This window comes from Desulfobaccales bacterium, assembly GCA_041648175.1.
Lineage (GTDB): Bacteria > Desulfobacterota > Desulfobaccia > Desulfobaccales > 0-14-0-80-60-11 > 0-14-0-80-60-11.
Genome location: JBAZPO010000005.1, coordinates 115,344 through 223,394, shown reverse-complemented (window position 1 = coordinate 223,394; position 108,051 = coordinate 115,344). Strand labels below are relative to the sequence as shown.

Sequence of the window (108,051 nt, the reverse complement as noted above, 5' to 3'; positions counted from 1 at the left end):
CGCTCGATGGATTCTATTACAAATCGTAATGCCCTCGTCCGCCTGCTTGTCCTTGGGGACGCCGCCCATGCGCTTCACCACCTCATCCGGCACATCCATCCCCGGCACCTTCTTCTTCATATAGCGCGCCATGCCCACCGACTTCATGGGCGTAATGCCTGCCAGGATATGAACTTTCTCATGCAGGCCACGATCCCGCACCCCTTCCATCCACTTTTCAAATTTATCCAGGTTGTAGATGCACTGGGTCTGGATGAAATCGACCCCGGCGTTCGATTTCTTCGCCAGGCGGGCCACCCGCAGCTCAAAGGGGTCGGCGAAGGGATTAGCCGCGGCGCCGATAAACATTTTGGGAGGGCCATCGATTTTTTCCCCACCCTGGAACAGCCCTTCATCCCGCATCTGCCTCACCATCTGGATCATCTGGATCGAGTCGATGTCGTGCACCGTGGCGGCCATGGGATGGTCGCCGAAGTGGGGATGATCGCCGGATAGGCAGAGCATGGTGTCGATGCCATGGGCATAGGCCCCCAGAATGTCGCTTTGCATCGCCAACCGGTTACGGTCCCGGGTAACCATCTGGAGGATAGGGTTGAGCCCCATCTGCTTCAGAATAATGCAGGCCGCCAGGCTGGACATTCTAACCATGGCCGTCTGGTTGTCGGTAACATTGACCCCGTCCACATAACCACGGAGCAATTCGGCCTTTTCCCGAACTTTTTGTGCTGAGGTGCCCCGGGGCGGCCCGCACTCGGAGGTAACCGCCAGGTCTCCTGATGCCAGTATTTGTTCCAGAGTGCTTGCCGTTTTCATAGCGCCATATCCCCTCTGATGATTTTCCGCGGTCCCGCTCCCCTTCCCGGACGCCAGTCTTTGGCCGGCAGGTTCTCTTCGTACCTTTCCGTCATCCCCAGCGCTTTGAGGCGGTCCCAAATGAGCTGCCAGGCGCAGTCGACGTTCGGGTCCACTTCGCACTTGCCATTGGTGGAGCCGCCGCACGGGCCATTAAAGAGCTGCTTCGAGCACCGCGCCACGGGGCAGACCCCGCCGGTCGATCCCAGGACGCAGTCGCCGCAGCCCTGGCAGCGCTCGGACCAGACCCCCTGACACTCGGAGGCGCCCATGAACTTGGTGTTCAAGGCCGGAAAAACCGGCTTATTATGAAAGCGCCGGGCAACTTCCTGCACGCCGCAGCCGCAGGCCATGGAGAGCACTGCGTCCACTTGGTCGATGTTCGATATCAGTTGCTCGACATACTCGGGGTCGCACTGTCTTTCCAGCGTGATCTCCTGGATTTCTAATGGCTGGCCCGCCTTCATAAAATGCATCTTGAGCGCGGAAGCCAGCACCCCGACCTCCTTGCGGCCTCCCGCGGCGCACACCGTGACGCACTCGTTACAGCCGGCCAGCAGAATGCTGCGGTACGGCTTAACGCATTGGATAAGCTCTTCCATAGGTTTTCGTTCAGCAGTAATCATCTTGGCTCAGTCTCCTGTTCCTGGCGAGTCAACCTGCGGCCCGCAGATCTTTATGAGCGACCTTGGCGGGATTTGGTCCAAGTTGCCGAATCTTCTCGGTGAAATCTGTGGCGATTTGAGCAAAGCGCTCGCCCATGCCCGCCGACATCGCGAACATCGCCACGCGCTCGCCTTCGATGCCGATCTCATCGAGGAGCTTCTTTAAGTAGGCCACCCGATGGGTTGCCCTCACATTGCCATTTTTGAAGTGGCAATCCCCCTCCAGACAGCCGGCCACGAATACCCCGTCAGCCCCCTTTTCCAGGGACTTCATGATGTGAATGGCATCCACCTTCCCCGAGCAGGGCACGCGGATGATTTTCACATTGGGAGGATAGCGCAGCCTCATGCTGCCGGCCATGTCCGCCGCCGTGTAAGCACAATAGTGGCAACAGAAAGCCACAATGAGCGGTTCGAATTTTTCCATCACATTATCCCTTCCAAAAGTCCGTCTAATTTCGCCATGATATGATCGTCCTCATACTGCATGAGCTGAATCGCCTTGGCGGGACATTCCGACGCGCAGACGCCGCAGCCGTGGCACTTGGCCGGGTCGATCTCCGAGTAGCCTTCCTCATTGATGAACGGCACGCCGAAGGGGCAAGCCCGCACGCACATGAGGCAGGCCGCGCACAACTCCCCGTTTACCTGAGCCACAGCCGCGCCCAGGTTGATGCAGTCCCGGGCCAGAAAGGTCTGGGCTCGCCCTGCGGCAGCCTGGGCCTGAGCGATGGTCTCCCGGATGGTCTTTGGAGCGTGCGCAGTGCCGGCCACAAAGAACCCCGGGATCGGCAGATCGATGGGCCTGAGTTTGATGTGATCCTCAAGGAAATACCCATCCGAAGTCCTGGCCAGATGAAAGATCATGCCGAGATCTTCCGTTGACTCCTCGTCGGCCACCATCCCGGTGCTTAACGCCAGACAGTCAGCAGAGATTTTTACTTCCCGCCCCAGAATCGGGTCGTTAAACGTCACCGTCACCTTGCCGCCTTCGGGCTCGACCACCGGTTTGCCTTCCGGTTTATAGGCGACAAAAATAACCCCTTGCTCCCGGGCTTTCCGGTAATAGTCTTCCTCAAAACCCGGCGTGCGCATGTCGCGATAGAGCACGAATATCTGGGCCGTAGGATTCATTTCCTTAATCTTCAGAGCGTTTTTGACGGCCGCCGGGCAACACACCCGGGAACAGTTGGGATTCTCCGGCACCCGGGACCCGACGCATTGGATCATGGCAATTTTCTGCCAGACCTGTACGTCCTCGGGATGATCTGAGAGAATTGCCTCGAGATCGAGTTGGGTCCGCACCGCCTGATGCCGGCTCAAGAGGTATTCATTGGGACGGTTAGGGAGCGCCCCGGTGGCCAGGATCGTGATGCCGTGCCGGACTTCCCGGTAGAACATCTGGGGCCCCACCTGGATGCCTGTTCTGAACATCCCGGCGAGCCCCGTGTGGTCCACCACCATGGACTGCTTCCAGACCTGAATCCGGTCGTGCCCCTCTGTACTCTTGATGAGGTCGGCGACATAGGCTTGCACGTCTTCGCCTTCGAGCGTTGTGCGAAGCTTCTTGGCCACCCCGCCCAACTCTTTTGAGCGTTCCACCAGGTGGATTTTGTAGCCCATGTCCGCAAGTCTGAGCGCTGCCGTCATTCCGGCAATACCGCCGCCCACCACCAGGACATCCTTATTCATCGGCAGAGTCTGGTCGGTGAGCGGCCGGGCCAGGCGCACCGACGCGACGGCCATGCGCATCAAATCTTTTGCCTTGGCCGCGGCATCGAAGGGACGGTCCCGATGGACCCAGGTGTCCTGGTCCCTCAAGTTGGCGATTTCCACCAGGTACTTATTCAAGCCCGCCTTGCGCACGGTTTCCTGAAAAAGCCCTTCATGGGTCCGGGGCGAACAGGCCCCCACCACCACCCGATTGAGATTCTGCGTGCGGATGGCAGCCTGGATATGCTCTAAAGCTTCGCGGCTGCAACCGTGGCCGATGGTCTCGGATACGACCACCTGGGGCAGGCCCGCCACGCTCGCGGCGACCTCCTCCACGCTGACCACTCCGCCAATATTGAGACCGCAGTCGCACACAAAAACCCCGATTCTCGGCTCTTCACCCGCAACCTCGCGCTCCGGAGGCAGCACATCTTTGGCTGCCGCCACGATCCTAAGCGGCGTCAGGTCCTTGGCGGCATTGGCAGCCGCGGCGCTGGCCTGGACCATGGTGTCGGGAATATCCTTGGGGCTTTGGAACATACCGCAGACATAGATGCCGGGCTTGGAGGTGGCCACCGGATCGAAGCTGCCTGTTTGAGCAAAATTGTGCTCGTTCAGGTCGATGCCGATCTTTTCTGCCAACGCCTTGGCTTCCTGGGAAACCCGAAAGCCGGCCGCCAGGACCACCATGTCGAAGACCTCTGTGTCAAAGGAGCTCTCGCCCTCCGAGGGGTATCTGATCTGGAGGTCACCCGTTGGGGTTCCGGCTTCTATGATCGCCTCGACGGTATGGGGACGGGCCCGCACCAAGCGGATGCCGTAGTCGTTGACGGCCCGCTGGAGGAAGAGCTCGTAATCTTTGCCCGACGTGCGCATGTCCATGTAGAACAGCGTCGTCTCCATATCCTCATCGAAACGCTCCCGGGTGACAATGGCTTCCTTCAAGGCGAACATGCAGCAGGCGCTCGAACAATAAGGCACCGAACCCTGCTGGATACCCCGGGACCCGACGCACTGAATCCAGGCAATCTTCTTGGGCCGCTTGCCGTCTGAGGGACGCACGAGCTCCCCCTTGGTCGGCCCGGACGCCGAGAGAATCCGTTCGTATTCCAGGCTGGTGACCACGTTCGGGTTGACGCCGTAACCGCAAGTGTCCAGAACCCGGGGGTTGAAGACGTCCGCGCCGGGGGCTAAGATGATGGACCCGATCTCGATTTCCTGCACTTTCTCTTTATCATCGGGCAGGATGGCCCCGGCCGGACAGATGCTGGCCAACCCCTCGGCACCTCGAATCACACAGTTAGGATCTGAGAACCGCCTAACTTCCGGAAATGCCAAAAAAAAAGATGCGGAGTGCGACAACAACCGCATTCTGCTACCCTATCTTCCACACGTAACCTTCCAGGGACTTTTCAGGCAAGACTCTTTTGGCGTAATTCCTCATACTTAAAGAGGGGACAGCCTTTGCACACATTCCATGCCTCCTTTTCAAAGAAAATATCAGCTCAACACGCCCGCAGGGTTACTCATGATCATTCCATGATGAATATGGTGATACTGAAAAGGTTCAAAATCCTTTAACAAGATTAAAATAGATCGGTTAAGAGCGCCCATACAATATAATCGGATATAAATAATATTTTTCTTGACACTACAAAATGCAGGCTGATATTTATTGTATTCAACATATAGAAGGAAGGAGATAATCTAATGCCCAGCGAAGTTCTCAAACTAACAACTGAAATTGTCATTTCCCACGTTTCCATGACTGAACTTACAACCGAGCAATTGATTGGCGAGATCAGAGAGGTCTACAATGTCCTCTCTTCGTTGGAAGGTGGGGAAAGTTTAGAGGAACCGGTTTCTAAAAAAGCTGAAGAAGCGGCCGGTGTACAAAAACCATCAATTCCCTTGAAAGATATCGTAAAGGCCAAATATGTGGTTTGTTTGGAATGTGGGAAGAAATTGAAGACCTTGAAGACCCATTTGCGCAAGGCTCATGGGTTAACTGCTAAAGAGTATTATCAGCGGTTTGACCTGGACCCAAAGAAATTTCCATTGGTTTGTAAAGATTATTCTGCGGCCCGGAGTCAGATGGCGAAAGATCGAAATTTTGGAAAAGTGGGTGGGATGAAGAAGTCGGCATAAGGAAATTAGACCCATTACCCAGTCGATTATGGCAATGGCTTCGAGTCGATTAAAATTGGCGGGATCGATTTGTTGAGGACCGTCTTAACCGGGTTTATACTCGTTTCCATGATATTGGTGAGTGGCGCTTTCGGGGCAGATCCCCTGGCTGTTGCACAAAACTGGCTTACCATAGTCGACAAAGGGGAATATGCAGAAAGTTGGAACGAGGCGGCTGAATATTTTAAGACAGCGGTCCCGGAAGGGAAATGGGTGCAGATGGTGCAGGCTGTACGATACCCACTTGGTAAAATAATTTCGAGAAAAATTAAGAGTACGACTTATACGGCCTCTTTACCCGGTTGTCCCGATGGTCAATATGTTGTCATACAGATTGATTCATCCTTCGAACACAAAAAATCAGCAATTGAGACTGTCACCCCAATGATGGACAAGGATGGCAATTGGCGAGTGGCAGGATATTACATCAATTAGATAAGAACGTACTTATTAAATCAAGTTTTTATGGTTGCCCTCAGGATTGGTCGTGCTGTGCATCTCGTCGCCAAAGCAAAAGCGTGAGCCAAAATGCAAAGCATGCGGTACGGAAATCAGAAATCTGCCCGGTGATTGTCGTTCGCCGTGTGAAGGGGTGGACGGGGGCAATCACCCCGTTGAAGCCAGGCCCTTCCAAAAGCATAGTGCGTCCCAATGCTGACTGAGCCCGCAGGGTGACCGCTCCGGATGATGTCTCCAACTCGAATGTTCGAGTGAAAACACTGGATTTCTGGGCGTTCGCTACCGGGGTTAAATTGGCCTCCAACGTCCAGTGTCCGCTAAAGACACCATGCTTCCGAACCTCATGATATACACCATCAATCGTTATGTTCCCTTGCTCACCCAGCCAATTGAGCTCGGTACTTGCGGAGTGCCCGCACCCAGCAATATCGAAATTCCAAGAACAGAGTCCTTTGGGGTTGCAGCGGATCATGGCAGTTTCCTACAGGCCAACAAGAATTAAAATCTAATAAGCCGGATTCATCTTGGGGAAACGCACCGCGCAGGTCCGGCGGCCGCGGGACTAGTCGCGTCTATAGTACTCGCTGCCGTCGCCAAAGCCAGTTTGACGATTCTGACTTTCATCTGAGATTATGCGACAGCCTTGCCCACCGCAGTTACAAAATGGTTTAAAAACTCTCTTCCTTAGTTTAACCCCGAGAAGAGTCTCTTTTTTAGCCACATCGTCAAGTAGGTCGTATTATAGCATAAGTTTCTCAACGAAAAAGTAATTATTACAAAAAGTTAAGCATACCACACCCTCAGAACACCAATACCTCATTGCTATGGAGATTAAGGTCTCCAGGCCATTACTGAGCGATAGTGGTAAGTCAGAGGAAAGGCGGAGGCCAATACTGCCAAGAGAAGCTATTTTAGAAATCATTATCAGTGATGTTAAGGGCTGATATATTCAAACTATATCGCAATTTCAGCAGATAATCAGATAAACTTCTGGTCTGGCAAGTGAGTCGCTCTATTGTATGGTCAGATTTATTTGGAATAAATTCCTTTTCCAGGGAAATTATCGTTATAGTAACTTCGCGGGGGGCTTATAATTCAAAGTATAAGCAAAAATCACTTTTACAGCAAACGTTGTGCTATCATGCCGTCGAGACGATTTTAGCTCCAAGAAAAGAAATATTTGGCGATTTTCCCCAGGCAGAGAGGTCTCAAAAACCATTTTTTAACTGCGGTGGCCAAGCCTGCCGCATAAGCTTGGATCAAAGGAGATAACTACTATGGGTTTTTCATTTAAGCATCCATGCCACAACTGTCGATCTATTTTCAGCTTAAGCTATAAAGCGAGAATGTTGGCAGCGTTGATGGCGGTCATGGCGCTGTGGGCGACCGCGGCCATGGCTGGAATGAATGATGATTTGATCAAAGCAGCAACGCTCGGCAATCTGCCCGAGGTCAAAAGCTTCATCGCCAAGGGGGCGGAGGTCAATGCCAAAACGGATAAAGGCGAAACCGCATTAATGGGAGCCTCATTGAATGGCCATCGCGAGATCGTGGAAGCGTTGCTTGCCAAGGGGGCGGAGGTCAATGCCAAGAGAACTGACGGGTTAACTGCGTTGATGGCAGCCTCATTCGATGGTCATCGCGAGATCGTGCAGACGTTGCTTGCCAAGGGAGCGGAGGTCAATGCCAAGGCGATTAACGGCGCGACCGCATTAATGATAGCCTCCGAAAGGGGCCAGCGAGAGATCGTGCAGATGTTGCTTGCCAAGGGGGCGGAGGTCAATGCCAAGGGAAATGACGGTAAAACTCCGTTGATGGGAGCCTCCGCGCACGGCCATCGCGAGATCGTACAGGCGCTGCTCGCCAAGGGGGCGGAGGTCAATGCCAAGACGACTAAGGGTGGAACCGCATTGATTTATGCCTCCCAGAAAGGCCACCGCGAGATAAGAGATCTGCTTATTAAGGCGGGAGCTAAATAATTGGCGATTAATAGGGGATGAGTAGTCCTTCCAGCAATCACCCAGGAGGAGCATGATGAAATTTGCGAATGTACGCCATGTAGGGATAATTTTGATGGTTATTGCGGTTGCGCTCCTCTTGGGGGGACTATTGTTCGGTTGCATGATGCCAGCACAACATCAGCAAGAACTATGGTCTACCGAAGAAAGGGAAACGACCATAGGAATAAAGGGACGAAAAGAGATTCGCATTGGCATGTCGCAGGCAGACGTGGCTTCTACATTAGGATCACCAAATATAGTTAAAAACGATGGGGCGGGCAAGGAAACTTGGATTTATGATAAAATTGCCACCTCTCTTTATTATGAGAATGACAGGGCAGGTCTTCCTGGAAGCGCGGTGATTCTTTATGGCGTGGGGGGAGGACATTCCGAATCAGTTAAAACATTTACGTTGATTATTAAATTTGATGACAGGAAAAAGGCCGAATCTTTTTCTTACCGGTTAAGTAAATCTTAGTATTAATGAAGTTTATTAAAATGAATATTGAAGCTGTTTATATCTTAATAGCCTGTCTCATGATCCTTGCTTAACGTATTGCAGAACGATTACAAATATTTTTTGCTTTGGGTATTTATGACTGCCGCATAATTTGATATCAAAATACATCCTTGAAGAGAGAAGCCATGAAATGGAGATCTAAATTAGTGGGAGCTTTGTTGCTGACTTTTATTTTGGGATTTACCTCGATAGCTCTTGCCCAAGCTGATCCCGAGTTCAGGACCTTTTTATCCCGCTTAAATGGCAGCAGATGGTTCTTGGGGGTGGGGGGTCAATTATTCTTGGAACTACAAGGCGATATTATAACGCGCTGGAATTTAGGCAACTCGGAACCAAGCCAACAAAAAGAATTTAGTGTTAAGTTAGAGAAACGAAGATTTGTTGCTAAGTCTTCTTATCATGCGGCTATTTACGAGATTAGCAATGATGGGGATGTGATAACTGAAGAAATAACCTTTCACGAGACTGGAAGTTTTATCGGTAGGGTGAACAAATGGTTAAAATTTTAGTAATGGCAGCCTCGCCATCCCGCTGATATCTAAGACCATAAAGAAAGCTTTCAGCAACAAATAGGGATTGCTGATCTGGTTTCAAAGGGGCAAAATTCAAAGGAGAAAAGATTTATGTGCCGAGTCGTAAAGATTTTATTTATGGTCGCACTGGGGTTAACTTCGGTTATGAGTCTGCTAATACCCCTGCAGGTCCAGGCGGTTGCTCATGAAACCATTAAACCCGGAGCCGTGCTCCTGGCCCAAAGCGCCGAACCGCAAAAGGAGCCGAAAAAATCGCCGGTGACAGCCGGCGGCCAAGAAGAAGAGAAACTGAAACAAGAGAAGTTGAAAGAACAAGAAATACAAATGAAGAAGCGGGCCCCCAAAACCCGGGGCATTCAGCAGCCGCCCGCCGCCGCCGGGACTAAAAAAATCGGCGGCCAGGCCATCAGAACTAAGGAATTTCCAGAAGGGGAATAGTTATAATGCTGCAGAAAGTCCCCATGGCCCATGTGGATATCTAAAGATATCCCGGTTCGATTAAGTTGGCCGCAGGGCCATGGTTACGGGAGGTCTGTCATGCCACGGGGCCGGCTGATGTGGTTGGTGTTTTTGCTGATAGTAATCCTGGCCGCCCCGGCGCAGGGCGCGGACGACCCTCTGGAGGAGGCCTACGCCTTAAACCAGCAAGTGGTAGAGTTCTATCAGGCCGGCCGCTACCAGGAGGCCCTGCCTCTGGCCCAGCGGTCCCTCAAGATCTGGGAAAAGGCCTTAGGCCCGGAACACCCTGACACCGCCACCTGCCTCAACAACCTGGCAATGCTGTTCGATGACATGGGCGCCTATGAGCAAGCCCTGCCCCTGTACCAGCGGGCCCTGAAGATCAGGGAGAAAACCTTAGGCCCGGAGCACCCCGGCACCGCCGTCAGCCTCAACAACCTGGCCGTGCTGCATGAGGAGCAGGGCGCCTATGAGCAGGCCCTGCCCCTGTACCAGCGGTCCCTCAAGATCAGGGAGAAGGCCCTGGGCCCGGAGCACCCTGACACCGCCGTCGGCCTCATCAACCTGGCCGGGTTATATCGCGAGATGGGCTTATATCAGAAGGCGCTACCCCTGTACCAGAGGACCAACAAGATATGGGAAAAGGCCCTGGGTCCGGAACACCCCAACACCGCCACCAGCCTCAACAACCTGGCGATGCTGTATCATTTCATGGGGACCTATGAGCAGGCCCTGCCCCTGTACCAGCGGGCCCTGAAGATCAGGGAAAAAGCTTTAGGCCCGGAGCATCCCGACACCGCCGGCTGCCTCAACAATCTGGCCACGCTGTATAAGGACATGGGCGCGTATGAGCCGGCCCTGCCTCTGCACGCGCGAGCTCTCAAAATCAAGGAAAAGGCCCTGGGCCCGGAGCACCCCGGAACCACCCAAAGCCTCAACAACCTGGGAAGTCTGCATCTGGCCCGGAAAGACTATCAGTCCGCCGAGACCTGTTTCCGCAAAGGTAAATCCCCAATTGGTCTGGTCTATCTCCTCCTGGCCCAGGCACACTCGGAGGAAGCCCTGAAGCTGCTCCAGGACCTGCCCCCCCCTTCCTGGCGGGCCAGCCCCGATTACCGGGTGCAATACTATACCCAGCACGGCATGGCCCTGGCGGGGTTGGGGCGCTCACGAGAGGCGTCTCTGGCATTGCATCGGGCGGTGCAAGAGGTAGAGGGGTTGCGCCGCCGAGCGTTCGGGGAGAAGTCCGGCTTCTTCCAGGCCGGTCCGGTTGGAGGATATATCCAGGCCTACCGGGGGCTGGTAAGCGTCCTGGGAGAGATGGCCCTGAAACAGGAGGCTCTGCCCCCGGCCTTGAAGGAATATGGCCCCTCCGCCGGCGCGGCGGCCTTCTACTTCGCCGAGTCCACCAAGAGCCGGATGCTCCTGGAAACCCTGGCCGCGGCGGCCCGGCGAGAAACCCGGATAGAAATTCCGCCCGAACTACGTCAGCAGGAAGAGAGCCTCCTGAACCGGCTGGCTGCGCTTGAGGCCCAGTGGGAGAAGGCCTTCAAGGGCGGGGAGTTGGCCATTAAAGTGGTGCAGGAAAAAAAGGCCCGCCTCACCGGCGAACTTCAGGCCCTGATTAAGAAATTACGCCAGAACTATCCCCTTTATGCCGCGCTCCACTACCCTGAGCCGGTGCCCGCCCAGGACCTACCCCTGAAAGAGAACGAAGTCCTCCTGGAGTATGCCCTGGGGGAGACGGCCGGCTACGTCATGGTGGTGCGCCGGGGCGGAGTCAAAAAGGTGGTGAGGATTCCCCTGGGCCGGGAGAAGCTGGAAGGGAAGGTCAAGAACTTCATGGAGCCCTTTATCAACCTCCAGCCTGAAGGCTTCTCCCTGCCTCAGGCCAAGCACCTCTATGACCTGCTCCTGGCCGGGGTGATGCCGGAAATCAAAGCGACGGACCGGGTAATTATTGTCCCGGACGGCATTTTGGGGCTGCTGCCCTTCGAGGCCCTGGTTCTAAAGCAGGGGCAGGGCCTATCGGACAGCGTTTTCGTAGGGGATAAATATCCCCTGACCTACTACCAGTCCGCCGCGGTCCTGGCCCTGAAGCGGCGCCTGAAGGAAGAGCCGGCCAGCCGCCTCCTCTTCGCCCTAGGGAACCCGGTGTTCTGCGACCAAGACGAACGCTGCCTGGCTTCCCCGCCCGGGGCGAAACCCGCCGCCGGGGAGACGGGAAGGCTGGCGAAGGCGGCCTTCACCGCCCTGGCCACCAGTCAGGAGTGGGGCAAGACCACCCGGGGCAGTGACAAAGGGAAGGAACTGGTTTACCCGCCTCTCCAGGAAACGGAAGGAGAGGTCCGGGCCATTGCCGGGCTCCTGGGGGTTAAGCCCTCTCCCCCCGATGTCCTCCTAAACCTCCAAGCCAACGAGACCTTTTTGAAAAAATCTCCTTTGCAGGACTACCGTTACCTCCACTTCGCCACCCACGCCGACCTCCCCGGCAAGGTCCAGGGGATAAAGGAGCCCTTCATTCTCCTGGGCCAGGTGGGCAACCAGGCCGGGGACAACGGCTTTTTTACCCTGAGCAAGGTGTTGGGCCTGAAGCTCAAGGCCCAGATGGTGGTCCTATCCGCCTGCGTCACCGGCCGGGGGAAGGTCATGGAAGGGGAAGGGGTGGCCAACTTCGCCCGGGCCTTCCAACACGCCGGGGCCCAGAGCGTGGTGGTGAGCCTCTGGGAAGTGGCTTCCGACGCGGCAGTGGAGTACATGACCCTGTTTTACGGGCACCTGAAAGACGGCAAATCCCGTCTGGAGGCTATGCAGCTGGCCCGCCGGGCCATCAAGGCCAAATACCCTCAACCCTTTTTCTGGGCGGTCTTCATCCTCCACGGCGAAGGGTGAGCCCCGGAACCAGGAAGGGTATAGAACGGCTTTAAATCCACCAAACTGCTCATCGGTCCATTTCCAAGGGGAATGGTAGCTCCTAATGTGCAGAATTTTCCATTTTTTCACGGCAGGATCGGTCCTTGCCTCCGGAGCGCCTGCCACAGCAAAGGGAGCCCCCAGAAGACCCGGGACGATCAAGAATAGACAGACTAATACCCGGTTGCCACCTGTTTGCTTGCGATTGGTATTATAAAATATCAGGGGTTGTGGCTTAGATAGCGGGTAGCCAGGTGGGGCCAGAGTTGCGAGGTGCGGCAGCGGGCGGCCTGGACAATGGCCTTGAGGTTATAAAGGGCGGTGGGGATGTCGTCGTTGACCACCAGGTAATCATACCAGGAAACTTCTTTGAGTTCCGACCGGCCATTGGCCAGGCGGCGGGCCAGTTCCTCGGGGTCCAGATTGCCCCGGCCCTTAAGGCGGCGCTCCAGCTCGGTAAGGCTGGGAGGCAGGATGAAAATCAGGGTGGCTTGGGGAAAATTCTTCTTAAGGGCCCGGGCTCCCCGTGAATCCAGGTCGAAAACCAGGTCCGCGCCTGACGCCACCATCTCCTTAACCCAGTCCCGGGAGGTGCCGTACCCGTAACCGAACTGTTCCACCCACTCCGCCAGAGCGTCCGTATCCCGCAAGCGACCAAATTCCTCAGGGCTGACAAAGAAATAGTCTTTGCCGTCAACTTCGCCTAAGCGCGGCGGGCGGGTGGTGTAGGAAATGGAAAACCGCAGCCCGGGGTCGTCGGCCATCAAAGGTTTTAAGAGCGTCGTCTTCCCCGTCCCGGAAGGCGCGGTTATGACGAAGATTTCCCCGGCCACCTAAAGTTCCTTTTCCCCCGGTTCCGGCCGCGCACTGACGCCATGGCCGTTGAGGCGCAGGGAGAGGGTCTCCGCGTGGACCGCTGACAGGATAATGTGATTGCTGTCAGTAATAATAATTGAACGGGTCTTGCGGCCCTGGGTGGCGTCGATGAGGCGGTCGGCCTGGGTGGCCCGCTCCCGCAGGCGTTTCATGGGGGCTGAGCCTGGCATGACCACCGCTACCACCCGATGCGAAATCACGGTGTTGCCGAAACCGATGTTGATTAAGCGCCCATCCATAGCTGATTATCCCCCTTAATCTCCTGTGGCCCTGCATAACTAATCTGATTTATCGGTAAAGCGGCCAGCTTAATAAATTTCAAAGGTCATTGGTTAATCCCGGGAAAATATTTGCAGACAATTTATGAAACCTGACCCTACTCGATATTCTGTACCTGCTCCCGGAGGCGTTCCAAAAAGCCCTTGATTTCCAGCACCGCCTGAGAAATCATCAGGTCGTTCGCCTTGGAGCCGATGGTGTTGGCTTCCCGGAGCATCTCCTGGAGCAAGAATTCCTGCTTGCGCCCCACCGGCACGTCGCTCCCCAGGGTTTGCTGGAACTGGGCTAGATGGCTTTCCAGACGGGCCAACTCTTCGGCCAGGTCCCGGCGTTCGGCCATGAGCGCCACCTCTTGAGCCAGACGGGTTTCGTCCACCGGCGCCCCTTCGGGGAAGAGTTCCGCCAGGCGAGCCGCGACCCGCTCCCGCCAGAGTTGGGGCAAAAGCGGCGCCTGGACGCCAATTTTATCCACTTCCCGGCGGATATCCTCCAGGTTGGCCGCCAGATCCGCCGACAGGGCCGCGCCCTCGGTTACCCGCATCTCCTCTAAGAGATCCAAGGCCTGGTTGACCGCCTGGGAGGCCACTTCCCAGGTCTCTTCCAGTTCCAGGTCCTGATTGGCCTGTTCCTTGGCAACGATCAGATCCGAAAAATGGAGGAAATGTTCCAGCCGCAGGGACTCGGGGGTACTGCCGATCTGCCGGATGTCCTCCAGCACCCCGCGGACCTCGGCCACCATGGCCTTATCCAACTTCAAGGTTAAGGACGTTTCGGCCAGGGATTCCCAGGAAAGCTGCATATCCACCCGGCCCCGGGACAGGCGGCCCTTGATAAGTTTCCGGAACCGGTCCTCCAGGGCCCAGAAACGCCGGGGCAGGTTCAGGGACAGCTCCAGGAAGCGGTGGTTGACGCTCCTCAATTCCACCACCCACTTCTGCTTGGCGGTCTCCACTTCCCCCCGCCCGAATGCGGTCATACTTTTGATCAATTTTAGACCTCTTACAAAGAAAACAAAGGAAACGAGAATAAGGAAAATCTCATGAAAAATCCGGTGAGGTGGGGCTCCGGGGCCGTACCAGCCTGGATAAATGGTGCGCGGTGCGCATCCTCCAGGAGGACTGGTAGCACAGGTTTCCAGCCTGTGTCGGTGGGCCGGACCCACGCTCCTTTTTTGCCCAATTGATTCTGACCACTGACCACTGGCAACTTTAATATAGGGGTCTCAATCCGCCATCGCCTTGAGTTGCCAGAGGTATTTTTGGCGCACCACTTCCAACAGCGCCGGCAGCTCCCCCTGGGCATAATCCGGGTAGCTCCAGGGCAGGGGCTGAAAGCCGCCCTGGCGGTCATAGATCAGCGTTAAATCGCCGTAAATGCCGTGATCCAGGTAAATACGATGAGGGAAATTCTTGCCGGTGGCCAGGACCAACCGTTCTCTGGCCAGGTATCCCGGGTCCAGGTTAGCCGGCCGCCGCTCGCCCAGGCTGAAGGTCTGCTCCAGCTCATTAGTAAACACCTTCCAGGCAGCCAGGCGGGCTGGATCGGCCAAATGCAGGAAGGATACCAGGCGGCGGCCCAGGTTCGGGCCCATTTCCGAAGCGTAATAAGCGGTAGAGTAAAACGGCCACCAGGGTCCTACCAAATCCGGCGGCCCGAAATATTCGGCGAGTCGCGCAACCAGTGCCGGCCCCAGGTCTTCCCGCGCCAAAAGCATACTGACCACGGGCTTCACTGGAGTGGCCGGGCCCGGCGTGCTCATGATCTTTTCTTCCCCCGAAACGCCCCTCATTCTATGGCAGGTGAGTTGTAAACGCAACGGAAAAATCATGTGAAATTTAGCGCAATTGCTGGCTTAGAGTCGTATAGAAGAAACGCAGGAGGGGGAATTGAAAAAAGGTATGGATGGCCATAAGTTAAGAGTAAGGTTGATCTTATATAAATAATGAGTTGCCGCTCATGATACTTTATAATAAATCCTGAGCAGGAATTTTACATGCCGGTGGGGATGGTTGCTTTCAAACCGGTACCGGTGGATAATGATAAACCATGCAGGGCGCCCGGTTAGCCGAAATTCTTCTGAGAAGCGGTCCTTATGGCTCTAGAAGTCAGCGAAACCTTTGTCAGTCTGATGGGTGAATCCACCCGGGCGGGATTGCCGGCGTATTTTATCCGGCTGACAGGCTGCAACCTGCGCTGCCGTTTTTGTGACACGCAGTATGCTTATGAGAACGGCTCACCGTTAAGCGTGAGGTCCCTGGTGGAGGCGGCCTTGGCTCAACCGCACCGCCTGGCCCTGGTTACGGGCGGCGAACCCCTGCTCCAGGCCGAGACGCCGGTCCTGCTGGCGGAAATGCTCTCCGCCGGCTTCACTGTCTGCCTGGAGACCAACGGGTCTGTGCCCATCGGCGGAGTCGATGCCCGGGTGCATCGAATTTTGGATATGAAATGTCCGGGGAGCGGCATGACCGAGCGCAACGATTGGCGCAACCTGGAGCTTTTGACCTCCCGGGATGAAGTCAAGTTCGTGGTGAGTGACCGGCTTGATTTCACTTGGGCCTTGGAGATCATCCGGAGCCACCATCTGAGCCGGCGGCTGGCCGTGCTGATCTCGCCGGTATTCGGGAAAGTGCCGCTGCCTGAGGCCGCGGCCTGGATTGTCGACAGCGGCCTGCCCTTGCGCTTGAACCCTCAGCTCCACAAATACATCTGGGGGCCGGAGGTCAGAGGAGTATGAAAAACCGTTTTTCGTTTTTGGTTTTTAGTTTTTCGTAAAGGCATCACTGGTCTCGTAAAGGGATCAGGTGACGATCCGTTTGATAGCACATTTATATTAAAACCATAGCCCCCGACAAAAACTCAGGATTAAAGAAAATGTTTAATAGCAGTTCACCAAAAACCAAAAACCAAAAACGAAAAACGGCAGTGGTCCTGGCCAGCGGCGGGCTGGACAGTTGCGTAACCGCGGCGGTGGCCCGCCGGGAGTTCGACCTGGCCCTGTTTCATGCCAATTATGGCCAGCGCACCCTCACCCGGGAGTTGCAGGCCTTTCAGGCCCAGGCCGCGTTTTACCAGGTAACCTCCACCTTGGAGGTCGATCTGCTCTACCTGGGGATGATCGGCGGCTCCAGTCTCACGGACTTCGCGCGGGCCGTACCCACCGAGGCAGTGGAACTTCCGGGTATCCCCTCTACCTACGTGCCGTTCCGCAATACCAATCTTTTGGCCGCAGCGGTGGCTTGGGCCGAAGTCTTGGGGGCTGCCGCGGTGTTCATTGGCGCCAATGTGCTGGATAATCCCGGATATCCCGACTGTCGGCCCGAGTATTTTGAGGCTGTTGAGCGCGTCATTGAGTTAGGCACCCGGCCCGAAACCCATATCCGCATCCACACCCCCCTGATCGACCTGGACAAGGCCGGCATCGTGCGCCTGGGCCTGGAATTGGGCGCGCCCCTGGACCTCACCTGGTCGTGCTACCAGGACGACGTTCGGGCCTGCGGCCAGTGCTCCTCTTGCCGCCTGCGTCTCAAAGGCTTTGCCGCGGCGGGTGTCCCCGACCCCATCTCGTACCGCAAGTAATAAAACCGTTCTTCGTTCTTGGTTTTTCGTTTTTCGTGAAAGGCAAGAAACATTTTGAGTCCTGACATCTTAGGTCTTTATTAAACTTTCCATTATTGCTTATTAATAAATATCACTGCGCCAAACCTTATATTCTATCTTTACCAAAAACCAAAAACGGTTTTCACACTCCTTTGACCTTGCATTGCCAATAAACGGCCTTACGTTTATAGCATCGGCATCCGGCAGAGGCGGGACGCCGAACCGGCAAAAAGCGGCCGGAACATCCTTAAGGAGGTATGAGCCATGTCAGGAACCAATGTTGCCAGGGTAACTCATATTATCGCCGAATCCCCCAAGAGCTTTGATGATGCGGTGCAAGTAGGTTTCGCCCGCGCCGCCAGCACCCTCCGGGGTATAACCGGCCTGCGGGTCGTGGAGCAGCGGGTTTCGGTCAAAGATAACAAGATCAACACCTACCGGGTGAAGCTGGAAGTTATCTTCATCCTGGATTGAGGCAGGTTATAGCGTTTGCCATAAATCCATGCCGCCGGCATTAAATCCCCCTAAATCCCCCCTTTAAAAAGGTGGACTTTAGAAGTAATTCCTAATAGTTCCCCCCTTTACAAAGGGGGGTAGAGGGGATTTAGGATTTTCCCATTGCGGAAAAAACTTTTGGCAACGCCTATAAGTCACCTCGTGAAGCCGATCATGATGTTGGATTCGACGATCAACCTGTAAGGCAGCCACGATGCTGCATCTGGATGGTTCTTACGGGGAAGGGGGCGGGCAGATTCTCCGCACCGCCCTTTCTCTGTCGGCGGTAACGGGGGTCCCGGTCCGGATCGAACGCATCCGGGCCGGTCGCCCCAAGCCGGGACTTAGGCCCCAGCACCTTACCGCAGTCCAGGCCCTGGCCCGCGTCTGCCAGGCGGAGGTTACCGAGGCCCACCTCGACAGCCAGGCGCTTACCTTCAAGCCCCGTGTCCTTAAAGCCGGCCACTATCTTTTTGATGTCGCGGCAAAGACCGGCAGCGCCGGGGCCGTCAGCCTCATTGCCCAGGCCCTGCTGCCGCCTCTCCTTATGGCCGGAGCGCCCACCACCATCATCCTCAAAGGGGGCACCCATGTGCCCTGGAGCCCCCCGGTCCATTACCTCAGCCATGTCTTTCTGCCGGCCCTGGCTGGGCTGGGAGCAACGGCAGAGCTTTCCCTGGAGCGCTGGGGCTGGTACCCCAAAGGCGGCGGCGAGGTGCACGTGCATATTACGCCGGTCCGTACCCTCACCGGCGTCGAGTGGCGGACCCCTGCTGCCCCGCCCGCGTTACGGGCCTTGTCCGCGGCCTCTAAATTGCCTGAACATGTGGCCCGGCGGCAGGCAGCCAGACTCACGGCCCGCCTCCAGGAAACGGTGCCGGTGGAGATTATCCCGGCAAGCGGCCAGGACCCCGGCAGCTTCGTCTTCCTGTGGGGTCCCCGGGCCGGGTTCAGCGCCTTGGGGGCTAGGGGCAAACCCGCGGAGCAGGTGGCGGACGAGGTGGTCGAGGCCTACCTGGTCTTTTTAAAAAGCCGCGCCGCACTTGACCGCCACCTGGCGGACCAGATTCTCCTCTACCTCGCCCTGGCCCGGGGACCCTCCACCTTCACCACGGAAGCCGTTACCTCGCATCTGCTCACCAACGTCTGGGCCATTGAGCAGTTTTTGGGGCCTAAATTTGAGGTTCGTGGGAATCTGGGAGAGCCTGGAGAGATATTTTGCCAGGGACGGAAATAGGTCAGAAAAATGCAAGAGCTAAAATCCTCCTTAACCCTACTTAAAAGGGGGGGATGGGCCCCCCGAATTATCCGCCGGTTTCAGTATCCAGTTTCTTATAGTATTTTAAAATTCTTATAAAAAATAAAAATTGAACTCCTATAATTAATAGTTTATATAAAATGGTTCCGAGCAGAAGTATAATTTGTCAATATTGCAATATTATATGGCAAAAGAATGGAGGGTGGAAATGTCCGACGAGATTCGTGTTGAGTATGGATACCGGATGGAGGGTCACTACGTAATAGGTAATGTTGACACTGAATTCTACAGACATCTTCCGAGCGTTGACGAACGCTACATAAATCCTCAGACTGGACGGCCGGAGATTCCGCATCCAGACTTGGTGCAGATCTTAAGCGTTGTAGGTGCAGCGTTGCTCTCGTCGACTGTTTTAGCTACGGCAATCAAGGCTTATCTCCAAACTAGACGTACGAAAGTGCGAATCGTAGTAGAAAATGAAAAGGTATCAATTGAGTACGAGGGGCCAAATCTTAAAGACTCAGAGGAAGCGATTAAGAGCGCGATTGACCTTTTGGTCGAAAAGGCAGATCGTCACCCTCTTCGCCTCACTGCGACAAGGATTGTTCAGAGAGACTGAGGGCCAAGAACAGAGCGGCGACAGGGGTGAGGTGGAGCAGCAAGCGGTCCAGGGTGGCCCGGACATAGGCGGGGAACTCCGCGGCGGCGGTGGGCGCCACCGCATAGGCCAGGAGGATGGCCGCCAGATTTCCCCCTATAAAGAGTACCAGGAAGAGGCGGGGAGAGCGCCACAGGCGCGGGCCTGAGCAGATGAGGGCCAAAGCCAGCGCCGGCCAGAGCAATCCGAAATAAAACGGCTCCGCCAACCCGGCCAGCAGATAGAATACGGCTTTGGCTAACTGGTGGGGATAAAAGCTCTGGATATGGTCTGAGCCGATTTCAATTTTCTGTTGGAACGCGAAGAGCCGCCAGGGGAGAAAACCCACGATGAGCCCTGCCAAGGGCGCGGCCAGGCAAGCGAGCCGGCGGAGCCAGTGCTCAGGGCGCAGCCAGGCCAGGGTCAGCGCCGCGGCCAAAAGCAGGGTGGCGGCCAGGGGCGGACCCTCATACTTGCACCAGGCCATCCCCGCCAGACAGCAGGCCGCCAGGGTCAGGCTGCCCCGAGGCGCGGCGTCCGCCAGCCAGAGGTAAAGGAGACCGGCCCCTCCCAGGGTGTAGAAGGCCAGGGGCAGGTCGGCGTAGGCGATGTAGAGGTGCACAACGAAGACGGTGCCGTTTAATGCCAGGAACGCCGCCAACCCCAGGGCCTGGCCCCGGCGCAGACCCAGGCGCCTGGCCAGGGAGTAGAGCAGGGTTAGGAGCAGCGCCCCCCAGAGCGGGAAAACGGCCTTGGCCAGGGCATCACTCACCTGCCCCAGGCAGAAATACAGGTAAGTCAGCAAAAGTGGGATGAGATTGGGGTAATAGTTGTGCGCGTCAATGCAGGTCAGGTCCAGGCCCCGGCTGGTATAGAATATTTTGGCCTTGCAGCCCCAGGTGGCCACCGCGTCCCAGGCCCACATGGGATAAAGCGCTGCCCGGAGCAGCGCATAGATAAATACCACTCCCAACAGCCCCAAAAAGAGCCATTCCCATGCCCCCAACTTTTCCCCGGATGAAAGGTGAAATTCTCGAAAGTCCTGAGAGACGGCGGCGCGGCCCCGGGGGGTCAGCAGGCAGATGACGGCCAGGGCCAGGGGCGGCCCTAAAATCAGCCCCAGGCCAAATGGCGCTCCCCACCAGGTTAAGGCCAGCATCCAGAGCGTGAGCTTAAGCGACCCGACCCCGAAGCTGAACGCAGCCCGCTCCCCGAAGGAGAAATCCCGAGGGCGAGGGTTAAGCAGATTCAGCCAGGCATAACCCAGGAAAAAGACCGCTCCCAGCCCTAAGCACAGCCGCAGCAGATTGACCACGGTCTCAATCATAAAAGCCCCAGCGCAAAAGCGTGGAGTTCACCTGGTAGACCTGTCCGGGGCCTGGAAGTTTTACCGGATGAAACGCTGGACAATGGCGGACGGCTTGGAGTCCGGGTCCCGGTGGCTGCGCCGAATCTCGCGTGAGCAAGAAGGAAGCGTCCTCATGGTGCAGCGTATAAAAGAGAAAACTGGCCGGGATATCCGGAGGCTTCAGGATGTGGCGCCGGGGCGCCAGGTAGTAACGGACCTGGATTTCTTTGCCCGCGGCGTAATCATCCAGGAAGACATACGCGGCGTGCTCGGGGATGACGGCCTTAAGCGCCGCGGCCCACCGGTAGAGCGGGTCTTCCTGCCGGATGGCCGCCCCCGAGTTTTGGCGAGCCACTCTCTGGACTACATCAATCGCCTCCGGCCCGAAATGCCAGGCCAGCCACAAGACCTGTAGGCCCCAGAGACCGAGGATCAGCCGCACCAACCAGAGCCGCCACGTTTTTGCCGGTGTCATAGTATAGTTCCCCCCTTTAAAGGGGGGTGGGGGGGATTTTGGTTTTTGGAGCATCAGACCAGCCCCGCATATGGCGACGGGCGAAAAATAGGCCTCAATCGGAAAATTTGAACCGGATAATGTGACAGACTGCGGCGATGCCGTCTCGCCAGGTGATTTTCTTCCCGGCGGCATAATCCCGGCCGTGGTATTGGATAGGTACCTCGTAGATGCGCCAGTGCTTCTTGGCAATCTTGGCAGTCAGTTCCGGCTCCACCCCAAAGCGTTCACATTTAATCTGTATTCCCTGCAAAACTTCGGCCTTAAACACCTTGTAGCCCACTTCCATGTCGGACAGATTCAAATTGGTGAACATGTTGGAGAGGGTGGTTATCGCCCGGTTGCCCATGTAATGCCAGAAAAACAGCACCCGGTGGGGCCGGCCGCCCACCATCCGAGAGCCGTACACCACGTCAGCATTTCCCTGTTCGATGGGCTCCAGCAAAGACGGGTAATCCACGGGGCGGTACTCCAAATCGGCGTCCTGGATGATGACCACATCCCCGGTCACCTGAGCGAAGCCAGTGCGCAGGGCCGCGCCCTTGCCCTGATTGCGCTCGTGGTAAAAGGTTTTGACATTATCGTATTGTTGGGCGAGGCGGGCCACAATATCCCGGCTGCCATCGGTGGAGGCGTCGTCCACCGCGATGATCTCTTTGTCGTACGGAGTCTCCTGAACCAGGCGAAAGATCTCCTCCAACGTCTCTTTTTCGTTGTAAATCGGAATGACAATACTCAGCTTCATGCAAGCGGCTCCCATGTTAAAAGTCATTTCAAAACCGATTTTGGATTCACTTTGAAATGGCTTGAAAGGAAATGATCACCCCCCTTTGGAAAAGGGGGGCAGGGGGGATTTATATAACGTCTTGAAATCCCCCTAAATCCCCTTTTTTAAAAGGGGGACTTAAAAACCAGCGCGAACAACCTTTCCTCACTGAGAAAGAAACCCACCTCTTGGGACGGGTTTTGAAATAGGTTCTATAGTCTCTTAACAATATACTCTTAGGTCACGGAAAACGTTAATCATTTTGCGAAGGAAAAATGCGAAAAAGTGGAATGCCGGTGGGAATCAGCCGCCGATGCTCACCATGGCCCGCCCGGCCGCAGCGGAAGGCAGATCAGGGGTGGGAGAGACGCAGCTTTTTAACTGGATGGCTTCCTCAAAAAGCCGAGCCAAAATCTCGTCGGAGGCCCCTTGGCGCAACGGCCCCTTCAGGTCAACTTCAGGAGCGGCAAAGAGACAGGGCCGCAGCCGGCCAGCCGAGGTGAGGCGCAGGCGGTTGCAGGTGGGGCAGTGGTGATCGCTGACGGAGCTGATAAAGCCCAACTCGCCCTTAAATCCCGGCACCTTAAAGGTCCGGGCGGGACCGGCGGTGGCGGGGGAGGTGACGGGCTCAAGAAAGCCCAGCCTGGCCAGCCGTCGGCGTACTTCGGCAATGGGCAGGAAATGGCGGCGCCAGTGCGCCTCATCCACCGTGGGCATGAACTCGATGAAACGCACCTGGAAGGAGTGCTCCCGGGTCAGAAGGGCGAAGTCCAGGAGTTCATCGTCATTGAGGTCTTTCAAGACCACGCAGTTGATCTTGATGGGAGCAAACCCCAGCGCTGCGGCCCGCTCAATGCCGGCCAGCACGTCGCCGAAGTGATCATGACCGGTAATCTCCCGGAAACGGTCCCGGCGCAGGCTATCCAGGCTGAGATTGAGATGGCGCAAACCGGTGTCATAAAGGGCCGGGGCCAGTTCGGCCAGGCGCACCCCGTTGGTGGTGAGGCAAACCTCCTCAATCCCGGGAACCCGGTGCAGGCGGCCGATGAAATCAACTACGCCTCGGCGCACCAGGGGTTCGCCGCCGGTGACCCGAACCTTGCGGATGCCGACGCTCGCGGCCACTGCGGCCAGGCGCAGCAGCTCTTCGTAGCGCAGGATCTCCCCGCAGGCCAGCTTTTGCCAGCCCCCCCATGAGGTGCAATAGAAACAGCGCAGATTGCAGCGGTCGGTAATGGAAACCCGCAAGTAATTGATTGATCCCGGCAATATTTCTTCCCACGAAATCGTTATGCTTTAATTATAGCTTGTCTATGGCCAGGTTTCAGGATTTTTATAGCCTTGATAGCTATCATTATCTGGCCGAACCCGGCTGCCCCGGGCCGGCGGACCTCTGGACTGGAGGTGCGCTTGTACGCTAACTAAGCGTCAAAGGGCCGAGTATGGCGTTTTAACCCTTCGAACGGCTAATCCACCTGAAAGTCCGTAGTATCCTGCGCCGAGCCGTAGCCCGTGGTGATGAGGGTAACCAGCCTATAGATGCCCGGAGCAGAACTGGCTGGCAGGGTGAAATTGATTTCCTGGTTCCAGGTGCCGTTTTCCCGGCGGGATTCAATGCTTTTGGTTTTTCCCAGAGATTTTCCATGATAGAAAATCTCCCGGGTAATGGCCACCGGCAGAGCCACCTGCTCCGGAGTCAGAATGGTATAGGTGGTGCTCAAAAGCAGGGTGTCGCCCCGCTTGGCCCGGTTGGGCTTCACCTCAACGCTGTCCAGGCGCAGGACGCAGCCGCCGGTGGGGCAGTACCCCTCCCGGGCGATGATATCCTCCCGGTTCATCCGGCTTTCTTCCCGGGTATTCCCATAGAAGCCAAAGGTGTAATCATTGAAGAACCCTGGCTGTGCCTGGGCCGGGAAAACATTAAAGCATAAACCGACCCCGAGAATCAAGCCCAGCCACAGTAAGTAACGTTGCCGGTTATGCTGCATAAAGCCTCCAGAGGCATGAAATTAGTCTATAGCGTAGCTTCATAAATAACTTGACATAGCTATCTCGGCGCCCTCAGCGTCTCTGCGGTAATTATTTTTCACCGCAGAGGCGCAGAGAACGCAGAGAGGCTTATGTTCAATTACTTAAGTCATTGCGTATAAGTTACTTGTCGCCGGGCAGATAACGCCGGGCCCCGCAATAGGACACCCGCCAGACCTCGGCATCCAGGCGGCTGATGAACACTCCCCGGGGAGAAGCATGGATGAAGCGGCCGCCGCCCAGGTAGACTCCGTCGTGGCAGATATCGTCAGCAAAGCCCGGAGAGAGAAACCCGGCGAGCATGACGTCCCGGCCCCGGGTCTGGCAGTAACGGTTAAAGAAGACCACGTCGCCGAAACGCAGCTCGCTGCGCTCCACCGGCCTGCCCTCCTGGTACTGCTGGGCCACGGTGCGCGGCAGGTGAATCCCGGCTTTTTGATACAAGGCCTGGACTAATCCTGAACAATCCACCCCGGCGGGGGTGCTGCCCCCGGAGCGGTAAGGAGCGCCATGGAAATCGCCCAGGGCCTGTTCTATGGCCATCTCCTGGGGGTTGCGTCCCACTGCGGGCAAGGGCGCCACGGGTCCAAGCGGCGGCGGTGGCGGCGGTGCCCCGGCACAGCCCACCAGCAATAAGGCCATTAATGCAGCAATCCCCCAGAGGTGCATCATTGGCAAACTCTAAACTAAGGCATTTTTATTATTTCTTATGCTTCATAGTTATTACGTCTAATATGTTAACGTTACCATGAAAATCTTCAACTTTTTCCGCTAAGAATTCTCAATCTTCTGTTGGTATGATCCGTATAGTGCCAAAAATTTTCAGATTTGTCTATGGTTATAACGATGCCGGAGGCAGGGAGCAGACAACGCGTTTTACTACACTTTTATGGGGGAGGGGGTCGGGGGAAGAGGGGAGAGGCCACTTACAAAAGAGCCCATCGCCCCCTGCCCCGGAAACATTATTTCTCCTCCGCCTCTATCCGGGGGAACAGGGCCGGGCCTTTGGCTAGGTGGCTGCCGGGCGCGAGCCTCCCCCACGTGAGCACCTGGGGCAGAGGGTGGTCCCACAGGGCCAGGCCCAAACACAGGTGTTCGCTGATTTTGAGGGCGCTGCCGGGCATCACGGGCCTCAGCAGCGCCGCGATCCAACGCAGTCCTTCCAAAAGGTGATACAAAACCGTGTCCAAGCGCCCCGCGGCCTCGGGCTGTTTGGCCAACTCCCACGGCGCCGAACTCACAATGTAGCGGTTGAGCAGGCCGATAAATTCCCACAGTCCGGCCAGGGCCTTGGTAAACTCCATGGCCGGAAAGAGTCGCATAAAGTCCGCGGCCATGGCCTGCACTGCGGTGACGACTTCGATATCCATGGCGTCAGGCACGTTGGGGGCCGGCACCACGCCTTGCCGGTATTTGAAGGCCATCCCCAGGCTGCGGGCCACAAGATTACCCAGATCGTTGGCCAGGTCGGCATTGATCCGGGTGGTCAAGGCTTCTTCGCTGAAGTGGGAGTCCAGCCCGAAGACCATCTCCCTCAGGAAGAAATAGCGGACCTGGTCGATGCCGAAACGGGCGGCCAGGGTCCGGGGTTCCACCACGTTCCCCAGGCTCTTGGACATCTTGCCCGCCGCCATCTGCCAATAGCCGTGGACGTTGAGGTTCCGGAAGGGTTCAAGCCCCATGGCCTTCAGCATGGTGGGCCAATAGATGGCATGGGGTTTGAGGATGTCCTTAGCGATGAGATGCTGGGCGGGCCAGAATTTTTTAAAAAGCTCGCCCCCGGGATAATCCAAACCTGAAAGGTAGTTGATCAGGGCGTCGAACCAGACATAGGTGACAAAGCGCTCATCGAAAGGCAAGGTAATGCCCCAATCCATGCGGCTCTTGGGCCGGGAGATGCACAGATCTTCCAGAGGCTCCTTGAGAAAGGCCAGCATCTCGTTTTTGTAGCGTTCCGGCCTGATCCAGTCGGGGTGGCTCTTGATCTGGTCGATGAGCCAGTCCTGGTACTTGCTCATGCGGAAGAAGTAGTTCTCTTCCTTAAGGAAAGTCGGGGCCACTTTGTGGTCCGGGCAGAGGCCGTTAACCAGATCGCGCTCCAGGTAAAAGCATTCGCAGCCGAAACAATAGAGCCCGCCGTACTCCCCGAAATAAATATCCCCGGAGTCGTGCACCCTGGTTAAAACTTCCTGCACCACTCGCATGTGCTCGGGGTTGGTGGTCCGGATGTAGTGGTCATAGCTGATGTCCAGGTCATCCCAGGACTGGCGGAAACGGGCGCTGATCTGGTCCACGAAGTCTTTGACCGGCAGCCCCGCCGCGGCCGCGGCATCCATCACTTTGTCGCCGTGCTCGTCGGTGCCGGTCTGAAAGCGGACCTCCTCCCCCAAGAGGCGGTGAAAGCGGGCCAGGGCATCGGCCACCACGGTGGTGTAGGCGTGACCGATGTGAGGCTCGGCATTGACGTAATAAATGGGTGTGGTGATGTAGTAGGGCATAGGCAGTTGCCAGTGGTCAGTGATCAGGGGTTAGTGGTCAGTGATAAGCATGGAAAACGCCAAAGCATTGCCGAATTCAAGATGATTTTCATCTAAGGGCGTCTTTACTGGCCACTGGCCACTGATAACTGGCCACTATCATTTACTCGCCTCCAGGGCTTTAATCCGGCCCAGCGCCTGCTGGAGCAAGGCTGCGTCCGTGTCAGGGTTGCCGGTATTCAGGAAGCGCCGGTATGCGGCCAGGGCCTCGTACTTATTGCCCAGTTTTTCCAGGGCCCGGCCCCGGCTAATAAAGGCCCGGGCATAGGTGGGATTGAGCTCCGTCACGCGATCGGCGTCGGCCAGGGCCTGTTCCGGTTTATCCAGGGCCAAATAGACCAGACTCCGGTTATATAGAATTTCCGGCCCCTGGGGATGCAGTTTCAAGGCCTGGTTATAGTCTTTGAGGGCCTCCTGAGGTTTGTCTTGGTCCAGGTAGGTGTTGCCCCGATTGTAATAAATTTGCCAGTCCTTTGGCGCGAACTTTAAAGCCTGGGTGTAGTCCGCCAGGGCCTTATCGAACACCTTCTGGCGGCTGTAGGCCAGGCCTCGGTTGTAGAGGGCCTCAGGGGAATTCGGGGCTAAATCCAGGGCCTTGTCGAAATCACCCACCGCGTCGGCCCACAGGGCCAGCTTCATTTTGGCAATACCCCGGTTGATATAGGCCTCCACCAATTCCGGGTCAAGGTTCAGCGCCGCGGAAAATTTCTCCACGGCCAGGGTAGGGTTACCCTGGCTCAGAGCGTTCAAGCCTTGCTCGAAGGGCTCCTGGGTTTCAGGTTTTTCCGGGCTGGCCAAGGCCGGTCCCAGCCATAAAACTGCGATCATGCAAATCCAAAAAACGGTTAAGCCGCTTTTGCGTAACGCCATGAAATAGCCTCATTTCTCGATAAAACAGATATGTAGGTAGGGCATGGCCCACCATTCCCGCATCTTATGATTCAAACTAGTGACCTACCGCCGCACGCGTCAATTACCGCGTCCCCGGCATATAGGGCGTTTCATCCCTCTCAGATTTACCCGAAGCCTTTTCCAGAAACGCCCGGACATCTTTCAAAGCGTCCCGGGTAGCTTCCCGGGCGGCGACGAAATCATACATCAAGTTACTTTCATCGGCCTCGATGTACTCGCTATGTTTGATCATCATTTCCGCGCCCTGGAACAGCCGCCCCACAAAAAACATGAAATAATGCAAGTCGTTGGCCATAGCTTGTCCTTGCGCACTGTAGGGGCGGGTTTGAAACCCACCCCTATGGAGGTCATTTTCACTTTTCAGTTAAATCTTGCCGCAGCGCCTCATCCACAAAGTCAGCATGGCTGCAAGCCGGGTTGATTCCAGGGCAGGCGGTCTTGGCGTGCTCCAGTTCGTCCGGTTCCACCAAAAGGATCGGGAGGAAGGGCCACTGGCCGCAGATGAAGGGTTTCACCGGGTGCACCCGGCAGAGGTTGCCCTCCATCATGAAGACGCAAAAGCCATTGCCGGCTATGGTGAGGCGGGGACCCATGGCCGAGGCCTCCACGTAAAGCCGGCTAAACTCCTCTACGGGCAGCGACAAGAGCGCGGCCATCTCCTCCACTTCTTTGGGCTTGACAAAGATGCCGCCCCGGCCGGAGCAGCAGTCGCCGCACTGTTGGCACTGGAACACCGGGGACCGGACGGCGTTAAGGCTTTGGCCGGTCACTTTCGGAGCCATATTTTTCTCAGGGAAGTCTGCATAGAACTTTAGACACCGTACCTCATGAAAAATTTGGTAGCGCAGGCGTTCCAGCCTGCGCCTGGACTGACAACGTCAATTTATATCAGACAGGCATCATTACCATTGGCGTTTTTCAACGGCGGTTGGCCGGTGGATTCGATGACGCTGCGCCACAGAGGGGAATCCAACTCCACCTCTTTCCGCCGGCCCACCGTCGCCTCTATGGGAATATGCACATAGTGGCCGTGCCAACGGCTCACCAGCATGGCGGTCTTCCCTGCCATCCCGGCATGGACCGCGTTTTGCCCCAGAAAGCCGCAGTAGATGCGGTCATTGTAGTTGGCCGGCATGCTGCGAATCAAGTAACTGGGGTCGATATACTTCAGGTTAATTTCCATATCCCGTTGCTTAAAGTAATTCTTGATCACGTCCTGGAGAAAGTGCCCGATGTTGCCGGGCTTAAGGTTGCCGGAAGGGTCCCGTTCCCGGTTTTCCTCGGTAAAATACCTTTCCCCGGCCCCCTCGGCCACCACGATGAGGGCATGATGCCGCTGTTTCAGGCGGTATTCCAGCTCGGGAAGTAAGCCGCACTCGCCCTCCAGATCAAAATCCGCCTCGGGGATCAGGACATAATTGACCTCTCGCAAAGCCAGGGTAGCATTGGCCGCGATGAAACCGGAAAAGCGGCCCATGAGTTTTACCAGGCCGATGCCGTTGGGGGAGCCGACGGCTTCGGTGTGGGCCGCATGGATAGCTCCAGTGGCCACCTCCACCGCGGTATCAAACCCGAAAGAGCGGCTCACCAGGGGGATGTCATTGTCAATGGTTTTGGGGATGACAATGACACCGATGCGCAGTTCCCGGCGGGCGATCTCTTTGCAGATTTCCAAGCCCGCCCTCAGGGTCCCGTCGCCTCCGATGAGAAACAGGATGCGGATGTTGATGCGGTCCAGGGCGTCCACGATCTCACCCGTGTCTTGGGGTCCCCGGGAAGTGGACAGGACCGTGCCCCCGAAGGTATGGATGTTGGCCACCGTCTCGGGATCGAGATTAACCAGATCATGGCCATACTTGGGAATAAACCCCTGAAAGCCGTAGCGCACGCCGTAAATATGCCGCACCCCGTAAAGATGATAGAGTTCCAAAACCAGGGCCCGGATAACGTCGTTAGTGCCGGGACACAAGCCGCCGCAGGTGACGACGGCGCAATGGACCTTGGAAGGATCGAAGTAGATGTCGGAGCGGGGACCGGCCACTTCCAGGGTCAGGGGTTTTTCGCAATTCAAACTTTGCCAATAGTCCAGGGAGTCATGGACCAGAACCCTGTCCGTATCGGGGACAAAGGCCTTCTTGATCTCCCGGCCACGCCGGTCCATCATGGAAAATTCCCGAATCGGGGACTGCACCTTGGCCTTCCCCAAAGAGGGAATCTCGGTCTTGAAATCTTCAAAATCCATTGTGGCTTGCTTCCCTCGATGCTGGTTTGCCTTCATAGTCCTGCACGCTCATGCCATGGTGCCGGCGGCGATTTCATCTTAAACCGTTCCGGCGTGCGTTTACAAGGGCCAAATCCTACCAGGTTTCGGTCATGGCCTCCATTTCATCTTTCAGTTCCCGAGCCATCAACTTTTTGATAGCTTCCTTGGGGGCCAGGCCTTCATAGAGAATTCGGTAAGACGCGGTTACTATCGGCATTTCCACTCCAAGGCGCTTCGCCAGGGCATAAACGGCCTGGGAGGTCTTTACGCCTTCGGCCACCATGGCCATGCCGGCCAGGATCTCATCCAGGGTAACGCCCTGCCCCAACTTTACCCCCACCTGAAAGTTGCGGCTCTGGCTGCCGGTGCAGGTGAGAATCAGGTCCCCCAGCCCGGCTAGGCCGGTGAGGGTCATGGGGTTGGCGCCCAGCCGCGAGCCTAACCGGACCATTTCGGCCAACCCTCGGGTGATGAGCGCGGCCCGGGGATTATCCCCCAGACCCATGCCCGTAAGAATCCCGGTGCCGATGGCAAAGATGTTCTTCAGCGCGCCCCCCAACTCCACGCCGGTGACATCGTGGGAGGTGTAAACCCGGAAATAAGGGGCGGAAAAGATCCGCTGGAGGGAGTGGGCGATATCTCGTTGCCGGGAGGCGATGGTCACCGCGGTGGGCTGCTTCTGGGCCACTTCCCGGGCGAAGCTGGGTCCGGCCAGGACTGCATAAGGCGCCTCCGCGCCCATTTCCTCCCGCACCACCCCCTCCATGGTAAGGCGCGAGTCGATCTCCATGCCCTTGGTGGCGCTGGCCAGAATCGCGCCCTGCGGCCAGTGCGGCTTGAGATCGCGCAGGACCTGGCGGAACCCGTGAGAGGGCACCACCATGAGAATCAGCCCGGCGCCATTAAGTGCAACCGAATATTCCTGGGTGAAGTTCAGCCGGGAAGACAGCCGCACCCCGGGCAGAAAGGTGTGGTTGATGCGCTCGCGCCTCAAGCCCGCATAGACCTCGGGCTCTCTGACCCACAGGCGGACGTCCTGGCCTTTTTCCGCCAGGAGCTGCGCCAGGGTGGTGCCCCAACTGCCCGCGCCGATTACCGCGATGGCTTTGGTCTCAGATGAGTCCAAGATCAGCCTCGGGCTCGGGCTCGCTGTCATCACTCTTTTCCGCCACCTTGGCCACGCTCACCACCCGTTCTTCACGCTCCAGGTCCATGAGTTTAACTCCCTGGGTGACCCGGCCGATCAAAGAAATGCCCCGGGCGAGCAGGCGCAAGATTTTCCCGCCATCGGTAACCAGCATGACTTCATCATCTTCGGTCACCTGGAGGATGCTCATAATGGGGCCGTTGCGCTTGGTGATCTCAAGTCCCTTGACTCCCAAGCCGCCCCGGTGGTGTTCGGGATATTTCTTCGGATCAGTGCGCTTGCCGAAGCCCCGCTCCGTCACCGTCAGGATGGTGCCCTCGGGACGGATCACCTCCATGCCCACGACCTCGTCTTCCGGGGCCACGTCCATCCCCTTGACGCCCCGGGCCGTACGGCCCATATCCCGGACTTCAATCGACGGGAAGCGGATGATCTTGCCCAAGCGGGTGCCCAAAAGGATGCTCTGGTCCGGCTCGCTCAGGGCTGCGCCAATAAGTTCGTCTTCGGGGTCCAGGCTTAAGGCGATAATGCCGCCGCTGCGGGGCCGCTGAAAGTTCATTAGGTCGGTTTTCTTGATGATACCCCGCCGGGTGGCCATCACCAGCGAGGGGCCCGGGGTGAATTCCCGCACCGGCAGGATGGTGGCCAACTTTTCATTTTCTCCCAATTGCACCAGGTTGACGATGGCCTTGCCTTGCGCCGTCGGCGACCCGATGGGAATTTCGTGGACCTTGAGCCAGAACACCCGGCCCTTATTGGTGAACACCAGAAAACAACTATGGGTGGAGGCGATATAGAGCTGGGAGACAAAATCGTTCTCCCGGGTGATCATACCCATGCGGCCCTTGCCGCCCCGGCGCTGGCTGCGGTAAATGGTCAGAGGGGTTCGCTTGATGTAACTCCGGTTGCTGATGGTCACCACCATGTCCTCATCGGCGATGAGGTCTTCGGCGGTAATATCCTCAGCCTGGGGCACGATTTCGGTGCGCCGGACGTCGCCGTAGCGTTCCTTGAGTTCGGTCAATTCCCCGGCGATGAGGGCCTTGACTTCGGCCTCATCCTCCAAAATCTGATGAAAGCGCCGGATAGCGGCCCGGACCGCTTCGGCCTCCTGGATAATCTTCTGGCGCTCCATCCCGGTGAGGCGCTGTAAGCGCATGTCCAAGATGGCCTGGGCCTGAATCTCGGAGAGCGCATAGCGGCTCCGGGTGTCTTCCAGAGTTTCGCCAAGCGTTGCCGTTAGGATAAACATGCCGGCCATCAATTGCTGTTTAGCCTCAGGCGGGTTGGCCGCGGCCCGGATCATGTCGATCACCTGGTCCAGCCAGTCCAGGGCGATGATGAAGCCCTCTAAAATGTGGGCCCGGGCCTCTGCCTGCTTCAATTCAAAGCGGGTGCGCCGGATGATCACTTCCCGGCGGTGCTCCAGGAAATGGTGCAGCAGATCCTTGAGGCCGAGGAGTTCCGGCCTGTTGTGGACGATGGCCACCAGGTTGATGCCGAAGGTGACCTGCATCTGGGTATGAATATATAATTGGTTTAAGATGGGTTGGGCCAGCTCGTCCTTCTTGAGCATGATCGCCACCCGGAGGCCTTCCCGGTCCGATTCATCCCGGATGTCGGAGATGCCTTCCATCTTTTTGTCTTTCACCAATTCGGCGATGCGCTCAATCAGCCGCGCCTTGTTCACCTGGTAGGGCAACTCCCGGATGATTAGGCTCTCCCGGCCGCCTTTGCGCTCCACGTTCACCCTGGCCCTCAGGCGGATGAGGCCCCGGCCGGTGCGGTAAGCCTCAGCGATGCCCTCGGCACCATAAATAAAGCCCGCGGTGGGGAAATCCGGCCCCGGGATCAGGGCCATCAGTTCTTCTAAAGTGATCTCCGGGTTATTGAGCGTGGCCAAAAGCGCGTCACAGACTTCGTCCAGGTTGTGAGGCGGGATGTTGGTGGCCATGCCCACCGCGATGCCCGAGGAGCCGTTGATCAACAAATTTGGCAGGCGGGTGGGCATCACCAGGGGCTCTTTTAACGAGCCGTCATAGTTGCCCACGAAGTCCACGGTGTCTTTATCCAGGTCCTGGAGCAACTCGTGGGCCAACCGGGTGAGGCGAACCTCGGTGTAACGCATGGCCGCGGGGGCGTCGCCATCGATGGACCCGAAGTTGCCCTGGCCGTCCACAAGCGGGTAACGCAGGGAAAAGTCCTGGGCCATGCGCACGATGGCGTCATAAACCGCGGTGTCGCCGTGGGGATGATATTTACCGATGACGTCACCGACGATGCGGGCGCTCTTGCGGTAAGGCCGGTTCCAGTCGTTGCCGCCCTCGCTCATGGCAAACAGTATCCGGCGATGCACCGGTTTCAACCCATCTCGCACGTCCGGCAAGGCCCGCCCGATAATGACGCTCAGGGCATACTCCAGATACGATTTACGTATCTCATCCTCAATGTTTATGGGTACTGCGCGTGCTTCAATCATATTAAATAGACTCGGTTGTTTGTTGTCAGCCACAGGTTATTTTAAATCCCTCGTTCCCAAGTCGCACTTGGGAACGATATTTGATGCCAAGCTAAGCTTGGCTCCTTAAAGAGGAAAATCATCAACTTTCTATCTCAGGTGGAAGTGGCGGTATCAACGGCTTTATCTGGTCAACCAATCGGGGCAGGTGGAAAGAGACCACCTGCCAGATTTCTTTGTAATCAATGTCATCATATTCATGTATCAAGACGTTGCGTTGTGCGATGATCTTGCGCCAGGGGATTTCAGGATTCTCCTGTTTGAGTTCTTCCGAGATGCGGCGTGCCGCTTCGCCGACAATTTCTATGTTTCGTTCCACCGCGGCTCGCAGCATGTCATCACTAAGAAAATCCTCAAAGGTTTTGTTCTTTAAGAAACGTTGGATTTTTTCGGCAGCTTCCAGAATGTCCCAGAGATTTGCCGGGTCTCTGCGGCTAAGAGGCATAAACGACCTCTTTGGTCGTTAGAATTTCATGACGCCGAAAGGGATTGCGGATTAAATCCTCATCCACCAGATCGACCTCACGCCCAAAAATTGCGGTAAGCTCATCCAGCATCTCAACACGATTATCGAAGGTGATCCCCCCATCCGGTTCGAAGACCACCAGCACATCCAAATCACTATCTGGCCTGAAATCATCACGCAACACAGACCCAAACAAAGAAAACTCTTTGATCTTCCACCGGCGGCAGAAGTCTTCAATCCCTTTCAAAGGAACATGAATTTTCGGTTGAGACATGATCTTTTCGCCGTGTCTTTACCCTAAGTCACTATCCTTCAGACCAGCCATATTTGCCAAATGTCTTAATAACCCAACTTTCAGAGGCTTGTTGCCGTGAATCGGTATCGACAGCCTCACGACACTTCCCGGTTTGCCATAAATGTAATGGCTCCCACTGGTCCGCAGCAATATCCAGCCATGTTGTTCAATAACTTTGGCAAACTCCTTGCCGGAAATAGACTTCATATGGCGATTTCAATCACTCGGCCAGCAGTTGTTTCAGTATTCTGTACATCAACAGATAAGCAGCCCTCCACAGCTTCATAGAGGTTTGTTAATAATTCCTCAAATGTCTCCCCTTGGGTGGCGCAACCGGGAATAGCAGGCACCTCGGCCCAATATCCGCCTTCTTCCGCCTCATGAACGATTACTTTGATCTTCATTTTTTTCTCACACTACGGATTTATCGTTGTCTGATAAACAAACTTCCCCTGCTCCACCTTAATGATCGTCACGCCCTTGATCGGATTGTGGTTTGCGCCCATGGTGATGGTTCCGGTGACCCCGGCAAAGTCTTTGGTCGCGGCCAGGGCCTCAGCCACCTTGACCCCGTCTGTCGAGCCCGCCTTATTCATCGCAGCCGTCAGAAGAAAATAACTGTCCCCGCCCAGGGCCGCAAAGGCATCCAGCGGCTTATGGTATGTGGACTCGTAGGCCTGCATAAACTTCCGGCCGGTCTCCGTATTGGTGCCTTGCCGATGGAAGTGGGCCGTGAAATACATGCCATCCACCGCCGGGCCGCCGATGCTGAGGAGTTCCGGCACCTGAGCCCCGTCCCCCGTGAGGATGGGGGTTTTCACGCCCAGGTCCTTAAGTTGCTTGGCCAGCATCGCATCTTCGGCATAATAATTGGGCGCATAAATCAGGTCAGGCTGGTTGGCCTTCAGCGCGGAAATCTGGGCGCTAAAATCCTGATCGCCGGTCTGAATATAACTGCTCCCCACAATCTGGCCGCCCCGGCGCTTGAATTCCTCCGCGAAAAACTTGGTCAGACCGACGCAGTAGTCCTGGGCCTGGTCGATGACCATGGCCACCTTTCGGGCCTGCAAATTTTCCCAGGCATACCGGGCCGCGATCCGCCCTTGGAGGCTGTCCTCAAAACAGGCCCGAAACGCAAATCTCCGATTCTGCGTCACCAGAGGGCTGGTGGCGGTGGGCGAGATATTGGGGATCCCGGCCCGCTCGGCGATGGGGACCCCGGCCAGGGTATCGCTGCTGATCACCTCGCCGATAATGGCCACCACTCTGTCTTGCTCGATGAGACGGCTTACCGCATTGGCCGCTTCGATCCGGTCGCTCCGGGTATCCAGCAGCACCAGCCTGACGGGCTGCCCCAACACCTGGGGCTGAAGCTGATGCGCCACCTGCACCCCTTCCCAGACCATCTGGCCCATGGCCGCAGCCGGCCCGGTCATAGGAAGATATAGGCCGATCTTGATTTCAGCCTTTGCTGGGGCAGCCAAAATTAAAAGCAGCCCGGCAACAAGAAATAACCGTTTAATGAGTCGCGCTCCTCGGTAAACATATTGAGGGTGGGGTGAAAGGGCGAAAAAGGATAAAGCAATTACTTGCCTTTTGGCCTTTTTCCCTTTTCCCCCCTCATTATCAGCACTATAATACCAGAAAAAAACCGTGCCGGAAAGGAATTCCGGGCAGGCTGACGAGGTGTGTCCATGGAAATGAAACTGGAAAAAATTATCATTCCCGAGGGAGCCAATCTCATTTTGGGCCAGAGCCATTTTATCAAGACTGTGGAAGACCTTTACGAAATTCTGGTGGGCGCCTCTCCCGGCATCAAGTTCGGCCTGGCCTTTTCCGAGGCCTCCGGCGATTGCCTCATCCGGGTGGAGGGCAATGATCCGGAACTTAAAGCCGCGGCCACGGAGAACGCCCGCCTCATTGCCGCGGGCCACACGTTCAATATCCTCATGAAGGAAGCCTTTCCCATCAATGTGCTCAACGCGGTCAAACTCTGCCCCGAGGTCTGCCGCATCTTCTGCGCCACCGCCAATCCGGTGGAAGTCATCCTGATTCAGACCGAACTGGGACGGGGCATCCTGGGCGTGGTGGACGGCTTCTCCCCCAAAGGCGTGGAAGACGACGCCGGCCGGGCCTGGCGTCACGATATCCTGAGGAAATTCGGGTATAAGAGTGATCTTCGGTCAAAAGTTTAAGGGTTTGCTGCCCACGCTGTCCTAACTCTATAAGGAGCCCTTATGCAGCAGTTCTTCGAGCCCCGCTCCGTGGTGCTCATCGGCACCTCGCGCCAGATCGGTCCCGGCGCCTACAACAACCTGGAGATGCTGCTCAGTTACGGTTATGCCCGGCACATCTATCTGGTGCACCCCAAGGTCCCGGAAATCCTGGGATATGAGACGTACCCCAAGGTGGCCAATCTACCTGAAATTCCGGACCTGGCGGTTATTTCCCTGGGCCGGGAACGCATGGTGGCCGCAGTGCTGGAATGCGTTAAACACGGCATTAAGCGGCTGGTGGTCATCAGCCAGGGGTTTGCCGACGCCGACGACCGCGGCAAGGAATTGGAGGCAGAAATCGTCCGGATTGCCCGGGAGTATGGCGCCCGGGTCGTGGGACCCAACACCATGGGCATCCTCAACCCATTCGCGGGCTTTACCACGGCTTTCATTGATGTGCCCCGGGACTTAAACCCACCGCCCCTCACCATGGTGGCCCAATCCGGCGCCTTCCAGGTGAGTGCCGCATGTTTCATCGACCGCATGGGCAAGGCCATCGACATCGGCAACGCCGCCGACGTGGACGCGGTGGATGTCCTGGAATATCTGGAGCACGATCCCCAGACCCGGATAATCGTCATGCATCTGGAGGGTATCAAGCGGGGCCGGCAGTTTCTCACCACCGCCAGCCGGGTCGCACGCCGCAAGCCTATTATTGTCATCAAAACCGGGCGCAGCGTGGCGGGGGCGAAGGCCGCCATGTCCCACACCGGCTCCCTGGTGGGGGAAGATGCCATCGTCGACCTGGCCCTGGCCGCAGCCGGCATCGTCAGGGTGCGCACTACGGTTGAAATGCTGGCCGTATGCCGGGCCTTTCTCCATTTCCAGCCACCCGCGGGACCTCGCCTGGGGGTGGTGACCGCCACCGGCGCCTTCGGGATCATCGCCGCGGATTGCTGCGAAGACTACGGCCTGGAACTGGCTCCGTTCCCGGAACGCCTCCGCAAACTCGAAGAAGAGCGCATCGCCTGGCATAAGCTCCATAACCCCGTCGACCTCTGGCCCCTGGGCATGGTCACCGGCTCCTTTACCGGCGTGTTCCAGCGCTCCCTCAAGGGGCTGCTCCAGGACGAACACGTGGATTGCGCCATGGGGTTGGCGCCGGCCTTAGCCTCGCCCCGCCACGCCGACCTCAATATCCCCGCGGCCGTACGGGAGGTTCAAAAACACAACCCCCAGCACAAGCCCCTGGCTATTCTGTTCTACGGCGATGCGCCGGCCATGCAGTCCCAGGCCGAGGAACTGGCCAATGAGCCCGATGTGGCCTGCTTCGACTCCATGGAAGAGGCCGTCATGGGGCTGGCGGGCGCCTGGCGCTACCGGCAATTAACCCAGAGCCCACCTAAGGATTTCAGCCTGCCCCAGCCTGCCGCGTCCCGCCCGGTCGCCGTGCCGTCTCAAGGGGTGCTGGTGGGGGAGGCGGCCTTAAAAATTTTGCGGGCCTATGATTTCCCCCTGGTCCCCGGGGTCGTGGCCGCCAACGTTGCCGCAGCCGAGGCCGTTGCGGCAGAGATGGGCTACCCGATAGTGCTGAAGATTATTTCCCCGCAATGGCTGCACAAATCCGATTTAGGCGGAGTCGTGCTCAATATCGCCACGGCAGCAGAACTGCGGCAGGCCTATCAGGACCTGGTTGCCCGGTTTCAAGCGCGGACCCCAACCGGCGAGCTTTCGGGCATCCTGGTACAAAAGCAGGTTAAGGGGATAGAGGTGCTCATTGGACTTAAGCGCGACCCCCAATTCGGGCCGGTGCTGGTGGCCGGAGCCGGAGGCATTTACACGGAAATTCTCAAGGACGTGGCTAGAGCCCTGGTGCCGGTGACCCCTGAACAGGCCACCGACCTGCTTCAGACCCTGAAAATTTACCCCATCCTCAAAGGCAGCCGGGGCCAGGCCGGGGTCAATATCTCCGCCCTGGTTGAGACCATGGTCAAGCTCTCCCGGTTGGCCGTGGACTACCCGGAAATCCAGGAACTTGACCTCAACCCCGTACTTGCCGACCCCCAGGGCTGCTGGTGCGTGGATTGCCGGATAGTGCTATGAGTTTTCGGTTTTCCAAAATTCCCTCTACCCCTATTTGTAAAAAGGGGGGAACTATAAGGAATTACCTCTTAAAGTCCCCCTTTGCAAAAGGGGGATTGAGGCGCAATGCTGTTCACTTAAGCACTTGTAGGGGCGGGGTCTCCCCGCCCTGATTTAAAGAGTGCCACGGGCTGGGCGGGGAAACCCCGCCCCTACATCCGAATAGCAGTCGCCAATGCTTAAGTGAATTGGATTTAGGGGGATTTAATAATCAGCAATCGGCAGAAATTTATGGCAAATGCTCTTACAGAAAAAACTGAAAACCCGGTGCTTTTATGAAAGCCGCCGTGTTGGCGGCGGGGTTGGGGACGCGGCTTTTGCCGCTTACCGCTATCTATCCCAAGCCGTTGATGCCGATATTGAACCGGCCCCTGTTGGGGGTGGTGCTGGCCCAGTTGGAGGCCGCGGGCTGCTTTCAGGTGGCGGTGAACACCCATCATCTGGCCGATCAGGTGCATGATTATTTGCGCTCTGAGCCCTGGAGTTTTCTCCTTAGCGTGAGCTTTGAGCCGGACATTTTGGGTACCGGCGGCGCCATCAAGCAACTGGGGGAGATTTTGCGGGATGAGCCGTTTCTGGCCATCAACGGCGATATCCTGACGGACCTGGATATGGCCGGGATGTATCGCCGCCATCAGCCCGGAGCAGTCAGCACCCTGGTGCTCCATGACTGCCCCGCCTATAACAACGTCTGGGTGGCGGATGGCGCGGTGGTAAGCATCGGCGCGCCCCCGCCTTCAGGCGCGGGCTCGCCCCTGGCCTACACCGGTATCCAGGTGGTGGACCCGAAGTTGATGGATTATCTTCCTCCCGCCGGACAGAAATATGATCTGGTGCAAGCCTGGCGAGAGGCTATGGCCAAAGGTGAGCGCTTGGCTTACTTTGAAGTTAGCGGCCTATTCTGGCAGGATATCGGCGCCCCGGAGAATTATCTGGCGGCCCACGCGCGGCTGCTCCACGGGGAATCCCCAAAACTGGCCCACTATTTTCCGGGCTTAACCGACCCCCTGATCGGCCCCGGGGCCAGAATCGGGGCCGGGGTGAAGTTCAGCGGCGCAGTCTGCTTAGGCGCGAACGTGGAAGTAGGGGAGGGCGCCTCCTTAAAAAATACCGTGGTCTGGGACCAAGCCGTCATTGCTCCAGGCGTGGAGTTGGAGGGGTGCATCGTCGCCTCCCGGGTCCAGGTAAAAAAAACCGCCCGGGGTCAGGTGCTGGTCTAAAAATTAGTTCAAAGTTTTTACTGGTTCCCAAGTTGTACTTGGGAACCCAAATATAACCCAAGCTATGCTTGGGACATTATCAACGCCAAGCCAAGCTCGTAGACGAGAAGATAAAATTTTGCATTTAGAGGTTCTTATGCCCGATAAACTCTGGACCGCGCGACTCGCGGCCGCGGCCCAAGCCCGGGGCGTCAGCCTGACCTCACCCCAAACCTTGGCGGGGGACGGCTCCGACCGCCGTTTCTACCGCCTGTTGGGCTCTCCCACCGCGGTCCTGCTCTTCCACCCGAACCCGCCGGGCGGGGAGGTGAATGAAAACGACTCCTATTACCGGATAGGTCGGCACCTTAGAACCCAAGGGGTCCCGGTGCCGGAAATCTACACCTATTGCCGGGACGAGTCCTGGATGCTCCTGGAAGACCTGGGTGATATCAGCCTGGAGGCCGTCATCAACCGGCAATCTTTAGAGAGCCAGATTCGCCACTGGTACCGGCAGGCCCTGGAAACCCTGGTGACCATGCAGATCAAGGGGAAAGAGGGGTTTGATTCCTCCTGGTGTTTTGACACCCCGGTAATGCACCGTCCGTTCTTATGGGAGCGGGAGTGCGGCTATTTCGTCCGGGCCTTCCTGAATAATTACCTGCAATTGCACACTACCATGGAGGATTTGGCGCCGGATTTCGAGCGTCTCCTCACCGGGGCGCTGCCCCCCGGCCCCAATTACTTCCTGCACCGGGATTATCAGTCCCGGAATCTCCATATTACCGGCGGGCGCCTCCGGGTCATCGATTTTCAAGGCGGGCGGCTGGGGCCGTTAGGCTACGACCTGGCAGCTCTCCTCATCGACCCTTATGTTAACCTGAGCCCCCCCTGGCAAGAGGAATTTATAGGTTATTACCTGGAACAAATCCAGGCCTGCGTGGATGTGGATACAGCGGCTTTCCGAGAGCAATACTTCCACCTGGCCCTCTGCCGCAATCTGCAAATTCTAGGGGCTTACGGCTATCTTACCAAAGCGAAGGGCAAGACCTATTTCGCCCGCTATATCCCTACGGCATTGGAGAGCCTGCGGCGGCGGCTGGCCGAGCGTCCGGGGGCCTTCCCGCGCCTGGCCGAGTTGGCGGAGAGCTTGCCGGCCCAGGTTAAAAGGGGGTAGGAAAACCGGGAGGGCAGGGGTAGTCGCCCAGGTCTTCATAACTCTTAATAATTTGACGTCAAACATAGAGTAATTAATATTGGTGGGGCGGGCCTCCGTGCCCGCCTCTGGCCGATTGTTAATACGCTTGGAAGAAAAACTATTCATCCTTTGGCGTAGACTCAGAAAAGAACCATCTGAGCATTTTCAAAAACTCTATCGTTGACGTAAGATTAGTATCAAAAGTCGTAGTTAAAATAGACGTCAGCTCCGGAGTTCCGGGTGCCGAACTGGGACTCGACGCTCAGGTTCTTGTTGAACTTGTATTGCACCCCCACCTGCTGTTCATAGGTCCCCCGTTCTTCGTTGAGATTACGTCCCGCAAAAATACTGACATTCTTGGTAACCTCTTTTTCCACACCCACCGTGGGCCGGCCGCTCACCAGGCCGCTCTTGACCTTGATGCCGCCCAAAAAAGGCAGGGTCGATCCCAATATTTCGCTTATCTTGCCGGTACTGATGCCACCCAACACTCCCAATTGTTGGGCCCCCAGAGCAAAGTACTGCTCTTTGCTCAAGGTGGCGGCCGGAGCGCCGAATACCAGGTAGGACAGCACATCCGCGGGCGGGAGCGGCGGCAGGCTTTCCAGATGGATTTGAGGATTGGTCACCGTGCCGTTTACCGCCAGGACCAGGGTGATATCATCCATTTCGTGGGTAGCCTTGGCATCCACCAGAATAGGTTTGCCGGGAACCCCGGGCATGGTAAGGATAGCCCGCTCCACTTTAAAGGGTTTCTCTTCGATATCCAAGGTACCGTGCAGAGCTCGAATATCTCCTCCCAGAGCCAGCTTTTGGTCCGGTTTTTTTAAAGCCTTGAGGTGAGCGGTCAGTTCCACCTGGCCCATGGGGTCTTTGAGAAAGACATTCCCCGGAGCCTCAATGGCGACGTCGATGCTCATGGCCTGATAGAGGTCTGGGGCGGCTGTACCCTGAGGCTCGGGTTTCAGGGGTAAAAGAATGACATCCGGTTCCTTACCGGACCGGAAGAAGGTCGGGCGGAATTGGGCTTTGGGAACCAGCAGGCGCCCCTTGGCCACCAGCGCAGTAAGGGGGCCGCCCACATCGATGGCGCCGTTGGTCCAGAGATCGTTGCCCCCCCGGTTCAGGAGTTGGAAGTTATCGGCCTGGACCCGGGTCTGGACCCGAATAGGTCCGGCCAGCACGATTTCTCCGGACAGGCGCAGGGTGCCGTCGCTTTCGAGAATCAGGCCCGGAATCACAATTCTGTCGCCCTGGAGGCGAATCTCTCCAGGGACCAGGTGATACGGGGTCCCGGCCTGGCGGAGTTGCAGCGTTCCAGCGCTCCAGCGCAGATAACCCGAAACCTTGGGCTGGCGCGGGTTACCCCGGGCTTCCGCCATCACATCCAGGGCGCCCTCTGCTCTTTGCACATCTTTCAAAATGATAGTTAAAAGGGAGAGGTCGACACGTTCGCTTTGCACCCGCAGGTCCAGGCCATCTGGGGCCAGGGCAAATTCAAACGGCAGCAACGACACGCGAACCGGCACTGAGCCTCTCCAGACCAGACGGGAGTGCAAATTTCCCATTTCCAGGTAGCCGGAAACCTGGGCCTGATTATCATGATAAGCCAGGGTGGTGGTCAAGGCCGCGATGGACACATTCTTAATCTTGCCGCCGGTCAGTGCCATCTGGCCGTCAATAATGGGGGTTCGGGGATTACCGGCCAGGGTCAGCCGGCCGTTGAGTTTGCCGGTGGCGGCCAGACCCAGGGGAGACAGGAGCGCGGCATCCAGGTTTTGGACTTCCAGGCGCCCGGAAAGCTCCTGGTCCCGGGCCAGGCCCGAGATGGTCACCATGCCGCCGTCGATCTGAAAGGTGGCCGGGGTGATCTCCCAGCCGGGAAGGAGACGGACCTGGAAAGGCGTCTTGTTTTTGACCGCCAGTCCCTGGCTTTTCCAGGTGACCCGGGCCACGCTAAGAGTCAGGGGCCTGGCCGCCAGGTCCGCGGTCCCCGCCACCTCGAACTTGGGCTCCTTGGGGGAGGTGCCCACCGCCTGGAACTGCCACTGGCCGCCGGCGCCGCCGGCGTTAAGATTAATACGGGTAAACGTCCCGGCCGGGGTGTGAAGTTGGTTGCCCGCGAGCTGCAGGTTTCCGGATTGAGGCGGCCACCCCGCCAGGGTGCCGTTCAGGTTCGCCGACTCCAGGGTGACGCCTTTGATGGAGAGTTTTTGCACCTGAGCCGCCAGGTTCACTCGGGGGACCTTCCAGGGTCCTTGCACGTTACCCCGAGCCGTAAGCGACGCAAAGGTCGGCCCCGAAGGCAGCGGCAGCGCGCCAGAGCCGGACACCGACGCATCGAAGGAAACATTCACCTCGGTCTCCGTCAGAGTGCCGCTCAAGGAGGCCGCCAGGCCCGCGGACTGGACGTTGGCCTTTGAGAGGCTCAATTTCCGTCCCTCCAGGGTGAAGCTGGCTGACAGGGCTTGCACCGGCCGGTTATTGATCCGGCCGCTGGCCTCAAGGTTCCCGGACAGAGAGGCCTGGGACAGAGAGAGGTTGGCAGGCGCCCGGAACTTGCCGGTAAAACAACTGGTGAGATTGGTGCCCCCGAACTTAGTCAGCCCCAGTTGAGCAGGCTGCAAGTTTCCGGTCTGCACGGAAAGATCACCGGAAAGCCCTTGGCCGGTTTCCCCCAGGGGCAGGAGGTGGCCGCTGGCCTTGAGGTCCACCGTGCCGAAACTCCCCGCCGCGGCGGACTTAAGTTCCTGGCGCCGGGCATTGCCGGACAGGTCCAGCTCCACCTTGTCCACTTTGATCTCGCCATAGCGGAAAGGTTCCAGTACCAGATGCGTCGATAAAGACTCAGGGTTCCAGGGCAGACCTTTGCCTTCCACATGCAGATGCGCGTTGACCGGACTCAATCCCTGGATAGATTGCGCCTTAAGGTCCTTGATTTCCTTGAGTTGAGCCGTGCTCAAGCCCTTGAGATCGAAGTCCAGGGCAAACACCGCGGGCTTGACCTTGGCGTTCAGCTCACCCCGGAGGGCGTAATCGGCCTGACCAAGCTTGCCCCGGACCTCGATTTTGCCCTCTTCAGGAGTGCTGCTAAGGTTAACGGCCCCGGATAGCTCCCAAAGAGCAGGCCACCCAGGCCAGAAGCCGTGAATCTTGTCCCCGGCCAGAGGCCCAATCTTGCCGGTCATAGAACAGGTAAGGGAAGTAAGGGGGCCGCAGATTTCCCCCTCTAAAGAGACGACAGTCTGGCCGGCCAATTTCACCTTCAAAAAGTCGATTTTGGCGCGGTCCTCTATATATGCCAGCCGGGTCTCCAATTCGGCCCGGCCTTGGGGGGTGGTAATCCCCAGGGAGCGCAGGTTCACCCGGGCCTGTTGCTGCGGCTGGCCCCAATTCAGGAGAGTTAGGCTGGAGTCAAGCTCCAAATTGGTATAGTGCCGGCTGGCGCCGCCTTCGGTAATCACCACTTCGCCCTGCTGGACCACAAGGTTTGAGAGTTCAATTTCCCGCAAGAAATAAGTGATTATTTTGTCCGCCAGTCCCGGGGGTTGGGTGGGCTTGGCTGACTCTTTAGGCAGAAGGCTGACGTTCCACTGTCCGGATTTTTCCCGATACAGGGACACTCGGGGTTTTACTAGGGCCAGCTTGCCCAGGTCCAGATGGAAAGCGGTGACGGACGCCAGGGAAAGGCGCACCTCCAGGCGGTCGGCGGTTAAGACGGTCTGGCCATCAGGGCCGGTAAGTTCCAAATCCTTGAAAGTTAGGCCGATTATGGGATTGCCGGAGATTTCCTTGGTGGTCACTTTCCCGTTCACTTTGGCTTGGATCAGAGAAAGCAGGTATGAACCGCCCCAATCGGTGGTATCCGACATGAGCGCCCAGGTCCCGGCGCCCGTAAGCAACACGAGGACCGCCAGGGTCAGCAGAATAATCTTGGTATGCCGCATCAGGCCTCCTTCTCCCTAAAAACCATAGCCCACCGTGAAGTGGATCTGGTAAGGGCTGTCTTCCTGATAATTGATGCGGTTAGTGGGAAAGGCGATATCCACCCCGATGGGGCCGATGGGGGAGAGATAGCGCAGACCGAACCCTGGCGAATATTTGAGCTGCCCCAGGTCGAAGTTGTGAATCTTGGGATAGACGTTGCCCGCGTCCATAAAAATCACCCCGCCGATTTTTGGGTAGATCGGCAGGGGAAAACGCCCTTCCAGGCTTAATTCTACCACAGCTTCACCGCCGATGGGGTTGTTGCTGGCGTTCCTTGGGCTCAGGTAGTCCAGTTGATACCCCCGGACGCTGGTAGCCCCGCCGCTGAAGAACAACCGCGATATGGGGATCTGGGTAGTGGACTGCATGGGCTGGATGAGGCCGCCCCTGACCCGCCCCGCGAGCACAAAATTTGAGTCGCCGATCGCGTGATAACGCTTTACGTCAAGCACTGACTGGGAGAACTGGAGCCCCGAGCCGAAAAACGTGGGGGCGAACTGATTGGCCCACACCACGATGCCCCCCCGGTGCGGGTCGATAGCGCTATCGGTGGTTTCCTGGCGCAGGCCCAGGACGGCAAAGGAAGCCCGATACATTTTCTCCGGTTGCGTCCCCTGAAGCAGGATCAGGGTTTCCACCGGAATGTCGAAGGGACGGGCGAATTCCAACCCATGTCCAAAATACAGCCGCAGGTCATAGGGAATGTCCCGTTCCAGACGGGACTGGGTAAAATAGGCCTGGTCGTTGAAGCCAGGCAAAAACCGGCGGCGCACCCCGGTCTCGTTCACAAAATCAAATTTCGAGTTGAACACCACCGGATTGTAAAACGACTGCGTATACAAGTAGCCTAGGGTGGAATACCGGGCGTCCAGGTTTATCAGCCGGCCCCCGCCCCACAGGTTGCGGTATACCATCCCCAGCCGGACCCGCACCTTATCTTCATCGCCATATCCCAGGCCGAATTTCAGCGAGCGTTTCTTCCGCTCTTCCAGTTGAACGAGAATGGGGATGGTAGATTCCTGCGGCGGGACCTCCTCCGGCGTCAGGACCACGCTCTTGAAGAGGTTGGTGGCATAGAGCTTGCGCTGGGTATTGAAAAGTTCCCCCAGGTTAAAGACCTGGCCGGCCTTGAAGCTGATCTTTTCCCGAATCGCGGCCGCGGGCGTTTCCAGTTTTTCCTCGTCCTGGATATTCACGCCCCCGAAGTAGCACAAGGGGCCGGGATTGACGCTCAGGAGAATGCGGGCGGTATTGTCTTCTTCATTCAGGTAGATCCGGCCCCTCACCTTGACTTTGGGGTAGCCATGGTTGGGCAGATAGTTGAGATAAAGGTTCTTAAGATCGTCGTAGGGCTTTTCCGCGAAACGGTCCCCAGGCTTGAGAGGCCATTTCTGCCTCAGTTCGGACAGGTCCACCGGCCCGGCAACCTCTATGTTGATGTCGGTGACTTTGACCCAGGGTCCTTCGTCAATTCTGAGGGTGACGTTCACCTCCCGTTTCGAGGCATAGACGATTTCTGGCGTGATTTTGGAGTGATAAAAACCCTGGCGGCGGTAAAAATTCCTGAGGAGTTCCCCATAATATTCCAGATCTTGGAGCCGAATGGTTGCAGGCTTACCCCAGGGAGGCCAGAAAGATGGCTTTTTTAAGGCTATTTCTTTGAGGAGGTCCTTGGTACGGACCGTTTCATTCCCAACAAAGCTGAACGATTTGAGCGTAAGCTCACCCGGTCCTTGCGCGGGAGCAGTAACCGCAGCTGCTTTTGGCTCCTGCTCATCCGGCGGGACTGGCGCCGGGGGGACATTTGGCGCCGGCGCGACGCCTGGCTCCGCAGTCTCGGGGACGGCGGGTTCGGGAGCAGGGGCTTCAGCCCCCAGACCCCGGGAAACCCCCACCAGGGTCAGCACCAGGATGAGGGGCACTAGCCATCGCCAAATCCCGGTTACCCGCATCCGCTTCCTCATTACTCCTTTACCCCAATTTTATAGGAGAGGATTGCGCCCAGCCAGCAAAAGGCCGGCTTCCAGCCATGACCGTTTATCTTGACTTTTTGCCTCGGGGTGAGGCAATCTCAGGAAACAACTGGGGCTGTCGTCTTTTTCCGGCCCGGTGCTCTAAAAGGGCTGGACGCTTGAGCACCTCAGGGGGCATGGCCTGGACCCAGGGAGAGAATTCGGTCCGCCGCCTCTGCCCCCACAGGGTGCGTTCCCGGGCGCGGCTTAAGAAGACCTGCCGCGAGGCCCGGGTGAGGCCCACATAAAAGAGGCGCTTTTCCTCCGCCGGGTCGGAAGTAACCCCTGGCGCCTCCCAAGGGATGAGCCCGGTTTCGCACCCGGCGATAAAGACATAAGGGAACTCCAGCCCCTTGGCGGCGTGCAGGGTAAGGAGCTTCACCCGTTCCGCAGCCAGGTCGATATCGTCCCAATCAGGCCCCACCCCTTCTTTAGCCTGCTGACACGGGATGCCGGCCTCCGACAGAATCCGTTGCACCTCCACCCCCAGGGCATGGACCCGGTAGAGCACGGCTATGTCTCGAAAGCCGGCTTTCTCCCCAGGGCTCTGGTGCCGCACCTGCGCATCTTCCAGACCGTAATGCGACAAACCGCCCACCAGGGCCTCGATCTGGCGGGCGATGGCCAGGGCCTCGCCCCGGGGGGTCGCGGCCGAAATCAGCACGAGAGGCTGGTCGCCGGCTTGCCGGGTGTGCAGCGGCTCACCGTCACTCTGAAGCAGCGTTGACGCGGCCGTAAGAATAGGCGCGGGCAGGCGGTAGGTTTCGCTGAAGCGGCACACGCGGGCCTCGGGCCAATCCTCCCGGAAGCGGTTGAAATATTCCGGCTTTGCGCCGCGAAAGCCGTAAATGGCCTGATCCGGGTCGCCGATGACCATGATTTCCCCGCCATTCCCGGCCAACTGGCGGAACATATGGTATTGGGCTTCATTCAAATCCTGGTATTCGTCCACCAGCACGTGGCGGAAACGGGTCCGATAGGCCTCTCTTATCGCCGGGTCCCGGGCCAACAGGAGTGCAGGCTTGGCGATGAGGTCTTCATAATCCCAGAGGCTCTGCCGCTCAAGCGCGGCCTCGTACGCGGCAAAGGCTGCAAAATACAGGGGATCGGTCTCAGGCTCGCCTTTGTCGGCAGCGGCCAGTAAATTTAATTGGCGTCCCGGCTTGGGCGCGGCCAGGTCGAGAGGATAAGTGAGGGCCTGTTTAAAGCGGGTGATCTGTTTCTCGAGATCGCCAAAAGGCAGGCCATGCGCCTGAGCGCTCTCCCGGATAAGATTCCGGCGCTCAACTTCATCCGCCACGCCGCGCGCCTCGTCCTTATAGTCATTCAAAATCTGCTGGCCTAAAGCGTGGAAAGTCTTGATAGTCAGGTGTTCCCGGCCGGGCGCTCCGGCCAGCAGGCGGTCGATACGCCCGCTCATCTCGCCCGCGGCCTGCCGGGTAAAGGTGAGGGCCAGGATTTTCCCCGGGTCCACCCCCCGGCGGGACACCAGGTAGGCCAGGCGGTGGGTGAGGGTCCGGGTCTTGCCGGTGCCGGGACCGGCACAGACGATGAGAGGCGCACCCTGGTGCACCACTGCCTCCCGTTGGTCGGCATTTAAACCCGCCAACAGAGGATCGGCTTCTAATGGTGGCACAGGCGTCTCGCCTGTGCGGCGCAGGTTTATGTAAGGCCCTGCGGCTGCCAAAACTTGCCTTGCTTGGGCTTCAGGGGCAACCGGGGTGAGCGGCAAGCCCGCAGTTGCTCCCTGCGAGGAATCTGCCGGCGGCGCCGGAGCCGGGTTGAAAAAGGCCGTCTGGCCTTGCAATTCACTCCGTTCTGCCGGTGTAAACAGGCGAATCTCCCCGTAAGCCCCGTCATAGCCCCCGGCGATATGCACCTCTCCCCGGCGCATCCGGTCAATGGCGTGGGCCAGCAGGACCCCTCCCTCCCGGGCCAATGAGTCCAGCGGCGCGTGGCGCAGGATTTCCAATTCCGGCCCCAACTTTTCCAGGAGCCGAAAATAAGCCTGGCGCACTTTCTTGCTGGCCGGGCCCACTCCCAAAACTTCGCCCAGGACTCCCGGAAGCGCAATGAGGGACTCATAAGGCGGAGCTGCAGCCGGACGGGCTCCGTCTTCCCGGTCCGCTAGGTCCAGGACGCGGTGCACTACCCCCAAGGTGAGGGGTTTGCCGCATTGAGAACAGAGGCCGCCCAGGCGCTTGGACTCGTCAGGGTCTAGCCTCAGGCCGCATTGCCGGTGGCCGTCCAGGTGGTACTTGCCTTCCTGGGGAAAAAATTCAATGGTTCCCGCCAAGCCCTCCCGGGTGCGTAAGGCCTGGGACAGTTCGGGATACGTGGGCGAAACCTTAAAAATATTGGCCTCCCGGGCCAATTTTTGGGGGGAATGGGCGTCTGAGTTTGACACCAGCGCAAAGCGGTCCAGTCCGGAGACCCGCCAGTTCATAGCAGGATCGGACGACAGCCCGGTCTCCACCGCATAGATGTGTGCGGTGCTCTCCCCGAAACACTCTTCTAAAGAATCGAAGCCGCTCTTGCTGCCCAAGACCGAAAACCAGGGCGTCCAGATGTGGGCCGGGATCACCAGCGCCCGGGGATCAATCTCCAATACCAGTTCCAGCACGAACCGGGCGTCAAGCCCCAGGATGGGGCGGCCGTCCGAAGCCACGTTGCCCAGGCGGCCCAGGCGTTGGGAGAGTTTCTGCGCGGCCTCAAGATCGGGGAGCACCAGGAGCAGGTGGACCTTGCGGACCTTGCCGTCCTTCTTATAGATGGTGCTTACTTCGCCGGTAATCACGAAGTTAACCGGCGGCGCCATTTCCCAGCGCGGTCCCGCGAGGTTCAGCGGCAAGGCCAGTTCCGGTTTGAGGCTGTACACGCCGGCCTCAACAGGGTCAAGCTTCCCGGCCAGTTCCGCTAACCACTGGGGATGGGTGCAGTCACCGGTGCCCACCACCTGCAGCCCCTTGTAACGGCCCCAGAGATCCAGGTGCGGAAGGTCCGCCTCCCGGCCCGTGGCGATGGAGAAGTGGGAATGGATATGCAGGTCGGCAATGACTTCCATTTTGGTCAAAACCTTATCACAAAAGCCCGTGAACCGCTAATGATAGGTGGCATTCTTTAAATCATATAGATCACGCCAAGCGCCGATCGTTAGGCCAAAACCTGAGAAAAGGCTCTCCGGGCTTCTCCTCAGGACGGAAATCAGGGACAAGAGCTGGTGGGGCCTAACAGGTTATCGGTACGGAGAAGACTTACCTTGGATTGCGGCATAAGGAATGGCAGATTTATCATTGGGAGAAAAATCTTTGTGCAGGGTGGGAAACGGTTATTATTTTGATAATATCCTTGTTGCCCCACGAGCGGACGAAAGAAGTAAATGGCCCTTTGGTCCCGGTAAGTCAGAGCGCTTGCCAAAGAGCCTCTTGCAAAAGTCTCTTTGCAGCCGAAACCTGTAGGGGTATTTATAAGTTCGCCGGTAGCACAGGCTTTCCAGCCTGTGCTCATGAAAGTTAAAACCGCGGCTACCTAATGTCCGGCAATTTTGCCAGCGGCTCCCTTGGCAATGAATATAATGAATATAAAGCAAGCGTTGGCGATTTCAATTTGCTCGTAGGGGCGGGGTCTCCCCGCCCAGCACATGGCAGCTGCGGCTATGGCGGGGATATTCCGCCCCTCCAGTTGTTAAAGTAAATGAATTTTTTCACAAAAGAAAAAATGAAAAAAGCCCCTCTTAAAGAGGGGCTCTCTCAGGCCGGTAAGATCCAAAACTACAGTGAAGCTTTGGTTTTGGTTTCGGTCTCCGGCCAGGCCTGAGGCGAAACTTCCTCGAAGTACGGCTTGAAGACATCCTCGTCCAGCCGCAGCATCAGGCCGCCACATTGGGTGCAGAGGGCGGTGTGATCATCCAGCCCGGCCACCCTTTGGTCCTGGCCGCTACAATCGACACATTGATACTCGTAAATAGGCATAATCAATCTCCCCCTTAGTCAGTGTAACATAATGCAACAAGTATGCCTAACATCCCCATGTTCGATACTTGTTTGTAATAAGTTAATTTTAAACAATAATTTGTCAAGTGTCCCAAAGGCGTTTATTTTATGGCATAATTTCTGCCAACGATGTGAAGCTAATTTGTGGTTTTTTTTCCATATAGTATGGAACCTATTCCCTGGTTAGTTCTCATCGGAAACGTTTAAAAATGCAAATGCCTTAAAAGTTCCCCTTTGAAAAAGGGTGATTTAGACCGATTTTCGGGCATTTATGGATAACCATAGCCTCCTTTTGCTAAAAGGGGAAATTTTAAAGGCGTTTCCGGATGAAAACTAGAGCGATCGCCAAAAGTTTTTTCCTTTTATTCCCCTCTCCCCTTGCGGGAGAGGGTCAGGAGTATAATTAACGTGCCCCATAGAGCCAAGAGGAGACTGACCTGTGTTACGTGACCAACGCCGCACCAAGATCGTCTGCACCCTGGGGCCGGCCAGTGACGGCGACATCCTGCCCGAGCTCCTTAAAGCCGGCATGAATGTAGCCCGCCTGAACTTTTCCCACGGCACCCATGAAGAACACGGCGCCCGGATCAAGCGCCTCCGGGATTTAGCCGCATTAAATAAGGCCCCGCTGGCCGTCCTGCAAGATCTATCCGGTCCGAAAATGCGTATCGGCGCAGTTCCCGGGGGCGAGGCGAAACTACTCGAAGGTGAGGAATTTTACCTCAGTGCCGTCCCCCTTAAGAAAGGTGAGCCCGGAGTTATGGTGGATTATCCCCAGATTATCTCCGAAACCCCCTTAGGGGTGCCCATTTTGCTGGCCGACGGCAACATCGAACTCCAGGTGGAAGCCAAGACCGGCCAGGCCCTCAAGTGCCGGGTGGTGGTGGGTGGAACAATACGTTCCCATGTCGGGATAATTTTCCCCACGCATTCCTTGTCGCTGGCCGCGTTTACGGAAAAAGACCGGGAGGACCTGCGGTTCGGCATTTCCCAGGGCGTGGACTTTATCGCCCTGTCATATGTGCGCTCGCGCGCCGATGTCCTGGAGGCCCGGGAATTCATGCGCAGCCTGGGCGCGGACATCCCCATCATCGCCAAAATTGAAAAACACGAAGCCTTAAGCCGCCTGGACGAAATCCTCTCGGAGGCGGACGCCATCATGGTGGCTCGGGGCGATCTGGGGGTAGAGATTCCACCGGAACGGGTGCCCATCGTTCAGAAGGAGATTATCGCCGCGGCCAACATGGCGGGCAAGCCGGTCATCACCGCTACCCAGATGCTCCTTTCCATGGTGAACCATTCCCGGCCCAGCCGGGCCGAAGCCACGGACGTGGCCAACGCCATCTTGGACGGCACCGACGCGGTTATGCTTTCCGAAGAAACCGCCGCGGGGCAATTCCCCGTGGAGGCGGTCAAGTTCTTGGATAAAGTGAGCCGGGTTACCGAGGCGCATTTCCCCCACACCGATTGGCTCCGGACCCGGGCCCCCTCGGGGCGCCAGGAGATCGCCGAGGCCGTTAGCTATGCCGCCTGCGAAATGGCCATGGACTTAGACGCCCAAGCCATTCTCACCAACACCGAATACGGCGGCACCGCCCGGCTCATCTGCCGGTTTCGGCCTCGTACCCCCATCGTGGCGGTGACGCCCCGGGAAGATACCTGGCGCCGGCTGTGCCTCTCTTGGGGAGTTTTTCCGCTCCTGACCCCTCCCATCCAGGACATTGACCACATGCTTAAGGTGGTGGAAGAAGTTGCCCTCAAGGCCGGGCTGCTCAACCACGGCGACCGGGTCATCATCACCACCGGCACCCCCATCGGCACCAAAGGCAGCACCAACCTGATCAAGGCGGACGTAATTTCCTGAGCACTGGCCGGTGGGGCGGGCCTCTGGTGGCACAGGTTTTCAACCTGTGCCGAGCATCCCCCTTTAACCTCGTTCCCAAGCTCCAGCTTGGGAACGCAACTTTCCGCCCAAGCTCTGCTTGGGCGCCTTAATAAACGAGGCCGCGAACATAACGACAATCTGAATTTGACCATTTTGCCGTCTCTTGACCGGCAAAATATTCTCCTTATAGTTAAGGAGTAAATCCTGCAATCTCTTCATTCCACCGGGTTCCGATAGTTTTACAATTTTGGAGGACAACATGGATGAACCATTAGGATATTTTACGTTTGTGTTACATTCCCATCTTCCCTATGTCATCGGCCATGGCCGCTGGCCCCACGGCATGGATTGGCTCAACGAGGCCGCGGCCGAATCCTATATTCCCCTGCTCCAGGTCTTTAACCGCCTGGGCGCCGAAGGCCTCCACTCCGGGGTCACCCTGGGCATCACCCCCATCCTGGCGGAGATGCTGGCGGCCAACGTCTTTCGCCAGGAGTTCAAGGATTACCTGGACCAAAAGATCAAGGCGGCCAAAGATGATCTGACCACTTTTAAAAGGCTGGGGGATGACCACTTCGCCTCCGTGGCCTTAATGTGGGAAAGCCACTACGGGGACTTGCGCCGGGCCTTCAGCGAGGACTTTGGCGAAGACCTGCTGGGCGCGTTTAAGCGCTTGATGGATGACGGGGTGCTGGAAATCATCACTTCCGCGGCTACCCACGGCTACCTACCCCTGTTGGGCCGGGACACCGCGGTCCAGGCCCAGGTGAAGCAGGGCGCCGCCACGTACCGCCGCCACTTTGGCCGGGACCCCAAGGGGTTCTGGCTCCCGGAATGCGCCTACCGGCCGCGCTATCCCTGGGTCCCGCCCCTGAAGGACTTTACCGGTGAACCGGTGCTGCGCAAAGGCGTGGAAGAGTTTCTCTCGGAAAACGGCCTCAAATATTTCTTTATTGATTCCCATCTCCTCAAGGGGGGCAAGGCCATCGGGGTCTACAAGGACCGCTTCGAAGCCTTGGAGCGCCTGTGGGAACGCTTTGCCGCCCAATACCAGGAACGCCCCGAAGAGGAGGATAAATCCCCGTATCAGGCTTATCTGGTAAGTTCCGCGCCGGAGACCAAGCGCCCGATTGCCGCGTTCACCCGCGACCCCAAGACCGGCCTCCAAGTCTGGAGCGGCGAATGGGGCTACCCCGGAGACGGCAACTATCTTGATTTCCACAAGAAGCGCTTTCCCGGCGGCCTGCGCTACTGGCGGGTGACCAGCGCCAAGGCCGATCTGGCCGATAAGGAACCCTATCACCCCGAATGGATCGCCGGCCGGCTGCGCGACCAGGCCGACCATTTTGTCTCCATGGTGGTGGAGATTCTGTCCGAAGTCAAAGAAAAGGAAGGCCGGCCCGGCATGGTGGTGGCCCCCTATGATACCGAACTCATCGGCCACTGGTGGTTCGAAGGCCCCGAATGGCTCTACCAGGTGCTCAAAAGGTTCCACGACCACACCCAGGTGAGCCTAAGCCCCGGCGGCGAAATCCTGGAGGCGGTGACTCCCCGGGCGGTCATTGCCCTGCCGGAAGGTTCCTGGGGGGAAGGCGGCTATCACTGGATCTGGCTCAATGAGATGAATGACTGGACCTGGCGGCACGTCTACGCCGCGGAAGCCGATATGGAAGAGCTGGCCCGGCTCAATGCCGACGACCCCGACCCCCGCCTCCAAGACCTGCTGAAGCAGTGCGGCCGCTCCCTGTTTCTCTTGGAGTCCTCGGACTGGCAGTTTTTGATCAGCACCTTCAGCGCCCGGGATTACGCCGAACTCCGGTTGACCGTCCACAATGACGATTTCCGCCGCCTGGCGGCCATGACCCGGCGCTACGCCGCCGAGCGCTATCTGCCTCACGAAGACTGGAACTTTCTCCACCTGTGCCGGGAACGGGATGACATCTTCCCGGATATTGACCCGCGCTGGTGGGCTGGGTTACAATATCCGCCAGTGGAGACCGAATAGCCTGCTCGTCTGTTTCACCATCAGCTATCTCTTGGAATTCCGCTAATTCCCTCCCCCTTGATGGGGGAGGGTTAGGGTGGGAGTGATTAACCCCTTATGATTCCGAAATATTCGAATTATAGCGCTTGGCAAAAGTCCTTTCCCTTATAAAAAAATTCCCCTCTCCCCTTGTGGGAGAGGGTGAGGGTGAGGGGTGAATAAGTAAAAGACGCGGCTGTGGGGCTTTTACCACTTTAGCCGAAAAACTGTGTCTTTTTCGCCACACTCAGGGCCAAGCCGCAACAACGGTCTGGCCCTTCAAACTAAATAATCCACTATATCAATATGTTATATAAGGAGATACAGGATGCGGGTCCTGGTATAGGGCTTGCAACCTACCTGCGCATGGAAAGAAGCATTATCTGGCAACAGACACTCACGCAGCCTTTGAGGTTTTCCGGCATCGGCCTCCATCTGGGTCGGCCGGTCCGGGTGACCATCCATCCGGCTGCTGCTAATTACGGCTTGCGGTTTGAGCGGGCGGACCTGCCTGGCCGGCCGGAGATACTGGCCCTCTACAGCAAAGTGGTGGATACTACCCGGGCCACCACGCTGGGGGAGGGGAGGGCCACGCTCTCTACGGTGGAACACCTGCTGGCCGCCCTGCGGGGCGCCGGTGTGGACAATGCCCGCATTGCGGTGGAGGGGCCGGAGGTTCCCATCATGGACGGGAGCGCCGCCCCCTTCGCCCACCTTTTGGCCGAAACCGGCCTGCGGACGCTGCCCTGGCCCCGGGCCTACCTCCGGATACACCGCCCGGTCGAGCTGCGGGAGGGCAACCAATGGATGCGGGTCATCCCCGGCGAACCCCGGATCACCTACAGCATCAATTTCAGCCACCCGCTGATCCAGCGGCAGCGGTTTACGGTGCCGCTCTTTTCCGAGGCGTTTGAGCGCGAGATCGCTCCGGCCCGCACCTTCGGCTTCTTGAAGGAAGTACAGTATCTCCAAACCCACGGCCTGGCCCTGGGGGGGTCGCTGGACAACGCCGTGGTCCTGGATGACTCCGGGGTCTTAAACCCTGGCGGCTTCCGCTTCCCCGAAGAGTGCGTGCGCCACAAGATTTTGGACGCCATGGGAGACTTGGCCCTGTTGGGGATGCCCCTGTTCGGCCGCCTGGAAGTAAGCCGGGGCAGCCACGACTTCCATCTGCGCTTTCTGCAACACCTGATGGAGCAGGAGGCCTCCTGGCGGATTTGGGTGCCAACGCCCAAGGTTCAAGCCAAACGTCAAACCTGGTTTCAGCCCACCCTGTGGGAGGGGCTGACCGCTTAAGATTGTGAATGTGTGGTTATGGGGGGGGGGGGATGGGCAGGCCGCGGGGCCTGCCCTTTTTTGTTGGGAAAGAGTTTTCATGCCAATTCGCAGCAAATGTGGCACAGGCGTCTCGCCTGTGCAGACGCAGGTATATTTCTTTAAATAGGATTCGGTTTTCCTGGCCATGGGAATGTGTTCTTGATCGGTCAGGCGTTGCCCGCGTTGACCATCACCCGGTTGCGGCCCCAGGCTTTGGCTTGGTAGAGGGCCTCATCAGCCCGCTTGATCAGGGTGTCCGGGTCATCTGCCGGTGCTATCTGGGCGACCCCAAAACTACTGGTGACTTGACGATCGATTTTAGGGATGCTCAGGGTTTCCAGCCTCCGGCGAATCCGTTCCGCCATGACCTCGGCCAACAAGTCGCTGGTATGTGGGAGGATGAGCATAAACTCCTCGCCGCCGAACCGGGCCGCCAGGTCTTCTTTCCGGGTGTGTTCCTGGAGCAAAGCCGCAAAGGCTTTCAAGACATCGTCGCCCCCGTCATGCCCGCAAGCGTCGTTGATTTTCTTGAAATAATCCAGATCAGCCATGACCAGGGACAAGGGTAGCCCATGCCGGCGAGCCAGGGAGATCTCTTTGATCAATATTTCCATGAAAAAGCGGCGGTTGGCCAAGCCGGTCAGAGGGTCAGTGCGCATCAATTGGGCAATGGTGGCATTGGCCTGCTCCAGTGCCCGGTTTTTCTGTTGCAGTTCCCGGCTCAGGTTTGCCATCTCGCTATTCAAAATGGATATCTTGTCCACAACTTCACTGGAGGTGGCCAGCGGTTTGTCTCCGAAGACAATATACCCCCACTCAGTGCCGTAGACCTGGCAGGAAATCGTATGAACGAAGGCCGACCCGCCGCGCAAGTTCAAGCGCATCTCCCGGCGCCCCCCGGAGGCCGGGAACTGCCGGAGTACCTTATCACTTTCCGGCGGCAAGAATTCCTTGAGTAGGAGCTTCCGGGGTTTCTCCGACAGGCTGAGAATCCGCAAAAAACCCTGGTTGCAATCCAGGAGGCGATATTCCCGGTCCAGGAGAACCACGGCACCATTAGCGTGTTCGGCGATGTACTCCTCTAAAATTTGGCGAGACGTCTCGCATAACAGATTGAGGGTTTTAGTCTGCAAGGCCTATTCCTGGTTATCGTCATCCCGAGTCTGGTTCATGAATAAGCTTTATCTATGGCAAGAGACAATCCTACTTATAAATTTGCCTCGTATTAAACCGAGATGATGCGGCAACCTTGGCCACCGCGGTCAAAATTGTTTTTGGGACCTCTTGGCCCGGTAAAAATCCCTCAAAGTTGTTTTCCTTTAAGCCGAATCCTCTCGCAGACCAAGATATAAACCTAGTCGGCAAAAAATAAATTTTCATAAATTTGGTGCATGCCGCACCCTTAGAGTCCGAGCACCTCATTGCTCTGGAGGTTAGAACCTCCAGGCCAGCATTGATCTGTAATGATGAGCAACGGAAAGGACGGAGCCCGTAAGGCGAGAAAGTGAAGCGCATCCCGTTTCTTACCCCTCGTTCCCAAGTTGAACTTGGGAACGCCATTATTGCCCAAGCTGCCCTTGGGCACACGAGAACGCTCACCGAAAGTTCTTGCCCTTTATCCCCCCTCCCCCCGACGGGGGGGGTTAGGGTGAGGGGGGATAAGGTAACTTATGCCTTTCCACTTGATTGCTGCACGTAATCCCATCTGATAAACTTCGCACCAATACCCTCTTAAGGCGGCGAAAAATTTGCTTACTGCTTCTAGTAAAAATTTCGCCGGGGATATGCCCTTGTGCTGTGTCGCCCGAACTTTGACCCATATTTCCGATATCACCGGCTTTGACCGCGGTGAATATTTTGCCGGACCCGATCAGGTCAGAGCTTATTTCACCGTTGAGGTCATGGAACGTTTCTACCCCGGCTGGTCTAAAAAGACTGGCCTGGCCCAAGCCGATCTGGATGAAATGGCCGGAGCCGTTATCCATCACCGGTGGCATTGCGTTTTTTAAACCCTTGGGCAATCGGCCTTTTATGACTATGCTGCCAACCCAAGTCTGATATGAACTGGAATATTCTCCCACGACGGACCTGCCTTAATCTCCTCGGTGCCATCATCTTGCTGGTCGGCTTGGGTGGCGCTGCCTTGATTTATCACAGCGCGGCTGATACCCACTACGGGGCTTTAGGTTACGAAGCTGCGGATGGCGCTATTTACCCGATTATGCCCGATGATTCAAAAATGTATCGGCATAACCTGGAACTTTATGGCGGCAAGTTAAATGTCATGATGGATGACTTCAGGCGTTGGTTTTTCGGGCTCTGGCAGGGAAAATCTCTCGCGGTAATTCTAGCCTGCACTAGCATCATCATTTCTTTTGGCTTTTTCTATGCGGCAAATTACCTGACCCAGCCCCTGGAATCTGATGTTCACCCTGAAAATAATCCTGATGGCACCGGCTAAGTGTTACCCGCTCGTTCTCTTCGTGCGGGAGCAGGTTAGCCCGTAGCCCGTAGCCCGTAGGCCGGGAAAGCGCAGCGCATCCCGCCTTTAGCTTTATTCTCCTCGTTCCCAAGTTGTCCTTGGGACCCCATCCTTACCCAATCTGCGCTTAGACAAACTAACCTACTACTTCCCCCCTTAGAACTTCCCCTTGCCGCGCCAGAAGCCGCACCTTGATGAGTCGATTCCGCCAGTCTGCCGGGCCGGGAAAGACTACCCGCAAATAGTGGTCGCTGAGGCCCTGGAGATACCCCGGCTGGGGCGTCGGCCCTTCCACCAGCACTTCCCGCACCTGCCCCAATTGAGCCTCCATGAACTGTTGCTTCTTCTGTCGTCCCAACTCCCGCATGACCCGGGCCCGCTCCTGAATTACTCCCCCCGGCAGGGGCCGCAAGGCTGCCGCCAGGGTGCCGGGGCGGGGCGAATATGGGAAGACGTGGAGGTAGGTCACCGGTAATTCGTCAACCAGAACCCGCGTGGCTTCAAAGTCCGAGTCGGTCTCGCCCGGAAACCCCACCAGGACGTCCAGCCCCAAGCCCACGCCGGGAAACCGTCGGGTGATCTCATGAACCAGGTCACGGAACTCTTCCGGCCCGTAAGGCCGCCCCATGGCCGTCAACACGGGCGCGGCCCCGCTCTGCAGGGGCAGATGGAAATGGGGGCAGAAGTTAGGCCAGGCGGCAAGCGTATCCAGGAGTTCCGGCGTCACCATCTGGGGTTCTAGCGAGCTTAGGCGCACCCGGAAGGGCATTTTTGTTATTTTCGTAATGCGTTGCACCAAGGCAGCCAAGCTGGAGGGCGGCGAGTGATCCAGTCCATACTGGCCCAGGTCAACCCCGGTGAGGACCACCTCCCGGTAACCCAGGCCGGCCAGTTCTTGCATCGCCGCCAGCACCGCCTCCGGCTCCAGGCTGCGGCGCGGACCCCGAACCTTCGGGACAATGCAATAGCTGCACCGGTGACTGCAGCCCTCCTGAATCTTGAGCCGGGCCCGGGTCTGGCCGGGAATAGGTTGAATTTGCCATGGAGAAAAGGGCGTAGCCTCGGAAAAATCTCGCACCTGTTGCCACACTCCGGACTTCTTTGCGGAAATTCCTTCCTCCCCCTCCCCTGGTGGGAGGGGGCTGGGGGGAGGAGGATTTTCACCCCCACCCCAACTCTCCCCCAGCAAGGGAGAGGGAAAAGAGGGATCATATAGGGGATTATCCTGAAAATTTTTTAACATATGAGCCAGGCGGGCCTTTTCCTGGTTCCCAAAAATGGCCTGAACCTCTGGCAAGGCCGCCAGTTCATGAGGGGCGCGTTGAGCATAACAACCGGTGACCCAAATGGACAGGCCGGGGTGCTCCCGGGCCAGGCGGCGCACGGTCTGGCGGGCCTGCTGGTCGGCACGTTTGGTGACGGTGCAGGTATTCACCACCATCAGGTCCGGGACTGCGTCCGAGGGCGCGGCGCTCCAACCCCGAGCCGTAAGCTCCTGGGTCATCCCGGCGCTGTCGCACTGGTTCACCTTACAGCCGAAAGTAATGACGCGAAAAGTGGGCATTAAAATTATGATATCACAACGGTGGGCGAGAGAGCCAAGGGCGAGAGCCCTTTCCCCCTCAACCAATCCCATACAGGGGGTTAGGAGGGGGTTTGAGGGGAGGGCGGGGGACCTTCACGAAAAACGTCCCCCGGTCCTCCCCTCAAGTTATCCGTTTCGATCCAACCGCCGCCCAGAACCCGGTCGCGGTCGTAGAAGACCACGGCCTGGCCCGGAGCCACAGCCGATTGCGGGGTCTCGAACTCCACCTGCACCTCACCCGAGCGCCTGGGGATAATCCGGGCGCGCACCCCGGGATGACGGTAACGGATCACGGCCACGGCCTCAAACTCGGCGTCCGGAGGATCAATGAGCCAGTTCATCCGGGAGGCCAGGAGGCCCGAGGAGAAAAGCTCGGCCCGAGGCCCCAACACCACCCGGTTGCAGGCCGGCTGAATTTCAGTCACATAGTAGGGTTCCCGGGCCGGGATGCCTAAGCCCCGGCGTTGCCCCACGGTATAACATTCCAGGCCCCGATGCTGACCCAGGACTCGGCCCCGGGCATCGATAAAATCACCGGGAGGACCTATGAATCCCCGTCGCGCTTGGAGGAAGTCCTGGTAGTCGCCCTCCGGTATGAAGCAGAGTTCCATGCTCTCCCGTTGGTGTTCCTGGATGGGCAAGTTCGCCGCGTGATAGATCCGTCGCACCTCGTCTTTGGTAAGATCGCCCAGAGGAAAGAGGAAATTTGGCAAGAGGTCACGGGGCAGACGGCTGAGAAAATAGGACTGGTCCTTGCGCGGGTCAACCCCCCGAAGCAGGGCAGGCGCGGCCGCTTCAATCGGTTGCAGCCGGGCGTAATGGCCTGTGGCCAGGTGTGTGAAGCCATCCTCCTTAAGGTACTCCCATAACCGTCCGAACTTAATGGCCGCATTACACCGGACGCAGGGGTTGGGAGTGCGACCCCGGCCATATTCCGACACAAAATAATCCAGGACCTCCTCGGAGAATTCCCGTTGCAGGTCAATCAATTGCAGGGGAATTTCCAGGCGTTGGGCCAGGGCTTGCACCCAGTCTGCCGATGCACCCCAGGAAGTCAGGCGCAGGTGAACGCACTTAAGGTCCCAGCCCTGACCGCGCAGAAGCATGGCGGCCACAGCGCTGTCCACCCCGCCGCTGAGGGCGATGGCTGCCTTATGCCGTGGAGACATGAGTCAAAAGATTTAACCGAGAATAAATGGGAAATTAGACAATCCTTAATATATATAAACTATATTAATTTTAGAGGAATGCTAATTTTGGGGAGGAATATGATTAGATCTGTTCAAACCTTGAAACATTTCCTGGTCTTCCTTGGAGAGGAAGGTGGGGCCTTCCAGAAAGTTTAAGGCTACCCCGCCCTGAGGCCGGTCGGGTTCCGGGGGGTCGAAACGAATTACCTCTCCGGTGGCCTGAAGATGGGAGATGTCGCTGCCCTCCAGGTATTGTAGCGGGGCGAATATGCTGAGGGAGAGGATCTGGCCCTGCTGAAAGGACATGTCCGAAACTATATGGAAGTAAATGCCGCTCAGGCTGATGTCTCGGAGGCATCCCTGACCCTGACAGGGAGCCTCGGCATCAGAGAGGCGGGCATAAAATTCTACCGGCAGGGATACGAAAATCCGGTTGAATCGTCGTCTTTCCAAAAGGAAGGTCATTAACCAGCCTTGTAAGATAATTAAACTAATTTATAAACCTCTTTAATAGCTTTGCAGACTTTGTGCCAGAGAGTCAGTCAGTCCTCTGTAAACATTCCGGCACCACCCGGCCAGATATTCCTTGACGGAATTTCGGCTATCCTTTATCCTAAGCCCAAAAAGCGCCGGCAGCAGCCGGCCCAAGCTCACCTCATGTCCCACATCGTAGCGGTTATAAACCAGAAAGGCGGTACCGGGAAAACCACGACCACCCTGAATCTGGGGGCTGCGCTGGCCTATCAGGGGTACCGCACCCTGATCGTTGACCTGGACCCCCAGGGCCACACCAGCATCGGCATCGGAATAGAACCGGACGCCATCGCCAGGTCCATGGCGGATATTCTCATCGTCCCCAAAATGGCCATCACCGAGGTGGTGATACCCACGTATATCCTGGGTTTGGACGTTGCTCCGGCTCACATCCATCTGGCCCGGGCCGCGGAGCAGGTTTATTCCCGGGTTTTTCGTGAAGCCATTCTGGCCAACGCCCTCAAGGGTGTGGATTATGATTTTGTTCTGATCGACTGCCCGCCGTCGCTGGGGGTCCTGACTACCAATTCCCTCTATGCCTGTGATTTTATTGTTATTCCTTGTCAAATCTCCCGCTACTCGCTGGATGGTCTGGCAGACTTACTCACCACGGTGGAAACCGTAAAGAACCTGACTACAGATGATCTTTTTCAAGAAGATCTGTTTCGCATTTTGCTCACTATGTATGACAAGCGGAACAGCGTCACCAATGAATACATTCTGGAACAGTTAAAACCTTACCGCGAAAAAACCTTCACCGCGATCATTATGAAGAACGAAGCCTTGAACCAAGCCCAGATAGCTCAGAAAGCGATTTTCGACTACGAATCTAAGAGTTCGGGCTCCATGGATTATTTTCAACTCTGTCTTGAGTTTCTGGAAATATGGCGAAAAAGAAACAGTTTGCCGGCAAAAAGACCAAGCTTGCAAAGTTGCCTCTAACCCAGGCCCTGGCCAACCGGGTGGAGGGTGGGGGACGTGCAACCGCGTCTTTAACGCCATCTACCCCTATACACCTGCCCCTCACGTGGGATGAAGTGGGCGAAGGCGGCGGCGAACCGCTGGGAGCCGCCTTCCTCTTCCTGGTCCGGGAACTGGCCGATCTCACCGCCCAATTGCAATCCAGTCCAAATCCTTCACTGGTTAATCATCGAATCTTCCTGCCTAAGGGGGTTCCCGGGCACGTGCGCCTGGTGCACTCCCTCCGTGAAGCCCGAGAAAGCCTTCGAGACCTTAAGGATCTGTTGTCCCACCCTTAGTCAGACAGGGTCTCTCTTTTCATAAAATAGGATCGGCAGGGATTAGCACCACTCAAGAGATTTTTGGGGTGTTGGAAAGCGTGCGCCCTTGCACCAGAATTATGAGTAGGTGCCGAGAAGTTAACCGGGGGCGGGAAATAAAAAAAGGGCCAGGGAGGGTCTTGCGACCCCTGGCCCCCGATATGAGTTTGGCAGGGGTAAATCTCGATCAATTTCGCTGCTCATCATCCGATGGATGAGGTCATCAAAAAGAAAAACGGGGCGGTAGGGGCCCGAAGGCCCCTAAGGTTGTTACTTGGTCTTCTGCGGTGGCACCATCGGCGGGGGGCTAACTGGAGGCGGGGCAGTACCGGTTGCTTTGATCTTGGCCTCGAGTTTTGCAATATTCTCCTGGATTACAGGAGCAATGGAACTCTTTTCGCCTTTCTCGCGCAGGGGTTTCACCGCCAGGCAGCCGCCGCCGGCAAAGCAGGTTTGGGTCACTTTGTCTAAGTACTCATTAGCATGAGTGGTGGCATCCTTCAGGTTAGCCAGAGCGTCGTTCAGTTTGCCTTCCCGCTCCTCCAAAACCGCCATGTTGTTCAGGGCAAAGGGATTAAACTTATCCGCTTTCACCGCCTTGGCAAATTCATTTTTGGCGGCTTCATATTTGCCTGCCCGGATGAAATCATAGCCCGCGGCTATGGGGGTAAAAGCATCCTCTGACATCAACGCTCCGCCCTTAGGCTGGGCCAGGACCGGCAATGCCATGAATAGACAGAGGGCCGCTACCACGGTAAAAATGACATATTTTCGCATCATATCTCTCCTTAAGATTTAGAGCATTTAGCCAAACCCGCCCCGTTTGACCTGCATTAGATAATTAAGGATTTTTTCTTCAATGTCAAGAAAAGTACTGTCGTAAACCGATTTTTACGATCTTTCAGGTTAAAAATTTCTGTCTCCAGGTTCGAAAACCTGCTTGCCTGGTTGCCCCAAAGTATTATCGGTTTCTCTAAAGAAGTTCATTAAGGTATTTTTATCTCGACACAAGTCCTGATCATGCGTCTCTTAGTGGTCCGAATCATAATAATCTGGACATTAAATTAGGTCCGGATCGCCATACTCGGCAGCTTAAGTCCCCCTTTAAAAAAGGGGGATTTAGGGGAATTTCAGGAGGTTATAAAATTTCCCTCTGCCCCCCTTTAGGAAAGGAAGGTAAAAAATCCGCATCTCCAGGGTCACTTTAATTGTGAAACACATCACTAGCTCCGGCGAATTCCAAAGCGTTGCCGGATGCCCGGGCGCCAGCGGCGAGGGCCATCCAGATCCAGATTTACGTTGAGCACCGCGGTTTCTCCACCCCTGAGCACGAGCTATTCCTCCAGGCCATCCCAACCCCGCACCTGCCGGGACAGTTCGGCCCTATCCGTCGGCGCCGGGGGCTGGATGGCAAACGAACTCCCTCCCTGCAGGGGGTAGTGGCGCCCGGCAATTTCCACCACCGCGGCCGCGGTATTCACTCCCACCACTGGCACATAATAGTCAAAGGCCCGAGTCAAAGCCCCCGTATGCCAGTGGATTCGAAGGATGGGAAAGAGGGCAGGATTAACGACGAGATCGACCTCCTGGGCCGCCAGATGCCGGGCCGCTTCGGGCTGGCCCCAATAATCGATACACACCGGTATGCCCAGGCGGCCGAAGTCCGTGTCCCAGGTTGGCCAGTTCTCCCCCGGACTGACCTGAAAACCCCGGCGCTCCAGGTTCCCAAGGTTATGCTTGCGTTGGCGTCCCAGCATACGACCGCCGCGATCGAACAGAGTGGCGGTATTGTAACGGTGCCCTCCCGCTTCTTCCACCAAGCCGGCGATGATATACGCCTGAAGCCGAGCCGCGGCGCTGGCCAGTTCTTCCTCCCCGAAAAAAGGAAAGTACTCGGGAAAGCAGATCAAATCGGCTGCTTCTCCCTGGCAGCCCTCGAGCAGCGAAAGGGCGCGGAGCAGGTTCTTCCGGCTGTCCAGTCGGAGCGCTGGCTGGGGCTGAATGAGAATAATCTTTGCCATATTGTTGGTCCTTTTGTTCTATGCGTAGCTTAAGCCAATGTACTTCCTGGAACAGTCGCTCATGAGCCTGCAACTCTCTCAAAATCATGAAAAACCCGGTAGGGCGGGCGTCCCGCCCGCCATTCAACCTTGAACTTTGAACCTTGAACTTTTCGTAACAGAGCCAGCAAAAATTTATCAACCGGGCTCTCATTCTGAATGAATAAATTAACCTTATTCTGATAAAATTCCGAAAAATAAAGCAAGACGGAAAATAAGAGCTTTGGAGGCAAGGTTGTCCCATTGGCTGTATAGTTTTGGCTCCTGGCTTCAGGCCCATTTTGACCTGGTCTTCCCGCTGCTGCTGAGCCTGGGAATGGCTGTCTGGGACCTCAAATCCAGACGAATCCCCAATTATCTGACTTTTGGCGGCGCTCTGGCGGGTTTGGGCTTTCAACTGGGCTTCCATGGTCTTCCGGGTTTCCTGGATGGGTTAGCTGGATTGGGCTTGGGTTTTATTCTGCTCCTGGGGCCTTATCTCATGGGGGGCATGGGAGCCGGTGATGTCAAGGCTAGTGCGGCCCTGGGGGCTTGGCTGGGACTGCAACGCGCTTTTCTTCTCTTTATCTATATGGGAATCAGCGGCGGTTTGATCATCCTGGTGGTCTGGCTGTGGCAGCGACGCCTCCTGGCCGGGCTCCGGGAAGGCTGGCATTTTTTGCTCAACTGGCTGCTCTGCCGCACTTTTGACGCTAAACCCCCGCGGCCGCTGTCCCTCAAAAGCGGCTCCATTCCCTATGGCGCGGCTATGGCCTTGGGAATGGCCCTGCTCTGCTGGCGTCCGGTTTAAGCTGCATGTGTCCGTCCCTGCGCTAATTTGCCCTTTTTCTCTCGTTCCCAAGCTCCAGCTTGGGAACGCAAGTTTCCCGCGAGCTCTGCTTCGCCACCTTATCTTATATATGATATGCGAGACGTCGATATCACTTTTTTGAGAGCTACTCGGTATAATGAGAAAAAACCTCTGACAAGGAAAGAAAATCCTGACGTGAAAAAACTGCTCCCTGCTCCCACTGGTCAGATTAAGTTTCCGGGTGTGGAACCTCTGTGCCATTATGGCCGCATTTCTCTGCAACTTCACGAAACCAAGCGCGCCCATGGCGGCACAAAACCCTCTGGCAGCGGTATTCTGGCGGTTGCGAGTTGGAAGTAAGCGGTTCCTGGCGACCCCCAGGCGAATGTAAACGACATAAAGCGTAATGACAACAATATGTTGCGGCTAATCGTTTCGGAATTATCCGGTACATGGCACAAGAAGGGGCAAAAAAGGGCTTTCACAAGGGTGCTATTTGCCCTAAAACGGCCTTAAAACACAATAAAACGGCAAAAAAGCACTCAATAATGCCCGAATAGGACATGTTTTTACCATGTACTGTCATCCAGGTAATTTTAGTTTTTGTAGGGGCGGGTCGCACCTGCAGGTGCGACCTTACAAAACTGGGGCTATTTTTACTTCGATGAGTGCAACTTTTGTTTAACCGTACCAGCGTTATCTCCGTGACTGGAGGGTCGCCCCTCTTCCGGTTGCTTTTGGCCCCGATCCCTGGTAAATAAGCTGAGGGTAATGCTCATGAAATTACCCTGATGGCCGGTTGACCCCGGGCACCCTCATCTTTAGCAGCGGCGTTTAGGGGAGAGTAACCATGCTCATCGTAATGGACAAGGACGCCACCGAACCCCAGATCAAGGCGGTGGTGGCCAAGATTGACTCAATGGGATATGAAGCCCAGCCCATGCCCGGTGGGGAACGGGTAGCCATCGCTATCTTACGGAATCCCGGGCCGGTAGATTCGGCCCTGTTTGTGGATATGCCCGGGGTGATTCAGGCCATCCCGGTCTCTCGCCCCTACAAGCTGGTGAGTCGGGAAATGAAGCGGGAGGACACCATTATTCATTTCCCGGGCTTGGAACTGGGGCGGCGGCATTTTGTGATCATCGCTGGTCCCTGCGCCATAGAGAGCGAGACCCAGGCCCTGACCATCGCTGAGCACGTCAAGGCCGCGGGGGCCCGCATCTTCCGGGGTGGCGCCTACAAGCCGCGCACCTCTCCCTATAGCTACCAGGGCTTAGGGAAGGCCGGCTTGAAGATCTTGAAGAAAGTTAAGGAAGAGACCGGGCTGTTGACCGTTACCGAAGCCATTGACCATGATTCCCTGCGCCTGGTGGCCGAATATGTCGACATCATCCAAATCGGCGCCCGGAATATGCAGAATTTTAGCCTGTTGCGCTGCGCCGGCCGCACCCGGAAGCCGGTTGTCCTCAAGCGGGGCATGTACGCCACTCTAGACGAGTGGTTTATGGCCGCGGAATACATCATGTCAGAAGGAAATTCCCAGGTGATTCTCTGCGAACGGGGCGTCCGGGCCGTCGGCGAGCATGCCCGGAATCTCCTGGACCTCTCCATCATTCCCGCGGCACGGCGCGAGAGTCATCTGCCCATTATCGTGGACCCCAGCCACGCGGCCGGGCGCCGGGACCTGGTGGGACCGCTGGCCCGGGCCGCAGTGGCCGCAGGCTGTGACGGGCTGATGATTGAAGTGCATCATGAGCCGGAAAAGGCCATGTCCGACGGGGCGCAATCCCTCTATCCCAACCAATTCCAGGCGTTGATGGAAGAAATCAAGGGTCTCAAACCCGGAGGCTGGTGATGCGGGAGATTCGCCTTCCGCTCCCCGGCCGGGACATGAGTTACCGGCTGGTAATCGAGCCGGGCCTGCGCCATCGTCTGGGAACTCTACTGAGTCCCAGTCAATTCCCCACCCAACTCTTTGTGATTTCCGACCGGCGGGTGGCCGGTCTGCACAGCGCCAGCGTCCTGGGCTCTCTTGCCGCGGCCGGGTTTGCCCCGGTGCTGCTGACCACTCCTCCGGGCGAACGGGCCAAGACCTGGCCCGTGGTCCAGCGCCTGGCCCGGGAACTCCTCGCCCGTGGCGCCCACCGGGGCTCCGCGGTCATCGCCCTGGGTGGTGGCGTGGTGGGAGACCTTTCTGGCTTTCTGGCCTCCATCTTCATGCGGGGCTTGCCCTTCATCCAGGTGCCCACCACCTTGTTGGCCATGGTGGACGCAGCCATCGGCGGCAAAACCGCCATCAACCTGCCTGAAGGCAAAAACCTCTTGGGGACCTTCCACCAGCCCCGGTTGGTGGCCCTGGACCCGGAATTCCTGCATACCCTGCCCCAGGCCGAGCAGCTGAACGGCCTGGCCGAAGTCCTCAAGGCCGGTTTTATCTGGGATCTGGACCTATTGCAGAGTCTGGCTGTGGCCAGAACAAAGCTCTTTCACGCTCCAGCGCCATTGACGGAAACCATTTATCGGGCCGCGGCCATCAAGGCCGAGGTGGTGTCGCAAGACGAACGGGAAGGAGACCTGCGGCGCATCCTCAACTTCGGGCACACCCTGGGCCACGGCCTGGAGCAAGCTTCCCGCTTCCGCCTCCCCCATGGCCGGGCGGTAGCCTGGGGTATGCTAGGCTCCCTGACTCTGTCGGAACATCTTGCCGGCCTGGATCATGCTGAAGCGGAATGGGGCCGGAAGCTTATTCGAGACTTCGGCCTCTGCCGCACCCTCCCGAAACTCGACCCGGATGCTGTGATGAGTGCATTGCGCCTGGACAAAAAGCGCCAGGAAACCGGCGTGCCTTTCGTGCTGCTGCGCCGCCTGGGCGAAGCAGTGATCGCAGCAGACGTGCCTCTGGATCTGGTGGCGGAGGTGCTGGAAAAGCTTCTTGCGGTGGGGCAGGGGGCGGCATAGATTCTTGAGGTGGATTTTGGCTTCGCCACAAAGAGTGTGGCGTCCAGGTTTATCTTACAAACGTCTTACTTCCTTTTACTCCCTCCCCCTTGATGGGGGAGGGCTGGGGTGGGGGTGGATTTGTTGGGAGTCACGCTAAGTTATCCCCCTCCCTCCAGCCCCCTCCCACGAGGGGGGGAGTTATAACGACCAGTATTTTGTGGGGTATTTCCGGTACACAACACCAGTGGCCTGTTTCAGAATTAACTGCAAATAAATTCAGGTCCGGAACACTGGACTTGGCAGTTTAAGTCCCCCTTTGAAAAAGGGGGATTTAGGCAGCAGTGTCCGGTTTGGTTTTTGCAAATTGAGGAAGTTCGTTGGGCGTAGTCCAACAGCTCAAAAAATCGCTGCGCACTCCGGCTCCGAGAAGATTACTTCCCCCTAACCCTCTCCCCCATTGGGGAGAGGGGAAAAAGTGGAACCGATTTAATACCTTATGGTTACTAAAACGGCCACATCTCCTGCCCCCTCTCCACCCGCTTCGGGGGGAGAGGGCTGGGGTGAGGGGGGCAGCACAACCTCATGCAATTTTCTAACCGGACATTGCTGGGATTTAGGGGGATTTCAGGATGTTATATAAATCCCCAATTTTGCAACCCTCATTTCAGATAGTTATGTATTATGAAATGAAGTCCATGACGCTATGGTTAATCACAATCGGAATATGGGTTTTCTTATTTTCAACCCCCGGCTACGCTGAAAACCCGGGTCCAAAATCGCAGAACCTCAGGAGAGAGGCCATCAAACCCATCTGTCTGAACCCCGTTGGCGTGGTGAAAAAGCAGGGCAAACAGGTCTATTTGGAGATTTTTCCGGAATATGCCCCAGCCCTGGACGGCCTCCAGAGTTTCTCGCACCTCTGGGTATTTTACTGGTTCCACGAAAACGATAACCCGGAGGAACGCCGGACCCTTCAGGTCCATCCCCGCCGCGATCCGGCCAACCCTTTGTCCGGCGTTTTCGCCTGTCGCGCCCCGGTGCGCCCCAACCTTATCGGCTTTACCGCCTGCCGCATCCTCAACGTGAAGGGCAACATCGTGGAGGTAGCCGATCTGGACGCCCGGGATGGCTCCCCCATCCTGGACCTTAAACCTTACATCCCCGACGGCGACGCCCTCCCCGAGGCCCGCACGCCGGATTGGCTCAGGCGCTCCAAGCCTCAGGCTGATTAACAGCCAGCCTTACCCCTACCTCTTTAGCCTCCACCAGAACCCCGCTTTTTATCGCTTCTCGATACTCTGGCCCGCTCCGCTAAAAGTTGTCAAGGGATAGGCATTTTTGCCTATTCCAAAAAGGGTAAATGTACCTATTGAATCACCAGGCAAGCGGCTTTAGTTTACACACACAAGAAAAATTAAGGGGGGCTTTAGGGGTATTCCACTCACATAAGATTATTCTGAGGTATTGCCATGAAAAAACCGGCTATTTTAATTAATCTTATCGTCATAGTTCAATTTATGGCGTTGCTATTTAATGTTGGTGAACTAAAGTGCCAAGATAAAGCCAATATACCTAGCCCACAGTATCAGGCTGAACTTGTAGAAAGAAGCACTCACGCAATGAACGACGATAATATGCCAGACGACAAGAATATAGGAGTTAGAATCATTGAAATGATAATAAAGCGTAATCTGAATAATAGGTATCAGAAGTTAGAGCCCGAAGAGTTGGAGGAAATGCTTGAACAGGGAAGGTAATTAGGCAAAAGGAGGCAGAGAAATGCGATCTCAGATGAAACCCTTATGGAGACGGCGGATTGGCTTTGCTCTGCTAATAATCGTGGTGATTAGTCTTACGGCGTTTGGTTGTGCATCCAGCTATCCGGGAAGTTACAAATCAGGTTTCCAAGGCGCCTCACCAAAGTTTAACACATCTAACTGGACAATAGAGCACAACCTGTTCAACAGTACGGCTCAGAGGATGGATAAGGAAGACTGGGAGGAAGATTGGCCAGGATAATTTCTTTATCCTCATGGGGTGACAAAATCCTCAAAGCCCACCAGTTTTAAAGTGAAAATTAGAAATTTTTGTCTTATTTCCACACCTAACCGTTTGCTAATCCAGCGCGTCTGAAATTTGTTCCCTCGTGTTTGATGCCTTACAAGTGGCCATCATAACCTTAATTGTCTCTCTCCGTGCCGCCATTGTCTCCTGGGTATGGACCCCGAAGCCCCATCCTACATAGCCCCCGGGCCTTCTTCTTGGGGAACCGGACCCGCTGGTGGTAGAGCGGGAAATTGCGGCTCGCTCAGGCAGACTAAGAGCCCTGCCGCGGCCATAAGACCATAAGGCAGGGCCGCTTCATCGGGATTGAATAGGGAGGAGTGCAGGGCGTGGCCCCGCGTGCCTGGAGTGCGAACCCCCAAGAAAAAATAGAACCCTGGGGAGATGGCGGCGTAATAAGGGAAATCTTCGCTCCCCATGGCCGGATGCAGCCTCTTGAGGCGCTGGGGCCCCAGGAGGGTCTGAAGCACCTGCACCGCCTGGGAGGTGAGGGCCGGGTCGTTTTTGAGCATGGGAAACAGGGGCTCCACCGTGAGCTTGACTTCGGCCCCGGTGGCCTGGGACAGCCCCTCGAACTGCCGCCGCAGGCCCTTTAGGACGTCCTGGCGCACCGATTCCTGGAGGTAGCGGAGGCTCCCGTCCAGAGTGACCTCGTCCGCCAGGATATTGAAGCGGTTGCCGCCCTGGATGCGGCCGAAGGTTAGAATCTTGGGGGACCGGGCGTCGATCTGCTGGGCCAGGAAACCCTGAATCTGATTGAGCACCTGGGCCGTCACCAGGATGGGGTCCACTCCCCGGTGGGGTGTGGCGCCGTGGGCCGACTTGCCGGTGACCGTAAGGATCATGCGGTCAGCCCCGGCCATCACCACCCCCGGGCCATAGCGGATGTTCCCCACGTCCAGGTTAGGCGCCACGTGCAAGGCGCACACCGCGGCCACCTTTGGGTTATCGAGAACACCCGCATGCACCATGCCCTTGGCGCCGGAATCGCCGATGGGCGGGCCTTCTTCCGCGGGTTGGAAGATAAATCGGAACTCCCCGGCCAGCCGGTCCTTGAATTCGCTGAGCACGCGAGCCGCGGCCAGACCGATGCTCACGTGGAAGTCATGCCCGCAGGCATGCATAACCCCCTCAACCTGAGAGCACCAGGGGAGCTTCAGCTTCTCGACGATGGGCAAGGCGTCCATGTCGGCCCGCCAGGCTACCGCCCGCCCCGGCCGGGCGCCTTTCAAAACCCCCAGCACCCCGTGGCCAGCCAGACCGGTTTTTACCTCCAAGCCCAGGTTCTGCAAATACTCTGCCACCACCCGGGCGGTGCGTTCCTCGTGGTGGGAGAGTTCCGGGTATTGGTGGAACTCCCGCCGCAGGGTCACCAGCTCATCGCCCAGGCCCTGCGCCCGGCTTTTGATTTCGGCCAATAATTCCATCATGATGGCATTGTATCGCGGTCCAGTGGGATGGCAAGAGCTAAAAAATTGAGACAGGGAACGTTTCCGCCATTGGACTTCCACAAAAACTCACGCCAAGGCGCGAAGATAAAAAACTAGGGTGGCTCGGGACACCCTAGTTCTTTCTTAATGTCTATATCGCTCTATGCCGCCAGTTTCTCCACTTTAACGGCGCAGACTTTGAATTCCGGGATCTTGGCCACAGGGTCGCAGGCCGGGTTGGTGAGGACGTTGGCCGCGGCCTCGGCAAAGTGGAAGGGGATGAAGACCACACCCCGGTTCACTTTGCGGCTGATCTTGGCCTTGATCTGGATTTCGCCCCGGCGGGAGCTGACCTTAACCCGCTCTCCGTCTTTAATCTGCATGACTTTGGCGTCCACCGGACTGATCTCCACGTAGCCCTCCGGCAATTCCTGGTGCAGGGTGGGCGAAACCCGGGTCATGGAGCCGGAGTGGTAATGCATGAAGGCTCGCCCGGTGGAAAGCAGCATCGGGTAGTCCGAGTCCGCCACCTCCGCCGGCGGCTTGTAGTCTATGACGGAAAAAGCCCCCTTGCCCCGGCTGAACCGGTCTTTATGCAGAAACTCGGTGCCGGGATGGTCCGGAGTAGGGCAGGGCCACTGCAGGCCTTTGTCGGCCAGGCGTGCATAGCTCATGCCGGCATAGCTGGGGGTAAGGCTCTTGATCTCCTCGAAGACCTCTTCCGGAGAGGCGTAGTGCATGGGATAACCGACACGGGTGGACAGGTCCTGAGTGATCTGCCAGTCAGGGCGGGAGTCGCCCACGGGCTTAATCGCCTGGCGCACCAGCTCCACCCGGCGTTCGGTGTTGCTGAAGGTGCCGTCTTTTTCGGCGAAAGACGTGCCGGGGAGGACCAGGTCCGCCAATTTAGCCGTTTGGGTCAGGAAGATATCCTGGACGATGAAGATGTCCAGTTTCTTGAGGGCCGATTCGACATGGCGCAAGTCCGGGTCGGTGACCAGGGGATTTTCGCCCACGACATAAAGGGCTTTAATCTTGCCTTCATCGATGCCTTGGAACATCTCCAGCATGGTGAGCCCCGGTTTTTTGGGCAGGTCCCGGCCCCAGGCCTGGGAGAACTTGGCGTTGGCGGCTTCGTCGGCCACCGGCTGGTAGCCTGTGAAGACGTTGGGCAGGCCGCCCATGTCGCAGGCCCCCTGGACGTTGTTCTGGCCCCTTAGAGGGTTGACGCCGCCGGAGGCCACGCCCACATTGCCGGTGAGCATGGCCAGGTTGGCCAGGGATTTGACGTTGTCCACGCCGGTGGTGTGCTGGGTGATGCCCATGCAGTAAATGATGGCCGCGGGCTTGGTCTTGGCAAACATTTCGGCCATCCGGCGTAGGATGGCGGCATCGATACCGGTGATTTGAGCTACCTTTTCCGGAGCATATTCCTCGACCTTGGCTGCCAATGCTTCGAAGCCTTCAGTGCGCTCGTCAATGTACGCCTTATCGTGCCAGCCTTCTTTAATAATAATATGCATCAGGCCGTTGATGAGGGCCACATCGGTGCCCAGGTTATGCTGCACTGCGATATCCGCCAGAAAGGCCATCTGGGTGAAGCGGGGATCTACTACGATGATCTTGGCGCCGTTTTCTTGGCCCCGGAAGACCCATTTGGCGGCGATGGGGTGATTTTCGGTGGTATTGGAGCCGATGATGAAGATGCATTTGGCGTTGGCTAACTCAGGCAAAGAGTTGGTCATGGCGCCGGAACCGAAAGCCGCGGCCAGACCGACCACGGTTGAGCTGTGTCAGAGGCGGGCGCAGTGATCGACGTTGTTGGTGCCGATGGCGGCCCGGGCGAATTTTTGGATCAGATAGTTCTCTTCGTTGGTGACCTTGGCGGAAGCCAGCACCGCCACTGCGTCGGGGCCGTATTGGTCCACGACCTTCTTTAACCCCTGGGCCGCGGTGTCCAGGGCTTCATCCCAACTCACCGGTGCCAGTTGGCCATCTTGGCGCATAAACGGTTGCTTCAGGCGCTGGTCGCTGCCGACAAACTCGTGAATGTTCCAGCCTTTGATGCAAAGGCTGCCCTGGCTGACCGGGTGGGTTTTCACCGGCAGGGTGGAAATTACCTGATCATCCAAGACCTGCAGGAGGAGGCCGCAGCCGCAGCCGCAGTAAGAACAGGTGGTATTGACGCTGCGAAATTCCATGGAGGCGCTCCTAGACTTTAAGTCCTGGTATATGGGATAGATGGCTGCTCATTGGATTTTATGGATAAAATCGTTTTATATTTAACATTATATCAGGATTAACAAGTAAAAATAACCATGAACTTTTGCCAAAAAAGACGAGGAGATTTATGCAAACCGTCGAGTCGTTAAAAGGAAATTGAGAGCTGACAAAATGCTGTTCTTGCTTTCTGGAGACAATTTTCCCCTTGACAAGTCGGCCGATTTTTAAGACATAAAAGGGGTGAGCGGGAATAACTCAGCGGTAGAGTGCGACCTTGCCAAGGTCGAAGTCGGGGGTTCGAATCCCCTTTCCCGCTCCAGAGGCGGCATAGCCAAGAGGTAAGGCAGCGGTCTGCAAAACCGTTATTCTCCAGTTCGAATCTGGATGCCGCCTCCAGCTATTTCATGTATCCAGCTTCAAATCCTCCCTCCGAAATTTTCTTAGTGAACACCGCTCGCCGGAATCTTTTTAGGGATTGTGAGCCTCGATCTTGCCCTTAATGCGTTTGAGCCGAAAGATGTCCTCCTGCTCCTGTTGATCGAGGGCCTGTTGGATGGCGCGGATTTGGGCGCGAATGCCGGGAATTACCGCCTGCTGCAAGGCATTCACCCGGCGGGCCGTCTTTTTGATTTCTCCGGCAATGCGGCGCAGGCGCGCTTCGCGATTAGCTACCTCGATGAGCACCTGGCAAAGTCTGTGAAAGGCGGCCTGAGCTGCTATGGTCCTCCCTCCCACTGCCAGCGGGCTCATGGTGGCTGCCTGAGAGGCAGCTATGGCCAGCCGCGGCACCCGGGTTCCCCAGACATTGTCAATCTCGGCCTGCGCGGTGAACCTGACCGGCACTCCTAATGAGAGCGTCTCTACGACCTCGGGTCCGTCGAAAGATTTCGCCAACATCAAGGCCCGGTGGGCCTCCTGGGCGCTTTGATAAAGCTGCCTCCGCGCCTCCAAGGCCTCGTGCACGTTTGCGAAGAATTCCTTTACGAGCGCGTCCCGCTTCTTTTCCAGCAGCTCTACACCCCGGCTGGCCAGTCCCAGTTGACTGCGGCGGGAGAGTAGGTTCATCCGGGTGGGGCTGATCCCGTTCATGGAACTTCCTTTTGTGTATCCCAAAAATCCTTGAGCCGGGCGCCATAATATTTGCCGATGTGATCCTCGGAAACCCGCTTCAACTCGGATTCCGGCAGAATGGAGAGCAGCGACCAGGCCAGATCGAGCGATTCGTCCAGTTCCCGGTTTTGCTGGCCCTGATGAATGAAGTTCTTTTCGAAGCTGTCAGCGAACGCAAGATAACGGCGATCGTTTTCGGTTAAGCTCTCCTCGCCGATGATGGCCACCAGCTTGCGGATGTCCACGCCGTTGGCGTAGGCCGCAAAGAGCTGATCCGAGACCTGCTTGTGGTCGTCCCGGGTCTTGCCCTTGCCGATGGCGCTGTTAGCCAATCTGGAGAGGGAGGGGAGGGGGTCGATGGGCGGAAAAAAGCCTTTGCGGTTCAGCTCGTTGGAGAGCTGAATCTGCCCTTCGGTGATGTAACCGGTCAAATCCGGAATAGGGTGGGTGCGATCGCCTCCGGGCATGGAGAGTATAGGGATTTGGGTCACCGAGCCCGAGCTTCCGGCAATCACCCCGGCGCGTTCATAGATAGTGGAAAGGTCGGTATACATGTAACCTGGGTAGCCGCGGCGACCGGGGATCTCACCCCGGGAAGCACCCACCTCGCGGAGCGCCTCGCAATAATTGGTCATATCCGTCAGGATCACAAGCACATGGTAACCGTGCTCAAAGGCCAGGTACTCCGCCACCGTCAGAGCCATACGGGGCGTCAGGATGCGCTCCACCGTGGGATCGTCGGCCTTATTGAGAAACAGCACCGATCGCGACAAGGCCCCGGTCTTCTCGAACTCGCTGATGAAATAACTCACTTCCCGCTGCGTCACCCCCATGGCGGCAAAAACCACCGCGAAGGGGGATTGCTCCCCGGGTACGGTGGCTTGCCGGGCAATCTGGGCCGCAAGTTCATTGGCGGGCAGGCCGGGAGAGGAAAAAATCGGCAGCTTCTGCCCGCGGACCAAGGTGTTCATGATGTCGATGGTGGAAATGCCGGTTTGAATAAACTCCACGGGCTTCTTGCGGGCCACGGGGTTGATAGGCATGCCGGCGATGGCCGGGCGCTTTTCCGCCAGGACCGGGGGCAAATGGTCAATGGGTTTGCCGATGCCGTTGAAGCGCCGGCCCAGCATGTCTTTAGACACCCCCAGGCGGGCCACATTTTCCACCAGGCTCACTGAGGTCCGGGCCAGGTCCAGTCCCGCGGTCTCCTCAAATACTTGAATGACCGCATATTCCTCGGACACCTCGATGACCTGGCCGCTCCGCAACCGGCCTTGGCCATCCCTGATTTCCACGATGGCGTTATAGGCCAGATCTCGGGCATTATCCACGAACAGCAGCGGCCCCGAGATGTAGCTCAGCGAGCTATATTCCCTCTTCAAAAGATCCATGGTGATTCCTTAGCCTTTTTTCCCGAAAGCTGTATCAATCTCCCCCAGCGCCTCGTCCCGGTAGGCCTGAAAACGATCTTCGGCCGTGAACCGCGCCCGGGCGATTTTCTCCAGCACCGGGTTCTGGATGAGATCGTCGATGGGGACCCCCGTTTTTAAAGCCTTTTCGGCCTGTTGGTAAAAGCTCAAAATCATCCGGATGATCCCCTGGGCCTTTTCCATGGAACAATAGGCGTCGTTTTCGTGGAACGCGTCCTGCTGCAGAAAGTCTTCGCGGATGATGCGGCCCACTTCAATGATCAGCCGCTCCTGATCTTGCAGGGCATCCGGCCCCACCAGTTGCACCATTTCCTGCAAGGAGGCCTCCTGTTGCAGCAACCGGCTGAGGGCATCCCGCATTTCCGGGTAACCCGGCTCCAGGTTCTCCCGATACCACTGCGCCAGGAGCGGCATATACAAGGAGTAGGAGCCGTTCCAATGAATGGCCGGAAAGTGGCGCCGGTAGGCCAGGGACGCGTCCAGCCGCCAGAAGGCGCCCGCGATGCGCAGGGTGGACTGCGTCACCGGTTCGGACATGTCGCCCCCCGCGGGGGAGACGGCCCCGACCACGGAGACCGCGCCGCGCTCTCCCGCCAGGGTGGTGACCAGGCCCGCCCGTTCATAGAACGCGGCCAGGCGAGAAGACAGATACGGGGGATAACCTTCTTCGGCGGGCATCTCCTCCAGCCGTGAAGAGATTTCCCGCAACGCCTCGGCCCAACGGCTGGTGGAGTCGGCCATCAAGGCCACCGCATAACCCTGGTCGCGGAAATATTCGGCCAGAGTCACCCCCACATAGATGCTGGCCTCCCGGGCCGCCACCGGCATGTTGGAGGTGTTGGCAATCAGCACAGTGCGGTGCATCAGCGGGTCGCCGGTCCTGGGGTCGATAAGACTGGGAAACTCCGTGAGCACGTCCGTCATTTCATTGCCCCGTTCCCCGCAGCCCACGTAAACCACGATATCGGCGTTGGACCACTTGGCCAGAGACTGCTGCGTCACCGTTTTGCCGGAGCCAAACGGTCCGGGGATCGCGGCGTTGCCGCCCATAGCCACGGGAAACAGTACGTCCAGTATCCGCGTGCCGGTGAGAAACGGCGTGGTCGGATCAAGCTTTTCCTTGACCGGGCGCGGTCGCCGGACCGGCCAGATCTGGACCATTTTAAGCTCGGTACCGTCTTCGAGGGTCACCACCGGTTCTTCCACGCTGTAGGAGCCGGCCGGTTTTACCTGTTTGACCACCCCGCTGACCTCAGGCGGCGCCATGATTTTGTGGATGAAGCGGAACTCTGGCACCGTACCGAGGGTCAACCCGCCCGTGACCGCATCGCCCACGTTAACCTTGGGGGTCCAGTCCCATTGCTTCTGCCGGTCTAACGCCAGCGCTTCCACGCCCCGGGAGATGAAATTGCCGGTTTTCTCCTGAATTGCGTAAAGTGGCCGCTGAATCCCGTCAAAGACGGCGTTCAGCAATCCGGGGCCCAGTTCCACGGCCAGCGGCACCCCTGATGATACCACCGGTTGACCCACCAGGAGGCCGAAGGTGTCCTCGTACACCTGGACGAAGGCGGTGTCCCCTTCCAGGCGGATGATTTCACCGACCAGTTCTTCTTCGCCCACTTTAACAATGTCGTACATGCGGGCGCCCAGCATCCCTTTGGCAATAACTGCGGGGCCGGTGATTTTCCGGACGGTTCCCCGGATCATTTTTCCTCCGATGTGAGCGGGTTGCGGAAGTCCCAAGTTCGCTGACTCCCGCGGCCCAGGTTCCGGCCTCTAAAGCTTAATCTCGTAGCCCATGGTTTCCTTGATCAACTGTCGCAGGTACGCCTCGGCGTCTTCGCCGGCGACGGTGACCGCAGCACGATGCGCCGGGGCCGCCAGCAGGACCGGGAGATCCCGGCCGCGCAGCTCCCTTTTAACTGCCTGGTAAGGGTCCGGCAACAACGTCATATTGACTATTACGAGTGCATAGTCTCCTGTCTGAACCAGACGCGCCAACACCTCCCGGGCTTCGGCCGGGTCATGGGCCAATGCCACTTCCAGGCCGCCGAGGCGGTATCCCGCCGCGGATTCAGGATCAGTCAGAACCGCAATCTTCACTGGCAAAACACCTCCGGTTCCACGGCAGCGGTTGGCAACCCAAAAAAAGCTCGCCGGGCCAACAGCCGAATCCGGCCAGCCTCCCACTCCTTATGGAGGATGTAATCGTTGGCCATACCTCCTCCCAGCATGTCCTTAACCCCTTCATGGGCTTTGGCCAAAAGAATACAGCGGAGGCCCCGTTCCAGAGTGGCGAGGTCTTTCGCCTCAGCCACACGTCCGAAAACAGTGTTTCCCAACACCTTCAGTGCGTCCACTTCTCCGGCAGCCAGAAGCTCAAAGAGAGGCAGGCCCACGCGTTTGCCTCCCGGCAGGAAATATCGGTTCGACTGTCCTTTAAAACCCAAAGTGGACAGCTTGAGCCCGGTGGCCAGGTTCAAGGCATCGATCTCAAAACTCATAAAATCGGCAAGGTACGACTGGCCCAGCTCCTGAGCCCGGAGCAGCAGCGCGGCATAGAACTCCCGGTCAAGGGTAATCTCTATCTCCAGCGGTTCCCCCGAGGCCGACACTGCCTTACGGAGGGCGTGGGCGAGCGGGTGCTCGGGCAACGAAAAAAGTTGCGCCAGGGATGCCGCGTCTGCGGCCTCGACTAGGTGGCCGTAGAAGGCTCGGGGAATCGTGCCCGCGCCAAGATGACCCATGATTTCCTCGGGCGCCCAGCCCGCCTGCTTCCCACGCAGAATGGTTTTCACATTAGCCAGGTCGGAGCGCATTAACAGCAGACTGACAGACTCGCGGGCCACCCCGGAGACCAGACGGGGTAAGTCTCCTACCGTGCGGTTCAAATGAACCATGACAGCGCGGTCCAGGTCTGCGAGGGTATCTCCCGTAAGGTCAGAACCGTATATGCTTTCTTTCAGGAGCTTTACCAGGTCAGGGAATTCCAGTCTCAGCGCCTCACGGAAGAAGCGCTCAGGCAGCAACCGGCTGCGCCTCACCCAGATGCGAGCGTTCAAATAGGTGAAATCGTCAGTCAAACGCTTCCCTCACTCCCAGAGCAGCTTGGTCACCTCGGGGGCAAGCGTGCCCCAGGCGCGATGTAACCGCTCGTGCAAAGTGTTTTCCACATTCTTGCCGATCCGGCTCACAATCCGCACCCCAAGGCGAAGTTCCGGGTCGGTTTGCAGTGCGAGCCCGCGGTGCATCGCCCAATCATTCAATTTCTCCTTATCGTGAGGGTGCACCACCACTGCCTCCGCGCCTTCAGTAACACCCATGGCCTCCTCGGCCAGCGCCTGGAGAACCTCGCCGTAACCCGGTTTGGAGGGAGTTTCTTCTAACGCCAGCAATACCTTCTGTCGCAGCAGGTCCATCATCTCCCCTTTGGCTTGTATGCGGGCCTTGGAGACAATGAGTTCGGCCGTACTTTGGCCCTGCCGGGTTGCAGCGTGAGCCTCAGCCTCGATCTTCTTTTGGTGGGCTGCTACCTTGGCCGAGGCGCGGCTTTGCGCCTCGCTGACAATCTTGGCGGCCCTTGAATCCGCCTGTGCCAGGATCGCATCGATCTCAGCCTCAGCCTCTTGCTGGAGAATCTCCTCCAGCTTCGACATTACAGCCGCCCTATGAGCATGAACGCTACGACCAATCCAAAGATCACCAAGGTCTCAGGCAAGAGTAAGAAGATAAGCGCCAGACCCTGCATTTCAGGTTTTTCCGCAGCGGCGCCGAGCCCCGCCGGTCCGATCCGGGACTGCGCCAGGCCGGTTCCCAGGGCGCTCAGTCCGACGGCCAACCCTATGCCAATTGCCGCCAATCCTTTATCCGACGTGATGTTCGTTCCCTCGGCGGCCATGACCTGCGGCGCGAACATTGCGGCACATGCGAAGAGAAGCCCCAGAATGAAAAGAAACCTTGCTTTCATCAACTCTCCTCCTTAGTTTTTATAAGACTTTTAGAGTTACCGTTCGGGTCCCCTGCCAATATGCTGCAATTATGGCGCGCCGCCCTGCACCTTGAATGGGCGGTACGGCCTGCCGCTCAAGGTGTAGAAATCAAACTTGGTGAAAAATTCGACCCAGATGAGACGAATAGGCTGAACTACATGGCTTATGGTAAGAAGGATGAGTAGAAGCGCATGGATCAGGAGTCCCAATCCCAGGCCGATCACAATGCCCATGAAGACTCCGGCGATGCCTCCCATCGGATAAAACGCAAACCCGATGTCGGTAGCCAGGTCCGCAAGAATGGCCGAAGCCATTCCCACCGCGTAGAGGCGGATGTAGCTCAAGATATGGCCGCCTTGTGTCGGCAGTTCTGCGATCATAAGGGGCATTTTAGCGAGGATCATGCCGAACACGAATAAGGCGGCGCCTGCAAACATCGCGATCAACAGCCAGCGCGGATAGCCTTCGGTCATAAAAGCATAACCGAAGAGCATCAGGGCAAAAACGCCGCCGAAGTAGCCGCTCGCTTCCCAGAAAGGCTTTTTCTCACCGTGTCGGCGGCTCAGTTGGGCCTTGAGGACGAAACCGTGGAGCACCTGGATAATGCCGAAACCGATGGAAACCAAAATTAATAGAGTCGCGGTGGCGGCAGTATCGGTCCGGCGAATTAGGGTGGGGATCAATCCCGGGTGGTGGGCCGTCCCAAAGACCCCCAACCTGTGGAACAGGTTGCCAAAGCACTCCCCGTACACACAGCCCCACAGGATAGTCCAGACGATCATGGGCTTCATGATGCGCACCACCTGCGCTACGGTCTCCGGTGCTAGCCGCATCTTGAAAAATTCTACCTTGAGCACCTGGTTGCGTCTCACAAACCTGGACAAATACCAGGCCACTCCGATAAAAACCAGGCCGTAACCCACATCCCCCATAATCATGCCGACCCAGAGCGGCAACAGGGTGGCGGTGATCCAGGTGGGGTCCCAACTGTCGTAGCGCGGAGTATTCAAAAAAGTGATCAAGGCCTCGAAGGGCTTGACCCAGGCGGGATTTTCCAGCAGGACCGGAATCAGCGAAGGTTCATGGTGTTCTTCCGCGGGTTCGAAGGTATAGAGTATCCGGTCGCACTGCCGGTTCAGGAGTTCTATGACCCCGGTCTTCTGGCTGACAGGCGTCCAACCGAATAGCGCAAAGCCGTAACGCCCGGAGGCCATGGCCCTGAGGGTATGCAGGCGGTTGGTTTCATCGGTGGCCTGGCTCCAAATACTCCTCAACTCCTGGCCCGCTTCTTGCCTCAGATGGCGCAATTCTTCCTCTACGCCGGCCAGCTCTTTAGGGGCCAATCTTGATCTTGCCGTCAGCCGCGCCGCCATGGTCCTGAAGCCCATCCGGGCGTATTCTCCCAGCCGCGGCAGTTCATGCAAACCGGCGTGCGCGAGAATGCCTCTGGCTACCTCGGCGTCACGCTTCAGGGTAACGATGACCGCGACAATCAGGTTTCCCACCGGCCTCTCAGTCAGGAGAAAACGGTCATCGAGCGCCGGTGAGAGTTCCTGTTCCAACGCCGCCAGGTCTTCTGTCCTCTCGACTATAAAGGGGATAACTGCGAGTCGGGAACTGCCATCCAGCCCCTGCATTGCTGCCGCCAGATGCTCCAGGACCTCCTGGTACTGGCCGATCAATTGGAGTTCGTCCCTGAGCCGTTCCCGCGTTTCTACCAGGCTAGCCGCGCGCTGTTCGCAGGATGAAGCTATGGCTTCAGCCTCCTCCAGGTCGCCCAAGAAGGGTTCCACCGCAGCGCCGAACTCCAGACCCAGGAGGCCTGAGGTATGATCCGTCGAGGTCGCCACGGCATCCCACCTTCTGAGCCGCTTCTCTTCCCCGGGTTCAAGCTGGTAGGCGCCAAGCTGGTCCCTGGGAAGAGAGTCAACTTGCACGACGCCGGCCTGCTGCAGCATGAATAAAATCTCAGGAGCCAACCGCTTTGGCCCCACAATAAAGATTTTTTCCATCCGCGCAATCACGGCATAACCTCTGAGAGGATGAATTCGACGGCGCGATCGAGGTTTGGCACAGCCTGGCTGCGCAGGCGTTCTTGCTCCGCGGCGGCATGCTGGCGGGCGTCCTCGGTCAGCCTGGCGCTGACCTCGGCCATTTGCGTCCGCGACACTTCTTCCAGCCGGCGGATCTGAGCGTCGGCCTCGGCCAGGAGGCGCTGACTCTCGGCTTCGGCGCGATTGACCCGGTCCTCGGCGGACCGGCGGGTTTCCTCAACCTTTTCGGCGACCTCTTGATCGAGTTCAGCAAGATTTTTTATCAGTTCAAGCCCTTGCATCGCCTCTCCGCCTCCGCCTTGCCCATATGCGCAATGACGTATAGCGTTTGCCAAAAGTTTTGTTCTCTAATTCTCCTCTCCCCTTGTGGGAGAGGGTAGGGTGAGGGGACTTTTGGCAATGAGTATAAGTAACTGAACATAAGCGCTCTCTGCGTTCTCTGCGCCTCTGCGGTTGAAAAATAATTAACCGCTGAGACGCTGAGGGCGCAGAGATAAATAGTCAAATTATTTATGACGCTATATATAGATCCGCTAAAGGATGATTTCAGGAAGAACCATCCAATCAACTGCCCATTGATCCTCCGCCATGCGTCTCAGACGGACCGCGCCGCCCATCTGAAAATTAATGACTTGTTTCTCTTGGTCACCGGTCATGAGTAGGGCGGCTAACCTGCCCAAATGGGGAAGATGTCCCACCAAGAGAATATCCCCATCCATCAGCGTGATGCGGTCAGCCAAGACCTTAGGGTCATCCAACGGCGCCAGCCCCGGGGTTTCCGAGACCCCAGCCGGGGGCTTTAAATGCCACGCCAGGACATTGGCGGTAGTTTGAGCCCTGGTCTTACCGCTATGAAATATTTGCCTGATCTGGACATTGAGCCTTTTCAAATGGTGTGCCACATTTTCAATGTCCAGCCGGCCCCTTTCCGTTAGATCCCTCCCCGGGTCTTCTTCTGCTTTTTTAGCCTCGGCATGCTGGACAAGATAAAGAAACATGGTGGAGCCCCTTTCCACAAGGTGATACCAACTAACTTAGGACACGGAGATCATATATTCAAGGGTGGGTAAAAGCCGTTGCTTGCAGCCGTTAAAGGGTGTCTACGCCCGCGGCCGGGACGATATGGCGGACAAAGCCATCGGAGGCACCTCATTTTTAGTTGCTGAGAAGAAATTTTCCTTGAACTGGTTTGATATCTCGGGTATAAGAAAGACATTCCGGGGTAAGAAGCCCTAAGTCAGAAATTAACCGAAAAATAACCGAGTAGATATAATTCAAAGCCATGAAGGCTTGCGATCCTCCCAAAGGGATGATTGCCTTCATGGCTTTTTTTTGGCCTGGTCAGCGAGAGCGCCTGCGAGGTCTCTAACCGCCACGCCATCTATGGGGTAAGACATGCATATTTCTGAAGGAGTGCTCTCTCCGGTGGTATTAGCCGGAGGGGCTGGGCTGGCGGTGGTAGGATGCGCCATCGGCCTGAAAAAACTCGATTATGAGGCCATTCCCCGGGTAGCCATACTGTCCGCGGCGTTCTTCGTGGCCTCGCTCATCCATGTGCCGGTAGGCCCGGTGGGTGCGCACCTGGTACTCAACGGCCTTATGGGGCTGCTGCTGGGCTGGATGGCCTTCCCCGCCATCCTCATCGCCCTGTTCCTGCAGGCCCTGCTCTTCCAGTTCGGAGGCCTGACAGTGTTGGGGGTGAATACAGTCACTATGGCCGCGCCCGCAGTCATCTGCTTTTTTGTCTTTCGCAGGTTCTTGCGCGGTCAAGGAGTCATTGCCGCGGTGGCGGCCTTTGCCTGCGGGGCCCTGGCCATGTTGTTAAGCGGTTTGCTGGTGGCCACGGCCTTAATCACCACCGGTCAGGCTTTTCTCAAAGTGGCCGAACTGGTTCTCTTGGCGCACATACCCATAATGATCATCGAGGGCATCATTACGCTGTTTATCTTCCAGTTCCTTAAAAAAGTCCGTCCCGAAATGTTGGAGGAAATCTATGCCTAAAAAGTGGTTCTGGTGGAGACAGCATCTCCTGGTTCTCGGGGTTCAAGGAGTCCTGGTGCTCCTGGCCCTTGGCGTTTTCACGTCCCCGGCTCTGGCCCACCGGGTGCTGGTCTTCGCCTATGCCGAAGGCGGCGCCATCCACACGGAAAGCAAGTTTATCCCTGATACGCCGGTGCGCCAGGGCAATGTCCTGGTTCTGGATCCAAAAACCGGCAGCGAACTTTTAACCGGCCAAACCGATGACCAGGGAAAGTTTTCCTTTAAAATTCCTGCCGCAGCCGCGGCCCAGAAGTTGGATCTGAATATCGTGGTGGAAGCGGCCATGGGCCACCGGGGTAAATGGCTGCTCAAGGCGGACAGCTATTTGACCGGAACCACGCCAGGGAAGGCCACTGCCCCCGTGCCAATTCCGGCAACTCCTCCGGCAGCTTCGGAGACCAAAACCGCCGGCCTAGATCAGCAAGCCTTGGAAGCCGCCGTGAATAAATCTCTGGAACGCCAGCTCGCACCCATCAAGGAGATGCTCGCCGAATTGACCATCCACCGCACAACTCCCGCTGATATCATCGGTGGCATCGGTTATATTCTGGGCCTCTTCGGCCTGTGGGCTTACTTCCAAAGCAGTCGCTCATGAGCTTGCCGCTCTCTCAAAACCATGAAAAATCCGGTAGGGCGGGCGTCCCCGCCCGCCACTCAACCTTGAACTCTGAACTTTTTCGTAACAGGGGGAAGAAAAATCCTTGAGTGCCATCCAGGAACCTTTTGCCGAAGGGGCCTCTCCGGTCCACCGCCTCGACCCCCGGGGCAAAATCGTGGTGGCCGCCCTCTTTGCTGTCCTTATGGCTGTGGCCAAGAGCTATACAGTGGCCCTGGCCGGGTTGGCACTGGCCCTGATCTGGCTGGCGCTGGCGCGTCTGCCGGTAAAACAAGTGCTGGTCCGGCTCCTGGTGGTAAACAGCTTCATTTTCTTCCTCTGGGTCGTGTTGCCCCTGACCTATCCGGGCGAGGTGGTTCTGCGGCTCGGGCCTTTGGCCGCCACCCGGCAGGGCCTGATCTTTACCGGTTTGATCACCCTGAAGTCCAACGCCATCATCATCGGCCTGATTGCCCTGGTCGCCACCGTGCCGGTCGTTACGTTAGGACAGGCAATGCATAATTTGCGCATCCCCGGCAAGTTATGTCATTTACTGCTGTTTACCTACCGTTACCTCTATGTCTTTGAGCAGGAATTTGAACGGCTGGTTCAAGCCATGAAGATCCGGGGATTTCAGCCCCGCACCAATCTCCACACATATCGCTCCTACGCCTATCTGGCGGCCATGTTGCTGGTGCGCAGCTATGACCGGGCCGACCGGGTTTTTCAAGCCATGCTGTGCCGCGGCTTTCACGGAGTCTTCTATAGCCTGCGGACCTTTACCTGGCAAAGTCGCGATTGGATATTTGTGGCGGTATCAATACTGGCGCTGGCCGTGTTGCTCTCTTTGGAGTTGGCGGCGCCCCATCTTGCTATGAGGCTACCATGAGTGAACCATTGATTGAGTTGCGGAACATCACCTTTAAGTACCCCGGGGCCTCCCGGCCGGTTTTTCAGGACTTTAATTATCAGCTTCTCCCGGGCGAACATATTGGCCTCATCGGTCCCAACGGCTGCGGCAAGACCACCCTCTTGCACCTGATCATGGGGCTGTTGCGCCCCCAGGTGGGGAGCATAATTATCCTGGGACAGGAGGTTACGAAAGCCAAGGATTTTGTGCAGGTCCGGCAAAAGGTGGGTCTCCTGTTTCAACATGCCGACGACCAGCTCTTCTGTCCCACCGTTATGGAAGACGTGGCTTTCGGTCCCTTGAACCAGGGAAAGTCGCCGGCCGAGGCCATCGAGATCGCGCGGGAGACCATGGCGGGGTTGGGTCTGTACGGCTTCGAAGACCGGGTGACGTATAAGCTCTCCGGGGGTGAAAAGAAGTTGGTCTCCCTGGCCACCGTCCTGGCCATGCAACCGCAGCTCCTTCTGCTGGATGAGCCCACTTCGGGCTTGGATGAGACAACCAAGCACCGCCTCGCTCACATTCTTAATGATTTGGACATCGCCTACATGATTGTGTCGCATGAAGATGGGTTTTTGGAGCACACCGTCAAGCACTGTTGCCACGTCCATGAACACTGCTGTCAACCCCAAGAGGACAAGGGTTAGGAGAAGTTTGCGTTGTCCTTGGTACAGGCCTCTGACCGCAGTGCCCGCGGCATAGTTTTGCAGGGCTGGCCCCCAAAATTCTGAAGCTGCCATAGGGGTGCGACCGCGTTAAGCAAAAAAATTTATCCTTAAATTAAATTGAGTTGCTTATATAATTACTCATAAAAAATATAACAATCTGTAATTTTATTGTATTAGTGAATCTAATTTAATATATGTAGTGCAACCAAGTTTCATTTAAGGAGGCATTTATGAGAGCATCAAGTCAGGCCCTGATTTGGCCCTGCCTGGTCGCGCTGCTGGTGATGGCACTGGCCATGCCCTTGACGGGATGGGCCGCGCCGGACTCCGGCGCCTCCGAAGAGACTGGCGGCCGCGGCGAAGGCTTCCAGCCGGAGGGCCAGGAAGCAGCCAAGGATGAAGGGAAAAAGGAGGAAGCCAAAGAGGATGAATGCCCCTCCACCTTCGGCCCCATCATCACTGACACCGCCATCCCCATTGAAAAAGGGAAGTTCGCCATTCAGCCCACCTTTGGGCTCAGCTTCGTCAACAACAGCTTGACCCAGAGCTGGCGGCGGGTGTCGGCAGGGGGCAATTTCAAGACTTATAGCATGGATTGGAAATTCACTTACGGCCTGTGGAACAACCTGGAGGTGTTTGCGGTGGTTCCCTATGTCCACAACTGGGCCGGCAGTGTCGATGCGCCGGGGCCCAATGGAGAGCGCTCCGGCAATTTCGGCGGCCTCGGCGATATCAACTTGACCTTCAAATACCGCCTGGTGGAAGAGACCGAGACCAGGCCCACGGTGACCGCGCTCTTTACCACCGATTTCCCCAGCGGCCACTTCAGCCACCTCAATCCCGGGCGCTTGGGAACCGATCAACTGGGAGGCGGGGCCTACGCCTTCACCACCGGCTTAAATATGTCCAAGTTTGTGAAACCATTCATATTTTACGCCAACATCTGGTATACTATGCAAACTGCTTACGATTCCAGGGAAGATAGAGCCGGGCTGGTTTTGGATGAAAACGGCAACCTGGTGGAGGGCGACCCCGTGGCCAGCCAGTTGCGCAACTTTCCCCGGGACTTTGTCACCCTGAACCTGGCGGCGGAATATCCCATCACCAAAAAATGGGTGGCGCTCCTGGAACTCACCAGTTATTGGAGCGGCGGGCGTCTGTTCGGCCACAAGGGCAATCTGCCCCCGGAGGCCTTGATCTCGGTCGCACCGGGCATCGAGTACATGGCCACGGATAAATTCTCCCTGGCCCTGGGGTTGAATGTCGACCTGGCGGGCAAAAACACCGATGCCGCGCTCACGCCGCTCTTGTCCATGGTGTATGCATTCTAATAAAGACTAAAGGAGGACCATCATATGAAACGGTGGCAATCTGTTTTAACGGCTCTGTTGGTCATGGCGCTCTTGGTTGGGGCGTTGCCTCCCCTGGCGTGGAGCCAGGGCCGCGGCCAGGGCTTCCGGCCTTGTCCGTACACGGCCTATCTCTGTCCGGTAAAGGCTGTTTGCAAACCCTTTGACGAAAGCGGCAAGGTGGTGCAGGTGCTCACTGAGAGTTTAGGAGAGGGTATGTACCCGGGCATGGCCATAATCATGGACACCAAGACCCGGGGCCAGGTGCAGGTGAGTTTGGGCCCGATCTGGTATTTGGAGCGCCAGGAGTTTGTGCTCACCCCCGGAGACGAAGTGCGGGTCAAGGGGATGTGCGAACAGGAAAAAGACGGGAAGCTCAAGGTGATCGCTTACGAACTCACCAAAGCGGATTATGTTCTGCACTTGCGGGATTCCCAGGGCCGCCCCAACTGGGAGGCCTGGCGGAAGATGGGGAATTAGTCCCCCCAAAATGCCCCGCAGGCCGTGCCTATTAATCAACCTGGAACGGAGGGAAGTTATGAAACGTTTCTTCACGTTAGTTTTCTGCCTGATACTCGTACTGGGCCTGGCCGGGGTTTGCCAGGCGCATTTCGGCGTGATCCTGCCGGACAAAGCCATGGTGATGCAGGGCGACGACGCTAACCTGGGGTTGACCCTGGCATTCTGCCACCCCTTTGAACAGACCGGCATGGACATGGCCAAACCCAAGAAGTTCGGCGTACTGGCCGGGAAAGAAAAAACCGATCTCCTAAGCACCCTCCAGGAAACCAAGGTTCTGGATAAGCAGGCCTGGAAAACCACTTACGCTTTGAAAAAGCCGGGGGTTTACGCTTTCTATTTCGATCCCACGCCTTACTGGGAGCCAGCGGAAAACAAATATATCATTCACCAGACCAAGACCTATGTGGCCGCGTTCGGGGCCGAAGACGGTTGGGACGAGGAAGTGGGTTTAAAGGCCGAGATCGTGCCGTTAACCAGACCCTTCGCCCTCTATGCTGGCAATGTCTTCCAGGGGGTGCTGAAATTCAAAGGTAAGACCGTAGCCAACGCCGATGTGGAAGTGGAGTACTGGAACGCCGGAAAGAAGGTGACCGCGCCCAATGACTATTTCGTCGCCCAGGTGGTGAAAACCGATAAGAATGGCGTCTTTACCTTTGCGGTGCCCAAGGCGGGCTGGTGGGGCTTCTCCGCCCTGACCACGGAAAAACAGGCCATCAAACATACGGATGGTACGAAAAAAGACGCCGAATACGGGGCTGTGCTTTGGACGCAGTTTACCGATTGGCCGGTGGCGAAATAAGCAAGCGGTGCGACAGATCGAGACCCGGAACGGCTCAGGGCTGGCATGCGGGGCGAGGCTGAAAATGGTCTCGCCCATATATATATCGGATAGAGCAAGTGTTTAGGCCTGCGTAAAAATTTTGGGATAGGGCAGCGGCCTGCAATTTTCTCCAAGCCATTTCTCTGTAGCAAAAATTCTCTCTTATCTGAATAACTCCTCAAGTGATTCCGAAGATAAAATACAGTATTGCATTTTGAGGGTAAACCGAGTAAACCGAAAAAAAATCCTTGACAATAATTACTAATGAGATAGAGTCTCAATTGCAGATGATGAAGCCCGAGAGCGAAGTCTTCCAAGAATTTTTGGCCCAAAGGGGCATGCGAGCCACGCCGGAACGAGAGGCGATCCTGGCGGAGGTCTTTGCCAATCATGACCACTTTGATGTGGAAGAGCTTATTATGCGCCTGCGTCAGAAAGGCCTGCGAATTTCCCGGGCTTCGGTGTACCGCACCATGGCCTTACTGGTGGAGTCCAGCCTGGTGCAGGAAGTCTTTGTCGAGGATGGGCACATGCACTATGAACACATTTACGGACATGAGCACCACTGCCACCTGCGCTGTCTGGGCTGCCGCAAGGTCATCGAGTTCCGGAATGGCAGCGTGGAGGAGGCGGAACAGCGCCTCGGGCAGGCCCATGATTTTGAGGTTACTGGGCACAAGTTGGAAATTTACGGTTACTGTGTAGACTGCCGGGCTCGGCAACGGTGAGGTGTGCCCCCTTTTTTTTGCCATATGATTGAGACAAAGTCTCAATCTCAATAATTTGGAGGTAGATTAATGATGCCGTTAGGACTTTTGGGGTCGGGCGAAAGGGCCCGGGTAATGGAAATTCGGGGCGGCTCCCATGGCTGTCAGAGATGCAAATGTATGTGCCGCCTGGAAGACATGGGCCTGCGCTGCGGCAAGACCGTGGAGATGTTGAGCAACTCCGGCCACGGCTCCCTGTTGGTGCGGGTGGACGACTCCCGCATCGCCTTAGGGCGGGGCGTGGCCATGAAAGTTAGCGTCAGGAGGATAGGGGAATGAATCTGGCAATGTTACGACCCGGTCAACGGGGCACAATCACCACTATCGGGGCCATCGGTCCCATGAAGCGTCGCTTGATGGATATGGGCGTGCTCAAAGGCGTGGAGGTGAAGGTGGAAAAAGTCGCACCCCTGGGAGACCCCATTGAAATCATCGTGAAAAACTACCGCCTGTCCTTGCGAAAAAGCGAGGCCGCGGGCATCGGGGTGGAGGTGCAGCTATGAGCCAGGCCGCAGTCAAGCTCGCGCACCCCGAGCCCGCCAAAGTCCTCACCGTCGCGGTGGCGGGCAACCCCAATTCCGGAAAATCCACCCTCATCAACGGTCTGGCCGGCACCCGGCTCCAGGTGGGCAACTGGCCCGGGGTGACCGTGGAGAAAAAAGAGGCCACCCTGGAGTTCCAGGGCCGCCGCGTCCGGCTGGTGGATCTGCCCGGCACCTACAGCCTGAGCCCCTATTCCGAGGAGGAAGTTATCGCCCGGGATTACCTGGTAGAGGCGCGCCCCGATGTCATCCTGAACGTGGTGGACGCCACCAATCTGGAGCGCAACCTTTACCTGACGGTGCAAATGCTGGAGCTGGGCCTGCCGGTGGTCATGGCCCTGAACATCTATGACGAAGCCCGGAACAAGGGCTGGGAAATCAATCCCGCTCTCATAGAAGAGACCTTGGGGATCAAGGTAATACCCACCGTGGCCACCAAGAAGGAAGGGTTAACGGCCCTCATGGAGGCGGTGCTGGAGGTGGGGGACAACCCCGAAGCTCATGCGCCTCGCCCCCTCAACTACGGCCAGGACCTGGAAGCTGCGGTCGTTGAGGTGGACAAAGAAATCCGCCTGCACTCCCCGGCCCTGGTGGAAAGATACCCCGCCCGGTGGCTGGCCCTGAAACTCCTGGAGTCGGACCCACGAATAGTGGAGGAAACTGGTCTGGGAACAGGCAGCTTCATTTCCCGGGCCGCCAAGCACCTGAAGGAGGCCCATGGGGATGATATTGAGAGCTTGCTGGGCGACGCCCGCTATGCCCAGGCTTCCGGGCTTACCAGGGAGGTCCTGAAAAAGAAGACCACGACGAAACGGGAGTTGACGGAGAAGATCGACCGGATCGTGCTTCACCGCTTCCTGGGTATCCCGATCTTCCTGGCCGCCATGTGGGTGATGTTCAAACTCACCTTCGATGTGTCGAACCCTTACGCCGACTGGATGAACGGCCTAGTGACCGGCCCTTTGAAGCGCTGGGCGGAAGCCCTGCTGGGCCTGGTAGCGGCCCCGGACTGGACGGTGTCTCTGGCCACCGAAGGCGTGTTGGCCGGCGTCGGCTTTGTCATCGTCTTTATTCCCGTAATCTTTGCGATGATGTTTTTTATTACTTTCCTGGAAGGCAGCGGCTATATGGCCAGGGCCGCGTTTGTCATGGACCGGGCCATGCACTCCATGGGTCTGCACGGCAAGTCCTTTATTCCCTTGCTCCTGGGGTTCGGCTGCAACGTGCCCGCGGTCTACGCCACCCGCACCCTGGAAAATCCCCGGGACAAGATTTTGACCGCCCTGCTTATCCCCTTGATGTCTTGCGGCGCCCGCTTGCCGGTTTACGTGCTGTTCGCCGGGGCCTTCTTTCCCGGCCGGGCCGGCACGGCCATCTGGTCCCTATATGTCATGGGCATTGTCATGGCGGTGTTGGTGGGCATCCTGTTCAAAAAGACTCTGTTCAAGGGAGAAAATCCTCTCTTCATCATGGAGCTGCCGCCCTACCGCATGCCCACCCTAAAGAGCCTGATGATCCACACCTGGGAGAAGGGCAAACACTTTCTCATCAAGGCCGGCACCTATATCCTGGCCGTGTCCGTCCTGGTGTGGTTCCTCCTGAACCTGCCCTGGGGGGTGGAACAAAAGAAAGACTCTTACCTGGGCCAAGCCGGGACCGTCATCGCCCCGGTGTTTAAACCCTTGGGATTCGGTAATTGGGAGGCGGCCTCCTCCCTCGTCACCGGCGTCATCGCCAAGGAGATCGTGGTGGGGACCATGGGGGAAATTTACCTTCCCAAGGAGAAAAAGGCTGAAGACGAGAAGCCTCCCACCTTCCTGGAAGATCTGCAAGAAATCGGGGTCTCCTTCCTTTCGGCCACCAAGCAGGCGGGGGAAAATGTCATTTCTTCCTTCGGCGTGGCCAAGCTCTCTGCCGAAGAGAAAGAAGAAACCAAACCCTTAAAGAAAGTTATTCAAGGAGCCTTTACGCCTTTGAGCGCGTATGCCTTCATGGCCTTTGTGCTGCTGTACATGCCCTGTATGATAGTGGCGGTAGCCTTTCGCGATGAGTTCGGCACCTGGAAATGGTTCGGGGTCGCCTTTGCTTACCAGATGGTCCTGGCCTGGGGAGTGGCCCTGGTCATCTATCAGGGCGGCAGGCTCCTGGGATTGGGAGGTTGATATGAGCTGGTATGATCTGTTCTGGGCCGGAGCCATCATAGTCGGGGCCATTTATCTACTGTATCGCTCCATCTGGAAAAAGCGAGGATTCTGTCCGGGGTGTGACGCCCACACCTGCGGGAGTAGGCAGCAGAAGACCGACAAAGGAGAAAAGTCATGGTGAAAATGATCATCAATCTGGTGACCTTGGAAGATGATCTCAAAAATATTCATCATTATGTGGACCATCTGGCGCAAGAGGTTCCCGGCCTGCATGACAACCCCACGGTGGCCGACCTCAAGGATCACCTGAATAATGTGGAGATTCGTCTGCACGAGGCCATCAGGCAGTGGCCGCAACTGGAAATGGATATCTTTGGTTAAACGCTGAATGTATTTGATGGGTCGGGGGGATGCCCTGAGGCGCTCCCCGACCCCAGGATTTGCCGTCATGACCGGACTCAAAAGCAACCGTCACAACCTTGGCGAAATAGACCGCTTCCTCTGCCCCCTGGTGGGAACGTGTCTGACCCTCAAGGAGACGCAGAAAATCGCTCGCCACTTCAAGTATGTGGGAGGCACCTCAGCCTATATACTGCACATCTGGATCATCGAGGCCTGCCGGAAGCTGCCTCCGGTGGCTAAATATGTGCAGAAATTTTTGGATCGGAAATATCGTCTGACCATCACTCGGATAGATGCCTGCGAGGGCCTGGAGTTGAACCTGGCCTGGCAGGAAGCCCTCAAAGAGGGTCAAATCGCCGGGGCCTTCTATGCTATTACCACCCGCGAGGACACCCCGAAGAACGTTTTGAATGAGGTTTTCGGGGATATTCACATGATGTCCCACCTCCAGGGAGCCGAAGCCCGAGCCGAATTGAAGGAATATGGACAGCTGCGGCAGACGAACGAGCTTCTGCAAGATCGGGTGAAACGCTTAACCGGCCAGGTGGAAGCGGTGAAAATAGAGCGGGAAGAGTACAAACGGCGCCTGACCCACAAAGAAGCCGAACTTGCGGACCTGGGGCGCAAATTGGCGCACCTGGAGCAGGAACTCGTCTCCCTGAACACAGGTCAGGAGATCCACCAACTGAGAGCGGCAAACCGGGAGCTCACCGCACGTCTGAGCCAGGAAAAACGGACCCGGGAAAAACTGGAAATGCGTCTCATGCAAGAGACCGTCAGGCAACTACCCGGCATATGTCCAGCGCCGGTCCTGGATGCTCCTTACGAGGCCAGCGGCTCCCCTGAGCAGACCTGCCCCCTGGCCAGTGGGGAGAAATGCCGCCGGTTCTGCAACAAGCTCATCCTTCTGGTTGGTGGTCCGGAGCGACGGGAAAGCCATTATCGCCGCCTGGTGGAACAGGATTTCGGGGGGATTTTCTTGCGCCATGATGGAGATTGCCGCAACGGCCAGGCGCGCCTGGTGAACCTGGTAAAGCAGGCGGAGGTGGTGATTTGCCCCATAAGCTGCACCAGCCACCAGGCCTATCACTGCGCCAAGAAGTGGTGCAAAAAGCTGAATAAACCTTGTGTCTTGATGCTCAACACGGGGGTGGGCGCGCTTACCAGAACTTTGATGGAGTTGGCGCACCCGGCAGGGTCATGCGAAGGGGTCGAAATTTGCGAGGCATAGCCTCAAAAGATTCCTTGAACAGTGGAGGAGCAGCATATAGCGATTGCCAAAAGTTTTTTCCTCTAATTTTCCTCTCCACTTGTGGGAGAGGGAGGGGTGAATAAGAAAAAATTTTTGGCAATGAGCATAGTTGACGGCCCTTTTGGGCGATTTATCGACAAATCTCCAACCAGATCTCTGAGATCGTTGAGGTGAAATATGGCCACTGACTCGAAACTCTTCGTAGAGATAGCCAATGGGCGTCTGCGGTTGGCGCCCCGGGGAACCCTCACTGACGGCGTGGTTAGGCAGATTTTGGGAGCAGCGCAGATCGGCTTCCGAGCCTTTTCGGTACTGGTGGTGGACCTGCAGGAAGCCGGGGAAGTTGACGAAGATACCCTGGCCAGTCTGGAAGCGGGCTTACGGAAATTAATCGCGGCAAAAAAGCATGCCCTGCTCGCGGAGCCGGGGAAATGGATCCTCCAGACTGCTGAAACTTCCAAGGATGCCTGCCAATGTAACGGCAACTGCCGGGATTGCGCTTGCCGGTCTCATGCGGACCAGACGGCCAAAAAGCAGGTCAATACCGGGTAATCTTCAATACCACCACTTCTCAAAGACTTCGTGCCGGCGACGAATCAGGGGGAGCATAAAGCGGGGCAAGATTGCCGGCGGGTCTTGCCTGATTGATTGAACCGATTGAACTAAAAAATTTTTATAGAAGGGGAAGGAGAATGGTTATGAACGTTAAAGCAGGTTTCGTCTTGCTGTGCCTTGGCATGACCCTGTGGGCGGCGCCGGGTTGGGCTAATATATCCGCCGGGGAAAAAGAGGGGCCAGCGGCGGCCGGTGCCAACACCGCCTCGGAGCTTGAAGGCCGCGGTGAAGGCTTCCATCCGGAGGGCCAGGAAGGAGCGAAGGATGAAGGGAAAAAGGAGGAAGCCAAAGAGGACGAATGCCCGGCCACCTTCGGCCCCATTATCACTGATACCGCCATCCCCATTGAAAAAGGGAAGTTCGCCATTCAGCCCACCGGGGGCTTAAGCTTTACCACCAATAACTTCAGTCCCTGGCGCAGAATCTCCGCGGGAGGTGATTTTCAATCCTTGGGAATGAGCCTGAAGTTTACCTACGGCCTCATCAATAACCTTGAAGTCTACACCGTCATTCCTTATATTCACAACTGGGCCGGTAATGTCGATGCTCCCGGCCCGAATGGGGAACGCTTCGCCTCTTTCGGGGGCTTGGGCGATATCAGTCTGACCTTCAAGTATCGCCTGGTGGAGGAGACGCAAGCGGCACCCACAGTGAGCGCCATCTTTACCCCTACGTTCCCCACCGGCCACTTTCGCTTTCTTAACCCTGGCCGATTGGGGACCGACGCCATCGGCGGGGGCACTTACGGCTTTACCACCGGCTTTAATCTCTCCAAGTATCTGAAGCCGTTTATTTTTTATAGCAACGTCTATTATACCCTCCAGACCGATAACACTACCGATGAGGTGGATGAAGAAGGCAATCCCATACAGAGGCGGAACCATCCCCGGGATTTCATCACCGCCAACTTTGCGATGGAGTATCCCATAACCAAGAAATGGGTGGCCCTGTTGGAGTTGACCAGCACCTGGGATGCGGGGCGGCTGATCGGGTCCAAGGCCAACGCCCAGCCCACCGCGCTTGTGTCCTTCTTACCGGGGATCGAATACATGGCCACGGACAAGTTCTCCCTGGCCCTGGGCGTGAACTTCGACCTGGCAGGGAAGAACACCACCGGCAATATAACTCCGTTGCTGTCCATGGTTTATGCTTTTTAATTACAAATCGGGAGGATAAAGATCATGTTTCGACTTTATATCACCATTATTGGCCTGGCCGCGGCCCTGCTTACCATGCTACCCTTGCAAGCCTCAGCCCAGGGCCGGGGCCAGGGCTTCCGGCCTTGTCCGTATACGGCCTATCTATGTCCGGTAAAGGCGGTTTGCAAACCCTTTGACGAAAGCGGCAAGGTGGTGCAGGTGCTCACTGAGAGTTTGGGAGAAGGCATGTATCCCGGTATGGCCATAATCATGGACACCAAGACCCAGGGACAGGTGCATGTGAGTTTGGGCCCGGTCTGGTATTTGGAGCGCCAGGAGTTCGCGCTCACCCCCGGAGACGAAGTGCGGGTCAAGGGGATGTGCGAAAAGGCAAAAGACGGGAAGCTGCAGGCGATCGCTTATGAACTCACCAAAGCGGATTATGTTCTGCACTTGCGGGATTCCCAGGGCCGCCCCAACTGGGAGGCATGGCGGAAACGCTGATCGTTGTCGATGCAAGCCCCGGTTGAGCCTGGGGATAGCGGCTATGCTCTGGGTGGGGGTGGTCATTGCCCCCACCGCCTGCTGTTGGCGGGCACAATTTTGGGGGCCTGGTGCAAGCTTTTCAGGAAGATACGTTGGCTCGCTTGGGCAGCGCCTTTACGGCGGTGGTGACGATTTCCGGAAGAGGCTGCTGTTGCGCACGCGAGGCGCGTGGGTCCACCGTGACCCGCAGGGCCTTCAATCCCTGGGCCCCTTGTAAGTCCTCCAACTCCACATCCTCCGTCTCAGCCTTCAGATAGCCGGCAGCCTGGAGGTAATCAATATATTCAAGGTATTCCGTGCCCTCTTGTTTTTGAGAGTACACAATGGCAATTTTCCCCGGTTGCGTAAGCCGCTCGGAGGCGCCTTTGATTACCGCCTTGTCAATGCGTTTTTTGATGATCTCATGGCGGATATCGTAAGCCCCTGCCACTTCGAAGTGCCGCTCATCCGGGCTAAAAAAGATCGAGAGCGGCGAATCCTGGACCAGAATGAGGTGCGTGGTTTCTAAAGGTACCGACAGACTGCTTTTAATCTCCTCGGTACGCCGCACTACCTCACACATAACCATGAGTTGCCACAGGCGCAGATTTTTCAGGTACATGGGATTGAAATTCCCGCTCTCTGCCATGCTCGCACCGATATATATGGTGTGTTCCACCCCGTCGGTCTTGAGTTTTTCAAAATAGTGGGGGAAATATTCCTGCGCCTTGGCTTCCTCCTGATCAAGATACGCTGCAATAGTTTCATTAATGAGCTTGAGACTGTCCTCAAAGTCTCGCCTGCTCCGGTAGATGGTCTTCATCTCGGGATCCAAAGCGGCCCGGTAGGAGGCTATCCTCTCGGCAACCGGGGCGCCGAAGTTTGCCAATTGGTCAAAAATGGGTTCCATCACCTGCTGGATGAAAAGTGGTTTGGTGGTCTCATCACCCGCATTCAGGCCAATGTTCAACCTTTTGATCTGCTTGTCGATGCGATGGCTGAACGCCGCCAGAATCGGCAAAGGCCGGTGGTCATAGGCGAGCTGCAGGATTTCTCTGGTCAGACGGAAGTGTTCGATGAGATCGGCCTGGATTGCGCCGTTGCGATGGTCGCTGGACATCCGGATATCCGAAACGCCGAAAAGGGGATAGACTTGATGGAACGCAATGGGTTCCAGGGCTGCAACCCCTTCGTCCTTATGCTGGATATAGTGCAGGGCTGCCTGCTGAAAGCGCCATTCCACCGAGGGGTGGATCGCGGTGAACTCCTCTTTGATGACAGCCTGAATTTTTTGATTCAGTTGCTCCAGGCTGCGATTCAAAGCCACGGCAAACAACGGCAGCACCGGGAGCAGGTTGGCCGTGTTCAAGGCGTTCAGCGCTCCGGCGCGGGTTGATTTGAGCGCCAAAGTTCCCAGGAGCCTGTCCTGGTAGAGCAGGGGAGCGACATATATACTCCGGTACCCATGCTCGAGCATGCGCTCTTCCAGGATCGTGCTCTTAGGGTAATAGTGCAGGTCTTCAACGACCAGCGGCTCGCCCTGATCCATCGCCTGGGAAAAAATTGATCCTTTAAATTCACTTCGTTGGTAGTGCGTCGCATTCTGCAGAACACAGGTCGTCGTTTCCGCCTGGTTATGGGCATGCGGCAGGATGAGAATCTGTTCACCCCGGATGGCGGCCAAGCCCAGGGTTAGGTCTTTCTCTTGCAGATAGATCTGCAATTTTTCCTGGAGCCCGGCAAAACCATCCCGCTGAAAAATTGCTTCCTTTTCGAAGAGGTCCCCCTGGAGAGCCGATAACATCTCGCGAGAGGTCACATCCGCAGCCCTGAAAACGCCAAAGCCCTCAAATTCAAAGTTTTCCGGGGGTATCAGTTCCATCCACAATTTCAGGTCACTGACGTTAGCCAGGAGCCGGCTCCGGTCTGCTTCCGTCAAACTCCTGGGCTCTCCGAGCACTTTGATTTCCAGGAATTTTGGATCCAAGACGATATTAAAAAACCGATCCAATCCGGTTTTGGGGCATTGAGCTTTGGCAATCAGGGGATAATCCCAGGTGAGGTCGATGCCGTAGAATTTATTCAGGATATAAATATAGGCCTTGAGGACCCGCCCCCACTGCCACTGATGGGGGTCGATGTTCAATTGCGGCGTAAAACCTTGTCCTTCCATTTTAAACAGGGTCTTGAAAAGCGGTGTGGCATAGAACCCGGTAAACTGGAAAGGCACGAAGGCCGCGGCGCAATCGCTCTCCCAAAACGCCGGCGGGAAAACCACGCTCATCAACAGATCGATGAAGTCCTGGTGATTTTCCAGGATGGTGAGGTCCTCGATGGGTTCCCGTAGCTCAGGGGTATTCTCTAACTTTTTGCGGATAACCGGCCCCAAGGCATTCATCCCGCCTTTGCCTTCGGCCAATAAGCGTTCCCAGAAATCCAGCAGTGGCCTCAGGCTCATTCTGCCCTTGAATGGAAACTCAATTTTCCGGGATTTCATCACGTCCTCTTAATAAAGTTCGAAATGATTGAATATTACGAATAACTTAATCACGTATAACCTCGGATCAAGAGGTCATAAAATGGAAATGTTTCTGGGCGTTTTCTTCAACGAGATAGCGTTCCTATCCTGGCTGGCTGAACGAAGGGCCTAACTGTCAACCATTCATGATAACCACCGAGGACTGCTAAACATAACTTTGGTACTTAGGCTCATACATTTGAGACTTGATATAGGCCGGGAGATCATCGGGTCTTGGCTTGGTGGCCAGATTGCGCTGGTAGGCAACTTCTGCCACCACGGCTGCGACCTTGACCGAGACTTCCCGGATTTTGCAAAGAGGCGGATAGACACTCCCGAGCTCCAGGTCACCTTCCGATACTTCAGCGGCCAGGGCTTTCGCCGCCACAAAAAACATTTCATCGGTGACCCGTTGGCTTCCGCAGGCGAGTACCCCCAAGCCGACCCCGGGGAAGATGTAGACGTTGTTGCCCTGGGCCGGCACCAATTTCTTGCCGTCAAAGATAACCGGGTCAAAGGGGCTGCCGCTGGCATAAATGGCGCGTCCTTGGGTCCATCTGTAGGCCTCTTCCGCAGTACATTCCGTATTGGAGGTGGGGTTTGACAGGGAGAAGACCATGGGCCGCTCGTTCATACTGGCCATGGCCTCCAAGACAGGTTGCGTGAAGCCCCCGTGTCTCCCGGATACCCCGATAATAGCCGTGGGCTTCAGAGCTTCCACCGCGGTCAGAAAGTCGGGGAGAAATTCGTGGTCATGGGCATAGCGGAGTTTATGGCCGGTCAGATCGCTGCGGCTTTTTACCACGAGGCCTTTGGAATCCACATACCAGCAGCGTTGCCGGGCCTCCTCAACCGATAAGCCTTCTTTGGTCATGCCGGAAACCGTCAGATCACCGATGCCCAACCCGGCCTCACCGGCGCCCAGGAAGAGAAAGGTTTGATCCTTAAGCTGGCCGCCCGTAAGGCGTATAGCTGATAAGAGACCGGCCAGGGTCACCGCGGCAGTGCCCTGGATGTCATCGTTAAAGGTACAGAGGCGGTCTCGATACCTGTCCAAGAGCCGAAAGGCATTGATATTCCCAAAATCTTCAAACTGCACCAGGGTCCGGGGAAAGACTTCTTCTACGGCAACCATAAACTCCTCGACAAAATCATCGTAGGCCGCGCCCCGCAGGCGGCGCTGTTTGATGCCGATATAGAGGGGGTCATTCAGGAGGGACTCGTTCTCTGTGCCCACGTCAAAAGTCACCGGGAGAGTGAGGGAAGGATGGATGCCGGCACAGGCGCTGTAAAGGGCAAGTTTTCCCACCGGGATGCCCATGCCGTCCGCACCCAGGTCTCCCAGTCCGAGAATACGCTCTCCGTCTGTTACCACAATGATACGGATATTACGATATGGCCAATTTCTCAGGAGTTTATGCATCCGTCCACGATCTTTGGTCGAAATGAAGATGCCCCGCGGCCTGCGAAAAATATGACCAAATTCCAGGCAGGCCTGCCCCACCGTAGGCGTATAGATGATGGGCATCATCTCTTCGATGTGGTCCGTGACCACCCGGTAAAACAAGGTCTTGTTGCGATCCTGGAGAGAAATCATGAAGATATACTTCTCAATGTCATTGGGCTTTCGGTGTAGATTCTCCATAACCCGGGAGATTTGTTCCTCCATGGTATGGACCCGGGGAGGCAAGAGTCCCTGTAGACCTAAGATCTCCCGTTCCTTTTCGGTGAATGCCGTCCCTTTATTGAGAGCCGGATCTCGGAGTAATGCCACTCCGGTGGGCAGCCCCAGCATCCTGGCCAGGATCGTTTCTCTGGCCTCGGAAGTTCTGCTTTTTTCCAGAAACGCGGATAAATTAACCAAGTCGAGGAACCTTGAAACCGTTGCCTGGTCCAACAGTTCCCGCTTGATCCTGATAACTGTGTCTTCGTCTTCAACACTCAGTGTGTACATACATCCACCTCGTTGGACTCAAATCAATGGATAGGAGGGAAACTAGCTGAGCTCAATCCTTTTCCGACAGCCTCGCAATATATATCAAGATAGAATTAGAGAATAAATTATACGCGAACTACAATAACCTTACTATGAGTTATATCGCATCTTTGCTGGTTTCTGCAGCAGATTCGCCAGGTCTGCATTGATTGTGCCCGGAGGCAATGAAATCATTCAAGCTTTGACATATAGCGTTTGCCATAGATTTATGCCGCTGGCTGATTTTTAAATCCCCCTAAATCGGGTTTAAAGCTGTTTCATGGAAGCGAGCTAAGAGCCTGCGTTTAGCTCAAAATGATAGAGAAAAATGGTTTTTTAACGGCTTTTACCCCCTCAAAACTACCCCAAAAATCGTTGAAAATGCCGGGCGCAGGCCGATTGGACGGGCAAACCCGGCACATGTGCCGGGATATTGCCGAGGCGCCCTCGCCATATACCCGGTCTAAACCCGCGTGCAAGCGCGTTCCGGTCGAGGCGGCGCCAGGGTTGTCACGCGCTTGTCCCGCGCTGGTCCCGGGGTAAATATTCGGCTTTCGCAAAACTTAGCCAGTATTATCAAGGGATTAATGGGGCGCCGGCATCCTTGTGCCGGGACACGGCACGGGTGGAACGCCTGGAGCCTCCCCATTTTTCTCAGGTTGGAAAACCGTGATCCGCTTTTATCCCGGCAAGGCATGGAGACAGCATAAACTCTGGACTGCGAGGCATCCAACAATGATGAGAAAGATGACAGGCTTTTCAAGCTGGTATTATTATAAGAGCCTCTTGCAAAATTGCCGGACATTATGCAGTCGCAGGTTTTAGCCTATATGAGCACAGGCTGAAAAGCCTGTGCTACCGGCGATTTTTAAATACCCCTATAAGGTTTCCACTGTAAGAAGATTATTATTGCAAGAGGCTCATAAGTCATTTCAAATTCCCCAGCCCCTTACCAGAACTCCAGGTCCTGGCACGGTAGCAATACCTTGGCAATTTTCCCATTTATAATGAGCCCCTTGCAAATATCTCCCTGCCTGTCATTCTGAGGGAGCGAAGCGACCGAAGAATCTCATAAGTGGGTGAAAATACGAGATCCTTCGCTTCGCTCAGGATGACAAAACGGCTTTTTGCAAGAACCTCTAATGATTACTATATTTCCCTTAGAAAGATGGTTACCTGGGTCCCCTTTTGCGGTTCACTCTCGATGGCGATTTCACCTTGATGCGCCTGGATTATTTTCTGGGAAATGGCCAAACCCAGGCCGCTGCCCTTGGGTTTGGAGGAAAAGAAGGGTTGAAAAATTTTCTCCAGACTCTCGGGGGGGATTCCCATGCCTGTATCACTAATTTTCACGAATATTCGGCCATCCTGCTTACCGGTGCTGACCGTCAAGGTCCCCCCGGCGCTCATGGACTCAATGCCGTTCTTGGCTATATTCAAGATAACCTGGCGTAAATGGCCCGGATCAAACTGGGTCTCCGGGAGTGCAGGGTCGAGCCTCAACGCAAGCTCAATATTACTCTCGCGCAGGCTTGGTTCCAGCCGCTGGCAGGTTTCCCGAACTAAGTCATTGAGATTACCCAGGTGCTTTTGGGGTTCCGAAAATTTGGCATAGCTTCCTACCTCGGCGAGGAGATCTTCCAGGCGACTAACTTCATCGACAATAATTTGAAGCTTTTCCTGAGTCTTCAGTGGGTCGGAGGTAGGATCCTTAACCACCTGGCGGGCAAATCCTCCAATAAGCATCAGAGGGTTTTTAATTTCGTGGCTTATGTGGGCCGCCATTTTGCCCAAGACGGCCAGGCGCTCATTCCGCAAGAGTTCTTCTTCCATGAGCTTACGTTCGCGCAGGTCTTTAAAATGGCCGATCATGCCGATTTCCCGGTCATTTTCATACAGCACCCGGGCGGAAAGCCAGACGGGCGTGAGGGCGCCATCCTTATGCCGCATCCAGGTTTCGTAATTCTCTAAGATACCCGCCCCGCCGTAAGCAGAGTCGTGGATTTTGGTATCGATTTCCTGCAGTTGACCCGGCGCATAGAGTTCACTGACATTCATTTTGCCGAGGACTTCTTCGGGTTCATAACCCAGGATTTTGGCAGCCGTTTCGTTAAATGTACGAATGGTGCCTTCCATATCACTTGCCACGATGCCATCCATGCAGGTATGAATTAAAAGCTTTTGAAAGTAAACACCCCGCTCCACTGCAGCGGTCAGGGCCTTTTCGGTTTGCTGGCGTTTTATCTGCCACCACAGGCCGTTCATCAATAAAGTCAGCTGACGGACGTCCGATTCATCATATTCTTCCTCCTTGTTGCCCACGCCAGCCACCACCACGATGCGGTTCCCGTCGAATACCGGAATATTCAGATGACGCCGGATTTCGACATGACCTGCGGGATAGCCTTTCTTATAAGGACTAAACGCGGCATAATCATTGGTAATGATGGGCCGCCGCTGGCGCACGGCTTCACCCCAGAGCCCCGTGGTCTCCACAGGAAAAACAAAGGGTTTATCCGCCACGGCGCATTCCGCCATGGCGGTCTTAGACCAGGCTTGCATAGTGAGGACCGTTGCGTCCTCGTTCATGAAGGCCAGGTAACCGATCTTGCTTTTGGTAAGCCGGACTCCTTCCTCCAGGGCGAAATCGGTAATCTCTTGCAGCGTGGCCTTGGTCATCTGGCTGAGTTGCCAGACCGCCTCAAGACGAGACTCATCCAGGCGCAGCGCCTCCTCCATGTTGGCGCTCCGCACCGCCAGTCCCAAATGCCCGGCCAGCGATTGAAAGAACTGAATGTATTCCTTGGTAAAAAAACCCTTCTGACTGCTGGCCGCGGTCAATACCCCCAGGGTCAGGGTTTCTGCAATGATGGGGGCCAAAACCAAGGAAGTCAAAGCTTCTTCTTCCACCAGTCCCTGGAGGCGATCAGCCACTGCGGCGGAATCAGGCACCGAAATTACCTGGGAGCTCGACAAACATTCCCCCAATAGAGAAGCTGGATCGGGCTTTCCCACCTGCCCCCGAACCTCAGGCGGAAGGCCCCGGAAAGCTTTCAAATGCAGAAGGCCATCTTCGTCCAAGAGCCGCACGGCACATCTTTCAACGTCTAATTTCTCCACCAGCACCCCCAGCACTCCATCCAGGATTTCCGGAAAATATAACGTTGAAGCCAGGCGGCGGGCCGCTTCGTAGAGCACCGAGAGTTCACTTACCCGTCTCTTTAATTGTTGTTCGCTTTCTTCTAAAGAGCTGGAGATCCGTCCGAAGAGGTCAAAAACGTCCTCCATCTTGGAGCCCATTGAGGAGAGGTAGCCTTCCACTATGACCTTGGCCGCCGCTGGTCCGATGGAGCCTGCAATGGTGCGCTCAATAAAATCCGCCAACTGGAGCTTTTCCTTGTCACCCCACTCGGCTTCAGGAGTCGTCACCCCCCGGAGAAAGGCTCGTCGTGCCTGGGCGGCCTTCCGGTGGCCGATGATCTTCCCCATAAATTCCGTCAGCTGCTCCAGGCTCGGCAAATACGTTAAGCGCTTCTCTATGGGTCGTTCTCGTTCCTGTTCAAACACCCCGACAAACCGCCGGGCCTGCTCCAATTCCACGGAACTGGGCACCGTGAGCAATGAGACGGTGACAAAAGTGCCGGCATTAAAAAACAAGGACCAGAAAAAGGCATGGGAGAGCCGATCCAGACCGGTCAGCCCTAAGAAAGCGGTGGGCTTGAGAAAAGCCAGGTGGAAGGGTCCCTCCGATAAGATACTGATAGGGAACCACCCTGCTTCAACCAGATAGGGGAAGACCAGGGTGTAGGCCCAGACAAGAAAACCTGATGCCAAACCAGCCATTGCCCCCCACCTGGTGGCATCCCGCCAGTACAAGGCCCCGATCATGGCCGGCGCCAATTGCATCACCCCGCAAAAGGCGATCAGTCCGATGTCCACCAGCATGACGGTAGGGAATACCAGGTGATAGCCAAAATATCCCAAAAAAATGAGGAAAAAAATGCCGGCCCGCTTGATAGTCAAAAGATGGGGGGTGATACGCTCTTGCAATCTTAGCCGGATGGCCAGCGGCATCACCAGGCTATTGAGGATCATGGTGGTGACGGCGATGGAGGCCACCGCCACCATAGCGGTGGAGGCCGACAGCCCCCCCAGAAAGACCAGAAGGGCAAAATAAGGATGTCCGGTTTGCAAAGGAATGCGCAGGACAAAGGTATCGGCCGTTTCCGGAGGGAGACCCAGCAGCAGTCCGCCGAAGGCGATGGGCATGACAAACAGGTTCATCAACAACAGGTAGAGGGGAAATAGCCAGAGCGCCGTGAGAATGTGCCTTTCATTGGTATTCTCTACTACCGCCATATGAAACATGCGGGGAAGAAAATGGATGGCGCCCATGGCCAGAAGGGTGAGCACCAGCAACAAAGAATAGCTGTTCTGAGGCCCGGTGTTCACCAGGAGAAGCTGCTGAAATTCGGGGCTCTGCCGGATACGCGTGAAAATTTCTCCCCAACCCGTGAAAAGACCGAACGTCACCAGGAGGCCTAAACTGGTAAAAGCCAGAAGTTCGATCAGGGACTCAAACACCACTACCGCTACCAGGCCTTCGTGGCGCTCAGTGGGGTCCAAATGGCGGGCCCCGAACAAAATACCGAACACGGACAGCAGAATGGCCACATAAAAGGCGGTATCTTGATAAACCGGGGTGGTGACGGGAGGAAAAACTTCTTTATAAGCCAGGACATTGAAAGTGTCGGAGATGGACTTAAGCTGCAGGCCGATATAGGGAGTTATGGCCAGGAGCATGCCTATGGTGGCCAGCACCCCCAGAAAGGCCCCCTTGCCGTACCGCAGCGTCAGGAAATCCGACATGGTGGTCAGGTTATTTTCCTTGCAGATGCGCAGCAGCTTACGCAGGCCGAACCACCAGGTAAAGGCTATGAGGGTGGGGCCGAGATAAATAGTGAGGCAGGTGACACCCTGGGTGGCCGCTTTGCCGACACTGCCGAAAAAAGTCCAGGCAGTGCAATAAACTGCCAGAGAAAGGGCATAGATATAGGGATTGGCAATAATGCTCTTGCCCCGGGCCCGTTGCCGGTCGCCATAATAGGCGATGGCAAAGAGCAGCAAGAGATAGCCAAAGGCGACGAGTGCTAAAGACCATTCACTGATCATGGCCTTCCGGCTCCTGTTGGCCTGCCAGCTCCGGAGAAGCAAACCTGCGGCTCATTCCATAGAGACCGATTATCGCCAAAACCCAGACCCCGAAGATGTACAAAAATAAGAGTGGGACTCCTGTAATTAAGGCGTCGTGATTAAAAATTTTCAATAAAGGGTAGCTCAACAACAAGAAACAGAGAATTCCTAGCACGCCGGAAAGTTTTTCTTGTCGAAACGAGGCAGTCATTTCTCCTCCACTCCTCAAAATTCTTCAAGATCGCCAACCCTTTGTCTTTTTCACCTTAGCGGCGATCCTTGCCCTAATCAATATAATCATGGGTGGGGTATAAAACGAGGCGCCCCTCTGAAGGGGTTGATGCGGCGGTAAAAGAGATGAAGCAGAAAGGCCAGAAAGGCAACCCGTTAAATCAGCCTCTTTCCCTTCATTACGTCACCTCCCTCACCTTAAGAATTATGGGAGATAAAGTCAGCTAAAAATTAAGCATTCCGCCAAATATTGTCAATGAGTCTGAGCAATAAGCGTTCAGAGTCCTCTGGCTGTGATTTCTGCTTAACAATCCCACCACTACGGAAAAGACAGATTTTTCAAACTGTGGACCATCCAGTCGATCTCCTTATGATCATTTTGGCCATATGAAATGATCACTTTGATCATCCTCATATAGGGAAAACCCTAATTGATCTGATATGTAGCCGTACATATCGTTATAACCAGAATAAA

General features: G+C 56.6%; 96 protein-coding genes and 2 tRNA genes. 47 read left to right on the top strand and 51 right to left on the bottom strand.

Annotated features, from left to right (window positions below; translation table 11 throughout):
* From WC600_07205 to WC600_07190, 4 genes are all read right to left on the bottom strand, one after another.
* A partial coding sequence (locus WC600_07205; protein ID MFA4902518.1) for a methylenetetrahydrofolate reductase occupies nucleotides 1–813 on the bottom strand: 813 nt, incomplete at its 3' end.
* Nucleotides 810–1,478: a methylenetetrahydrofolate reductase C-terminal domain-containing protein gene (locus tag WC600_07200; protein MFA4902517.1), complete on the bottom strand. Its 669-nt coding sequence runs from the start codon at nucleotides 1,476–1,478 to the stop codon at nucleotides 810–812. The genes WC600_07200 and WC600_07205, both read right to left, overlap by 4 nt.
* Before the next feature lie 28 nt (nucleotides 1,479–1,506).
* The gene (locus tag WC600_07195) at nucleotides 1,507–1,944 is read right to left on the bottom strand and encodes a hydrogenase iron-sulfur subunit (GenBank protein ID MFA4902516.1); all 438 of its coding nucleotides are present in this window, start codon (nucleotides 1,942–1,944) and stop codon (nucleotides 1,507–1,509) included.
* Nucleotides 1,944–4,505, bottom strand: coding sequence for an FAD-dependent oxidoreductase (locus tag WC600_07190; protein MFA4902515.1), 2,562 nt, complete (start codon nucleotides 4,503–4,505; stop codon nucleotides 1,944–1,946). The genes WC600_07195 and WC600_07190 overlap by 1 nt, the downstream gene beginning before the upstream one ends.
* 435 nt (nucleotides 4,506–4,940) lie before the next feature.
* Between WC600_07190 and WC600_07185 the strand changes: the two genes are divergently transcribed.
* The 7 genes from WC600_07185 to WC600_07155 all read left to right on the top strand — a co-directional run bounded on the left by WC600_07185 (nucleotide 4,941) and on the right by WC600_07155 (nucleotide 12,280).
* Entirely contained in the window at nucleotides 4,941–5,378 is a 438-nt protein-coding gene (locus WC600_07185; protein MFA4902514.1) for a MucR family transcriptional regulator, read from the top strand.
* A gap of 117 nt (nucleotides 5,379–5,495) precedes the next feature.
* Nucleotides 5,496–5,852: a DUF4019 domain-containing protein gene (locus tag WC600_07180; protein ID MFA4902513.1), complete on the top strand. Its 357-nt coding sequence runs from the start codon at nucleotides 5,496–5,498 to the stop codon at nucleotides 5,850–5,852.
* Between the two features lie 1,301 nt (nucleotides 5,853–7,153).
* Entirely contained in the window at nucleotides 7,154–7,855 is a 702-nt protein-coding gene (locus WC600_07175; GenBank protein ID MFA4902512.1) for an ankyrin repeat domain-containing protein, read from the top strand.
* A 52-nt stretch (nucleotides 7,856–7,907) separates the two neighbouring features.
* Nucleotides 7,908–8,354: an outer membrane protein assembly factor BamE gene (gene bamE / locus WC600_07170; GenBank protein MFA4902511.1), complete on the top strand. Its 447-nt coding sequence runs from the start codon at nucleotides 7,908–7,910 to the stop codon at nucleotides 8,352–8,354.
* A 167-nt stretch (nucleotides 8,355–8,521) separates the two neighbouring features.
* Entirely contained in the window at nucleotides 8,522–8,905 is a 384-nt protein-coding gene (locus tag WC600_07165) for a hypothetical protein (GenBank protein MFA4902510.1), read from the top strand.
* Between the two features lie 114 nt (nucleotides 8,906–9,019).
* Nucleotides 9,020–9,367, top strand: coding sequence for a hypothetical protein (locus tag WC600_07160; protein ID MFA4902509.1), 348 nt, complete (start codon nucleotides 9,020–9,022; stop codon nucleotides 9,365–9,367).
* A gap of 99 nt (nucleotides 9,368–9,466) precedes the next feature.
* Nucleotides 9,467–12,280: a tetratricopeptide repeat protein gene (locus WC600_07155; protein MFA4902508.1), complete on the top strand. Its 2,814-nt coding sequence runs from the start codon at nucleotides 9,467–9,469 to the stop codon at nucleotides 12,278–12,280.
* Between the two features lie 242 nt (nucleotides 12,281–12,522).
* Here WC600_07155 and gmk read toward each other — a convergent pair whose 3' ends face one another.
* The 4 genes from gmk to WC600_07135 all read right to left on the bottom strand — a co-directional run bounded on the left by gmk (nucleotide 12,523) and on the right by WC600_07135 (nucleotide 15,215).
* Nucleotides 12,523–13,134, bottom strand: a complete 612-nt coding sequence (gene gmk / locus WC600_07150) for a guanylate kinase (protein MFA4902507.1) — start codon at nucleotides 13,132–13,134, stop codon at nucleotides 12,523–12,525.
* A complete protein-coding gene (locus WC600_07145; protein ID MFA4902506.1) occupies nucleotides 13,135–13,416 on the bottom strand; it encodes a DUF370 domain-containing protein in 282 nt (93 codons plus the stop codon). It lies immediately after the preceding gene.
* Nucleotides 13,417–13,553: 137 nt separating this feature from the next.
* Nucleotides 13,554–14,444 (bottom strand): YicC/YloC family endoribonuclease, encoded by an 891-nt coding sequence (locus WC600_07140; protein MFA4902505.1) that lies wholly within the window; start codon nucleotides 14,442–14,444, stop codon nucleotides 13,554–13,556.
* Nucleotides 14,445–14,678: 234 nt separating this feature from the next.
* A complete protein-coding gene (locus WC600_07135; GenBank protein MFA4902504.1) occupies nucleotides 14,679–15,215 on the bottom strand; it encodes a DUF4416 family protein in 537 nt (178 codons plus the stop codon).
* 333 nt (nucleotides 15,216–15,548) lie between these two features.
* Between WC600_07135 and WC600_07130 the strand changes: the two genes are divergently transcribed.
* The 5 genes from WC600_07130 to WC600_07110 all read left to right on the top strand — a co-directional run bounded on the left by WC600_07130 (nucleotide 15,549) and on the right by WC600_07110 (nucleotide 19,425).
* Entirely contained in the window at nucleotides 15,549–16,190 is a 642-nt protein-coding gene (locus WC600_07130) for a radical SAM protein (protein MFA4902503.1), read from the top strand.
* 137 nt (nucleotides 16,191–16,327) lie between these two features.
* On the top strand, nucleotides 16,328–17,032 hold the full coding sequence (gene queC / locus WC600_07125) for a 7-cyano-7-deazaguanine synthase QueC (protein ID MFA4902502.1): 705 nt from the start codon (nucleotides 16,328–16,330) through the stop codon (nucleotides 17,030–17,032).
* Nucleotides 17,033–17,317: 285 nt separating this feature from the next.
* Nucleotides 17,318–17,527 carry a dodecin family protein gene (locus tag WC600_07120; protein MFA4902501.1) on the top strand — a complete coding sequence of 70 codons (210 nt, stop codon included), beginning with the start codon at nucleotides 17,318–17,320 and terminating at the stop codon, nucleotides 17,525–17,527.
* A gap of 235 nt (nucleotides 17,528–17,762) precedes the next feature.
* Nucleotides 17,763–18,785, top strand: a complete 1,023-nt coding sequence (rtcA, locus tag WC600_07115; protein ID MFA4902500.1) for an RNA 3'-terminal phosphate cyclase — start codon at nucleotides 17,763–17,765, stop codon at nucleotides 18,783–18,785.
* 229 nt (nucleotides 18,786–19,014) lie between these two features.
* Nucleotides 19,015–19,425, top strand: a complete 411-nt coding sequence (locus WC600_07110) for a hypothetical protein (GenBank protein MFA4902499.1) — start codon at nucleotides 19,015–19,017, stop codon at nucleotides 19,423–19,425.
* Here the strand turns inward: WC600_07110 and WC600_07105 are convergent.
* The 17 genes from WC600_07105 to WC600_07025 all read right to left on the bottom strand — a co-directional run bounded on the left by WC600_07105 (nucleotide 19,394) and on the right by WC600_07025 (nucleotide 35,721).
* Nucleotides 19,394–20,770 carry a hypothetical protein gene (locus WC600_07105; protein MFA4902498.1) on the bottom strand — a complete coding sequence of 459 codons (1,377 nt, stop codon included), beginning with the start codon at nucleotides 20,768–20,770 and terminating at the stop codon, nucleotides 19,394–19,396. The genes WC600_07110 and WC600_07105 overlap by 32 nt on opposite strands.
* Complete coding sequence (locus tag WC600_07100) at nucleotides 20,763–21,266, bottom strand: hypothetical protein (GenBank protein ID MFA4902497.1); 504 nt, start codon at nucleotides 21,264–21,266, stop codon at nucleotides 20,763–20,765. The genes WC600_07105 and WC600_07100 overlap by 8 nt, the downstream gene beginning before the upstream one ends.
* 94 nt (nucleotides 21,267–21,360) lie before the next feature.
* Nucleotides 21,361–22,050: a glycosyltransferase family 2 protein gene (locus tag WC600_07095; GenBank protein MFA4902496.1), complete on the bottom strand. Its 690-nt coding sequence runs from the start codon at nucleotides 22,048–22,050 to the stop codon at nucleotides 21,361–21,363.
* Between the two features lie 324 nt (nucleotides 22,051–22,374).
* Nucleotides 22,375–23,340: a GTP 3',8-cyclase MoaA gene (gene moaA / locus WC600_07090; protein MFA4902495.1), complete on the bottom strand. Its 966-nt coding sequence runs from the start codon at nucleotides 23,338–23,340 to the stop codon at nucleotides 22,375–22,377.
* Between the two features lie 197 nt (nucleotides 23,341–23,537).
* Complete coding sequence (locus tag WC600_07085; GenBank protein ID MFA4902494.1) at nucleotides 23,538–24,059, bottom strand: hypothetical protein; 522 nt, start codon at nucleotides 24,057–24,059, stop codon at nucleotides 23,538–23,540.
* Between the two features lie 163 nt (nucleotides 24,060–24,222).
* Nucleotides 24,223–24,771, bottom strand: a complete 549-nt coding sequence (locus WC600_07080) for a C40 family peptidase (protein MFA4902493.1) — start codon at nucleotides 24,769–24,771, stop codon at nucleotides 24,223–24,225.
* A gap of 290 nt (nucleotides 24,772–25,061) precedes the next feature.
* Nucleotides 25,062–26,597, bottom strand: coding sequence for a methionine--tRNA ligase (gene metG, locus WC600_07075; GenBank protein ID MFA4902492.1), 1,536 nt, complete (start codon nucleotides 26,595–26,597; stop codon nucleotides 25,062–25,064).
* Between the two features lie 138 nt (nucleotides 26,598–26,735).
* The gene (locus tag WC600_07070; protein MFA4902491.1) at nucleotides 26,736–27,506 is read right to left on the bottom strand and encodes a tetratricopeptide repeat protein; all 771 of its coding nucleotides are present in this window, start codon (nucleotides 27,504–27,506) and stop codon (nucleotides 26,736–26,738) included.
* 103 nt (nucleotides 27,507–27,609) lie between these two features.
* Nucleotides 27,610–27,843 (bottom strand): hypothetical protein, encoded by a 234-nt coding sequence (locus WC600_07065; protein MFA4902490.1) that lies wholly within the window; start codon nucleotides 27,841–27,843, stop codon nucleotides 27,610–27,612.
* Nucleotides 27,844–27,901: 58 nt separating this feature from the next.
* Nucleotides 27,902–28,330 carry a YkgJ family cysteine cluster protein gene (locus tag WC600_07060; GenBank protein MFA4902489.1) on the bottom strand — a complete coding sequence of 143 codons (429 nt, stop codon included), beginning with the start codon at nucleotides 28,328–28,330 and terminating at the stop codon, nucleotides 27,902–27,904.
* A 101-nt stretch (nucleotides 28,331–28,431) separates the two neighbouring features.
* Nucleotides 28,432–29,790 carry an ATP-dependent 6-phosphofructokinase gene (locus WC600_07055; GenBank protein ID MFA4902488.1) on the bottom strand — a complete coding sequence of 453 codons (1,359 nt, stop codon included), beginning with the start codon at nucleotides 29,788–29,790 and terminating at the stop codon, nucleotides 28,432–28,434.
* Nucleotides 29,791–29,905: 115 nt separating this feature from the next.
* Nucleotides 29,906–30,937 (bottom strand): NAD(P)H-dependent glycerol-3-phosphate dehydrogenase, encoded by a 1,032-nt coding sequence (locus WC600_07050; protein MFA4902487.1) that lies wholly within the window; start codon nucleotides 30,935–30,937, stop codon nucleotides 29,906–29,908.
* A complete protein-coding gene (gene gyrA, locus WC600_07045; GenBank protein ID MFA4902486.1) occupies nucleotides 30,924–33,437 on the bottom strand; it encodes a DNA gyrase subunit A in 2,514 nt (837 codons plus the stop codon). The genes WC600_07050 and gyrA overlap by 14 nt, the downstream gene beginning before the upstream one ends.
* Before the next feature lie 121 nt (nucleotides 33,438–33,558).
* Nucleotides 33,559–33,921, bottom strand: coding sequence for a DUF86 domain-containing protein (locus WC600_07040; GenBank protein MFA4902485.1), 363 nt, complete (start codon nucleotides 33,919–33,921; stop codon nucleotides 33,559–33,561).
* Nucleotides 33,911–34,216, bottom strand: coding sequence for a nucleotidyltransferase family protein (locus WC600_07035; protein MFA4902484.1), 306 nt, complete (start codon nucleotides 34,214–34,216; stop codon nucleotides 33,911–33,913). The genes WC600_07040 and WC600_07035 overlap by 11 nt, the downstream gene beginning before the upstream one ends.
* Before the next feature lie 224 nt (nucleotides 34,217–34,440).
* Entirely contained in the window at nucleotides 34,441–34,641 is a 201-nt protein-coding gene (locus WC600_07030) for a type II toxin-antitoxin system HicB family antitoxin (GenBank protein ID MFA4902483.1), read from the bottom strand.
* A 12-nt stretch (nucleotides 34,642–34,653) separates the two neighbouring features.
* On the bottom strand, nucleotides 34,654–35,721 hold the full coding sequence (locus WC600_07025) for an ABC transporter substrate-binding protein (protein ID MFA4902482.1): 1,068 nt from the start codon (nucleotides 35,719–35,721) through the stop codon (nucleotides 34,654–34,656).
* A 210-nt stretch (nucleotides 35,722–35,931) separates the two neighbouring features.
* Here WC600_07025 and WC600_07020 point away from each other — a divergent pair, with 210 nt between their 5' ends.
* From WC600_07020 to WC600_07005, 4 genes are all read left to right on the top strand, one after another.
* Nucleotides 35,932–36,432 carry an adenosine-specific kinase gene (locus tag WC600_07020; GenBank protein MFA4902481.1) on the top strand — a complete coding sequence of 167 codons (501 nt, stop codon included), beginning with the start codon at nucleotides 35,932–35,934 and terminating at the stop codon, nucleotides 36,430–36,432.
* Nucleotides 36,433–36,474: 42 nt separating this feature from the next.
* A complete protein-coding gene (locus WC600_07015; protein MFA4902480.1) occupies nucleotides 36,475–38,556 on the top strand; it encodes an acetate--CoA ligase family protein in 2,082 nt (693 codons plus the stop codon).
* A 314-nt stretch (nucleotides 38,557–38,870) separates the two neighbouring features.
* Nucleotides 38,871–39,815, top strand: coding sequence for an NDP-sugar synthase (locus tag WC600_07010; GenBank protein ID MFA4902479.1), 945 nt, complete (start codon nucleotides 38,871–38,873; stop codon nucleotides 39,813–39,815).
* A gap of 136 nt (nucleotides 39,816–39,951) precedes the next feature.
* The gene (locus tag WC600_07005; GenBank protein MFA4902478.1) at nucleotides 39,952–40,971 is read left to right on the top strand and encodes a phosphotransferase; all 1,020 of its coding nucleotides are present in this window, start codon (nucleotides 39,952–39,954) and stop codon (nucleotides 40,969–40,971) included.
* 218 nt (nucleotides 40,972–41,189) lie between these two features.
* Here the strand turns inward: WC600_07005 and WC600_07000 are convergent, their stop codons facing one another.
* From WC600_07000 to WC600_06985, 4 genes are all read right to left on the bottom strand, one after another.
* Nucleotides 41,190–44,939, bottom strand: a complete 3,750-nt coding sequence (locus WC600_07000) for a translocation/assembly module TamB domain-containing protein (GenBank protein MFA4902477.1) — start codon at nucleotides 44,937–44,939, stop codon at nucleotides 41,190–41,192.
* A 15-nt stretch (nucleotides 44,940–44,954) separates the two neighbouring features.
* A complete protein-coding gene (locus WC600_06995) occupies nucleotides 44,955–46,931 on the bottom strand; it encodes a BamA/TamA family outer membrane protein (protein ID MFA4902476.1) in 1,977 nt (658 codons plus the stop codon).
* Nucleotides 46,932–47,016: 85 nt separating this feature from the next.
* Nucleotides 47,017–50,055 carry a UvrD-helicase domain-containing protein gene (locus WC600_06990; protein ID MFA4902475.1) on the bottom strand — a complete coding sequence of 1,013 codons (3,039 nt, stop codon included), beginning with the start codon at nucleotides 50,053–50,055 and terminating at the stop codon, nucleotides 47,017–47,019.
* A 706-nt stretch (nucleotides 50,056–50,761) separates the two neighbouring features.
* Nucleotides 50,762–50,962: an FmdB family zinc ribbon protein gene (locus WC600_06985; GenBank protein ID MFA4902474.1), complete on the bottom strand. Its 201-nt coding sequence runs from the start codon at nucleotides 50,960–50,962 to the stop codon at nucleotides 50,762–50,764.
* Between the two features lie 460 nt (nucleotides 50,963–51,422).
* On the opposite strand from WC600_06985, the gene pyk reads away from it, so the two are divergent.
* From pyk to lpxC, 3 genes are all read left to right on the top strand, one after another.
* The gene (gene pyk / locus WC600_06980; protein ID MFA4902473.1) at nucleotides 51,423–52,847 is read left to right on the top strand and encodes a pyruvate kinase; all 1,425 of its coding nucleotides are present in this window, start codon (nucleotides 51,423–51,425) and stop codon (nucleotides 52,845–52,847) included.
* Nucleotides 52,848–53,127: 280 nt separating this feature from the next.
* Entirely contained in the window at nucleotides 53,128–54,873 is a 1,746-nt protein-coding gene (locus WC600_06975) for a 1,4-alpha-glucan branching protein domain-containing protein (GenBank protein ID MFA4902472.1), read from the top strand.
* Between the two features lie 384 nt (nucleotides 54,874–55,257).
* Nucleotides 55,258–56,187: a UDP-3-O-acyl-N-acetylglucosamine deacetylase gene (gene lpxC, locus WC600_06970; protein MFA4902471.1), complete on the top strand. Its 930-nt coding sequence runs from the start codon at nucleotides 55,258–55,260 to the stop codon at nucleotides 56,185–56,187.
* 188 nt (nucleotides 56,188–56,375) lie between these two features.
* Here the strand turns inward: lpxC and WC600_06965 are convergent, their stop codons facing one another.
* Entirely contained in the window at nucleotides 56,376–57,341 is a 966-nt protein-coding gene (locus WC600_06965; GenBank protein ID MFA4902470.1) for a GGDEF domain-containing protein, read from the bottom strand.
* Between the two features lie 615 nt (nucleotides 57,342–57,956).
* On the opposite strand from WC600_06965, the gene WC600_06960 reads away from it, so the two are divergent.
* Together WC600_06960 and WC600_06955 are read left to right on the top strand one after the other, a co-directional pair.
* Nucleotides 57,957–58,217 (top strand): hypothetical protein, encoded by a 261-nt coding sequence (locus WC600_06960; GenBank protein ID MFA4902469.1) that lies wholly within the window; start codon nucleotides 57,957–57,959, stop codon nucleotides 58,215–58,217.
* 107 nt (nucleotides 58,218–58,324) lie between these two features.
* Nucleotides 58,325–58,669: a hypothetical protein gene (locus WC600_06955; protein MFA4902468.1), complete on the top strand. Its 345-nt coding sequence runs from the start codon at nucleotides 58,325–58,327 to the stop codon at nucleotides 58,667–58,669.
* A 157-nt stretch (nucleotides 58,670–58,826) separates the two neighbouring features.
* Here the strand turns inward: WC600_06955 and mtaB are convergent, their stop codons facing one another.
* The 3 genes from mtaB to WC600_06940 all read right to left on the bottom strand — a co-directional run bounded on the left by mtaB (nucleotide 58,827) and on the right by WC600_06940 (nucleotide 61,930).
* Nucleotides 58,827–60,254, bottom strand: coding sequence for a tRNA (N(6)-L-threonylcarbamoyladenosine(37)-C(2))-methylthiotransferase MtaB (mtaB, locus tag WC600_06950; GenBank protein MFA4902467.1), 1,428 nt, complete (start codon nucleotides 60,252–60,254; stop codon nucleotides 58,827–58,829).
* Between the two features lie 80 nt (nucleotides 60,255–60,334).
* Nucleotides 60,335–61,444, bottom strand: coding sequence for a tRNA 2-thiouridine(34) synthase MnmA (gene mnmA, locus WC600_06945; GenBank protein ID MFA4902466.1), 1,110 nt, complete (start codon nucleotides 61,442–61,444; stop codon nucleotides 60,335–60,337).
* Nucleotides 61,445–61,525: 81 nt separating this feature from the next.
* Nucleotides 61,526–61,930, bottom strand: a complete 405-nt coding sequence (locus WC600_06940; protein MFA4902465.1) for a PilZ domain-containing protein — start codon at nucleotides 61,928–61,930, stop codon at nucleotides 61,526–61,528.
* A 192-nt stretch (nucleotides 61,931–62,122) separates the two neighbouring features.
* On the opposite strand from WC600_06940, the gene WC600_06935 reads away from it, so the two are divergent.
* Nucleotides 62,123–62,941 carry a ParA family protein gene (locus WC600_06935; GenBank protein ID MFA4902464.1) on the top strand — a complete coding sequence of 273 codons (819 nt, stop codon included), beginning with the start codon at nucleotides 62,123–62,125 and terminating at the stop codon, nucleotides 62,939–62,941.
* Entirely contained in the window at nucleotides 62,884–63,258 is a 375-nt protein-coding gene (locus tag WC600_06930) for a hypothetical protein (protein MFA4902463.1), read from the top strand. The genes WC600_06935 and WC600_06930 overlap by 58 nt, the downstream gene beginning before the upstream one ends.
* Nucleotides 63,259–63,549: 291 nt before the next feature.
* On the opposite strand, the gene WC600_06925 is transcribed toward WC600_06930, so the two are convergent.
* Nucleotides 63,550–64,059 carry a hypothetical protein gene (locus WC600_06925; protein MFA4902462.1) on the bottom strand — a complete coding sequence of 170 codons (510 nt, stop codon included), beginning with the start codon at nucleotides 64,057–64,059 and terminating at the stop codon, nucleotides 63,550–63,552.
* A gap of 554 nt (nucleotides 64,060–64,613) precedes the next feature.
* On the bottom strand, nucleotides 64,614–65,300 hold the full coding sequence (locus WC600_06920; GenBank protein ID MFA4902461.1) for a carbon-nitrogen hydrolase family protein: 687 nt from the start codon (nucleotides 65,298–65,300) through the stop codon (nucleotides 64,614–64,616).
* A gap of 274 nt (nucleotides 65,301–65,574) precedes the next feature.
* On the opposite strand from WC600_06920, the gene WC600_06915 reads away from it, so the two are divergent.
* The 5 genes from WC600_06915 to WC600_06895 all read left to right on the top strand — a co-directional run bounded on the left by WC600_06915 (nucleotide 65,575) and on the right by WC600_06895 (nucleotide 70,826).
* A complete protein-coding gene (locus WC600_06915; GenBank protein ID MFA4902460.1) occupies nucleotides 65,575–66,129 on the top strand; it encodes a prepilin peptidase in 555 nt (184 codons plus the stop codon).
* Between the two features lie 850 nt (nucleotides 66,130–66,979).
* On the top strand, nucleotides 66,980–67,984 hold the full coding sequence (gene aroF / locus WC600_06910) for a 3-deoxy-7-phosphoheptulonate synthase (protein ID MFA4902459.1): 1,005 nt from the start codon (nucleotides 66,980–66,982) through the stop codon (nucleotides 67,982–67,984).
* On the top strand, nucleotides 67,984–69,087 hold the full coding sequence (gene aroB, locus WC600_06905) for a 3-dehydroquinate synthase (protein ID MFA4902458.1): 1,104 nt from the start codon (nucleotides 67,984–67,986) through the stop codon (nucleotides 69,085–69,087). Before aroF ends, aroB begins: the two co-directional genes overlap by 1 nt.
* 812 nt (nucleotides 69,088–69,899) lie before the next feature.
* Nucleotides 69,900–70,301: a tRNA (N6-threonylcarbamoyladenosine(37)-N6)-methyltransferase TrmO gene (gene tsaA / locus WC600_06900; protein ID MFA4902457.1), complete on the top strand. Its 402-nt coding sequence runs from the start codon at nucleotides 69,900–69,902 to the stop codon at nucleotides 70,299–70,301.
* Between the two features lie 237 nt (nucleotides 70,302–70,538).
* The gene (locus WC600_06895) at nucleotides 70,539–70,826 is read left to right on the top strand and encodes a hypothetical protein (protein ID MFA4902456.1); all 288 of its coding nucleotides are present in this window, start codon (nucleotides 70,539–70,541) and stop codon (nucleotides 70,824–70,826) included.
* A gap of 480 nt (nucleotides 70,827–71,306) precedes the next feature.
* Here WC600_06895 and WC600_06890 read toward each other — a convergent pair whose 3' ends face one another.
* A complete protein-coding gene (locus tag WC600_06890; GenBank protein ID MFA4902455.1) occupies nucleotides 71,307–72,563 on the bottom strand; it encodes a M20 family metallopeptidase in 1,257 nt (418 codons plus the stop codon).
* A 161-nt stretch (nucleotides 72,564–72,724) separates the two neighbouring features.
* A complete protein-coding gene (gene fdhF, locus WC600_06885) occupies nucleotides 72,725–74,764 on the bottom strand; it encodes a formate dehydrogenase subunit alpha (GenBank protein MFA4902454.1) in 2,040 nt (679 codons plus the stop codon).
* Nucleotides 74,765–75,030: 266 nt separating this feature from the next.
* Between fdhF and WC600_06880 the strand changes: the two genes are divergently transcribed.
* Nucleotides 75,031–75,105 (top strand) — tRNA-Gly (locus WC600_06880).
* A gap of 2 nt (nucleotides 75,106–75,107) precedes the next feature.
* Nucleotides 75,108–75,182: transfer RNA gene (locus WC600_06875), tRNA-Cys, on the top strand.
* A gap of 72 nt (nucleotides 75,183–75,254) precedes the next feature.
* Here the strand turns inward: WC600_06875 and WC600_06870 are convergent.
* The 10 genes from WC600_06870 to sixA all read right to left on the bottom strand — a co-directional run bounded on the left by WC600_06870 (nucleotide 75,255) and on the right by sixA (nucleotide 84,367).
* Nucleotides 75,255–75,875 (bottom strand): V-type ATP synthase subunit D, encoded by a 621-nt coding sequence (locus WC600_06870; protein MFA4902453.1) that lies wholly within the window; start codon nucleotides 75,873–75,875, stop codon nucleotides 75,255–75,257.
* Nucleotides 75,872–77,287, bottom strand: coding sequence for a V-type ATP synthase subunit B (locus WC600_06865; protein ID MFA4902452.1), 1,416 nt, complete (start codon nucleotides 77,285–77,287; stop codon nucleotides 75,872–75,874). Before WC600_06865 ends, WC600_06870 begins: the two co-directional genes overlap by 4 nt.
* Before the next feature lie 9 nt (nucleotides 77,288–77,296).
* Nucleotides 77,297–79,033 (bottom strand): V-type ATP synthase subunit A, encoded by a 1,737-nt coding sequence (locus WC600_06860; GenBank protein MFA4902451.1) that lies wholly within the window; start codon nucleotides 79,031–79,033, stop codon nucleotides 77,297–77,299.
* Nucleotides 79,034–79,102: 69 nt separating this feature from the next.
* Nucleotides 79,103–79,429 carry a V-type ATP synthase subunit F gene (locus WC600_06855; GenBank protein ID MFA4902450.1) on the bottom strand — a complete coding sequence of 109 codons (327 nt, stop codon included), beginning with the start codon at nucleotides 79,427–79,429 and terminating at the stop codon, nucleotides 79,103–79,105.
* Nucleotides 79,426–80,409: a V-type ATPase subunit gene (locus tag WC600_06850; GenBank protein MFA4902449.1), complete on the bottom strand. Its 984-nt coding sequence runs from the start codon at nucleotides 80,407–80,409 to the stop codon at nucleotides 79,426–79,428. The genes WC600_06855 and WC600_06850 overlap by 4 nt, the downstream gene beginning before the upstream one ends.
* Nucleotides 80,410–80,418: 9 nt before the next feature.
* Nucleotides 80,419–80,982 carry a V-type ATP synthase subunit E gene (locus WC600_06845; protein MFA4902448.1) on the bottom strand — a complete coding sequence of 188 codons (564 nt, stop codon included), beginning with the start codon at nucleotides 80,980–80,982 and terminating at the stop codon, nucleotides 80,419–80,421.
* Entirely contained in the window at nucleotides 80,982–81,293 is a 312-nt protein-coding gene (locus WC600_06840) for a hypothetical protein (GenBank protein ID MFA4902447.1), read from the bottom strand. Before WC600_06840 ends, WC600_06845 begins: the two co-directional genes overlap by 1 nt.
* A gap of 69 nt (nucleotides 81,294–81,362) precedes the next feature.
* Nucleotides 81,363–83,339 (bottom strand): hypothetical protein, encoded by a 1,977-nt coding sequence (locus WC600_06835; GenBank protein MFA4902446.1) that lies wholly within the window; start codon nucleotides 83,337–83,339, stop codon nucleotides 81,363–81,365.
* Nucleotides 83,336–83,650 carry a V-type ATPase subunit subunit G family protein gene (locus WC600_06830; protein ID MFA4902445.1) on the bottom strand — a complete coding sequence of 105 codons (315 nt, stop codon included), beginning with the start codon at nucleotides 83,648–83,650 and terminating at the stop codon, nucleotides 83,336–83,338. Before WC600_06830 ends, WC600_06835 begins: the two co-directional genes overlap by 4 nt.
* A 252-nt stretch (nucleotides 83,651–83,902) precedes the next feature.
* Nucleotides 83,903–84,367: a phosphohistidine phosphatase SixA gene (gene sixA / locus WC600_06825; protein MFA4902444.1), complete on the bottom strand. Its 465-nt coding sequence runs from the start codon at nucleotides 84,365–84,367 to the stop codon at nucleotides 83,903–83,905.
* A 397-nt stretch (nucleotides 84,368–84,764) separates the two neighbouring features.
* Between sixA and cbiM the strand changes: the two genes are divergently transcribed.
* The 17 genes from cbiM to WC600_06740 all read left to right on the top strand — a co-directional run bounded on the left by cbiM (nucleotide 84,765) and on the right by WC600_06740 (nucleotide 97,638).
* Nucleotides 84,765–85,370 carry a cobalt transporter CbiM gene (gene cbiM, locus WC600_06820; GenBank protein ID MFA4902443.1) on the top strand — a complete coding sequence of 202 codons (606 nt, stop codon included), beginning with the start codon at nucleotides 84,765–84,767 and terminating at the stop codon, nucleotides 85,368–85,370.
* Nucleotides 85,363–86,004 (top strand): hypothetical protein, encoded by a 642-nt coding sequence (locus WC600_06815; protein MFA4902442.1) that lies wholly within the window; start codon nucleotides 85,363–85,365, stop codon nucleotides 86,002–86,004. The genes cbiM and WC600_06815 overlap by 8 nt, the downstream gene beginning before the upstream one ends.
* A 106-nt stretch (nucleotides 86,005–86,110) precedes the next feature.
* The gene (gene cbiQ, locus WC600_06810; GenBank protein ID MFA4902441.1) at nucleotides 86,111–86,893 is read left to right on the top strand and encodes a cobalt ECF transporter T component CbiQ; all 783 of its coding nucleotides are present in this window, start codon (nucleotides 86,111–86,113) and stop codon (nucleotides 86,891–86,893) included.
* The gene (locus WC600_06805; protein MFA4902440.1) at nucleotides 86,890–87,561 is read left to right on the top strand and encodes an ABC transporter ATP-binding protein; all 672 of its coding nucleotides are present in this window, start codon (nucleotides 86,890–86,892) and stop codon (nucleotides 87,559–87,561) included. Before cbiQ ends, WC600_06805 begins: the two co-directional genes overlap by 4 nt.
* Nucleotides 87,562–87,812: 251 nt before the next feature.
* Nucleotides 87,813–88,913, top strand: a complete 1,101-nt coding sequence (locus WC600_06800) for a transporter (protein ID MFA4902439.1) — start codon at nucleotides 87,813–87,815, stop codon at nucleotides 88,911–88,913.
* A 24-nt stretch (nucleotides 88,914–88,937) separates the two neighbouring features.
* Nucleotides 88,938–89,411 (top strand): hypothetical protein, encoded by a 474-nt coding sequence (locus tag WC600_06795; protein MFA4902438.1) that lies wholly within the window; start codon nucleotides 88,938–88,940, stop codon nucleotides 89,409–89,411.
* A 58-nt stretch (nucleotides 89,412–89,469) separates the two neighbouring features.
* Nucleotides 89,470–90,252, top strand: coding sequence for a DUF4198 domain-containing protein (locus tag WC600_06790; GenBank protein MFA4902437.1), 783 nt, complete (start codon nucleotides 89,470–89,472; stop codon nucleotides 90,250–90,252).
* Between the two features lie 308 nt (nucleotides 90,253–90,560).
* On the top strand, nucleotides 90,561–91,001 hold the full coding sequence (locus WC600_06785) for a transcriptional repressor (protein MFA4902436.1): 441 nt from the start codon (nucleotides 90,561–90,563) through the stop codon (nucleotides 90,999–91,001).
* 69 nt (nucleotides 91,002–91,070) lie between these two features.
* Complete coding sequence (locus WC600_06780) at nucleotides 91,071–91,319, top strand: FeoA family protein (GenBank protein ID MFA4902435.1); 249 nt, start codon at nucleotides 91,071–91,073, stop codon at nucleotides 91,317–91,319.
* Nucleotides 91,316–91,543 carry a FeoA family protein gene (locus tag WC600_06775; GenBank protein ID MFA4902434.1) on the top strand — a complete coding sequence of 76 codons (228 nt, stop codon included), beginning with the start codon at nucleotides 91,316–91,318 and terminating at the stop codon, nucleotides 91,541–91,543. The genes WC600_06780 and WC600_06775 overlap by 4 nt, the downstream gene beginning before the upstream one ends.
* Nucleotides 91,540–93,744, top strand: a complete 2,205-nt coding sequence (gene feoB, locus WC600_06770; GenBank protein ID MFA4902433.1) for a ferrous iron transport protein B — start codon at nucleotides 91,540–91,542, stop codon at nucleotides 93,742–93,744. The genes WC600_06775 and feoB overlap by 4 nt, the downstream gene beginning before the upstream one ends.
* A gap of 1 nt (nucleotide 93,745) precedes the next feature.
* Nucleotides 93,746–93,907, top strand: a complete 162-nt coding sequence (locus WC600_06765; GenBank protein ID MFA4902432.1) for a hypothetical protein — start codon at nucleotides 93,746–93,748, stop codon at nucleotides 93,905–93,907.
* Nucleotides 93,901–94,107: a hypothetical protein gene (locus WC600_06760; protein MFA4902431.1), complete on the top strand. Its 207-nt coding sequence runs from the start codon at nucleotides 93,901–93,903 to the stop codon at nucleotides 94,105–94,107. Before WC600_06765 ends, WC600_06760 begins: the two co-directional genes overlap by 7 nt.
* A gap of 67 nt (nucleotides 94,108–94,174) precedes the next feature.
* Nucleotides 94,175–95,359, top strand: a complete 1,185-nt coding sequence (locus tag WC600_06755) for a DUF2325 domain-containing protein (GenBank protein MFA4902430.1) — start codon at nucleotides 94,175–94,177, stop codon at nucleotides 95,357–95,359.
* A gap of 198 nt (nucleotides 95,360–95,557) precedes the next feature.
* Nucleotides 95,558–95,932, top strand: a complete 375-nt coding sequence (locus tag WC600_06750; GenBank protein ID MFA4902429.1) for a hypothetical protein — start codon at nucleotides 95,558–95,560, stop codon at nucleotides 95,930–95,932.
* A 146-nt stretch (nucleotides 95,933–96,078) separates the two neighbouring features.
* Entirely contained in the window at nucleotides 96,079–97,152 is a 1,074-nt protein-coding gene (locus tag WC600_06745; GenBank protein ID MFA4902428.1) for a transporter, read from the top strand.
* Between the two features lie 24 nt (nucleotides 97,153–97,176).
* Nucleotides 97,177–97,638: a hypothetical protein gene (locus tag WC600_06740; protein ID MFA4902427.1), complete on the top strand. Its 462-nt coding sequence runs from the start codon at nucleotides 97,177–97,179 to the stop codon at nucleotides 97,636–97,638.
* A gap of 121 nt (nucleotides 97,639–97,759) precedes the next feature.
* Here the strand turns inward: WC600_06740 and WC600_06735 are convergent, their stop codons facing one another.
* From WC600_06735 to WC600_06720, 4 genes are all read right to left on the bottom strand, one after another.
* A complete protein-coding gene (locus WC600_06735) occupies nucleotides 97,760–100,156 on the bottom strand; it encodes a GAF domain-containing protein (GenBank protein MFA4902426.1) in 2,397 nt (798 codons plus the stop codon).
* 187 nt (nucleotides 100,157–100,343) lie between these two features.
* Nucleotides 100,344–102,131, bottom strand: coding sequence for an NAD-dependent malic enzyme (locus tag WC600_06730; protein MFA4902425.1), 1,788 nt, complete (start codon nucleotides 102,129–102,131; stop codon nucleotides 100,344–100,346).
* 1,170 nt (nucleotides 102,132–103,301) lie between these two features.
* Nucleotides 103,302–107,324, bottom strand: coding sequence for a GAF domain-containing protein (locus WC600_06725; protein MFA4902424.1), 4,023 nt, complete (start codon nucleotides 107,322–107,324; stop codon nucleotides 103,302–103,304).
* The gene (locus tag WC600_06720; protein ID MFA4902423.1) at nucleotides 107,314–107,556 is read right to left on the bottom strand and encodes a hypothetical protein; all 243 of its coding nucleotides are present in this window, start codon (nucleotides 107,554–107,556) and stop codon (nucleotides 107,314–107,316) included. The genes WC600_06725 and WC600_06720 overlap by 11 nt, the downstream gene beginning before the upstream one ends.
* Nucleotides 107,557–108,051 lie beyond the last annotated feature (495 nt).

What these genes read in the sequence shown, in the direction of transcription:
- WC600_06815 (MFA4902442.1), top strand. Translation starts at nt 85,363, where the DNA reads ATGCCTAAAAAGTGGTTCTGGTGGAGACAGCATCTCCTGGTTCTCGGG.
- WC600_06720 (MFA4902423.1), bottom strand. Translation starts at nt 107,556, where the DNA reads ATGACTGCCTCGTTTCGACAAGAAAAACTTTCCGGCGTGCTAGGAATT.
- WC600_06860 (MFA4902451.1), bottom strand. Translation starts at nt 79,033, where the DNA reads ATGATCCGGGGAACCGTCCGGAAAATCACCGGCCCCGCAGTTATTGCC.
- WC600_07095 (MFA4902496.1), bottom strand. Translation starts at nt 22,050, where the DNA reads ATGAAGCTGAGTATTGTCATTCCGATTTACAACGAAAAAGAGACGTTG.
- WC600_07080 (MFA4902493.1), bottom strand. Translation starts at nt 24,771, where the DNA reads ATGATGCACCTCTGGGGGATTGCTGCATTAATGGCCTTATTGCTGGTG.
- WC600_07130 (MFA4902503.1), top strand. Translation starts at nt 15,549, where the DNA reads ATGGCTCTAGAAGTCAGCGAAACCTTTGTCAGTCTGATGGGTGAATCC.
- WC600_07015 (MFA4902480.1), top strand. Translation starts at nt 36,475, where the DNA reads ATGCAGCAGTTCTTCGAGCCCCGCTCCGTGGTGCTCATCGGCACCTCG.
- WC600_07055 (MFA4902488.1), bottom strand. Translation starts at nt 29,790, where the DNA reads ATGGATTTTGAAGATTTCAAGACCGAGATTCCCTCTTTGGGGAAGGCC.
- WC600_07145 (MFA4902506.1), bottom strand. Translation starts at nt 13,416, where the DNA reads ATGGATGGGCGCTTAATCAACATCGGTTTCGGCAACACCGTGATTTCG.
- mtaB (MFA4902467.1), bottom strand. Translation starts at nt 60,254, where the DNA reads ATGCCCACTTTTCGCGTCATTACTTTCGGCTGTAAGGTGAACCAGTGC.
- WC600_07105 (MFA4902498.1), bottom strand. Translation starts at nt 20,770, where the DNA reads ATGATTGAGACCGTGGTCAATCTGCTGCGGCTGTGCTTAGGGCTGGGA.
- WC600_06935 (MFA4902464.1), top strand. Translation starts at nt 62,123, where the DNA reads ATGTCCCACATCGTAGCGGTTATAAACCAGAAAGGCGGTACCGGGAAA.
- WC600_06925 (MFA4902462.1), bottom strand. Translation starts at nt 64,059, where the DNA reads ATGATGCGAAAATATGTCATTTTTACCGTGGTAGCGGCCCTCTGTCTA.
- WC600_07155 (MFA4902508.1), top strand. Translation starts at nt 9,467, where the DNA reads ATGCCACGGGGCCGGCTGATGTGGTTGGTGTTTTTGCTGATAGTAATC.
- WC600_06920 (MFA4902461.1), bottom strand. Translation starts at nt 65,300, where the DNA reads ATGGCAAAGATTATTCTCATTCAGCCCCAGCCAGCGCTCCGACTGGAC.
- queC (MFA4902502.1), top strand. Translation starts at nt 16,328, where the DNA reads ATGTTTAATAGCAGTTCACCAAAAACCAAAAACCAAAAACGAAAAACG.
- WC600_07020 (MFA4902481.1), top strand. Translation starts at nt 35,932, where the DNA reads ATGGAAATGAAACTGGAAAAAATTATCATTCCCGAGGGAGCCAATCTC.
- WC600_07085 (MFA4902494.1), bottom strand. Translation starts at nt 24,059, where the DNA reads ATGCAGCATAACCGGCAACGTTACTTACTGTGGCTGGGCTTGATTCTC.
- WC600_06845 (MFA4902448.1), bottom strand. Translation starts at nt 80,982, where the DNA reads ATGTCGAAGCTGGAGGAGATTCTCCAGCAAGAGGCTGAGGCTGAGATC.
- feoB (MFA4902433.1), top strand. Translation starts at nt 91,540, where the DNA reads ATGAGCCAGGCCGCAGTCAAGCTCGCGCACCCCGAGCCCGCCAAAGTC.
- WC600_06940 (MFA4902465.1), bottom strand. Translation starts at nt 61,930, where the DNA reads ATGACCTTCCTTTTGGAAAGACGACGATTCAACCGGATTTTCGTATCC.
- WC600_06725 (MFA4902424.1), bottom strand. Translation starts at nt 107,324, where the DNA reads ATGATCAGTGAATGGTCTTTAGCACTCGTCGCCTTTGGCTATCTCTTG.
- WC600_06765 (MFA4902432.1), top strand. Translation starts at nt 93,746, where the DNA reads ATGAGCTGGTATGATCTGTTCTGGGCCGGAGCCATCATAGTCGGGGCC.
- WC600_06990 (MFA4902475.1), bottom strand. Translation starts at nt 50,055, where the DNA reads ATGGAAGTCATTGCCGACCTGCATATCCATTCCCACTTCTCCATCGCC.
- metG (MFA4902492.1), bottom strand. Translation starts at nt 26,597, where the DNA reads ATGCCCTACTACATCACCACACCCATTTATTACGTCAATGCCGAGCCT.
- WC600_07165 (MFA4902510.1), top strand. Translation starts at nt 8,522, where the DNA reads ATGAAATGGAGATCTAAATTAGTGGGAGCTTTGTTGCTGACTTTTATT.
- WC600_07005 (MFA4902478.1), top strand. Translation starts at nt 39,952, where the DNA reads ATGCCCGATAAACTCTGGACCGCGCGACTCGCGGCCGCGGCCCAAGCC.
- WC600_06755 (MFA4902430.1), top strand. Translation starts at nt 94,175, where the DNA reads ATGACCGGACTCAAAAGCAACCGTCACAACCTTGGCGAAATAGACCGC.
- WC600_06995 (MFA4902476.1), bottom strand. Translation starts at nt 46,931, where the DNA reads ATGCGGGTAACCGGGATTTGGCGATGGCTAGTGCCCCTCATCCTGGTG.
- WC600_06730 (MFA4902425.1), bottom strand. Translation starts at nt 102,131, where the DNA reads ATGTACACACTGAGTGTTGAAGACGAAGACACAGTTATCAGGATCAAG.
- WC600_06895 (MFA4902456.1), top strand. Translation starts at nt 70,539, where the DNA reads ATGAAAAAACCGGCTATTTTAATTAATCTTATCGTCATAGTTCAATTT.
- aroB (MFA4902458.1), top strand. Translation starts at nt 67,984, where the DNA reads ATGCGGGAGATTCGCCTTCCGCTCCCCGGCCGGGACATGAGTTACCGG.
- WC600_07160 (MFA4902509.1), top strand. Translation starts at nt 9,020, where the DNA reads ATGTGCCGAGTCGTAAAGATTTTATTTATGGTCGCACTGGGGTTAACT.
- WC600_06805 (MFA4902440.1), top strand. Translation starts at nt 86,890, where the DNA reads ATGAGTGAACCATTGATTGAGTTGCGGAACATCACCTTTAAGTACCCC.
- WC600_07030 (MFA4902483.1), bottom strand. Translation starts at nt 34,641, where the DNA reads ATGAAGATCAAAGTAATCGTTCATGAGGCGGAAGAAGGCGGATATTGG.
- WC600_06750 (MFA4902429.1), top strand. Translation starts at nt 95,558, where the DNA reads ATGGCCACTGACTCGAAACTCTTCGTAGAGATAGCCAATGGGCGTCTG.
- WC600_06930 (MFA4902463.1), top strand. Translation starts at nt 62,884, where the DNA reads ATGGCGAAAAAGAAACAGTTTGCCGGCAAAAAGACCAAGCTTGCAAAG.
- WC600_06800 (MFA4902439.1), top strand. Translation starts at nt 87,813, where the DNA reads ATGAGAGCATCAAGTCAGGCCCTGATTTGGCCCTGCCTGGTCGCGCTG.
- WC600_07135 (MFA4902504.1), bottom strand. Translation starts at nt 15,215, where the DNA reads ATGAGCACGCCGGGCCCGGCCACTCCAGTGAAGCCCGTGGTCAGTATG.
- WC600_06780 (MFA4902435.1), top strand. Translation starts at nt 91,071, where the DNA reads ATGATGCCGTTAGGACTTTTGGGGTCGGGCGAAAGGGCCCGGGTAATG.
- mnmA (MFA4902466.1), bottom strand. Translation starts at nt 61,444, where the DNA reads ATGTCTCCACGGCATAAGGCAGCCATCGCCCTCAGCGGCGGGGTGGAC.
- cbiM (MFA4902443.1), top strand. Translation starts at nt 84,765, where the DNA reads ATGCATATTTCTGAAGGAGTGCTCTCTCCGGTGGTATTAGCCGGAGGG.
- WC600_07200 (MFA4902517.1), bottom strand. Translation starts at nt 1,478, where the DNA reads ATGATTACTGCTGAACGAAAACCTATGGAAGAGCTTATCCAATGCGTT.
- lpxC (MFA4902471.1), top strand. Translation starts at nt 55,258, where the DNA reads ATGGAAAGAAGCATTATCTGGCAACAGACACTCACGCAGCCTTTGAGG.
- WC600_07010 (MFA4902479.1), top strand. Translation starts at nt 38,871, where the DNA reads ATGAAAGCCGCCGTGTTGGCGGCGGGGTTGGGGACGCGGCTTTTGCCG.
- WC600_06795 (MFA4902438.1), top strand. Translation starts at nt 88,938, where the DNA reads ATGAAACGGTGGCAATCTGTTTTAACGGCTCTGTTGGTCATGGCGCTC.
- WC600_07175 (MFA4902512.1), top strand. Translation starts at nt 7,154, where the DNA reads ATGGGTTTTTCATTTAAGCATCCATGCCACAACTGTCGATCTATTTTC.
- WC600_07040 (MFA4902485.1), bottom strand. Translation starts at nt 33,921, where the DNA reads ATGCCTCTTAGCCGCAGAGACCCGGCAAATCTCTGGGACATTCTGGAA.
- rtcA (MFA4902500.1), top strand. Translation starts at nt 17,763, where the DNA reads ATGCTGCATCTGGATGGTTCTTACGGGGAAGGGGGCGGGCAGATTCTC.
- WC600_06790 (MFA4902437.1), top strand. Translation starts at nt 89,470, where the DNA reads ATGAAACGTTTCTTCACGTTAGTTTTCTGCCTGATACTCGTACTGGGC.
- WC600_06745 (MFA4902428.1), top strand. Translation starts at nt 96,079, where the DNA reads ATGAACGTTAAAGCAGGTTTCGTCTTGCTGTGCCTTGGCATGACCCTG.
- WC600_06735 (MFA4902426.1), bottom strand. Translation starts at nt 100,156, where the DNA reads ATGAAATCCCGGAAAATTGAGTTTCCATTCAAGGGCAGAATGAGCCTG.
- WC600_06740 (MFA4902427.1), top strand. Translation starts at nt 97,177, where the DNA reads ATGTTTCGACTTTATATCACCATTATTGGCCTGGCCGCGGCCCTGCTT.
- WC600_07065 (MFA4902490.1), bottom strand. Translation starts at nt 27,843, where the DNA reads ATGGCCAACGACTTGCATTATTTCATGTTTTTTGTGGGGCGGCTGTTC.
- WC600_07035 (MFA4902484.1), bottom strand. Translation starts at nt 34,216, where the DNA reads ATGTCTCAACCGAAAATTCATGTTCCTTTGAAAGGGATTGAAGACTTC.
- aroF (MFA4902459.1), top strand. Translation starts at nt 66,980, where the DNA reads ATGCTCATCGTAATGGACAAGGACGCCACCGAACCCCAGATCAAGGCG.
- WC600_06865 (MFA4902452.1), bottom strand. Translation starts at nt 77,287, where the DNA reads ATGGATCTTTTGAAGAGGGAATATAGCTCGCTGAGCTACATCTCGGGG.
- WC600_07110 (MFA4902499.1), top strand. Translation starts at nt 19,015, where the DNA reads ATGTCCGACGAGATTCGTGTTGAGTATGGATACCGGATGGAGGGTCAC.
- WC600_06975 (MFA4902472.1), top strand. Translation starts at nt 53,128, where the DNA reads ATGGATGAACCATTAGGATATTTTACGTTTGTGTTACATTCCCATCTT.
- bamE (MFA4902511.1), top strand. Translation starts at nt 7,908, where the DNA reads ATGATGAAATTTGCGAATGTACGCCATGTAGGGATAATTTTGATGGTT.
- WC600_06870 (MFA4902453.1), bottom strand. Translation starts at nt 75,875, where the DNA reads ATGAACGGGATCAGCCCCACCCGGATGAACCTACTCTCCCGCCGCAGT.
- WC600_07195 (MFA4902516.1), bottom strand. Translation starts at nt 1,944, where the DNA reads ATGGAAAAATTCGAACCGCTCATTGTGGCTTTCTGTTGCCACTATTGT.
- WC600_07120 (MFA4902501.1), top strand. Translation starts at nt 17,318, where the DNA reads ATGTCAGGAACCAATGTTGCCAGGGTAACTCATATTATCGCCGAATCC.
- WC600_07100 (MFA4902497.1), bottom strand. Translation starts at nt 21,266, where the DNA reads ATGACACCGGCAAAAACGTGGCGGCTCTGGTTGGTGCGGCTGATCCTC.
- WC600_07070 (MFA4902491.1), bottom strand. Translation starts at nt 27,506, where the DNA reads ATGGCGTTACGCAAAAGCGGCTTAACCGTTTTTTGGATTTGCATGATC.
- WC600_06830 (MFA4902445.1), bottom strand. Translation starts at nt 83,650, where the DNA reads ATGCAAGGGCTTGAACTGATAAAAAATCTTGCTGAACTCGATCAAGAG.
- WC600_07000 (MFA4902477.1), bottom strand. Translation starts at nt 44,939, where the DNA reads ATGCGGCATACCAAGATTATTCTGCTGACCCTGGCGGTCCTCGTGTTG.
- gyrA (MFA4902486.1), bottom strand. Translation starts at nt 33,437, where the DNA reads ATGATTGAAGCACGCGCAGTACCCATAAACATTGAGGATGAGATACGT.
- WC600_07185 (MFA4902514.1), top strand. Translation starts at nt 4,941, where the DNA reads ATGCCCAGCGAAGTTCTCAAACTAACAACTGAAATTGTCATTTCCCAC.
- WC600_06760 (MFA4902431.1), top strand. Translation starts at nt 93,901, where the DNA reads ATGGTGAAAATGATCATCAATCTGGTGACCTTGGAAGATGATCTCAAA.
- WC600_06775 (MFA4902434.1), top strand. Translation starts at nt 91,316, where the DNA reads ATGAATCTGGCAATGTTACGACCCGGTCAACGGGGCACAATCACCACT.
- WC600_06890 (MFA4902455.1), bottom strand. Translation starts at nt 72,563, where the DNA reads ATGATGGAATTATTGGCCGAAATCAAAAGCCGGGCGCAGGGCCTGGGC.
- WC600_07060 (MFA4902489.1), bottom strand. Translation starts at nt 28,330, where the DNA reads ATGGCTCCGAAAGTGACCGGCCAAAGCCTTAACGCCGTCCGGTCCCCG.
- WC600_06785 (MFA4902436.1), top strand. Translation starts at nt 90,561, where the DNA reads ATGATGAAGCCCGAGAGCGAAGTCTTCCAAGAATTTTTGGCCCAAAGG.
- WC600_06840 (MFA4902447.1), bottom strand. Translation starts at nt 81,293, where the DNA reads ATGAAAGCAAGGTTTCTTTTCATTCTGGGGCTTCTCTTCGCATGTGCC.
- WC600_06985 (MFA4902474.1), bottom strand. Translation starts at nt 50,962, where the DNA reads ATGCCTATTTACGAGTATCAATGTGTCGATTGTAGCGGCCAGGACCAA.
- sixA (MFA4902444.1), bottom strand. Translation starts at nt 84,367, where the DNA reads ATGTTTCTTTATCTTGTCCAGCATGCCGAGGCTAAAAAAGCAGAAGAA.